The sequence below is a fragment of the Micromonospora sp. AB353 genome (genome assembly GCF_049538395.1).
In the GTDB taxonomy this organism is placed as follows: Bacteria; Actinomycetota; Actinomycetes; order Mycobacteriales; family Micromonosporaceae; genus Micromonospora; species Micromonospora aurantiaca.
In genome coordinates, this window is record NZ_JBMVFV010000007.1 from 54,438 (window position 1) to 141,144 (window position 86,707).

93 protein-coding genes and 1 tRNA gene (1 of these 94 running past the window's edge) are annotated in these 86,707 nt (G+C 72.8%); 48 read left to right on the forward strand and 46 right to left on the reverse strand.

Annotated features, from left to right (window positions below; genetic code table 11):
* The 10 genes in view from ACPCK6_RS05785 to ACPCK6_RS05830 are tightly spaced (at most 25 nt apart) and all read right to left on the reverse strand, a layout consistent with a single transcriptional unit that may run on beyond the window.
* On the reverse strand, positions 1 to 75 hold the start of the coding sequence (locus ACPCK6_RS05785; RefSeq protein WP_396883822.1) for a TadE/TadG family type IV pilus assembly protein. It extends 399 nt beyond the left edge of the window; the window shows 75 of its 474 coding nt (coding positions 1–75); the start codon lies at positions 73 to 75; the stop codon falls past the left edge of the window.
* Positions 72 to 554, reverse strand: coding sequence for a TadE/TadG family type IV pilus assembly protein (locus tag ACPCK6_RS05790; RefSeq protein ID WP_396883823.1), 483 nt, complete (start codon positions 552 to 554; stop codon positions 72 to 74). Before ACPCK6_RS05790 ends, ACPCK6_RS05785 begins: the two co-directional genes overlap by 4 nt.
* Entirely contained in the window at positions 554 to 763 is a 210-nt protein-coding gene (locus tag ACPCK6_RS05795) for a hypothetical protein (RefSeq protein ID WP_013283462.1), read from the reverse strand. The genes ACPCK6_RS05790 and ACPCK6_RS05795 overlap by 1 nt, the downstream gene beginning before the upstream one ends.
* Before the next feature lie 25 nt (positions 764 to 788).
* Complete coding sequence (locus tag ACPCK6_RS05800; RefSeq protein ID WP_396883850.1) at positions 789 to 1,634, reverse strand: type II secretion system F family protein; 846 nt, start codon at positions 1,632 to 1,634, stop codon at positions 789 to 791.
* Positions 1,635 to 1,651: 17 nt separating this feature from the next.
* Positions 1,652 to 2,602 (reverse strand): type II secretion system F family protein, encoded by a 951-nt coding sequence (locus tag ACPCK6_RS05805; protein ID WP_423480516.1) that lies wholly within the window; start codon positions 2,600 to 2,602, stop codon positions 1,652 to 1,654.
* Entirely contained in the window at positions 2,545 to 4,083 is a 1,539-nt protein-coding gene (locus ACPCK6_RS05810; protein ID WP_423480517.1) for a TadA family conjugal transfer-associated ATPase, read from the reverse strand. Before ACPCK6_RS05810 ends, ACPCK6_RS05805 begins: the two co-directional genes overlap by 58 nt.
* Entirely contained in the window at positions 4,073 to 4,906 is an 834-nt protein-coding gene (locus ACPCK6_RS05815) for a CpaE/TadZ family protein (RefSeq protein WP_423480518.1), read from the reverse strand. The genes ACPCK6_RS05810 and ACPCK6_RS05815 overlap by 11 nt, the downstream gene beginning before the upstream one ends.
* Positions 4,906 to 5,574: an SAF domain-containing protein gene (locus tag ACPCK6_RS05820; RefSeq protein WP_396883826.1), complete on the reverse strand. Its 669-nt coding sequence runs from the start codon at positions 5,572 to 5,574 to the stop codon at positions 4,906 to 4,908. Before ACPCK6_RS05820 ends, ACPCK6_RS05815 begins: the two co-directional genes overlap by 1 nt.
* Positions 5,571 to 6,524 (reverse strand): hypothetical protein, encoded by a 954-nt coding sequence (locus ACPCK6_RS05825; protein ID WP_396883827.1) that lies wholly within the window; start codon positions 6,522 to 6,524, stop codon positions 5,571 to 5,573. The genes ACPCK6_RS05820 and ACPCK6_RS05825 overlap by 4 nt, the downstream gene beginning before the upstream one ends.
* Positions 6,518 to 7,084, reverse strand: coding sequence for a hypothetical protein (locus tag ACPCK6_RS05830; RefSeq protein ID WP_396883828.1), 567 nt, complete (start codon positions 7,082 to 7,084; stop codon positions 6,518 to 6,520). The genes ACPCK6_RS05825 and ACPCK6_RS05830 overlap by 7 nt, the downstream gene beginning before the upstream one ends.
* 559 nt (positions 7,085 to 7,643) lie before the next feature.
* Here ACPCK6_RS05830 and ACPCK6_RS05835 point away from each other — a divergent pair.
* Both ACPCK6_RS05835 and ACPCK6_RS05840 read left to right on the forward strand, forming a co-directional pair.
* Positions 7,644 to 8,420 carry a prepilin peptidase gene (locus ACPCK6_RS05835; protein ID WP_423480519.1) on the forward strand — a complete coding sequence of 259 codons (777 nt, stop codon included), beginning with the start codon at positions 7,644 to 7,646 and terminating at the stop codon, positions 8,418 to 8,420.
* Positions 8,421 to 8,528: 108 nt separating this feature from the next.
* Positions 8,529 to 10,904: a glycoside hydrolase family 65 protein gene (locus ACPCK6_RS05840; protein ID WP_423480520.1), complete on the forward strand. Its 2,376-nt coding sequence runs from the start codon at positions 8,529 to 8,531 to the stop codon at positions 10,902 to 10,904.
* Here ACPCK6_RS05840 and ACPCK6_RS05845 read toward each other — a convergent pair.
* Positions 10,877 to 11,359, reverse strand: a complete 483-nt coding sequence (locus tag ACPCK6_RS05845) for a DUF8243 domain-containing protein (RefSeq protein WP_423480521.1) — start codon at positions 11,357 to 11,359, stop codon at positions 10,877 to 10,879. The two genes, ACPCK6_RS05840 and ACPCK6_RS05845, sit on opposite strands and share 28 nt — an antisense overlap.
* Before the next feature lie 115 nt (positions 11,360 to 11,474).
* Between ACPCK6_RS05845 and ACPCK6_RS05850 the strand changes: the two genes are divergently transcribed.
* Positions 11,475 to 12,248 (forward strand): SAM-dependent methyltransferase, encoded by a 774-nt coding sequence (locus ACPCK6_RS05850; RefSeq protein ID WP_423480522.1) that lies wholly within the window; start codon positions 11,475 to 11,477, stop codon positions 12,246 to 12,248.
* A gap of 6 nt (positions 12,249 to 12,254) precedes the next feature.
* On the opposite strand, the gene ACPCK6_RS05855 is transcribed toward ACPCK6_RS05850, so the two are convergent.
* A complete protein-coding gene (locus ACPCK6_RS05855; RefSeq protein WP_043327499.1) occupies positions 12,255 to 12,548 on the reverse strand; it encodes a hypothetical protein in 294 nt (97 codons plus the stop codon).
* Positions 12,549 to 12,590: 42 nt separating this feature from the next.
* The gene (locus ACPCK6_RS05860; protein ID WP_396883833.1) at positions 12,591 to 13,472 is read right to left on the reverse strand and encodes an RNA polymerase sigma-70 factor; all 882 of its coding nucleotides are present in this window, start codon (positions 13,470 to 13,472) and stop codon (positions 12,591 to 12,593) included.
* Between the two features lie 167 nt (positions 13,473 to 13,639).
* Here ACPCK6_RS05860 and ACPCK6_RS05865 point away from each other — a divergent pair, with 167 nt between their 5' ends.
* Positions 13,640 to 14,125, forward strand: coding sequence for a carboxymuconolactone decarboxylase family protein (locus tag ACPCK6_RS05865; protein ID WP_423480523.1), 486 nt, complete (start codon positions 13,640 to 13,642; stop codon positions 14,123 to 14,125).
* Positions 14,126 to 14,134: 9 nt separating this feature from the next.
* On the opposite strand, the gene ACPCK6_RS05870 is transcribed toward ACPCK6_RS05865, so the two are convergent.
* Positions 14,135 to 15,226, reverse strand: a complete 1,092-nt coding sequence (locus tag ACPCK6_RS05870) for an epoxide hydrolase family protein (RefSeq protein WP_423480524.1) — start codon at positions 15,224 to 15,226, stop codon at positions 14,135 to 14,137.
* Between the two features lie 94 nt (positions 15,227 to 15,320).
* Between ACPCK6_RS05870 and ACPCK6_RS05875 the strand changes: the two genes are divergently transcribed.
* From ACPCK6_RS05875 to ACPCK6_RS05910, 8 genes are all read left to right on the forward strand, one after another.
* Positions 15,321 to 15,782 carry a MarR family winged helix-turn-helix transcriptional regulator gene (locus ACPCK6_RS05875; protein WP_396883836.1) on the forward strand — a complete coding sequence of 154 codons (462 nt, stop codon included), beginning with the start codon at positions 15,321 to 15,323 and terminating at the stop codon, positions 15,780 to 15,782.
* Between the two features lie 77 nt (positions 15,783 to 15,859).
* Entirely contained in the window at positions 15,860 to 16,462 is a 603-nt protein-coding gene (locus ACPCK6_RS05880) for a helix-turn-helix domain-containing protein (RefSeq protein ID WP_423480563.1), read from the forward strand.
* The gene (locus ACPCK6_RS05885) at positions 16,462 to 16,833 is read left to right on the forward strand and encodes a hypothetical protein (RefSeq protein ID WP_194802150.1); all 372 of its coding nucleotides are present in this window, start codon (positions 16,462 to 16,464) and stop codon (positions 16,831 to 16,833) included. Before ACPCK6_RS05880 ends, ACPCK6_RS05885 begins: the two co-directional genes overlap by 1 nt.
* Positions 16,830 to 17,735 (forward strand): ABC transporter ATP-binding protein, encoded by a 906-nt coding sequence (locus ACPCK6_RS05890; protein WP_423480525.1) that lies wholly within the window; start codon positions 16,830 to 16,832, stop codon positions 17,733 to 17,735. Before ACPCK6_RS05885 ends, ACPCK6_RS05890 begins: the two co-directional genes overlap by 4 nt.
* Positions 17,732 to 18,526, forward strand: a complete 795-nt coding sequence (locus ACPCK6_RS05895; protein WP_423480526.1) for a GumC domain-containing protein — start codon at positions 17,732 to 17,734, stop codon at positions 18,524 to 18,526. Before ACPCK6_RS05890 ends, ACPCK6_RS05895 begins: the two co-directional genes overlap by 4 nt.
* A gap of 111 nt (positions 18,527 to 18,637) precedes the next feature.
* Complete coding sequence (locus ACPCK6_RS05900) at positions 18,638 to 19,630, forward strand: endonuclease domain-containing protein (protein ID WP_423480527.1); 993 nt, start codon at positions 18,638 to 18,640, stop codon at positions 19,628 to 19,630.
* Positions 19,617 to 20,258 (forward strand): hypothetical protein, encoded by a 642-nt coding sequence (locus ACPCK6_RS05905; protein WP_396883840.1) that lies wholly within the window; start codon positions 19,617 to 19,619, stop codon positions 20,256 to 20,258. The genes ACPCK6_RS05900 and ACPCK6_RS05905 overlap by 14 nt, the downstream gene beginning before the upstream one ends.
* Complete coding sequence (locus tag ACPCK6_RS05910; RefSeq protein ID WP_423480528.1) at positions 20,258 to 23,422, forward strand: ATP-binding protein; 3,165 nt, start codon at positions 20,258 to 20,260, stop codon at positions 23,420 to 23,422. Before ACPCK6_RS05905 ends, ACPCK6_RS05910 begins: the two co-directional genes overlap by 1 nt.
* On the opposite strand, the gene ACPCK6_RS05915 is transcribed toward ACPCK6_RS05910, so the two are convergent.
* The gene (locus ACPCK6_RS05915; RefSeq protein WP_423480529.1) at positions 23,404 to 24,318 is read right to left on the reverse strand and encodes an NADP-dependent oxidoreductase; all 915 of its coding nucleotides are present in this window, start codon (positions 24,316 to 24,318) and stop codon (positions 23,404 to 23,406) included. The genes ACPCK6_RS05910 and ACPCK6_RS05915 overlap by 19 nt on opposite strands.
* Before the next feature lie 115 nt (positions 24,319 to 24,433).
* Between ACPCK6_RS05915 and ACPCK6_RS05920 the strand changes: the two genes are divergently transcribed.
* The 3 genes from ACPCK6_RS05920 (at position 24,434) to ACPCK6_RS05930 (ending at position 27,060) form a co-directional block, all read left to right on the forward strand.
* Entirely contained in the window at positions 24,434 to 24,865 is a 432-nt protein-coding gene (locus ACPCK6_RS05920) for a winged helix-turn-helix transcriptional regulator (RefSeq protein ID WP_396883843.1), read from the forward strand.
* A gap of 289 nt (positions 24,866 to 25,154) precedes the next feature.
* Positions 25,155 to 26,627: an endo-1,4-beta-xylanase gene (locus ACPCK6_RS05925; RefSeq protein WP_423480530.1), complete on the forward strand. Its 1,473-nt coding sequence runs from the start codon at positions 25,155 to 25,157 to the stop codon at positions 26,625 to 26,627.
* 133 nt (positions 26,628 to 26,760) lie between these two features.
* On the forward strand, positions 26,761 to 27,060 hold the full coding sequence (locus ACPCK6_RS05930; protein ID WP_423480531.1) for a hypothetical protein: 300 nt from the start codon (positions 26,761 to 26,763) through the stop codon (positions 27,058 to 27,060).
* 456 nt (positions 27,061 to 27,516) lie between these two features.
* Here the strand turns inward: ACPCK6_RS05930 and ACPCK6_RS05935 are convergent, their stop codons facing one another.
* The 4 genes from ACPCK6_RS05935 to ACPCK6_RS05950 all read right to left on the reverse strand — a co-directional run bounded on the left by ACPCK6_RS05935 (position 27,517) and on the right by ACPCK6_RS05950 (position 29,106).
* On the reverse strand, positions 27,517 to 27,702 hold the full coding sequence (locus ACPCK6_RS05935) for a type II toxin-antitoxin system Phd/YefM family antitoxin (RefSeq protein WP_318331886.1): 186 nt from the start codon (positions 27,700 to 27,702) through the stop codon (positions 27,517 to 27,519).
* A gap of 130 nt (positions 27,703 to 27,832) precedes the next feature.
* Entirely contained in the window at positions 27,833 to 28,399 is a 567-nt protein-coding gene (locus ACPCK6_RS05940; protein ID WP_423480532.1) for an NUDIX hydrolase, read from the reverse strand.
* A 109-nt stretch (positions 28,400 to 28,508) separates the two neighbouring features.
* Positions 28,509 to 28,880 (reverse strand): hypothetical protein, encoded by a 372-nt coding sequence (locus tag ACPCK6_RS05945; RefSeq protein ID WP_318331888.1) that lies wholly within the window; start codon positions 28,878 to 28,880, stop codon positions 28,509 to 28,511.
* Between the two features lie 154 nt (positions 28,881 to 29,034).
* Positions 29,035 to 29,106 (reverse strand) — tRNA-Lys (locus ACPCK6_RS05950).
* A 131-nt stretch (positions 29,107 to 29,237) separates the two neighbouring features.
* Between ACPCK6_RS05950 and ACPCK6_RS05955 the strand changes: the two genes are divergently transcribed.
* Both ACPCK6_RS05955 and ACPCK6_RS05960 read left to right on the forward strand, forming a co-directional pair.
* Positions 29,238 to 30,404 carry a sensor histidine kinase gene (locus tag ACPCK6_RS05955; RefSeq protein WP_423480533.1) on the forward strand — a complete coding sequence of 389 codons (1,167 nt, stop codon included), beginning with the start codon at positions 29,238 to 29,240 and terminating at the stop codon, positions 30,402 to 30,404.
* Positions 30,401 to 31,063, forward strand: a complete 663-nt coding sequence (locus ACPCK6_RS05960) for a response regulator (RefSeq protein WP_396881953.1) — start codon at positions 30,401 to 30,403, stop codon at positions 31,061 to 31,063. Before ACPCK6_RS05955 ends, ACPCK6_RS05960 begins: the two co-directional genes overlap by 4 nt.
* 30 nt (positions 31,064 to 31,093) lie before the next feature.
* Here ACPCK6_RS05960 and ACPCK6_RS05965 read toward each other — a convergent pair whose 3' ends face one another.
* Positions 31,094 to 31,462: a DUF6223 family protein gene (locus ACPCK6_RS05965; protein ID WP_423480534.1), complete on the reverse strand. Its 369-nt coding sequence runs from the start codon at positions 31,460 to 31,462 to the stop codon at positions 31,094 to 31,096.
* A 285-nt stretch (positions 31,463 to 31,747) separates the two neighbouring features.
* On the opposite strand from ACPCK6_RS05965, the gene ACPCK6_RS05970 reads away from it, so the two are divergent.
* Positions 31,748 to 32,830, forward strand: coding sequence for an NAD-dependent epimerase/dehydratase family protein (locus ACPCK6_RS05970; RefSeq protein ID WP_423480535.1), 1,083 nt, complete (start codon positions 31,748 to 31,750; stop codon positions 32,828 to 32,830).
* A gap of 231 nt (positions 32,831 to 33,061) precedes the next feature.
* Here ACPCK6_RS05970 and ACPCK6_RS05975 read toward each other — a convergent pair whose 3' ends face one another.
* The 5 genes from ACPCK6_RS05975 to ACPCK6_RS05995 all read right to left on the reverse strand — a co-directional run bounded on the left by ACPCK6_RS05975 (position 33,062) and on the right by ACPCK6_RS05995 (position 37,757).
* Entirely contained in the window at positions 33,062 to 34,210 is a 1,149-nt protein-coding gene (locus ACPCK6_RS05975; RefSeq protein WP_423480564.1) for a hypothetical protein, read from the reverse strand.
* A 129-nt stretch (positions 34,211 to 34,339) separates the two neighbouring features.
* Positions 34,340 to 35,089 (reverse strand): ZIP family metal transporter, encoded by a 750-nt coding sequence (locus ACPCK6_RS05980; RefSeq protein ID WP_423480536.1) that lies wholly within the window; start codon positions 35,087 to 35,089, stop codon positions 34,340 to 34,342.
* Between the two features lie 39 nt (positions 35,090 to 35,128).
* Complete coding sequence (locus tag ACPCK6_RS05985) at positions 35,129 to 36,328, reverse strand: GNAT family N-acetyltransferase (RefSeq protein ID WP_423480537.1); 1,200 nt, start codon at positions 36,326 to 36,328, stop codon at positions 35,129 to 35,131.
* 52 nt (positions 36,329 to 36,380) lie between these two features.
* Positions 36,381 to 37,100: a PP2C family protein-serine/threonine phosphatase gene (locus ACPCK6_RS05990; protein WP_013283512.1), complete on the reverse strand. Its 720-nt coding sequence runs from the start codon at positions 37,098 to 37,100 to the stop codon at positions 36,381 to 36,383.
* 93 nt (positions 37,101 to 37,193) lie between these two features.
* On the reverse strand, positions 37,194 to 37,757 hold the full coding sequence (locus tag ACPCK6_RS05995) for a helix-turn-helix domain-containing protein (protein WP_423480538.1): 564 nt from the start codon (positions 37,755 to 37,757) through the stop codon (positions 37,194 to 37,196).
* Between the two features lie 58 nt (positions 37,758 to 37,815).
* Between ACPCK6_RS05995 and ACPCK6_RS06000 the strand changes: the two genes are divergently transcribed.
* Positions 37,816 to 39,030, forward strand: coding sequence for a benzoate/H(+) symporter BenE family transporter (locus tag ACPCK6_RS06000; RefSeq protein ID WP_396881960.1), 1,215 nt, complete (start codon positions 37,816 to 37,818; stop codon positions 39,028 to 39,030).
* Between the two features lie 102 nt (positions 39,031 to 39,132).
* Here ACPCK6_RS06000 and ACPCK6_RS06005 read toward each other — a convergent pair whose 3' ends face one another.
* From ACPCK6_RS06005 to ACPCK6_RS06035, 7 genes are all read right to left on the reverse strand, one after another.
* Positions 39,133 to 41,037, reverse strand: a complete 1,905-nt coding sequence (locus tag ACPCK6_RS06005) for an EAL domain-containing protein (RefSeq protein WP_423480539.1) — start codon at positions 41,035 to 41,037, stop codon at positions 39,133 to 39,135.
* Complete coding sequence (locus ACPCK6_RS06010) at positions 41,024 to 41,647, reverse strand: RNA polymerase sigma factor (protein ID WP_396881963.1); 624 nt, start codon at positions 41,645 to 41,647, stop codon at positions 41,024 to 41,026. The genes ACPCK6_RS06005 and ACPCK6_RS06010 overlap by 14 nt, the downstream gene beginning before the upstream one ends.
* Entirely contained in the window at positions 41,644 to 41,937 is a 294-nt protein-coding gene (locus ACPCK6_RS06015) for a hypothetical protein (protein ID WP_396881964.1), read from the reverse strand. Before ACPCK6_RS06015 ends, ACPCK6_RS06010 begins: the two co-directional genes overlap by 4 nt.
* A 235-nt stretch (positions 41,938 to 42,172) precedes the next feature.
* Positions 42,173 to 42,538, reverse strand: coding sequence for a hypothetical protein (locus ACPCK6_RS06020; RefSeq protein WP_423480540.1), 366 nt, complete (start codon positions 42,536 to 42,538; stop codon positions 42,173 to 42,175).
* 29 nt (positions 42,539 to 42,567) lie between these two features.
* Positions 42,568 to 42,816 carry a hypothetical protein gene (locus ACPCK6_RS06025; protein WP_026268772.1) on the reverse strand — a complete coding sequence of 83 codons (249 nt, stop codon included), beginning with the start codon at positions 42,814 to 42,816 and terminating at the stop codon, positions 42,568 to 42,570.
* A 77-nt stretch (positions 42,817 to 42,893) separates the two neighbouring features.
* A complete protein-coding gene (gene mscL / locus ACPCK6_RS06030; protein WP_187690944.1) occupies positions 42,894 to 43,364 on the reverse strand; it encodes a large conductance mechanosensitive channel protein MscL in 471 nt (156 codons plus the stop codon).
* A 40-nt stretch (positions 43,365 to 43,404) separates the two neighbouring features.
* The gene (locus tag ACPCK6_RS06035) at positions 43,405 to 44,088 is read right to left on the reverse strand and encodes a FadR/GntR family transcriptional regulator (RefSeq protein ID WP_423480541.1); all 684 of its coding nucleotides are present in this window, start codon (positions 44,086 to 44,088) and stop codon (positions 43,405 to 43,407) included.
* Between the two features lie 49 nt (positions 44,089 to 44,137).
* Here ACPCK6_RS06035 and ACPCK6_RS06040 point away from each other — a divergent pair, with 49 nt between their 5' ends.
* Positions 44,138 to 45,406 (forward strand): MFS transporter, encoded by a 1,269-nt coding sequence (locus ACPCK6_RS06040; RefSeq protein ID WP_423480542.1) that lies wholly within the window; start codon positions 44,138 to 44,140, stop codon positions 45,404 to 45,406.
* A 10-nt stretch (positions 45,407 to 45,416) separates the two neighbouring features.
* On the opposite strand, the gene ACPCK6_RS06045 is transcribed toward ACPCK6_RS06040, so the two are convergent.
* Entirely contained in the window at positions 45,417 to 45,773 is a 357-nt protein-coding gene (locus ACPCK6_RS06045) for an STAS domain-containing protein (protein WP_135242831.1), read from the reverse strand.
* A 159-nt stretch (positions 45,774 to 45,932) separates the two neighbouring features.
* On the opposite strand from ACPCK6_RS06045, the gene ACPCK6_RS06050 reads away from it, so the two are divergent.
* The 6 genes from ACPCK6_RS06050 to ACPCK6_RS06075 are packed head-to-tail and all read left to right on the forward strand — an operon-like array spanning position 45,933 to position 51,513.
* Complete coding sequence (locus ACPCK6_RS06050; protein ID WP_396881968.1) at positions 45,933 to 46,793, forward strand: STAS domain-containing protein; 861 nt, start codon at positions 45,933 to 45,935, stop codon at positions 46,791 to 46,793.
* Entirely contained in the window at positions 46,793 to 47,203 is a 411-nt protein-coding gene (locus ACPCK6_RS06055; RefSeq protein WP_135242833.1) for an STAS domain-containing protein, read from the forward strand. Before ACPCK6_RS06050 ends, ACPCK6_RS06055 begins: the two co-directional genes overlap by 1 nt.
* Positions 47,200 to 47,619 carry an ATP-binding protein gene (locus tag ACPCK6_RS06060; RefSeq protein WP_282312200.1) on the forward strand — a complete coding sequence of 140 codons (420 nt, stop codon included), beginning with the start codon at positions 47,200 to 47,202 and terminating at the stop codon, positions 47,617 to 47,619. Before ACPCK6_RS06055 ends, ACPCK6_RS06060 begins: the two co-directional genes overlap by 4 nt.
* Positions 47,616 to 48,629: a SpoIIE family protein phosphatase gene (locus ACPCK6_RS06065; protein WP_396882185.1), complete on the forward strand. Its 1,014-nt coding sequence runs from the start codon at positions 47,616 to 47,618 to the stop codon at positions 48,627 to 48,629. The genes ACPCK6_RS06060 and ACPCK6_RS06065 overlap by 4 nt, the downstream gene beginning before the upstream one ends.
* The gene (locus tag ACPCK6_RS06070) at positions 48,626 to 49,972 is read left to right on the forward strand and encodes a sensor histidine kinase (RefSeq protein WP_396881969.1); all 1,347 of its coding nucleotides are present in this window, start codon (positions 48,626 to 48,628) and stop codon (positions 49,970 to 49,972) included. Before ACPCK6_RS06065 ends, ACPCK6_RS06070 begins: the two co-directional genes overlap by 4 nt.
* A gap of 2 nt (positions 49,973 to 49,974) precedes the next feature.
* Entirely contained in the window at positions 49,975 to 51,513 is a 1,539-nt protein-coding gene (locus ACPCK6_RS06075; RefSeq protein ID WP_423480543.1) for a SpoIIE family protein phosphatase, read from the forward strand.
* Between the two features lie 28 nt (positions 51,514 to 51,541).
* Here ACPCK6_RS06075 and ACPCK6_RS06080 read toward each other — a convergent pair whose 3' ends face one another.
* On the reverse strand, positions 51,542 to 52,330 hold the full coding sequence (locus ACPCK6_RS06080; RefSeq protein ID WP_423480544.1) for a DUF6597 domain-containing transcriptional factor: 789 nt from the start codon (positions 52,328 to 52,330) through the stop codon (positions 51,542 to 51,544).
* A gap of 31 nt (positions 52,331 to 52,361) precedes the next feature.
* Here ACPCK6_RS06080 and ACPCK6_RS06085 point away from each other — a divergent pair, with 31 nt between their 5' ends.
* The 4 genes from ACPCK6_RS06085 to ACPCK6_RS06100 all read left to right on the forward strand — a co-directional run bounded on the left by ACPCK6_RS06085 (position 52,362) and on the right by ACPCK6_RS06100 (position 55,742).
* Entirely contained in the window at positions 52,362 to 52,928 is a 567-nt protein-coding gene (locus tag ACPCK6_RS06085; RefSeq protein WP_423480545.1) for a TIGR03086 family metal-binding protein, read from the forward strand.
* A 71-nt stretch (positions 52,929 to 52,999) separates the two neighbouring features.
* The gene (locus ACPCK6_RS06090; protein WP_396881974.1) at positions 53,000 to 53,536 is read left to right on the forward strand and encodes a PadR family transcriptional regulator; all 537 of its coding nucleotides are present in this window, start codon (positions 53,000 to 53,002) and stop codon (positions 53,534 to 53,536) included.
* Positions 53,533 to 54,234, forward strand: coding sequence for an ABC transporter ATP-binding protein (locus ACPCK6_RS06095; protein WP_194802091.1), 702 nt, complete (start codon positions 53,533 to 53,535; stop codon positions 54,232 to 54,234). The genes ACPCK6_RS06090 and ACPCK6_RS06095 overlap by 4 nt, the downstream gene beginning before the upstream one ends.
* Entirely contained in the window at positions 54,231 to 55,742 is a 1,512-nt protein-coding gene (locus ACPCK6_RS06100; RefSeq protein WP_396881975.1) for an FtsX-like permease family protein, read from the forward strand. The genes ACPCK6_RS06095 and ACPCK6_RS06100 overlap by 4 nt, the downstream gene beginning before the upstream one ends.
* 4 nt (positions 55,743 to 55,746) lie before the next feature.
* Here the strand turns inward: ACPCK6_RS06100 and ACPCK6_RS06105 are convergent, their stop codons facing one another.
* Positions 55,747 to 55,890: a hypothetical protein gene (locus tag ACPCK6_RS06105; protein ID WP_423480546.1), complete on the reverse strand. Its 144-nt coding sequence runs from the start codon at positions 55,888 to 55,890 to the stop codon at positions 55,747 to 55,749.
* Between the two features lie 94 nt (positions 55,891 to 55,984).
* Positions 55,985 to 58,078 carry a S9 family peptidase gene (locus ACPCK6_RS06110; RefSeq protein WP_423480547.1) on the reverse strand — a complete coding sequence of 698 codons (2,094 nt, stop codon included), beginning with the start codon at positions 58,076 to 58,078 and terminating at the stop codon, positions 55,985 to 55,987.
* A 100-nt stretch (positions 58,079 to 58,178) separates the two neighbouring features.
* Between ACPCK6_RS06110 and ACPCK6_RS06115 the strand changes: the two genes are divergently transcribed.
* Positions 58,179 to 59,732, forward strand: a complete 1,554-nt coding sequence (locus tag ACPCK6_RS06115; RefSeq protein ID WP_423480548.1) for an FAD-binding oxidoreductase — start codon at positions 58,179 to 58,181, stop codon at positions 59,730 to 59,732.
* A 292-nt stretch (positions 59,733 to 60,024) separates the two neighbouring features.
* On the opposite strand, the gene ACPCK6_RS06120 is transcribed toward ACPCK6_RS06115, so the two are convergent.
* Complete coding sequence (locus ACPCK6_RS06120) at positions 60,025 to 62,085, reverse strand: SpoIIE family protein phosphatase (RefSeq protein WP_423480549.1); 2,061 nt, start codon at positions 62,083 to 62,085, stop codon at positions 60,025 to 60,027.
* 170 nt (positions 62,086 to 62,255) lie between these two features.
* Here ACPCK6_RS06120 and ACPCK6_RS06125 point away from each other — a divergent pair, with 170 nt between their 5' ends.
* Positions 62,256 to 66,620, forward strand: coding sequence for a HAMP domain-containing protein (locus ACPCK6_RS06125; RefSeq protein WP_194802085.1), 4,365 nt, complete (start codon positions 62,256 to 62,258; stop codon positions 66,618 to 66,620).
* Complete coding sequence (locus tag ACPCK6_RS06130) at positions 66,617 to 67,174, forward strand: response regulator (protein ID WP_013283536.1); 558 nt, start codon at positions 66,617 to 66,619, stop codon at positions 67,172 to 67,174. Before ACPCK6_RS06125 ends, ACPCK6_RS06130 begins: the two co-directional genes overlap by 4 nt.
* Positions 67,175 to 67,178: 4 nt before the next feature.
* On the opposite strand, the gene ACPCK6_RS06135 is transcribed toward ACPCK6_RS06130, so the two are convergent.
* Positions 67,179 to 67,703, reverse strand: a complete 525-nt coding sequence (locus tag ACPCK6_RS06135) for a GbsR/MarR family transcriptional regulator (protein WP_225319687.1) — start codon at positions 67,701 to 67,703, stop codon at positions 67,179 to 67,181.
* A gap of 53 nt (positions 67,704 to 67,756) precedes the next feature.
* On the opposite strand from ACPCK6_RS06135, the gene ACPCK6_RS06140 reads away from it, so the two are divergent.
* Together ACPCK6_RS06140 and ACPCK6_RS06145 are read left to right on the forward strand one after the other, a co-directional pair.
* Positions 67,757 to 68,695 carry an ABC transporter ATP-binding protein gene (locus ACPCK6_RS06140; protein ID WP_423480550.1) on the forward strand — a complete coding sequence of 313 codons (939 nt, stop codon included), beginning with the start codon at positions 67,757 to 67,759 and terminating at the stop codon, positions 68,693 to 68,695.
* Positions 68,692 to 70,284, forward strand: a complete 1,593-nt coding sequence (locus ACPCK6_RS06145; protein ID WP_423480551.1) for an ABC transporter permease — start codon at positions 68,692 to 68,694, stop codon at positions 70,282 to 70,284. The genes ACPCK6_RS06140 and ACPCK6_RS06145 overlap by 4 nt, the downstream gene beginning before the upstream one ends.
* 80 nt (positions 70,285 to 70,364) lie before the next feature.
* On the opposite strand, the gene ACPCK6_RS06150 is transcribed toward ACPCK6_RS06145, so the two are convergent.
* The gene (locus ACPCK6_RS06150; RefSeq protein ID WP_013283540.1) at positions 70,365 to 70,697 is read right to left on the reverse strand and encodes an STAS domain-containing protein; all 333 of its coding nucleotides are present in this window, start codon (positions 70,695 to 70,697) and stop codon (positions 70,365 to 70,367) included.
* Positions 70,698 to 70,843: 146 nt separating this feature from the next.
* Between ACPCK6_RS06150 and hemL the strand changes: the two genes are divergently transcribed.
* Genes hemL through ccsB form a run of 6 tightly spaced genes read left to right on the forward strand, consistent with a single transcriptional unit; the run spans position 70,844 to position 76,895 of the window.
* Positions 70,844 to 72,181: a glutamate-1-semialdehyde 2,1-aminomutase gene (hemL, locus tag ACPCK6_RS06155; RefSeq protein ID WP_423480552.1), complete on the forward strand. Its 1,338-nt coding sequence runs from the start codon at positions 70,844 to 70,846 to the stop codon at positions 72,179 to 72,181.
* Positions 72,182 to 72,183: 2 nt separating this feature from the next.
* Positions 72,184 to 72,831: a histidine phosphatase family protein gene (locus ACPCK6_RS06160; protein ID WP_013283542.1), complete on the forward strand. Its 648-nt coding sequence runs from the start codon at positions 72,184 to 72,186 to the stop codon at positions 72,829 to 72,831.
* Positions 72,831 to 73,406, forward strand: a complete 576-nt coding sequence (locus ACPCK6_RS06165; protein ID WP_396881983.1) for a TlpA family protein disulfide reductase — start codon at positions 72,831 to 72,833, stop codon at positions 73,404 to 73,406. Before ACPCK6_RS06160 ends, ACPCK6_RS06165 begins: the two co-directional genes overlap by 1 nt.
* Positions 73,406 to 74,302 (forward strand): cytochrome c biogenesis CcdA family protein, encoded by an 897-nt coding sequence (locus tag ACPCK6_RS06170; protein ID WP_423480553.1) that lies wholly within the window; start codon positions 73,406 to 73,408, stop codon positions 74,300 to 74,302. The genes ACPCK6_RS06165 and ACPCK6_RS06170 overlap by 1 nt, the downstream gene beginning before the upstream one ends.
* On the forward strand, positions 74,302 to 75,921 hold the full coding sequence (resB, locus tag ACPCK6_RS06175; protein ID WP_396881985.1) for a cytochrome c biogenesis protein ResB: 1,620 nt from the start codon (positions 74,302 to 74,304) through the stop codon (positions 75,919 to 75,921). Before ACPCK6_RS06170 ends, resB begins: the two co-directional genes overlap by 1 nt.
* Positions 75,921 to 76,895: a c-type cytochrome biogenesis protein CcsB gene (gene ccsB / locus ACPCK6_RS06180; protein WP_423480554.1), complete on the forward strand. Its 975-nt coding sequence runs from the start codon at positions 75,921 to 75,923 to the stop codon at positions 76,893 to 76,895. The genes resB and ccsB overlap by 1 nt, the downstream gene beginning before the upstream one ends.
* On the opposite strand, the gene ACPCK6_RS06185 is transcribed toward ccsB, so the two are convergent.
* Positions 76,864 to 77,079, reverse strand: a complete 216-nt coding sequence (locus ACPCK6_RS06185; protein ID WP_030500721.1) for a hypothetical protein — start codon at positions 77,077 to 77,079, stop codon at positions 76,864 to 76,866. The genes ccsB and ACPCK6_RS06185 overlap by 32 nt on opposite strands.
* A 44-nt stretch (positions 77,080 to 77,123) precedes the next feature.
* On the reverse strand, positions 77,124 to 77,594 hold the full coding sequence (locus ACPCK6_RS06190) for a MarR family winged helix-turn-helix transcriptional regulator (RefSeq protein ID WP_423480555.1): 471 nt from the start codon (positions 77,592 to 77,594) through the stop codon (positions 77,124 to 77,126).
* A 63-nt stretch (positions 77,595 to 77,657) separates the two neighbouring features.
* On the opposite strand from ACPCK6_RS06190, the gene ACPCK6_RS06195 reads away from it, so the two are divergent.
* The 3 genes from ACPCK6_RS06195 (at position 77,658) to mqnP (ending at position 80,668) form a co-directional block, all read left to right on the forward strand.
* Positions 77,658 to 78,212 (forward strand): carboxymuconolactone decarboxylase family protein, encoded by a 555-nt coding sequence (locus ACPCK6_RS06195; RefSeq protein WP_396881989.1) that lies wholly within the window; start codon positions 77,658 to 77,660, stop codon positions 78,210 to 78,212.
* A gap of 93 nt (positions 78,213 to 78,305) precedes the next feature.
* A complete protein-coding gene (locus ACPCK6_RS06200; protein ID WP_423480556.1) occupies positions 78,306 to 79,766 on the forward strand; it encodes a menaquinone biosynthesis decarboxylase in 1,461 nt (486 codons plus the stop codon).
* Positions 79,742 to 80,668: a menaquinone biosynthesis prenyltransferase MqnP gene (gene mqnP / locus ACPCK6_RS06205; RefSeq protein WP_423480565.1), complete on the forward strand. Its 927-nt coding sequence runs from the start codon at positions 79,742 to 79,744 to the stop codon at positions 80,666 to 80,668. The genes ACPCK6_RS06200 and mqnP overlap by 25 nt, the downstream gene beginning before the upstream one ends.
* Positions 80,669 to 80,687: 19 nt before the next feature.
* On the opposite strand, the gene ACPCK6_RS06210 is transcribed toward mqnP, so the two are convergent.
* Complete coding sequence (locus tag ACPCK6_RS06210) at positions 80,688 to 81,653, reverse strand: terpene synthase family protein (RefSeq protein WP_423480557.1); 966 nt, start codon at positions 81,651 to 81,653, stop codon at positions 80,688 to 80,690.
* 142 nt (positions 81,654 to 81,795) lie between these two features.
* On the opposite strand from ACPCK6_RS06210, the gene ACPCK6_RS06215 reads away from it, so the two are divergent.
* Complete coding sequence (locus ACPCK6_RS06215; RefSeq protein WP_135242855.1) at positions 81,796 to 82,440, forward strand: UbiX family flavin prenyltransferase; 645 nt, start codon at positions 81,796 to 81,798, stop codon at positions 82,438 to 82,440.
* A 57-nt stretch (positions 82,441 to 82,497) separates the two neighbouring features.
* Here ACPCK6_RS06215 and ACPCK6_RS06220 read toward each other — a convergent pair whose 3' ends face one another.
* On the reverse strand, positions 82,498 to 82,764 hold the full coding sequence (locus ACPCK6_RS06220) for a BldC family transcriptional regulator (RefSeq protein ID WP_013473529.1): 267 nt from the start codon (positions 82,762 to 82,764) through the stop codon (positions 82,498 to 82,500).
* A 255-nt stretch (positions 82,765 to 83,019) separates the two neighbouring features.
* Here ACPCK6_RS06220 and ACPCK6_RS06225 point away from each other — a divergent pair, with 255 nt between their 5' ends.
* Genes ACPCK6_RS06225 through cds1 form a run of 3 tightly spaced genes read left to right on the forward strand, consistent with a single transcriptional unit; the run spans position 83,020 to position 85,468 of the window.
* On the forward strand, positions 83,020 to 83,478 hold the full coding sequence (locus ACPCK6_RS06225) for an Lrp/AsnC family transcriptional regulator (protein WP_018787850.1): 459 nt from the start codon (positions 83,020 to 83,022) through the stop codon (positions 83,476 to 83,478).
* 42 nt (positions 83,479 to 83,520) lie between these two features.
* The gene (locus ACPCK6_RS06230) at positions 83,521 to 84,363 is read left to right on the forward strand and encodes an SDR family NAD(P)-dependent oxidoreductase (protein WP_423480558.1); all 843 of its coding nucleotides are present in this window, start codon (positions 83,521 to 83,523) and stop codon (positions 84,361 to 84,363) included.
* Between the two features lie 10 nt (positions 84,364 to 84,373).
* A complete protein-coding gene (gene cds1 / locus ACPCK6_RS06235) occupies positions 84,374 to 85,468 on the forward strand; it encodes an L-cysteine desulfhydrase Cds1 (protein ID WP_396881994.1) in 1,095 nt (364 codons plus the stop codon).
* Positions 85,469 to 85,484: 16 nt separating this feature from the next.
* On the opposite strand, the gene ACPCK6_RS06240 is transcribed toward cds1, so the two are convergent.
* The 3 genes from ACPCK6_RS06240 to ACPCK6_RS06250 form a co-directional block, all read right to left on the reverse strand.
* Positions 85,485 to 86,105 carry a putative glycolipid-binding domain-containing protein gene (locus ACPCK6_RS06240; RefSeq protein WP_396881995.1) on the reverse strand — a complete coding sequence of 207 codons (621 nt, stop codon included), beginning with the start codon at positions 86,103 to 86,105 and terminating at the stop codon, positions 85,485 to 85,487.
* A 75-nt stretch (positions 86,106 to 86,180) separates the two neighbouring features.
* Positions 86,181 to 86,390, reverse strand: coding sequence for a helix-turn-helix transcriptional regulator (locus ACPCK6_RS06245; protein WP_194802069.1), 210 nt, complete (start codon positions 86,388 to 86,390; stop codon positions 86,181 to 86,183).
* Positions 86,391 to 86,402: 12 nt separating this feature from the next.
* Positions 86,403 to 86,707, reverse strand: a 305-nt coding sequence (locus ACPCK6_RS06250) for a helix-turn-helix transcriptional regulator (RefSeq protein ID WP_423480559.1), incomplete at its 5' end; no start/stop codon positions are given.

Sequence of the window (86,707 nt, forward strand, 5' to 3'; positions counted from 1 at the left end):
CCCGATGAAGGCGGGCGCGAGCACCGCCACCTCGATCGAGACGGAACCCCGGTCCCGCCGCGGCCCGGCGCTCATCCGGTGGTCCAGCGTTCGGCCGGGCCGTGCGCGGTCTGCGTGACCTCGAACGAGACGCCCGGGATGACCGACAGGGAATGTCCCTGCACCGTGCAGGTGACGCCGGTGGCGCTCTCGACGCAGGTCGGGCCGGTCTCCTCCCAGCCGACCAGCCAGTCCCCGGACTGTTGCAGGAAGCTGATCGCCCGCTCCCGGCCGGCGTCCGGCCCGGCGTCGATCGTGCGCTGTGCGTTCACAGCGGTCTGCGCGGCGTTGAGCGCCGTGGACCGGGCCACGAACCAGACGGCGACCTGGATCGAGCCGAACAGCATCACCAGGATCACCGGCATCACCACTGCGAGCTCGACCGGGTTGGCACCCCGCTCGCCCTCGGCCAGGCGGGCGCGCAGAGCGGCGGCGATCCGCCCCGGACCGGGCGGACCGGCGGGCCGGCCGGCGGACGCCGGCCGGCTCCGGACCGTACGGGCGGGGCGCTGCATCACGGGGCCTGCGGCGCCGTGTTGTTCGGGATGGCGTTCATCCAGTTGTTCGCCTTGGCCAGGGCGAGCCCGGTGACCGCCATGGCCACCGCGACCAGGCCGAAGATGATCACCGCGGTCGGCACCGGGCTGTCGCCACGCTCGGAGTCCCGGCGCAGCTCGGCGAGGCGGGTGCTCACCGCCACGTACAGGTAGGCGTAGAGGTGCATGGTCGTCTCCTTCTCGAAGGTGGGTTCACAGACGGGCGAGGAACGGATAGACGGCGAAGCCGAGCAGGACGAACACCAGCAGCGAGCCGGGGATGTCCAACTTGCTGGTGACCCCCTCGGCCCGGGCCAGGTTGTCGGTGCGGATCTGGTCGCGCAGCGAGTCGGCACGGGACCGCAACGTCTCGTGCACCTGGGCACCCTCGCTGCCGGAGGAGCGCATGATGGCGCCCACGTCGCCCAGCTCCGGGATGCCGATGCGCTCGGCCAGCTCCTGCAACTCGTCCCAGGGCGAGTGCATCTGGAGCTGGGCGAGCCGCAGCGCCTCCCGGATCCGGTCGAAGACCCAGCCGTCGCAGACCGCCGCCGCGCGCTCCAGCGACTGCACCGGGCCGTGCGCGGCGGACAACTGCAACGCCACCAGGTCGAGGTAGGTGCAGACCGCCTGCCGGAACTCGTCCCGGGCGGCGTCGGCCTTGGCGAGTACCGCGCGGTGCGCGAGCAGTCCGGCACCGAGCGCCAGGCCCAGGCTGGCCACCACCGGTACGGCCACCGGCAGTGCCACCCCGCCGACGAAGAGCACCGCCGAGGCGACCGCCGGGGTGGCGAAACCGATGAGTGCGGACAGCAGCACCGACAGCGCGTACTGCTCGGGGGTGCGGTCGAGCAGGGCGAGTTGCCGGTGCGGCGGGCGCAGCCAGCGGGCGAACCCGCCGAGCCAGTCCGGCCCGGCGCCGGCGGCCGGGGCCTGCCCGGGCGGCTGGTGCAGCCGGCGCAGCGCCGGACCGAGCGCCGGAGTGGCCGGCAGCGCCTCGCGGACGACGAGGAACAGCCCGAGCCCGACCGCGCACCCGCCGAGCACCCCGATCGCCATCTGCCAGTTGAGTGCACTCACGCGATCGCCTCGTCCAGGTCGGGCGCCGGGAGGAAGCGCGCGGGCCGGGGCGGCTGGCTCATCGAACGCACCCAGACCAGCAGGCCGACGAACGCCGCGCCGAGCACCGCCATCACGAGCTGACCGGTGACCGTCCCGTACGGACGGATGTAGTCGCTGTTCACCAGCCCGTACGCGAGCGTCGCCAGCGTCATGCCGGTGAGGAAGCGGACCGCGAACCGGGGCTGGGTGCGCTTCGCCTCGACCTCGCGGCGGGTCGCCACCTCGGCCGACGCGGCGGTGGCGATCGACCCGAGCACGTCACCGAGGCGCTCTCCCCGGTCCGTGAGGTGCAGGATCAGCGCGGCCACCACCTGGTCGGCGACCGGGTCGGCGATCTCGTCGGCGAAGGCGAGCAGGGCGGAGCGGGCCAGCCAGCCGGCCTGGAGGCGGGCCGCGAGTGTGCGTACCTCCTCCTGGATCTCCTCCGGCGCGGTGGCGATGGTGCCGATGATCGCCTGCTGGAGTCCCTGACCGGTGGCCGAGATGTCCTTGAGCCGGCGGGTCCACTCGCCTACGGCTTCGACCCGGGCGATGGCCCGCTGCTCGGCCCGGCCCACCGCGAACAGCCACGGCACGCCCGGCACCGCGAGCGCCACCAGCAGGCCGACCACCGGCAGCCCGGTGAGCAGGAACGCCGCCGCCCCGGCGACCACAGCGGCACCGAGCAGGAGCTGGTAGCGGCGCTGGTCGGCGCGGCTCGCACCGGAGCCGGTCCAGAGCCGGCTCAGGCCCGGCCCGGTACCTGGTGCCGGACCCGGCGGGCGGGTGCCGACGAGCGCGACGACTGTCAGCACCAGCCCGGCCACGCACGCGGCGCCGGAGACCAGGGCGATCAGTTCGATCTGCGTCACGCCGGGCCTCCGTTCGGCCGTGCCCCGAGGCGGGTGTGCCGGGGCCGCCGCCACGCGCCCATGCCCGCCTCGACGAACCGGGTGAGCAGGCGGGCGTCGTAGCCGACGCGCAGCAGTTGGTCGCGGATGCGTTCGGGCAGGTGGCGGGGGACCGCACGGCCGTCCGGCCCGGGGCCGAAGACGGTCGTCGTGGTGATCCGGTTGCCCTCGCCGACGCCGATGACCTCCTCGACGTGCGAGACGAACCGGTGCTTTCGGCCGCCGATCGCTGTCTCGTCCTCGACCGTCACGTAGACGATCAGGTCGAGCGCGTTACCGGCCATCCGGCGGGCCTGGTCGACAGTCATCTCCCGGCCGTGGGACAGCGCCAGCTCGATGATGCGTTCGCTCACCCCCGAGGGGGTACGCGCGTGGATGGTGCACATCGACCCGCGGCTGGTGGTCATCGCCTGGAGCATCGGCACGATCTCCCGGGACCGCACCTCGCCGACGATGATCCGCAGCACGCCCATGCGCAGCGACACCGGGATCAGGTCGGCGATGCTGACCTCACCCGCCGGCCGCCCGTCCGCGCCGCGCTCGCCGTGCCCCTCCCGGGACTCGAAGCTCATCACCGCCCGGTGCTTGTGCCCGCGCCGGGCCGGCAGCAGCTCCCGGCTCTCCTCCAGCAGCACGTACGGCTCGTCGGCCGGGATCTCGTCCATCAGCGCGCGGATGACTGTGGTCTTCCCGGCCCCGGCGAGCCCGGCGACCATGATGTTCAGCCCGGCCCGCATGGACGCGCGGAGGAAGTCGCGCAGCAGCGGGTCGATCATCTCGTCCAGGTCGGGCCGGCTTCCGGCGATGTCCTCCAGGCTCACTTCGAGCGTGTTGTGCTTGCGGATCACCGCGTACGGGCGGTGGCTGACCAGGAACACGGCGGCGAGCCGGCTGCCGTCGGGCAGTTGCAGGTCGAGCGTGGGCTTCGAGGTGGACAGTGACCGCTCGGTGGCACCGGCCCGGCGGGCCGCCGCCTGGAGGATCTCCACCAGTTCGTCGTCGGTCTCGGCGATCGGCTCGGCCCAGTCGACGCCGCCGCCGTGCCGGGTGATGCGCACCTGGTCGCACCCGAGGATGTGCACCTCCTCGATGCTGTCGTCGACGAGCAGCGTCTGGAGCCGGCCCAGCCCGACGAGTTCGGCTGTGACCTGGTCGAGCAGCAGCCGTTCCTCGTCGGCGGCCATCGGGGTGCCGGACCGGCGTACCGAGTCGGCGTACGCGGACACCACGGCCACCGCCAGCCGGGCGCGCTCGACCTCCTCGGCGTCGGCGTCGAACTCGCGTCCGCGCTGCCAGTGGGTGAGCCGCTCGCTCAGTTCCCGGCGCAGTTCGCGGACCACCGCGAAGTCGACCCGGGGGCGTGGCGGCGCCGCCGGCGCGGCGGGCATCGGACCGGGTACGTGGTGCCGCCCGTTCGGCGGGGTCAGCGGCGGGACAGTGGAGACGACGCCCGGCTGCTGGACGCGCGGGTCGTGGGAGACCGGCTCAAACCGCACCGGACACCCCCGGCACGCTCGGCGCGGTCACCGCGCGCGGTGTGGCCGCCCCGGGCCAGGCCAGCCGGGCGCGCCGCCGGTCCAGCAGCGCCCGTACCGGCACCTCCAGGGCGCCGGCCGCGCGCATCAGCGGCCGGTTCGCCCGTACGGTGCCGCCGTGGGCGAGCACCTCGGCGGTACGCGGGTCGTGCGGCAGGCGGGCGATCACCGGCAGCCGCAGCGCCTTGCTGATCTCGCTGGTCCCGTGTCCGTCCCCGACCACCAGGAGGCGCAGCGTGCCGGGCGGTACGCGGTGCTCGGTGAGGTCCCGCTCGATCGCGCGGGCGGTGGCCCGGGTGGCGGAGAGGTCGGGCAGGTGCGCGCGGGTGACGAGCAGCACCACCGCGGCGGCCCGCAGCAGCGGCCACGGTGGACCGCCCACCGCCAGCCGGCCACAGTCGACCAGCACGTCGTACGGCGGGTCACCCCGCTCCAGTCCGGTGAAGTAGTCGGCGAAGCGCTGCCAGAGCGGGATCACGCTGCCGGCCTGGGCCGGTTCCACCACGCCCGGCAGCAGCAGCCGCTCGCGGCGGGGCGCGTCCAGGTCGACCAGCTGGGACCAGAACGCGTGCTCCAGGCTGCCGTCGCGCAGCTCGCCCACCGCCAGCTCACCGATGCCGCGCGGGCCGTCCAGCGCCCCGCCGAGGTATCCGGCGAGGATCGAGCCGCCCGCCGGGTCGCACTCGGCCAGCACGAGCCGCCGGTGCCAGCTCAGCGCGGCGGCGAGCGCGGCGGTGGTGACGCCCGGCGAACCCTTCGCCGAGACCAGGGCGATGATCGCCATCAGGCCGCCTCGGTGAGCACGAGCGCGATCCGGTCGTCGGCGGCGAGCGCCACGACAGCGGGCACGTCCCGTACGGCAAGCGCCAGGTAGACCACCACGTCACCGTTCTGCGGCGTGGCGGTGTCGATCACGGTGCCCTCGAACCGGGTGCCACCGCCACGGGACGCCTCCGAACCGCCGCCGGTGGCGTTCGACGGCGTGCTGACCAGCAGCACCTTGTCGCCGGGGTGCAGCTTGCGGGCCGGCACCTGCTCGGGTTCGAGCCCCAGCGCGATCTGCTGCTGACCGGCGCCCAGCAGCGGGGCCTCGGTGAGCTGCGCCTCGGTGAGCAGCGTGCCCGGGGTGAGGCGGACGGCCGCCCGCAACCCCAGCACCTCGTCCATCCGGTCGGCGGGGACCGGCCGGAGTTCCCGGCCGCCGGAGACGCGTACCGGCACCAGGTCGTCGGCGCTCAGTTGCTGTCCCACGTCGACCTGCCGGGCCACCGCCAGGTACGTGCCGGTGGAGCGGACCGAGGTGACCGCGAACGCGGCGCCCAGACCGCCGAGGGCGATCAGCAGGACCGCCAGGCCGAGCAGGCCGGGGCGGACGCGTCGTTGCCGGACCACCTTCGGCGGCGCGACCGGCGCCTCCACCGGGGTTCCGTTGCGGGCTGCCACGACACTCATCGGGTCACCACCTGAAGCTCGTTGATCTGTACCGTGACGACGCCGCTGGACCGGCTCTGGGCGATCACGCCGCTCTCGCCGCCGCCGGACCACTCGACGGTCCAGAACGTCGTGGCGCTCACCTCGTAGGTGCCGGCCTCCGGGTAGCCCTGGTCGAGGCCGCAGTCCGGTGAGGTGGAGCCGGCCCTCGGCCCGTCGGCCCGGTACGGCGTGCCCGGCCCGTCGCAGGTGACGTCGATGTCGTCGGACATGTGCCAGACGATCCGGTCCACCTTCGCGGTGATCTCCACGGTCAGTCCCCGGTCGGAGGCGGACGCGGACAGCGGCCCGAAGTACGCCGCGCCGGGGCTGGCCCACATCCAGACGGGCAGCCCGACCAGGCCGGGGCCCTGGCTGCGCCGGGGCGCCACGGCGGCCCGGGGCGGGAGCAGCGAGATCGAGGCCAGCGCGCGGCGGGCCAGCTCCTCCGGGTCCGGCGGTGCGCCGTAGCCGGGCGGCGGCGCGTCGAGAAGCGCCCGGCGCAGGCTGCCGAGGTCGCCGCCGTTGCAGGTGAGCTGGTACCACTGCTTGCCGGGAGGCGCTTCTCCCTGCGGCTCCTCGAGCTTGTAGTAGCAGCCGTCGGCGTTGTTGAACCAGCCGAGAACCGGGTGGTAGCAGGGGATGGCCCGGCCGTTCCACTGGCACTTCGGGGTGCTGCCGCCCCCGCCGCCGTTGTCCCCGCCGCCACCCGGCCCACCCGGTCCGCCCGGTCCGCCGGGGGTGCCGGGGTCGTCGTCCCAGACGTCGCAGTCGGTCTGTTCCGGCGGGCACGAGCCGCCCGGGTCGGCGGCGCGGGCTGGTGCGCCGGTGAGCGTCAGCAGGGCGGCCAGGCCGGCGGCGAGCAGCAGCCGGCGGAGCGTCCCGGCCCGGGCCGGCCGGGCCGGGACACCCCTTCCTCCCCAGGTCAGCACGGCTGGTCCTGGTGCGCGGCGCCGCCGTTGACGCGCCACCGGCCGTCCGGGTACCGGACCGCCGTGGCGGTGGCCAGGTAGCGCCCGCCGCGCGTGCCGGGTACGGCCCTGCGGTCCTTGGCGTAGACGAGCCGGTAGCCGCTCGCGTCCAGGCAGTCCTGGATCTCGACGGTGGGCGGGCGCGCGGTCAGGTCGACCGACACGACCTCGGGGTCGGAGAGCAGTTTCCCGGTACGCATCGCGCCGTGCTCCTTCGCGTCGAGAATCGCCATTCGGACCCGGGTCAGCAGCGGATCAGCCAGAAAACGGGTCAGAGCGGGATGGGACGGATCGCTGCGCGCACTGGCTGCCCGGGACGCGTCGAGATAGCCGGAATAGGCGGCCAGGGCCGCTTTTCCGGCCGCGTTCTCCTCGGCGCTGGAATGGGCGGCGGGTGCGGCGGCGCGGCCGGTCAGCGGACGGGTGGCCGCGTCCGGCTCGGTGCCGCAGCCGGTCGAGCCGACCACCAGCACGACGCTGAGCAGGAAGATTTCCCATCGGCGGGATTGCCGTGTGCGCAACGCCGATCCCTCCTCGGTGCCGGCCCGGGGCGATCACGCCGACCCGCTCCGGGCATGCGGAAGCGCGCCCGGAACTGTCACTCCGGGCCCCCGTCGCCATCACTTGTATTGACCTGTACTGATCGCTGCGGATTCTGTGCCCTGACTCCTCCGACGCCAATTGATCGGGGGTTGCGTCGTACCCAAGGGGCGAGCATAGGCTCACGTCCGCCGATGCAACAGAGGCAATTCACGTGAACACGGTGAGTGAAGACGGGAGGTGGTGGCCGGTGTGTGTCACCACGGTGACGAGCGGGCTTCGGCGGGGTTCCGGGCCGGCTGGTGTGTGCTCACCCGTACGCCCCGCGGCGGTGGCGACGGGCCGCCGGTATGGGTGGGGAGCGTGCCGCTCGTCCGATCCGTCCCGCCGGTCCGGCAGGGCTCACGCCGTGGCTCGTCCCGGCCGGTCGCGCGTCGCGCCGCACGCCGCCGCGGGCTTCCCCCGTCACATCCGCGCGATCGATACATCACTCTGCGTGCTCCACGACGGAACGCACGGCGACCGGACGGGGGATCCGGCATGACGGCTGAACGGGTGCGGCGTACCGGACCGGTGGCCGATGCCCGCCGTCCGAGCGCCCGGCTGGCCGCCGCCCTGACTGTCGTACCCCTGCTCCGGCTGGCGGTGGCGCGCTACGCCGTACCGCCGGGGTGTCCGGACCGGACGGCGTGCGACGGCTGCGGCGCCCCGATCGGGCTGGACCGGCCGCTGCCGGCGCTCGGCCCGGCGGCCCGGTGCCCGGCCTGCCGGGCCCGGGTCGGCGCGGCGCCGGCGGCGGTGGAGGTGGCGTTGCTGCTCGCGGTGGCCGTGCCGGTGTTCGCCGGCGGCGCGCCCGCCGCGCGGCTGGCGCTGGCGTGGTGGCTGGTCTGGGCGGTGCCGATGACGATCGTCGACGCGATGGCGCACCGCCTGCCCGACCGGCTCACCTGGCCGGCCGCCGCCGGCGTGTGGGCGCTGCTCGGGGTGGCCGCGCTGACCGGCCCGGGCGTCGACCCGCTGGTACGCGCCGTCCTGGCCGCCCTGGCGCTCGGCGGCGGCTTCGCCGCGACCACGCTGCTGTTCGGGCGGCGCGGCTTCGGTCTCGGCGACGCCAAGCTGGCGCTCGGCGCGGGCGCGTTGCTCGGCTGGTACGGCTGGCCGGTGCTGGTGGCCGGGCTGGTGCTCGCGCTCCTCCTCGCCGGGTCGGCCGGGGTGGCGCTGCTCGCCGCGCGGCGGGTCCGCTGGTCCGGGCACCTGCCGTTCGGGCCGTTCCTGGTGCTCGGCACCGCCGCCACCCTGGTGCTCGTCACGGTGTGATCGGCCACCCGCAGGTGCGGGCGGGTTCGCCACGGGTATCGGAGTCCCAGCCACCTCCCAGCCGGGTCTGGTTCGGTGGCGGTCCAGGCTTCGGACTCGGGAGGGCACGTGCCGCACGGCGACGACGGTTGGCGGATCCGGCGCACGAGCGCGGACCTGGACCGGCTGGGCGAGACCGAGTCCGTCTTCGCGCTCGCCAACGGCTGGGTGGGCTGGCGCGGGACGCTCGACGAGGGCGAGCCCTGCGGCATGCCCGGCAGCTACCTCAACGGGTTCCACGAGCAGCACGAGCTGACCTACCCGGAGAGCGGATACGGGTTCCCGGAACGCAGCGACACCGTGATCAGCGCGCCGAACGCCGCCCTGATCCGGCTGTGGGTAGACGACGAGCCGCTGGACCTGGGCACCGGCACGGTCCGGCGGCACCACCAGGAGCTGGACCTGCGCGCCGGGGTGGTCCGGCGGGAGACCGAGTGGGTCTCGCCGGGTGGCCGGGGTGTGCGGATCCGCAGCACCCGCCTGGTCTCGCTGACCCGCCGTCCGGTCGCCGCCGTCGACTGGTCTGTCGAACCGCTGGACGAGCCGGTCCGGCTGCGGGTCGGCGCCGACCTGCTCGCCAACCAGCGGGTGCCGGAACGCGCCGACGACCCCCGGGCCGCCTCGGTGATCCACGACCCGCTCACCGGCGAGATCCGCCGCGACGACGGCCTCGACGGGGTGCTCGTGCACCGGACCGGGCGCAGCGGCCAGCGGGTCGCCGTCGCCGTCGCGCACCGGGTCGAGGCGCCCGACGAGATCGCCACCGACACCGAACTGACCGCCGACCGGTTCCGGCTGGCGCTGTCCGGTCCGGTACGCCCCGGCGAGCGGATCCGGGTCACCCGGTTCGCCGCGTACGAGTGCGCGGACGTCGACGGCACCCCGGCCGGTGAGCTGGCCGACGTGGTCGTCGCGGAGGCGGGCACGGCCCGGGACGACGGGTTCGACGTCCTGCTCGCCGAGCAGCGCGCCGCGCTCGACGCGGCGTGGGCCACCGCCGACGTCGAGCTGGACGGCGACCCGGAGCTGCAACTCGCGGTCCGGTTCTCGGTGTTCCACCTGCTCCAGTCCGGCCGCGCCGACGGCGACCGGACCATCCCGGCGAAGGGGCTGACCGGAAACGGCTACGACGGGCACGTGCTCTGGGACACCGAGGGCTACGTGCTGCCGGTGCTGACGTACCTGGCGCCGGAACTGGCCCGCTCGGCGCTGCGCTGGCGGCACGCCCACCTGCCCGAGGCCCGCGAGCGGGCGGCCGAGCTGCGGCTGACCGGCGCCACCTACCCGTGGCGGACGCTCAGCGGCCGGGAGTGCTCCGGCTACTGGCCGGCCGGCAGCGCGGGCCTGCACGTCAACGCCGACATCGCCGACGCGGTGCTGCGGTACGTGGCGGCCACCGGCGACACCGCGTTCCTCGCCGAGTGCGGTGCCGAGGTGCTGATCGAGACCGCCCGGCTGTGGCACGGCTACGGCCACTTCGACGACGGCGGTGCGTTCCACCTGACCGGCGTCACCGGCCCGGACGAGTACTCCGCGCTGGTCGACGACAACGTCTTCACCAACCTGATGGCCCGGCGCAACCTGCGCGGTGCCGCCGACGCCGCCGAGGGCTGCCCGGAGGTGGCCGCGCGGCTCGGCGTCGACGCCGCCGAGGTGGCCGGCTGGCGGGCCGCCGCCGACGCCATGTTCGTCCCGTACGACGGCAAGCGCGGCGTGCACGAGCAGTCGGCCGGATTCACCGCGCAGCCGGAGTGGGACTTCGCCGGCACCGGCGAGGACGACTACCCGCTGCTGCTGCACTTCCCCTACCAGGAGCTGTACCGCAAGCAGGTGGTCAAGCAGGCCGACCTGGTGCTGGCCATGCTGCGCTGCCCGGGGGAGTTCACCGCCGAGGAGAAGACGCGCAACGTCGCCTACTACGAGGCCCGGACCGTCCGGGACTCGTCGCTGTCGGCGTCCGCGCAGGCGATCCTCGCCGCCGAGGTCGGGCATCTCGACCTGGCGTACGACCTGTTCGCCGAGACGGCGTTCCAGGATCTCGCCGACCTGGGTGACAAGACCGCCGACGGGCTGCACCTGGCGTCCCTGGCCGGCGCCTGGCTGGTGGTGGCGCAGGGCTTCGGCGGGCTGCGCGACGACCGGGGCGTGCTCGCGTTCGAGCCTCGGCTACCCCGGCCGATCACCCGGCTGGCGTTCCACCTGCGCCGGCACGGGCACCGGCTGCGGGTCACGCTCACGCCGCGAGAGGCCCGCTACGAGCTGCCGGACGCCGGGCCGGGCGACGCGGTGGAGCTGTGGCACCACGGCGAACAGCTCCGCGTCACCGGCGACGGGCCGGTCACCCGGCCGATGCCGCCGGTGCCCGACCCCGGCCCCGAGCCGCAGGCCCCGCCCGGCCGCCGTCCGGAGCGGCGCGCTCAGGAGGCGGCCGGCGGCGACGACTGAGCCGGCAGGCCGGACATCCGGGCGACCACCTCCTCCAGCGCCTCGAACGCGTACGCCCAGTTGTGGCACTTGAAGCTGCGCAACCCGGTGATCGGGGTGCGGCAGTCGGCACAGTGGACACCGGGGATCGCGTCGGGCACCTCGGTGTTGACGTACTTGCGCTCGCCGAGGATCACCCGCGCGATCATCGTGTGGTCGTGCACGCCGTGCAGCGCGGACGCGACGATGTCGTACCAGGTGACCCGCCGCCCGCACTTCGGGCAGTCCGGCTCGTCGCCGCTGACCCACAGCGGCGCGCCGATGCTGCGCGCCGGAATGTTCAGCAGCTTCTCCAGCCGCCGCACGTCCGCCTCCGGGGTGGTCCACCGGTGCCGCCCGGGCAGTGACGCGGGCGAGTCGTAGACGGCGCGGAACACCGCCGGGCCGACCTCCACCGTCTCCCGTCCACCTGTCATCGGAACCTCCTCGCGCCGGCGTGTCCCACCGTCGTACCAGGTGGAGACCGGGATCGGCTGGATCGTCGACACGACGGGTCAGCGGTGTGTCGCACAGAGTGCTAGACATCGAGGCGTGACGGAGGCTGAGAACCGACCCAATGTCGCCCGGATGTACGACTACTACCTCGGCGGCTGCCACAACTTCGCCGCCGACCGGGCCGCCGCCGAGGAGATCCTGAAGATCTTCCCTGATACCGGCGTCGCCGCGCAGAGCAATCGCGCGTTCCTGCGCCGGGTCGTGCGCTGGGCGGCCGAGCAGGGCGTACGCCAGTTCCTCGACATCGGCGCCGGCCTGCCCACCCAGGGCAACGTGCACGAGGTGGTCCGTGCGGTCCGCCCCGACGCCCGGGTGGTCTACGTCGACCACGACGAGGTCGCCGTCGCGTACGCCCGGCGGTTGCTGCCCACCGACGGCCGCACCGTCGTGCTCCGGGGTGACCTGCGGCGTCCCGGCGAACTGCTGGCCGACCCGACGCTGCGGGACACCATCGACCTGAGCGAGCCGGTGGCGGTGCTGCTGCTCGCGGTGCTGCACTTCGTGCCGGACGCCGACGACCCGTACGCGGCGGTGGCGACGCTGCGCGACGCCACAGTGCCGGGCAGCGTGCTCGCGCTGTCCCACCTCACCCTGGACGGCCTGCCGACGCTGCCCACCGAGCAGGGTACCGCGATCTACCGCCGCAGCAGTTCCCCGCTCGTGCCGCGCACGCGCGACGAGGTGGCCCGCTTTCTGGACGGCTACGAGCTGGTCGAGCCGGGCCTGGTCAAGGTGGCGGACTGGCGGCCCGACGGGGAACCGCAGGCCGCGGTGTCGCACGGCTACGGCGGGGTGGGCGTCCGCCGCTGAGCGCGGTCAGTCCAGGCCGCCGTGCGCGGCCCAGAGCGCGGCGGCGCGGTCAGCCGCCGCCGCCACGAGCGCGGCCAGCTCCGGCCGGTCCGGCACCCGGAACGACACGTACGCGCCGCGTCCACCCGCTGTGGGCCGGCCGTACGCCTTCGCGGCGAGACGCCCGTCCGGCAGCAGCCTGACGTTGAGCGTGGTCAACGTGAACTCCTCGCCGCGCCGGGTGTCGGTCCAGCGCAACTCCTCCGGCACTGTGACGTTGATGGCGAGGGCGCTGACGTCGGGGGAGGCGGCGCTGCTCATCCGGCGATCGTCGCACGATCGCCTGCCGTGCCCTCCCGCCGGTCACCGGCGCAGCGTGGTCTCGCGGGTCATGCGGGACAGCTTCTCCGGGTTGCGCACCGCGTAGAGGCCGCTGATCCGGCCCTCGTCGAGGCGTACCGCGACGACGGTGTCCAGCTCGCCGTCGAGGCGTACCAGCAGCGCCGGGTAGCCGTTGACCTGCGCCGGCTCGATCGACGCCACGGCGGCGACCCGGCGCCAGCCGCCCGCGAGCAGCCGGGCCACCTTGTCGCCGCCGGTGACCGGCCGGGCGATCGCCTGCTTGATCCCGCCGCCGTCGCCGACGAGCACCGCGTCCGCCGACAGGACGCGGAGCAGCCCGTCCAGGTCGCCGGTCTCGACCGCCCGCCGGAACGCGTCCAGGGCGTCGCGGGCCTCGGCCGCCGGGACGGTACGCCGGGGGCGGCGTGACGCGACGTGGGCCCGCGCCCGGTGCGCGATCTGCCGCACGGCGACCGGAGTGCGCTCGACCGTCTCGGCGATCTCGTCGTAGCCGACGTCGAACACCTCCCGCAGCACGAACACGGCCCGCTCGGTCGGTGTGAGCGTCTCCAGCACCAGCAGCATCGCCATCGACACGCTCTCCGCAAGCGTCACGTCGTCCGCGACGTCGGGCGCGGTGAGCAGCGGTTCGGGCAGCCACGAGCCGACGTACGACTCCTTGCGGCGGCCCAGCGTGCGCAGCCGGGACAGCGCCTGGCGGGTGGCGATCCGGACCAGGTAGGCACGCCGGTCCCGGACCGCCTCCAGGTCGACGCCGGCCCAGCGCAGCCAGGTCTCCTGCACCACGTCCTCCGCGTCGGCGGCCGAGCCGAGCATCTCGTACGCGACGGTGAAGAGCAGGTTCCGGTGCGCGAGGAAGTCCTCGGTGGCCGGGTCCGCCATGACTGACTCCTTCGCCGCTCGGGTCCGTTCCCCACCAGACGCCGGCCGCCGCCGCCCTGTGACATCGGATCGCTGTGGTGGGCCTCACCCGGCGCCGCCGTCACGCCGGACGCGTCCCCGGCATCTCGTGTTCGTCCCACCTCCACCCCAGCAGAGAGGGCGCCACCATGCAGACCCGATTCAACCTGTTCGAGAACCCGGTCTCGGCGACGTTCATGAAGCGCTTCGCCGGCGCGGGCCTGGTGATCCACCAGTCGTCGCTGCCCCGCACCGTCCAGGAGTTGGTGTCGCTGCGGGCCAGCCAGATCAACGGCTGCGGCTGGTGCATCGACATGCACACCAAGGAGGCGGTGGCCGGGGGCGAGAGCGCGGTCCGGCTGAACCTTGTCGCCGCCTGGCGTGAGTCGACGGTGTTCACCGAGGCCGAGTGCGCGGCGCTGGCGTTCGCCGAGGAGGGCACCCGGCTCGCCGACGCCCACCAGGGCGTGTCCGACGAGACGTGGGAGCAGGTGCGCAAGCACTACGACGACGACCAGGTCGCCGCGCTGGTCTGCCTGCTCGGGCTGATCAACGCGGCGAACCGGTTCGCGGTGCTCGTGCACCAGCGCGGCGGCTCGTACGAGCCGGGCATGTTCGCGGCGGCGATGGGCTGAGAACGGCCGTCATCGCAGGTTCCAGAAGAACGATCGGACGTCGTCGACGAACAGCTCCGGCACCTCCAGCGCGGCGAAGTGACCACCCCTGTCGAACTCACTCCAGTGCCGGATCGTGTACGTCAGTTCGGCGATCGGCCGGACGGACCGGGTGATGTCGTGCGCGAACACGGCGACGCCGAGAGGGGGCGGGCAGGGCGCGGGCGGGCCACCGAACGCGCTCTCCCGCACCAGCCGGGCGGACGAGGCGGCAGTGCGGGTGAACCAGTAGACCGAGACGTCGGTGAGGATGCGATCCACGCTGACGGCCGATGCCGGGTCGGTCCACTCGGTGAACTTCTCCGCGATCCACGCGAGCTGCCCGACGGGTGAATCGTTGAGCGCGTACGACACGGTCTGCGGCCGGCTGGCGTAGAGCACCTGGTGGGGGTGCCGCTGCGTCTTGAGCCGCATGATCCGGGCCAGCCGGTCCCGGTCCTCGCCGGACAGTGCGGCCTCCCCGGTCCAGCCGGGTGGTGGGGGCGTGGGCAGGTAGTTGAGGTGTACGCCGACGACGTGCTCCGGGGCGATGCCGCCGAGCCGGGTGGAGATGACCGAGCCCCAGTCGCCGCCCTGCGCACCGTAGCGCCGGTAGCCGAGCCGGCGCATCAGCTCGGCCCAGGCGCGGGCGACGCGGTCGACGTCCCAGCCGCGTTCCCGGGTCGGCCCGGAGAAGCCGAACCCGGGGATCGACGGTACGACCAGGTGGAACTGTTCGGACAGCGGGCCGAGCACGTCGAGGAACTCCACGACCGAGCCGGGCCAGCCGTGCGTGAGGATCAGCGGCAGCGCGTCCGGGTCGGCGGAGCGTACGTGCAGGAAGTGGATGGTCTGCCCGTCGATGGTGGTGGTGAACTGCGGGTACCGGTTCAGCTCGGCCTCGGCCGCCCGCCAGTCGTACGCGGTGCGCCAGTGCTCGGCCAGCTCGCGTACCCGGGTCAGCGGGATGCCGTAGTCCCACCCGGCGTCCGGTAGCTCGTCGGGCCAGCGGGTGCGGGCCAGGCGGTCGGCCAGGTCGTCGAGGTCGGCCTGCGGGACGTGGATACGGAACGGCTCGATCACTGTCGTGCTCCGATCGTTGGTGGCACTAACGTTGGTGCGACGAACGATAGCGCAGATCGTTGGGGACGCCAACGTTTCCGGTTAGGCTGGGCACGTGGATAACCCGGAGCCGGACCTCGTACCGACCCGCCTGGCCGGCCTGCCGAGCTGGCTGATCACCCAGACCGCCGTACGCGCCGGGCGGCTGGTGAGCGACGGGCTCGCGGCGGTCGACGCCCGGGGCTACCACTTCCGGCTGCTCGCCACGCTCGACGAGTTCGGGCCGGCCAGCCAGGCGGCGCTCGGCCGGCGCAGCGGCATCCACGTCAGCGACGTGGTGGCCGCACTCAACGAACTCGCCGAGCGGGAGTTCGTCACCCGCAGCCCGGATCCCGCCGACCGGCGGCGCAACGTCGTCACCATCACCACGGCCGGGCGGCGGCAGTTGCGGCGGCTGGAGAAGCGACTCGCCGCTGTGCAGGACGAGCTGCTCGCGCCGCTGTCGCCGGACGAGCGCGCGGACCTGACCCGGTTGCTCGCGCGGGTGCTGGCCCACCACACCCGCCCGCCCGCCTGACGGCTGCCCACCGGCACCGTCCTCATTCGCCGCCTATCATTATCGTTCTCGATAGTGATAACGTCTGCGGCGTGACGATGTCGATGGAGCGGTGGGCGGAGATCGCGCTGCACCCGGTGCGGATCCGCATCCTGCGCGCGGCCGCCGGTGCCCGGGTGACCACGCACGACCTGGTCGAGCTGCTGCCCGACGTCCCGCAGGCCACCCTCTACCGGCACCTGGCGACGCTCGTGAAGACCGGGATGCTCGACGTGGTGCAGGAGCGCAAGGTCCGCGGCGCCGTCGAGCGGGTGTACGCGCTGCCCGCGCACGGCGCGGCGCTGGACCCCGCCGCCCTGGCGACGGCGACGCCGGAGGACCACGCGCGCTACTTCACCGCGTTCGTGTCGAGCCTGCTGTCCGAGTTCTCCCGCTACCTCGCCCGGGAGTCCGTCGACTTCGTCGCCGACGGCGTCGGATACCAGCAGCTCGTCCTGCACCTGACCGACGCCGAGCTGCACGAGTTCGCGGCCGGGCTCAACGCGCTGGTCGGCCCGTTGCTCGCCCGAGGCCCCGGCGACGGACGGATCCCCCGGCTGCTGGCGACCGTCCTGATGCCCGCCGAAGGCCCGATGACCCCCGGCGACACGCACACGCACACGTCAGCGCACCACTCCGACACGACGAAGGGCGACGACTGATGGCCTCGGTAACGCTTGACCGCGACGTGATCGACATCCGGTTCACCGGATGGGAACGCATGTGGGTCGGGCGGGAGCGGTTCACGCTGCGCCTGTCCGCCGTGCGGTACGCCGCCCCGGTGGACGAGCCGATCCGGCTGGCCCGTGGCGCCCGGCGCGGGTACACGGTGTCCGGCTTCGCCAAGGTCGGCGTCTGGGGCATCTTCGGCGGTCCCCGGCAGCTCGTGGCGGCCCGGCGCGGTCAGCCCGGTCTGCACCTGGTGCTGGACCGCGCGGCGGCCGGCGGGGAGTTCGACGAGGTCGTCGTCTCCGACCCGGCCGCATCGCACCTGGCCGAGACGATCGGGCGTGCGACGGGGAGCCGGCCATGACCGGTGACCGGCTGGCGATCGAGGCGTCGGGCCTGACCAAACGCTACGGCGACGTCACCGCCGTCCGCGACCTGACCTTCACCGTACGACCCGGCGCGGTCACCGGCTTCCTCGGCCCGAACGGCGCCGGCAAGACCACCACGATGCGCATGCTGACCGGACTGGTGACGCCGACCAGCGGCACCGCCACGATCGGCGGGCAGCCGTACGGCCGGCTGGCCCAGCCGTCGCGGACCGTCGGCGCGGTGTTCGACGGCAACGCGTTCCACCCCGGCCACACCGCCCGTGACCACCTGGGCGTCTACGCCGCGATGGCCGGCTGCCCGGACCGTCGCGTCGCGGAACTGCTGGACCTGCTCGGCCTCGCACAGGCCGCCGACCGTCGTACCCGGGAATTCTCCACCGGCATGCGCCAACGGCTCAGCCTCGCCACGGCGCTGCTCGGCGACCCCCGCGTCCTGCTGCTCGACGAACCGTCGAACGGCCTGGACCCGGAAGGCATGTCGTGGCTGCGCGGCCTGCTGCGCCGGCTCGCCGACGAGGGCCGCACCGTGCTGGTCTCCAGCCACGTCCTGCACGAGGTCCAGCAGGTGGTGGACGACGTGGTGGTGCTCCGGCGCGGCGAACTCGTCGCCGCCGGGCCGTGGTCGGCGCTCACCGGCCCGCCGACGGTGCTCGTCACCTCGCCGGACGCCACCGACCTGGCCGCCGCCCTGACGGCGGGTGCCGGGTCCGTCGAACCGGCCGGGCCCGGCCGGCTGCGGGTACGCGGACTGGACGCGCCGCGCGTCGCCGACCTGGCCGCGGACCACCGGCTGCGGATCCACGAGCTGGTCACCGAGACCACGAGCCTCGAACAGCTCTTCCTCGACCTGACCACCGATCCGGCGGAGGCCCGATGAACCTGATCAGAGCGGAACTACGCCGGGTCCTGGCCACCCGCATGTGGACCGGGCTGCTGCTCGCCGCCGTCGCGCTCGGCGGCGGCCTGGTCGGGCTCATGGCACTCGTCGGACCGGAGAACTTCGACCCGCCGATGCCCGGCCTGCACACCGAGGAGGGCCTGCGGTCCATCCTCGGCCTCCTCGGTTTCACCGCCTTCGTACCGGCCGCCGCCGGGGCCCTCGCGGCGACGTCCGAGTACCGGCACGGCACCGCCGCCGTCACGTTCATGTTCGCGCCGCGCCGAGGGCGGGTGCTCGCCGCCAAACTCGCCACCCACGCGATCGTCGGCCTCGGCTACGGGATCGCCCTGGCCGGCTCCGCCGCGGTGGCCCTGTTCACCGTCGCCGCCGCGCGTGGCGTGTCGCTGGGCCTGCCCGCCCCCACAGTGCTGGCGCTGCTCGCCCGCATCGGCGTCGCGATGGCGGTGTACCTGCTCGTCGGCACCGGCGTGGGTGCGCTGCTCCGCAACCAGGTCGCTGCCGTGTGCGTCGTGGTCGGCTACCTGTACCTGGCCGAGCCCGTGCTGATGATGATCCCCGGCGTCAACGCGCTCTACCCGCTCCTGCCCGGCGGCGCCACCGCCGCACTCACCGACTTCACGTACGTCGCCGACGCGATGTCCGCGCAGCTCGGCAGCGACGCCGTCGCGCTCCTGCCACCGGCGGCCGGTGCGCTGCTGCTGACCGGGTACGCGCTCGCCGCCGCCGCGCTCGCCGTGGTCGTCCCGATGCGCCGCGACATCACCTGAGCGTCGCTGCTTCGTCGCCGTCCGGCGTATCAGGGCTGGCGCCGGCCGAAGACGATTCGTACTCTGGTCATCCGACGTCCGGGGTCGACGATGGGGGAGGGTCGACGCTGCATGGACCCGGCCCTCACCGATCTGCCGACCGACCGCGTCGTCGCCCTGCCCGGCGCGGACGCCGACGCGGTCGCCATGACGATCGCCCACGGCCACGCGGAGCTGGCCGCCGTCGTGCACCGCCCGGTCTCGGCGTGCACCATGCCCGCGGACTTCGTGCACGCCGTGCTGGACCGGCTCGAACGGGTCGCCGTCGAGCTGCTGCCGGCCTGGCTGCCCGAGGCCACGCACGACGTCCGCCCGGACACCTCCGGACTCGCCGCCGTGCGGGCCGCGGCCGCCGCGCGCTCGCGCCGTGACCGCTACCCCGGTGCGTTCCTGTCCGACCTGGCCGTCTTCGCGGTGGCCGGGCGACGGCCCGGCGCCACGACGCTCCCGCTGCGCGCCCGCGCCGCCGCGTTGGCGCGTCTCGTCGCCGACGCATTCGGCAGACGGAAAGTGGTGCTGCTCGCCGAGCCGGTCCACGGTGACGGCGCGGTGACGGCGGCCGGGGCCGCGTGGCTCGTGCAGCACGGTGGCCCGGCGGTCTGGCTGGCCGGAGCCGGTGCCGTCGGGCTGGACGGACTTCCGGCATTCCGCGTCGCACCGCCGGCCGCGCCCGTCGGCCAGGCACCGGTGGCGGGCCGGCCACACCCGGGCAGCGACGCCGAGAAGCGCCTGGAGGCGGCGCTCGCGGCCCAGAGCTGGGCGGCCGGACGGCGGTGGAACCAGAGCTACCAGTCGCACCGCCTGGCCGCCCCGGTGCGGCTGGATCTACTGTGGCCGGACGAGCGGTGCGTGGTGGAGATCGACGGCCCGGAGCACTGCCGCCCGGTCCGCTTCGAGGCCGACCGGCAACGTGACGTCCAGCTGCAACTGGACGGCTACGCCGTCCTGCGCTTCACCAACGCCCGAGTAATCCACGACGTCGGCACCGTGGTCACGCAGATCGGCACCTATCTGCGGGCACGTCGCCGAGACCTGGCGGAAGGACTGCACCATGGCCGGCGATGACCTGACCGCATCCGAGAGCGCGATCCTCGTCGTGCTCATGGCCGAGGCGCGGGAGGTGCTGAACACCGAACTCCGCGACCGTTACGGGCTGGACGTACGCAAGCCGCAGCGCGACAAGCTCACCCGCCTGCACTACGTCGCCAGCCGCAAGAGCGGCTCGACGTACGCCCTGCAGCTGGACGACAAGGGCTGGGTACGGATGCAGAGCGACCTGGACTTCACGCTGCGGGGAGCGAGCGCGCTCGGCGCCGCGCTCACCGCGGTGCAGGCGCACCTGCGCGATCGTGTCCTGGCCCGCAGCGGCTGTGCGACGCTCGCCGAACTCTTCGCGCTCACCGACGTGCGCGCGCCCGCCGCCGAGCCGGCCGGGTCGCTGGAGGCACGTGTCGTCGCCGCGTACCGGGCGCTCGCCGACGAGCCCGGCGCGTGGGTGAGCCTGCGGCGCCTGCGACCGTTCTTCGCCGATCTGCCCCGCGACGACCTGGATGAGGCACTGCGGCAGCTCAGCCGGTCCGAGGGCGTCACCATCGCGCCGGAGTCGAACCAGAAGACGCTCACCGAGGCGGACACCGCTGCCGCGCTCCGCCTCGGCGGGCAGGAGAACCACCTGCTGGCGATCGGCGTGTGATGAACGAGGCGGAACGGAACGCGTTGGCCGCCCTGCGGTTCGACTGGGCGCCGGTGCCCGACGACGTGTGGCGGCCGTTGCCCTTCCACGTCGAGGGACTGCACGTCCCGGTCCTCCGGGACGTGCTCGCCGGGGTGGACGAGGCCGCGGCGAACCCGCACGGCAGCCCGCTCGGCCTGGTCGTCCAGGGTCAGCGCGGCTCCGGCAAGACCCACCTGCTGGGTGTGATCCGCCAGCAGGTGCAGGAGCGTGACGGCTACTTCTTCCTGGTCGGTCTGCTCGACGCCGGCGGCTTCTGGGACGGCGTGCTCGCCGCGATGCTCGACGGCTTGTCCCGGCCGGTGCCCGGCAGCCGCGAGACGCAGCTCAAACTGCTGCTGCGGCGCCTGTCCGCCCTGGTCGGGGCACCCCGGACGGCGCGCCGGGCCGTCATGGGCGACACCGAACTGACCAAGGCGGCGCTCGACGCCTTCCTCGACGGGCTCGGGGACTTCGACAGGCACGCGGCCCGCACCTGCCAGGAGACGGCACGCGCGCTGGCGCTCAGCGCCTCCGAGGACATCTCCCACCGCGACATCGCGGAGAACTACTTCCTCTCCGGCGAGGAGGTGGCCGCCGGGGAACGCGCGGCCTGGGGCATGCGCCGCGTTCCGCGCCCTGCCCAGCAGATCGTGCAGGACCTGTCCTGGCTTCTCGCCCTCACCGGCCCGTCGGTGGTGGCGATCGACCAGATCGACACGCTCATCGCCCAATTGGCGATCCAGAGCGATCCCGCCCTCGCCGGTGCCGCCGCCATGAGCCCGGAGCAGGCGCTGATGCTGGCCCGGATGGCGGACGGCCTGATGGCGTTGCGGCAGACGACCCGGCGCACGCTCACCGTCCTGGCCTGCATTCCGAACTCGTGGACCATCATCAGGTCCACCGCCGCCGACACCGTCGCGGACCGGTTCCGGGAGACGCCGCCGCTGCGCCGCATCGACGACGCCGACGTGGCCCGGGCGATCATCGAGAAGCGGTTCACCCTCCGCTACCGGGAGGCGGGGTTCGTCCCGCCGTACCCGTCGTGGCCGGTGTCACCGCGCGCCTTCGCCGAGGCCGGTGCGTTCACCCCGCGTCAGCTGCTCATCGAGATCGACAAGCACATCCGCGAATGCCTCGCCGACGACGAGGTCCGGGAGATGACGAGCCTCGGCGAGCCGCCCATCGCGGAACCCCGGGCTCCCCGGCCCGCCCCGGTGACCGCCACCGGCGAGGAGATGGACCGCTACGACGCCCGGTTCGCCGAGCTGCGGGAGGCCGCCGACGTCACCGGCCCGCTGCGCCGCGCGTCCGAGGACGCGGCAATGCCGCCGCTGCTCGCCGCCGGGCTCACCGCCTGGATCCTGGAGCGGGGCGACGCGGGCGAGGCGTTCAGCGTCGACCCGCCGCCGAGCAACGACCCGCCGCTGCACGCCCGGCTGCGGCTCACGCTCGACGAGCGCACCGAGGACCAGGTGCACTGGTGTTTCCGGGCGATCGGCGACGACCACCACGGCAACGCCGCGCTCGCCCGGCTCCGCAAGGCGTCAGTGGCCGCCGCCCTCGACACCGGATCAGGGCGACGGAAGCTGTTCCTGCTGCGCAACCGCGCCTGGTCGACCAGCGCGGCCACCAGCAAGGCGGTCGGGGCGTTCGCCGCGGCGGGCGGCCAGACGCTCGGCGTCGACGAGGAGGATCTGCGTGTCCTCTCCGCGCTGCGGGTCATGCTCGCCGAGGCCACCATGGACCTGCAGGGCTGGCTGGCCGAGCGCCGGCCGACCCGGGAGCTGAAGTTCCTCCAGCACGCCCTGGCCGACGTGGACCGCTGGACCACCGACGCCGGACCGCCGCCGGAGCCCGCCGAGCCGTCGCCGGCCGCCGCCGCTGCCACCGGCCCGGCCGATCCCTCGTTCGTCGTCGGGCACGGGTACGACGACGGGGAACCCGTGCCGCTGGCGCTGGAGGCGTTGCGCAAGCACACCACGATCTTCGCCGGGTCCGGCTCCGGTAAGACCGTCCTCATCCGCCGCATTGTCGAGGAGTGCGCGCTGGCGGGCGTATCGGCCATCGTGCTCGACCCGAACAACGACCTCGCCCGCCTCGGCGAGGGATGGCCCGAGCCGCCCGCGCAGTGGCGACCGGGTGACGCGGACCGGGCCCGGGACTACCTCACGCACACCGACGTCGTCGTCTGGACGCCGCGCCGCAACTCGGGCCGCCCGCTGAGCTTCCAGCCGCTGCCCGACTTCACCGGCGTACGCGACGATCCGGACGAGTTCGCCGAGGCCGTCGAGGCGGCAGTCGCGTCGCTCGCGCCACGCGCCATGGTGACCGGCCGGGCCACCCGGGCGCATCTCGGGCTGGCCGTGCTGCGCAAGGCCGTCGAGCACTACGGCCGGCGCGGCGGCTCCCGGTTGCAGGGCCTCGTCGACACGCTCGCCGACCTACCGGACGGGATCATCGACCTGGACGACGCCGACAAGATCGGCCTCAGCCTGGCGCAGACCCTCACCGCCGCCATGGTGAACGACCCGCTGTTCGGCGGCGAGGGCACGCCGATGGATCCCGGCGTGCTCCTCACCCCCGCACCCGGCAAGCGGGCCCGCGTCTCCGTGGTCAGCCTGGTGGGCCTGCCGTCCGACGACGTACGGCAGAGCTTCGTCAACCAGCTGCAGATGGCGTTGTTCGCCTGGATCAAGAAGAACCCGGCCGGGGACCGGCCGCTGCTCGGGCTGCTCATCATGGACGAGGCGCAGACGTTCGCCCCGTCCGGCGCGATGACCGCGTGCACCCAGAGCACGCTGGCGCTGGCCGCCCAGGCCCGCAAGTACGGCCTCGGTCTGATCTTCGCCACCCAGGCGCCGAAGGGCCTGCACAACCGCATCCCGGGCAATGCGGCGACCCAGCTCTACGGCCTGATGAACAGCCCGATCCAGATCGAGGCGGCCCGGGAGATGGCCCGCGCGAAGGGCGGCGACGTGCCGGACATCTCCCGCCTCACCGTCGGCGAGTTCTACCTCGCCGCCGAGGGCGCCGCGCCCCGCAAGATCCGCACCCCGCTGTCGCTCACCCACCATCCGCGCAGCCCGCTCACCGTCGAGGAGGTGCTGGACCGGGCGCGCGGCGGTCAGGGGCGCAGCACGTAGCGCCCGCGTACCCCGCCCTCGGCCATCGCCCGGTGCGCGTCCGCCGCCCGGTCCAGCGGCAGGACCGCGTGCACCCGGGCCGGCAGCTCGCCGGCTGCGGTGCGGGCGAGCAGGTCGGCGAGGCGTACCCCGTCGGCGCGGGTCTCGATCACGCGGACGGTGACGCCGCGCTCGGCGGCCGGCTGCGCGTTGGGCCGCACGCCGACGAACACGCCGCCGTCGCGGACCAGGGTGAGTGCCCGCTCCTGCCACGCGGCGGTGTCGGCGACCGCGTCCCAGCCCGGTTCGGCGGCGGTGGTGAAGCCGGCGCCGAGGCTGCGGACGAACTTCTCGTCCCCGGCCCGCGCCAGGCCGGTCACCCGCCATCCCCGGGCCGAGGCGAGCGCGAGGACGTAGCCGCCCACCGCGCCGGCCGCCCCGGTGACCAGCAGCCGGCCATCGGCGGGCGGCTCGCCGAGCGAATCGACGACCTGCGCCGCGGCGAGGCCGTTGAGCGGCACTGTCGCCGCCGCCACCAGGTCCAGATCATCGGGTACGACGGCGAGGCCGGTCGTGGGCACGACGAGTTGCTCGGCGTACGTGCCGTGGTCGCGGTCGAACCCGACCACCAGACCGGCGACAGGGGTGCCGGCGGTCAGGTCCACGCCCGGGCCGACGGCGTCGACGGTGCCGGCGAAGTCCCAGCCCAGGCCGGTGTGGTGCGGCTGGTCGATAAGTCCCAGCGAGTGGAAGAAGCCGCCCGCCACCCCGAGGTCGACGGGGTTGACCGCCGCCGCCGCGACCGTCACCCGGACCTCGCCGGGCCCCGGCTCGCGCTCCGGAACGTCGATGATCTCGATCGCGTCGGGTCCGCCCGGGTTGCGGACGACGGCGGTGCGGAAGGTACGCGTACCCATGATGGTGTCTCCTTGTTCGTGAGGGATGCCCTGCTCCACGATGGAGGGGTAACTTTCCTTCGGGAAGTACGCACTTCGGAGTGCGTTGGGTACCCCCGGGTGGGAGGCGCGGACGATGCCGACGCAGACGGCGGCGCAGAAGCGGGCGCAGGCGCGGGAGGAGTACGACGCGTTCCTTGCCGGCTGCCCGAGCCGGCAACTCCTGGACCGGATCTCCGACAAGTGGGTGGCGCTGATCCTGGCCGCGCTCGGCCGTGACGGCCCGGACCGCAACGCGGAGCCGCAGGCGATGCGCTACTCCGAGTTGTCCCGCCGGCTGGCCGGGGTCAGCCAGAAGATGCTCACCCAGACGTTGCGCTCACTGGAACGCGACGGGCTGGTCACCCGCACCGTGACGCCGAGCGTGCCGGTCACTGTCACCTACGAGCTGACCGACCTGGGCCTGTCGCTGCATCGGCTGACGTACGGCATCAAGGTGTGGGCCGAGGCGCACATGGACGAGGTGCACGCCAACCGCGAGCGGTACGACACGGCCGCCCAGCGCTGACCGATCGCGCCGGGATTCTCCGAAACTTTCGGTACTCGTCGCGGTTCTCGTTGCGCTGCGCTCTCACTGCTGTCCATGGACTCCCGCGCTGATCAGCCGGTCGAGTCCATGTTCGCGTTGACATCGACATTGACCGATCGTGCCGTCGCGGATATCTTCCCAGGGAAGTTACCGGTACATCTTCGAAAAGTTTCAGGGCAGTGACGCGGGGGTGGGCGCACCGCCGGCTCCCACCCGCGTCCAGCCGGGCATCGCCAGCGCATCATCGTCCGATATGCAGAGGAGTGTCATGAAACATCTACCGAGGCGCAGCCACCGCATGGTGCTGGCCGCCGTCACCAGCGCGCTGGCACTCGCCGGTGCCGCGCTTGTGGTGCCCAGCCTGGCCCAGGCAGCGGCGAGCACGCTCGGTGCCGCCGCGGCACAGTCGGGCCGTTACTTCGGCACCGCCATCGCGGCGAACCGGCTGGGCGACTCCACGTACAGCACCATCGCGGCGCGTGAGTTCAACATGATCACCGCTGAGAACGAGATGAAGCCGGAAGCGCTCCAGCCCAACCGGGGCCAGTTCAACTTCTCCTCCGGTGACCAGATCTACAACTGGGCGACCCAGCGTGGTCTGAAGGTCCGTGGCCACACCCTGGCGTGGCACGCGCAGCAGCCGGGTTGGATGCAGAGCCTGAGCGGTAGCAACCTGCGTCAGGCGATGATCGATCACATCAACGGTGTGATGGCCCACTACCGGGGCAAGCTCGCGGCGTGGGACGTGGTGAACGAGGCGTTCAACGAGGACGGCAGCCGCCGCCAGAGCAACCTGCAGGGCACCGGTAACGACTGGATCGAGGTGGCGTTCCGGACCGCGCGGGCGGCCGACCCGTCGGTGAAGCTCTGCTACAACGACTACAACATCGAGAACTGGTCGTACGGCAAGACGCAGGGCGTCTACAACATGATTCGGGACTTCAAGTCCCGGGGTGTGCCGATCGACTGCGTGGGTCTGCAGACCCACTTCACCGGTGGTAGCTCGCTGCCGGGCAACTTCCAGACCACGCTGCAGAACTTCGCCGCGCTGGGCGTGGACGTGGCGCTCACCGAGGTCGACGTCACCAACTCCTCCACCAGCCAGTACGCGGGTCTGACCCAGGCGTGCATCAACGTGCCGCGGTGCATCGGCATCACCGTGTGGGGCGTGCGTGACAGCGACTCGTGGCGCTCGAACGAGAGCCCGCTGCTGTTCGACGGCGGCGGCAACAAGAAGGCCGCGTACAACTCGGTCCTCAACGTCCTCAACTCCGCGTCGCCCAACCCCACGCCGACCGCGACCGTGTCGCCGACCGCCGGACCGACCGGCGGGCCGACCACGCCGCCGCCGACCACCGGCGCGAGCCGGATCGTCGGCAACCAGTCCGGCCGATGCATCGACGTACCGAACTCCTCGCAGAGCAACGGCACCCGGGTGCAGCTCTACGACTGCCACGGCCAGACCAACCAGCGGTGGACCTACACCTCCAGCCGGCAACTGACCGTGTACGGCTCGATGTGCCTGGACGCCGCCGGCTCCGGGAACGGCTCGGCCGTCCAGATCTACAGCTGCAACGGGCAGACGAACCAGCAGTGGAACGTCAACTCCAACGGCACCATCACCGGAGTCCAGTCGGGCCGCTGCCTCGACGTCTGGGGCACCGGTAACGGCCAGCAGGTGCAGATCTACGACTGCAACGGCCAGGCCAACCAGCGGTTCCAGCTCGTCGCGACGAGCTGACCTCCTCGTACGGAAGGCGCGCGACGGGCGGGCCCGGTCTGAACACGATCGCCGGGCCCGCCCGTCGCGCCTCTGAGCACTAGGCTGGATCGGAGTGTGCGAGGCGGCCGCGCGCGGGGGAGCGGAGACGGCAATGGTCATCGTGGTCTTCGACGCCGACCGGGAGTGGTACATCCAGGGGCGCGTCTACGCGAACATCATCGAGTCGGTGCCAGCCGGGATGCTCCAGGACGACGACCTGGAGCTGCACCTGTGGCCTGCCCGGGCGATGGGCCTGCTCAGGTTGCCGAGCATGGAACCGGATCGAGCCGAGCGAATCGCGGCAGCGCTCGTCGAGGGCGTGAACCGCCGCCTGCGGACCATCGACCAGAGCGACACCGAGATGGTCACGTTCTACGAAGGACTGCGAGAGATCGCCGCCCGGCACGCCTGACTCGTGCCCGCCAGGTCAAGGGACAAGCAACTCCGCGCGGTACTCGGCGGCCAGCGCGGCGGCCCGGTCCCGTCGCTCGGCCTGCTCCTCGTCGGTGAGAGCCGGCGGCGGCGAGGTGGGCCCGTCCACCCGGTCGCCGACACGCAGGAACTACTCGTTCTGCCCCGCCGGGGTGCACATGCAGAGCAGCCGCGCGGGCTGGTCGAACGAGTTGCGGAACCGCCGGGCGGAAACCGCACGTCGATCAGGCAGTACCGGCCGGCCGTCTGCTCGCCGGTGACCAGGATCGTGTAGGTGCCGCCCGCGATGGCGAGGTGCGGGAGGGCGGGGTCGTCGGGGCGGGCGTGGACGAGGGTACGGGTCGGATCGTCGGACGGGATCGCACCGCTGGCCATCGGCTCTCTCCTCGCTCGTCGGTCTGCGGATCGATCCCCCTCATAGCAATCCGGCAAGCCGCTAAACCTGGCGCTCTCGGCTGCGATCGTCAGGATCCGCCGCGGCGTGCGAGTCGGTCAGGTTCCGCTCGGCGGCCTCGCCCTTCTCGAGCTCTGCCATCGATCGGCGCAGTGCGGCAGCGTTGCTCGGGTCGCGAAGGAGGTACTCGGTTTCCCTCGACTCGCCTTGCGCCGGCGGCACGATCATCACAGGCTCCTGGCCGGATCGAGTCATCGTTTCCTCCGCGTCATCGTGACGCGGACGAGTCAGTGTTCCGTACTCCTGGCGTCGGTAGAGCCGTTTGCCGCGTCCAGCCGAGAAAAACGGCGGTGCAGCACTACAGCTCACCTCTAGCCCTGCGCGCCACCAGTTCCAACACGGCGATCACTGTGCCGGCACCCACGATCTCACCCTCGGACACGAGTCGCCGCGCCTCCTCCAGCGGAATCCAAGCGACCCGCTCGGTCTCGTTGACGTCTACCGGGGCGCCGATGTGCTCCGCCTCGCGGGCAAGGAACAGCAAGTTCTCCGCGTCCGCGGTCGCCACCCACGGCTGAAACGACAGCAATGGTTCTACTGCCTCGGGACGCCACCCGGTCTCCTCCTCGACCTCCCGGACTGCGCACTTTGCCGGATCCTCGCCCTCGTCGACGTAGCCGCCGGGCAGCTCCCAGACCCACCGGTCGAAGACAAACCGGTGCCGTCGCATCAGAAGCAGGCGCTCCTGGCCGTCGAGTACAGCAACCATGGCCGATCGGGGCGCCCGGATCACGTACTGCTCGACGCGGATCCCGTCTGGAAGCTCCACGTCCGCGATGCTCAACCGGGAGCGCCGGCTGCCGTCGACAACCCGCTCACCATGAATCGTCCACCGCGTCGACCTGTCAGTCAGTTCCTCCGTCACCCGGCCAGTATTCGACCGGTGGCACCGGAACGCCGTCGAGCGGTGCCCTGCCGGCTCGACTCGGTCCCGACCGTCCCGTCCTCCGCGCCGGTTGTACGAACCCTGCTGATCAGGCTGACAGGCGCGGCCAAGATCGTGGCCACGCCTCCAGGCGCATGACGATTCGCAGGAGGCTAGCCTCAAACGCGGCCTCCTCAAGCTCGCCTCCTCGGCGGCGGGACCACAACTCGCTCAGGTCATCTTCGATGGCACCCAGTTCGACGAGTCGGTCGGCGCAGTCGAGGCTTCTCTGATGCGCCTCGGCCGGGCTGCCGGAGTCGGTGGCCATCTTGTCGGTAACCACGGTCAGTGTGCAGCGTGCCTCTGCCGTGATGCCACGGCCGGCGGTCTCGACTGCCCGCAGGGTTCCTTCGGGCCCTCGAACGATCTCGACGAACAGGCCGAGCAGCCGCGAATTGCGCACGAGCGGTCCGTCCGTCATCGCCTACCCTCCAGCTGTTCGGTCCGCTGCCGCTTCGGAGAGCACTCTGACACGGAGGCCGGGCTGGCGGTTGGTCCACTGCTGCACTTCGCTGCGGTACCGCCCCGGTAATGGCAACAGCGACCCCAGTCGGGGCCGCTGACCTGTGGGAGAGTGGGCCGCCAGGGACTCGAACCCTGAACCTATGGATTAAAAGTCCACAGCTCTGCCATTGAGCTAGCGGCCCGCACGGCACAGGTTACCCGAAGCCGATCAGCCCGGCGTGCGTCGCGCATCGACCCTCCTACCACGCCCCGACACCGCCGCGGCGCCGCTTCGGGGCCCTCCGCTGCGTCCTCGGGCCGCTACGCTTCGGCAATGTCGAGCTGGCACCGGCACGGCCTCAAGGCAGAAGCCGCACTGGTGCCTGCAGTCGCCCTGGTAGCCCTGCTCGGCCTGGTGGTGCAGTCGGACGGCATCGACACCACCGCCGAACTCGTGGCGCTGCTCGTCGTCCTCGCCTCGTCCGCAGCGCTCTACCTGCGCCGGCGATACCCGGTGGCGGTGGGCGTGGCAGCGCTGGCCGCGGTGGCCGCGTACGGGGCTCTGCTGCACCGGCCCGGGCCGATCATGCTGGTGTTCGTCGTGGCGCTGTACACGGTCGTCGACGAGGGGTACCTCGCGGTCGCGGTGGGGCTCGGCCTGGCTTCTGTCGTCTCGTTCGCTGTCGCCGACAGCTACACCCGGACCGGTGTCAGCGGGAACGGGGCGACGCTGCTGCACGCCGGCTGGCTCGTCGCGGTCATCGTCGGCGTCACCCGTAACCGGCGGGCCTACCTCGCCGAGGTGCAGGCCCGCGTGCTCGCCGCGGAGCAGCGCAAGGAGGAGGAGGCCCGCCACCGGGCCACGGAGGAGCGGCTGCGGATCGCCCGCGAGCTGCACGATCTGCTCGGCCACCACCTGTCGCTGATCAGCGTGCAGGCGAGCGCCGCGTTGCACCGGCCCGATCCGGAGCGGTCGGCGGAGGCGCTCGCCGTGATCAAGCAGACGAGCCGGGAGACGCTGCGCGAGCTGCGGGCGGCGCTGGGCGTGCTCCGGCAGGAGGGTACGTCGCCGAGCCGGCCCGCGCCCGGTCTCGACCGCCTCGACGAGCTGGTCACGGCAGCCGGGCGGTGCGGGCTGACGGTGCGTACCGAGGTGACGGAGACCGGGCCGCTCCCGCCGGAGGTGGATCTGTCCGCGTACCGGATCGTCCAGGAGGCGCTCACCAACGTGAGCCGTCACGCGGGCGCGACCACGGCGGTGGTCCGGGTCGTGCCGGACGGCGACGAGGTGCTGGTGGAGGTGGCGGACGACGGCGCCGGTCCGGCCGGCCCGCCCGGGAACGGGATCCTCGGCATGGGTGAGCGGGCCCGGGCGCTGGGCGGCACGCTCACCACCGGGCCCGGCCCGGACGGCGGGTTCCTGGTGCGGGCCCGCCTTCCGCTGCGGCCCGCCCCGCTGCCGGTCCCGGCGCCACGCACGGCACAGGGGGAGACGACATGATCCGGTTGCTGCTCGCCGACGACCAGACTCTGGTACGCGCCGGCTTCCGCTCCATCCTCGACGGCGAGGACGGCATCGAGGTGGTCGGCGAGGCCGCCGACGGCGCCACTGCGGTACGGCTGACGCGGGAACTACGGCCGGACGTCGTCCTCATGGACATCCGGATGCCCCTGCTGGACGGGCTCGCCGCGACCCGGGAGATCGTCACCGGCACCGCCGCCCGGGTGATCATCCTGACCACGTTCGACCTGGACGACTACGTGTACGGCGCGTTGCGGGCCGGCGCGAGCGGCTTCCTGGTGAAGGACACCGAGCCGGCGGAGCTGATTCACGGCGTCCGGGTGGTGGCCCGGGGCGACGCGTTGATCGCCCCGGCCGTCACCCGCCGGCTGATCGCCGAGTTCGCCGCCCGGACCCGGCACCCGGACCCGGGCCCCCGGCTGAACGCGCTCACCGAGCGGGAACGGGAGGTGCTCGCCCTGGTCGCCGCCGGGCTGTCGAACGACGAGATCGCGGCCCGGCTGGTGCTGAGCCCGGCCACCGCGAAGACGCACGTCAGCCGGATCATGACCAAGACGCGGGTACGGGACCGGGCCCAGCTCGTGGTGCTCGCGTACGAGTCGGGGCTCACCGTCCCCGGCTGGCTCACCGCCTCCTGACCGAGCCGCCGGGCCGACGCCAGCGACCGGTCAGGCGGTGCGCCGGGAACGGGCCAGCGCCAGCCCGCCCAGCACCGCCCCGATCAGCCCGAACGCCACCCCGGCGACCGCACCGGCCCGGCCCTGGCCGCTGCCGAGGCCCTCGGTGGTCAGCGCCAGATGCCACACGCTGAGGACCAGGCTGACAAGTCCGGCCGCGGCAGCCAGCAGGGCCTGGACCCGCCCCTCGCCCGGCCCCCGGCGGGAGCGGCGCAGTGCCAACCCGCCGACGGCCACGCCGGCCAGGCCCACCAGGGCGATGACTGTGGCGCCGGTCCGCCCGGAGCCGCCGATGCCACCGGCGGCGAGCGAGGCGTGCGCGGCCGGGGCGACTGCGCCGGCGAGCAGGTGCATGGACATTCTGGGACTCCCTCGGGTCGCGGCATGTGGTGACGGCGGCAGCGTATGGACGGGCATCGCCGCCGGTCGTCGTACCGGAGTCGTCGATCGGGCTACCACCACGGGAGTACGCGCACCGCCCGCGTACCCCAGGGGTTGTCGCCGCCAGGCGTGAACGGCGGCGGCCCGGCGGTGAGGTGCACGCATGGCTGCCGGGCCGGAACCAGACGCTGTGCGGGCTGCCGCTGAGCACGAACCCCCGTCCGTGAGCGGTTGCTGCCCGATTCAGCGGGTACCGCACCCGTCATGCGCATCGTGATCGTGGGGGCGACCGGCAACGTGGGGACGGCAGTGCTGCGCCGGCTGCGGCGGGAGACGGGCACCGAACTGGTCGGCGTGGCCCGTCGGCTGCCCGGACCGGACGCCGGTGAACCGTACGACGACGTGGAGTGGCACTCCTGCGACATCGGCGCACCGGGCGCCGCCGACCAGCTCGTGCGGATCTTCGCCGGGGCACGGGCGGTAGTGCACCTGGCCTGGCAGATCCAGCCCAGCCACGACCGCCGCACGCTCCACCGAACAAACGTCGGCGGCAGCCGCGCGGTGATCGAGGCCGCCGTCCGGGTCGGCGTTCCGGCCCTGGTGTACGCCTCATCTGTCGGCACCTACGCGCCCGGCCCGAAGAACCACCCGGTCAGCGAGAACTGGCCGGCGACCGGGGTGGAGACGTCGTCGTACAGCCGGGACAAGGCGGAGGTCGAGGCGCTACTCGACGGCGTGCAGCGGGAGCACCCGAAGCTGCGCGTCGTACGGCTGCGGCCCGGACTGATCTTCCAGCGGGAGGCCGGTACGGAGATCAGCCGCTACTTCCTCGGCCCGCTGGTGCCGGTGCGCCTGCTGCGGTACGGCCGGATTCCGCTGGTGCCGTCGAACCGGCGACTCCGGATGCAGGCGGTGCACGCCGACGACGTGGCGGACGCGTACGCCCGGGCGGTCGTGGGGGAGGCGAGCGGCGCGTTCAACGTGGCGGCCGACCCGGTGCTGACGCCGGAGCTGGTGGCTCGGCACTTCCACGGCTGGACGCTGCCGGTGGCGGTGCCGGTGCTGCGGGCCGCTGCGGCGCTGACCTGGCGGGCGCGGCTGCAACCCGTCGACACCGGTTGGGTCGACCTGGCGCTGAACGTGCCGCTGATGTCCAGCCACCGCGCCGAGACCGAACTCGGGTGGAGCCCGAGCATCGACACGGTGACCGCCCTGAAAGAGCTGTTCGCCGGGATGGCCGCGCGGGCCGGTACCGACTCCCCGCCGCTGTCCCCGGACCCGACACTCCCGGGTCGTCCCGCAGCCCTGACCCGAGGCCACCTCCCCGGCCACCCCAACCCCTACTGACCCCGCCCTGCCTCGCCGCCTCGCCCCACCTCGCCCTGCGAGAGGGCGGATGCGATGGCGCCGGCGGAACGGGCGCCGTCGGGCCGGGATTTTCCGCTGATCATGAAGTTGGCGGGTCGACACGCCGACGACGGGACCGTCAACTTCATGATCGACGAGGCGGGCGGGCGGGCGGGCGGGGCCGAGCCGAGCAGCGCGGGGCGGCGCGGGGGCGGGGCGGCGCGGGGCGGGTCAGGAGATCTGGGCGCCCAGGAAGAAGATGCCGGGGTGGCCCTTCGTCTCGAAGCCTCGGCTGGGGTTTCGCCGCAGGGTGCTGCTGTCGATCTTCAGGGTGCCGGTCCGGTTGTTGCTGACGAAGAAGATCGCGCCGCCGCCCTCGTTCGCGCTGTTGTCCTCGATCACCGTGCCGGCGATCCGTACCGCGAACTCGTTGCCGTCGCAGTAGATCGCGCCGCCACTGCCGCCGCCCGGTGTGCCGCCCCGGGCCGGGTTCGCCCCCGTGCCGACCGCGCGGTTTTCGCGGAAGACGCTGTTCAGCACCGTCCAGGAGACACCGATGCTGCTCAGCGCCCCGCCGTTGGCGCACACCCCGCCGGTGAAGGTGCTGCTCACCACGTACACCGGGTTGTTCTCGAACTGGCTCAGCACACGCAGCGCGGCGCCCCCGAGGTCCGGGCCGGTGCGGTCGCAGCGGTTGCCGACGAACCGTGAGTTGATCACGGCGAACCGCCCGCCGCGTACGAAGATCGCGCCGCCTCCGCCGCCCTCGGTCTTCTCGCCCGTGGCGTCCCCGTCGGCGAACGTCAGGTTCTGCACGGTGAGCCGAGGGTGGTCCTGGTTCTGGCAGTGCGAGGTGGTCCAGCCCTGCGCCTCGTCGCACGTGTTCATGTAGAGGATCCGGCGCTTGCCGCCGCCGCTCAGCGTGACAGTGCCACCGCCGTCCAGCACGACGCGCGGGCCGTGCGAGTTCACCACCTTCGCGGTGGCCTTCATGGTGATGGTGACCGGCGCGGGCCCGCAGTCGAAGGTGATCAGACCACCGGCCGCGACGGCCTTCACCACCGCCTCCGAGGTGCAGCTCGCCGGGGTGCCGCTGCCGACGGTACGGGTCGGGCGCGAGGTGTCCACCGGGCGCGCCTCGGCCGGTACGGCGGCCCGGCCGGCCGGATTGCCGGCGCGGAACGTGACGGTGGTAGGGCTGGGGCTCGGCCGGGCGCTGCCGAGACCGGCCCGCCCGCTCGGGGAGGCGACCGGGGCGGCTGCCGGACCGGCCGACGAGCCGGCGTCGGCGGCGGGCGCGACAGCCGGATCGTCGTCGCCGCAGGCGGGGAGCGTCGCCGTCGCCAGGGCGAGGACGAGCAGAGTGACAGCCGACTTCACGCGCACCGCCCGATGCTAGGAGGACCGGCCGCCCCGGCACGACTCCACGGACGATCCTTAACCCGCCGCTAAGCCGCCGCCGGCAACGGGCGGCCACGTGAAAGCGGCACCGGCGACCGGGCGCGCCGGTCAGGCGTGCGAGAGCGCGAACGCGACGAGGAAACCGAGTACGGTGATCAGCCCGACCAGCAGGTGCGCGTCGGCGAACGCCTCCGGGACCATGGTGTCGGTGATCATCGCGAGGATCGCGCCCGCGGCGAGCGCGGTGATCGTCGCCAGCACCTCGGGCGGCGCGCCGCCGAGCAGCGTGTACCCGGCCAGCGCCGCCGCACCGGAGATCAACGCGATGGCCGTCCACAGCCCGAACACGTAGCGCCGGGTACGCCCGGCCTGCCGCATGCCGGCCGCGCTGGACAGCCCTTCCGGCACGTTGCTGAGGAACACCGCGATGACGGTGACCAGACTGACCGGGCCGCCGGCGAGCAGGCTCGCGCCGATCACCACCGATTCGGGTACGCCGTCGAGCAGCGCGCCGACCGCGATCGCCGTACCCGAGCCGGGCTGTTCCCGCTCGGAGGGCTGCTCGTCGCCGGAGCGCTTGCGGTGCCGCGCGCCGTGCCGGGCCAGGAGCACGTTCATCCCGGTGTACGCGAGCGCGCCGATCGCCGCACCGATCACCACCGGCCGCAGGCCGCCCTGCTCGTGCGCCTCGTCGATCAGCTCGAACGAGACGGCGGACAGCAGCACACCCGCCCCGAACGCCATCACCGAGGCGGTCATCCGGCGCGGTACGCGCGCGAAGAACCCGACGGCCGCCCCGACCAGCAGGGCCGACCCGGCGAGCAGGCCCCAGAATCCCGCTTCCAGCCACTCCGGCACGCGCTGGACCCTACCCCCGGGCGCGCGTCGTCAACCGGGTCAGAAGTCGGCGAACAGGTGCGGCAGCTCACGGGGGAAGAGGCGGCGCAGCTCACCGGCCGCGTCCACGGGCACCTCACCCAGCCCGCGTAGGACCACCTCGGCCGGGTCGAGCACCCCGTACGCCAGGGCGGACAGCCCGGCGGCGGTGAGCCGCGCGGTCGGCACGCTGCCCTCGGCGGCGGTCTGCGCGGGCAGCACCGCGAGCTTGCCCGTGGTGCCGTCGAGCAGGTGCCGACCGGCGAGCCAGCGGTCGCCGACGACCTCGATCAGTACCCGGCCGACCCCGACCGGCTGGTCGGCGAGCGCGTCCAGGCTGAGCAGCCGGGCCATCGGCGCGGTCGGGTCGGGCCGGGCCACCCGCGCCTCCACCTGCACGTCGAGGTCGGTGAGCCACAGCTCGGGCAGTTCGTCGGGGGTCACCTGGACGCTGATCCGGGCCACCTGGTCGACGTGCCGGGCGAAGAACTGGAGCACCGACGCGCGGGCGTACGCGTCGTCGACCAGCATGTCGTCGGCGAACAGCGTGCCGGCGTGGTCGTCGATGCGGTAGGTCACCGCGCCGACCGTCTCGCCGCCGCGCACCACGCTGATCAGCCAGCGGTCGTCCCGGTCGCGCAGGCCGACCGCCCGGAAGTCCGGGAAGACCGCGAAGCCGTGGCGTTCGCGCAGGCACCGCTCGGTGTACGCGCGCCACCGCGGATAGGCCGCGCCGATCCGCTCCCAGACCAGCTCGTCGGGCAGTTCGGCGCGCAGCAGCGGCGCGAGGTCCGCCGGGTTGAAGATCGCGGTACGCCGCCGGGGCAGCCCGATGTAGCCGAAGCGCTCGTAGAACGAGGCGCGGAACGGGTGCAGCGCGGTGAGCTGGTGGCCCTCGTCGCGTACGCCGTCGAGGAGCTGCTGCATGAGCGTGCGGACGTGGCCGCGCCGGCGGGCCAGCGGATGGGTGGCCACGCCCGCGACACCGGCCATCGGCAGTACCGCGCCGCGCAGGTTCTGCCGCATCGGTATCGCCGACACGGCCGCCGCGGTGACCCCGTCCTCCTCGGCGACCAGCGTCGTGTTCCCGGCGTTGTACGGCAGGTACGCGCGGAACTGGTCGGTCCGGGTGGCGCCGATCGGCGAGGCCTCGAACGCGTACGCCTGGAGCGGGAAGCTGGTGGTCAGTCGTTCATCGGCGGCCAGCCGGCGAATGTGCATCCGTTCATCCCAACCGCACCCGCCGTGGTCCGCAACCGGAAAGGGCGCCCGCTCACGCCTCGGTGACGTCCGAGATGACCACAGTCACGTTGTCCGGCGCGCCGGCCTGGTGGGCCAGCTTCACCAGTTGCTCGCCGCACTGCTGGCGGTCCCCGTAGGTGGCGAGCGCCGCGGCGATGGCGGCGTCCTCCACGTAGTCGGAGAGGCCGTCGCTGCACAGCAGCAGCCGGTCGCCGGGGAAGACGGTGAGCGCGCCGACGGCGGGTGGCGCGTCGGAGCCCTGCACCGCGCGGGTGACGAGGGAGCGCTGCGGGTGGTGCCGGGCCTGGTCGCGGGAGAGCGCGCCCTGGTCGACGAGCGCCTGCACGAACGTGTCGTCGCGGGTGAGCTGGGTCAGCTCGTGGTCGCGCAGCAGGTAGCAGCGGGAGTCGCCGACCTGGGCCAGGACCAGGGTGTCCCCGGCGAGCAGGGCGGCGGTGAGCGTCGTACCCATGCCGTCGCGGGCCGGGTCCACCGTGATGGCCGCGCGGATGCGCTGGTTCGCGGTGCTGACGACGGCGCGCAGCGCGTCGGCCGCCTCGTCGGCGCCGGTGGGTGGCGTCAGCTCGTCCAGGATCCGGATGACGATCTCGCTGGCCACCTCGCCGGCGGGGAGCCCGCCCATGCCGTCGGCCACCGCCACGAGGCGGTCACCGGCGAGGGCGGAGTCCTCGTTGTTGGTCCGGACGAGGCCGACGTCGTTGAGGATGGCCGAGCGGAGGATGAGCGTCATGAGGACAAGCTTGCCAAGAAGAACGGCTCCGCGTCTCTACGCGGTGGCGGGTCTGCTGAAAGAAATGTCATCAGCTTGCATCCTGGGTATGCGTCAACTGTCCGGTGTGGACGGACGAGGATAGCGCAGCAGGAGGCTCGCGTGGACCTCCTCCTCGCCCACCGCCGCGTAGGTGTGCGGGACGTCGGAGGTCCACCGCAGGTAGCCCCCGGGACCGGCGGTCAGCGGGGCGTCGACCGGCCCGGCGCGGAGCACACCGGAGAAGACCGTCACGTGTTCGGTCACGCCCCTGGAGTGGGCGGGGGAGAGCTGCGCCGGACCCGGGCTGACCCGCATCCGGTACAGCTCGTATGTCGCCTCCCGGTCGTCGAACACCTCCAGCAGCGTGGCACCCACCGCAGCTCCGCGCAGGGTCGGCGCCTGGTCGGGCGTGGCGAGCACGGCGGTCAGCGGTACGCCGAGCTGTGCGGTGATCGCGTACAGGGTCTCCAGGCGGGGGTTGCGCACGCCGTTCTCCAGGCCGGAGAGCGTGGCCTTGCCGACGCCCGCGAGGCGGGCCAGTTCGGACAGGGAGACGCCCCGCTCGGTACGGAGCGAGCGGATGCGCCGGCCGACCTCCCGGGCGCCCCTGTCGTCGGCTGGTGCGGCGGCTGTCATGGGGGCTATCGTGCTACACCGTGCCGTTCCGTAAACGGAACGGCCGGAGGAGGAGAGCATGGGCGGTCGGCTCCAACCCGTCCTGGCCGGCGTGGTGACCGCCCTGGTCGGCTTCGCCAGCTCGTTCACTGTCGTCCTGGCCGGGCTGCGCGCGGTCGGCGCCGAACCGGACCAGGCCGCCTCCGGCCTGCTCGCGCTCTGCGTCGCCAGCGGCGCCTGCGCGGTCTGGCTCGGCCTGCGGCACCGGCTGCCGCTGTCGATCGCCTGGTCCACGCCGGGCGCGGCGCTGCTCGTGGCCACCGGGCCGGTCGCCGGCGGCTGGCCCGCAGCGGTAGGCGCCTTCCTGCTCGCCGGCCTGCTGATCGTCGCGGCGGGGCTGATCCCCGCGCTCGGCCGCGCGGTCGCCGCGATCCCGGCCCCGATCGCCTCCGCCATGCTCGCCGGGGTGCTGCTGCCGCTGTGTACGGCGCCGGTACGCGCCCTGGTCGAGGTACCCCGGCTGGCCGGGCCGGTGGTGCTGGTCTGGCTCCTGCTGCACCGGTTCGCCCGCCGCTGGGCGGTGCCGGGCGCGCTCGCCGTGGCAGTGGTCGCGATCGCGCTCACCACGACCGGGCCGGCCCGGCTGGACGCCGCACCCGTCGTCGCGCTCACCGTGCCGGCCTGGACGCTGCCCGCCGTCGTCGGGCTCGCGCTGCCGCTGTTCCTGGTCACCATGGCCGCCCAGAACGTGCCCGGCACCGCAGTGCTCGCCGGGTACGGCTACCGGGCCCCGCTGGGCTCGGCGCTGCGGGTGACCGGCCTCGCCACCGCCCTCGGCGCCCCGGCGGGAGGGCACGCGGTGAACCTGGCCGCGATCACCGCCGCCCTGGCCGCAGGCCCGGACGCCCACCCCGACCCGGAGCGGCGCTGGATCGCCTCGGTCACCGCCGGGATCGGCCTGGCCCTGCTCGGCCTGGGCGCCGGCGTGGCGACCGCCCTGGTGCTGCTCTCCCCGCCGGTGCTGGTCGAGGCCGTCGCCGGGCTCGCCCTGCTCGGCGCGCTCGCCGGAGCGGTCACGGCGGCGGTCGCCCAGCCGGACGCGCGGGAGGCGGCGGTGGTGACGTTCGTGGTCACCGCCTCCGGGGTGAGCCTGCTCGGGGTGGGCGGTGCGTTCTGGGGACTGGTAGCGGGCTGGCTGATGCTGCTGCTGTTCCGCCGCCGCGCGGTCGTACCCCCGGCGGCCGAGCCGGCCGCGGCGGAAACCGCCCCGTCGGTTCCCGCCCGCTCGGTGTGACAACTGTCAGCGTGACGGACGCAGGAGGCCCGTGAGGGTTCCCGCAACCGCCTTCAGGGCCCGCTTTCACGCGGGCCCTCCGTGCCTCGCCCACCCGGTTGCTCAGCCCATCGCTGTCTGCTGAGGCGGAAGCCGCAGTTCGAGCTCGACCGTCTGAACTTCCTCCCGACTCACTGTTATCGGTGCCGGCCGCCCGATGTGGTAGCCCTGAGCGAAGTCGACCTCGGCTGCGCGCAGAAGGTCCATCGTCTCCTTGTCCTGGACGTACTCGGCGGCGACACGGATGCCGAGCGTGTGACACAGCTCGACGAGCGCCGACACCACAGCCTGGTCCGCCGGGGATCGGCAGAGATCGACGATGAACGCTCCGTCGATTTTGACGAGGTCCACCGGCAGGTACTTCAGTTGGGCGAGAGCGCCGTACCCGGTGCCGAAGTCGTCGAGCGCGAGATGGCACCCGATTTCTCTGATCCCCGTGGCGAAGGTCAGGGCCTCGTTCCGGTTCTCGATCAGCGCGGTCTCGGTGATTTCGAATGTCAGGCACTCCGGCTTGACGCTGTGCCGATGGATTGCCTCGGTGACGAAGGTGAGCAGCCCCGGATCGGCGAGCGATCTCCCGGAGACGTTCACCTGATAGTGGGAGGTCTGAGCCCCGCGGCCGATCAGTTCCAGAGCATGGTCGATGACCCATTTGTCGACGGACAGGATCTCACCCACACGCTCGGCCATGTCGAGGAAAGCCCACGGCGCGACCGGCTCGCCGGTGTCACTCCGTACCCGCAGCAGAATCTCGTGACGGGCGATCTGGTTGAGTGCGAGATCGATGATGGGCTGGGCGTACAGGGCGAAACGGTTCGTCGATACAGCGCCCAGAATCCGCGAACGGCAGCGCTCGGTCCGCTCCCTCTCGGCGGCCGGATGCTCCAAAACCTTGACGTCGGTCGCGCTCCGGCGTGCGTCGCGGGCCGCGTGCTCGCCGTCGATGAGAAGGTCGAAGCCGGTGTCCGGGATGTCGCTGCCGAAATGGACCACACCCGCAGAGATGTTGAGCCGCAGTGGCTTCTGGCGGACGCTGAAGAGATGATTCCGGAACTTGTCGACGATCCGCGCGGCCAGGTTCTCCGCCGTCCCCGCTCGTTCCTGTCGGGCGAGTAGTAAGCCCCACGAGCCGGAGCCCACCAGGCCGCTGGTCACGTCATGCCCGACGACTGTGCGCAGGGTCCGGGCGATGTCAGCCGTCAGTTGGTCCCGGTCCTCGTCGGTGAGCGCGTCAGGCATGCGGGTGGCGGGTTCGGTGGTCACGACGATCAGGGCGCCGCCGGTCGTGCGACGCGCCCTGTCGACCTCGTCGATGACATAGCCCCGGGTCTGTAGTCCGGTGAGCACGTCCCGTACGGCCGGATCGACGCCGAGCATCTGACGGCGGATCGCGAGCCGACGCTGCTCCTGGCGGGCGAGTTCGAACGCGGTGACGTCCTCGCCCGTGGCGATGACGCCGACCGGCCGGCCCGCCTCCGTCAGGATCTCGAGGTGGCAGGACACGTGGCGGATGCTGCCTCCGGGTTGGACCACCCGGAAACCGATCTCGTCGGGACGGCTCTGCTCCCACGCCGTCCTCACCGCGGCGAGGACACGCTCGACATCGGCGGGGTGGACGAGGTCGAAGAGCGTCCGTGCGGTGAGGCGGAGCGTTCCGGGCGCGTGACCGACGATCATGGCCATCTCGTCGGACCAGGAGAGCCGCTCGGAACGCTCCGTCTGGCCGGCGCCGGCCAGCCAGGTGACAGTGCCCCGCTTCGCGAGCTGGGCGGCGCGCGCCACGCGGGTGGCCTCGTCGGCGTCCCAGGTCAGCGGGTCGACGAGGTCGGCATCCACGATGATCTTGTAGCCCTCGGTCAGCGAGAGGTCGTACTGACTCTGCACGGTCCGTGCGACACGGCGGGCGCGGGCGAGTTCCAGAGGGCTGGGCCTGGTCTCGGCCAGGGTCAGGATGTCATCGAGGTCCACGGCCCGCCCCCTGACGCCGGTCGCGCTCCGCACGGGTGAAGCCTGCCTCCTCGGCCAGTTCGCCCAGCCTCTTCTTGGCGGCGGTCTTGTAGGAGCGGACACTGTTCTCGGTCAGCCCGAGAATGCTTGCGATCTCCTGGTTGGAGAAGCCCTCCCGCGACATCTGGAACACTTCGGCGTGCCGTGCCGGTAGCTGGTGCAGCCAGCCTCGCAGCGTCTCCTGCGCCTCCCACACGTCCGCGATGTCCGAGTGGGACGACGGTGGCAGGTCTTCCGGCGCCACCGCGGCTTCCCGCTGGCGCCGATCGTGATCCTTCAGCATCTTGAAGCGGGCCGTGCTGACGATCCAGCCGGCCGGTTTGACGTGCTCGCGAAGCTTGGGCCACTCGACTCGGCCGTGCAGATACGCTTCCTGAAGGGCGTCGTCCACCGCTTGACGGTCTCGGCACGTCGCCCGGAGAATCCGTTCGACCCGGTAGTAGGAGCTCTCGGCGAATTCGGCGAACTCCCGGTCGTGGAGGGCTTTCAGGCGGGCTGCCTCCGCCTCGCGCAGAGCGTCGCTGTCGGTGGAGCCCGGTGTCAGAGCGGCAGTGCCCTTGATGTCGGTCACGCCGCCTCCTCGACGGCATCGGTCTTCGACGCGCTGCGTCCGCCCAGCTCGACCTCTCGATGCCCGTCGCGGTCGCGTTCCACGATCCGCACGACGTCATGGTCGGCCTCCGCGAGCCGAATCAGCCATGTCACCCGGGCTGTGGTGCGTGTCGTCGCCTCGCGTTCCTCGTTTATCCGGGCCCGGTATGCCACATAGGCTCGCACCAGGCCGGCGACCACTCCGGCGACTGCTGTAGCCACGGCCACCACCTGGTATCCGGTGAGCGGTTCCGCCAGCGCTTCGTTCATCGTTCCCCCTCGACCCCCTTGGTTCGCCAATAACTATCCGTGGCGGAGGGTCGATGTAGATACGTGAGCGCGCGCAATGTTTTTGAAGATCAACGATCAAGGCATTCATCTGCGATTAGAGCGCAAAGTCATGCCATTGGGACGCTGTGCAAGCGGATTGGCGAGCGCCTTCTCGGGGCAACTTGCATTGATCATTCATTACCGTGGGTGATAAATGCATCACCTCTGCCGGGGCTCACTCCTCGGCGGGCAGCTCCGCGGCCGGGACGGTGAGGCGTACCGCGCCGTCGCCCACCGTGGCGATGCGGTCGGCCAGCACATAGACCGCGCCGGTGCGGACCAGTTCGGTGGAGACCTTGAGGTAGCCGTCGCGCAGCAGCCGGGCGGCCAGGTCGGCCGGTACGTCCGGCTCCTCGACCGCCGCCGACTCGATCAGCTCGTCCAGGCTGCTGCCCGGGTCGACAGGGGCGGGCGCCTGCACTGTCACCGCGGCCGGGTCGCCGCGCTGCACGAGATCGACTGTGCCCACCTCGACGCCTGCGGAGTCGACCACCCGCATGCCGGTGGTGACCCGGGAGACGGTGTCCTGCTGCTGGCTCATGCAGAAGCGGTTCCCGGGGCGCGCGGGCGCTAAACGGACGGGGCCCAGCCACCCGGCGGACGGGGGGACAGCTCGCGCCAGGTGTCGGTGCCGTCCAGCAGCGCGCGGACCGTCTCCTCGGCCTCCTCGACGCTGGCGTGCTCGTAGAACCGGGAGACCCCCTCGGCGCCGCCGGCCCGCTGCTCCACGTGCCAGCGGTCGCCGTCCACCCGGAGGAAGACGTCACGCCGGGCGAGGCGTCCCCATTTCCCGTTCCACCAGTGCCTACGCTGCTCCATGCCCGGACTCTATCGAACATGTGTTCGATACACGTCGGCCCCCACGGGATTCCCGCGAGGGCCGATCGGTTATGGCGTCAGCGCGGCGCGGGCGGCTCCTGCCGGCGGCCGAGCACGTCGTCCAGGGCGCTGCGCTGGCCGGGCGTGCCGTGGTTGCCGGCGAGCAGCGCGTCGCGGATCTCGGTGAGCAGCTTGACCTCCTCGCTCGGGGCCGACGGCGGCGGCTCCTCGCCGCGCTTGCGCCGCTCGGCGAGCTTGTTCATCGGGTAGACGACGAGGAAGTACAGCGCCGCCGCGGTGAGCACGAACGTGATCGCCGCGTTGACGAAGGCCACCCAGTCGAACGGGATGCCCCGGAACTTCGGGGTCGAGCCGCTGAGGCCGTCCTTGCTGCCGGTGATCAGCGCGATGAACACGCGTACCAGCGGTTCCAGGAACGACTTGGTGAGCTGGGTCACCACGCCGGTGAACGCCGCGCCGATGACGACACCGACCGCCAGGTCGACGACGTTGCCGCGCATGATGAAGTCTTTGAAGCCCTTGAGCATCCGTACTCCCGTGCCCTGATGAGTCTGCGTCGGGGACAACCTATGTCCCGGCGGGCCCTTCGAGAAAAGCACCGGCTTCGATCGCCGCCCGCTGCGGGTCGCCGGCCCGGATCGCCTCGACCAGCCGGCCGTGGTCCACGTACCGCTCCGGGGTCAGCGCCTCGCCCATCGCCTGGGCCACGGTGCTGCGCAGCGCGGCGCCGACCGAGGCGTACAGCTCGGCCAGCATGGCGTTGTGCGCGGCCGCCACCACGACCGTGTGCAGCGCGGCGTCCGCCTCGACGAACTCGTCCACCCGGCCGCCGCGCCATGCGGCCTCACGAGCCGCGAGTGCGCCGCCGAGCGCCGCCAGGTCCTCGGGGGTACGCCTCAGCGCGGCGAGCCGGGCCGCCTCCACCTCGAACGCGCGCCGGACCTCGATCACCTCGGTCATCCGGTCGTCGGTGAGCCGGCGGGCCACCACCGGCGCCAGCTCGTCCGTCGACACCACGTACGTGCCGGAGCCCTGCCGGCACTCCAGCACCCCGGCGTGCACGAGCGCCCGGACCGCCTCGCGGACCGTGTTCCGCCCCACGCCGAGCGCGGCGACGAGTTGCGGCTCGGTGGGGATGCGCCCGCCCACCGGCCACTCGCCGCCGAGGATCCGTTCCCGGAGCTGCTCGATCGTCTGCCGGACCCGGTGACCGCGCGGAGGCACGGCGACGGAATCCCGGGCGGGTGTCACCGGTTACACCTCGTGCCGAAATTCATCCCATGATTGTAGGTTCGAGGTCATGACTCCGCCACCTGCGCCCGCCGCGACAGTGCCCGCACCGGGCGTCACCCCCGCGGCGGCCCCCGCCCCTGCGGCCGGCCCGGTCCGGGGCGGTCTGCTGGTGCTCGCCGGGATGCTGCTCGTCGCGCTGAACCTGCGGGCCGCGGTGACCAGCCTCGGTGCCCTGCTCGACGAGATCCGGGTCGGGCTGGGACTCTCCGGCGCGATGGCCGGCCTGGTCACCACGCTGCCCACCATCGCGTTCGCCGGGCTGGGCGCGCTCACCCCGTGGCTGGTCCGCCGCTGGGCCGCGCCCCGGGTGCTGGTGCTGGCCATGCTGGCGCTCACCGCCGGGCAGGTGCTGCGCGCGGTCACCGGCTCGGCGGCGGTCTTCGTGCTCACCAGCGCGCTCGCGCTGGCCGGCATCGCGGTGGCGAACATCCTGCTGCCGATGCTCGTCAAGCAGCACTTCCCGCACCGCACCGGGCTGGTCACCGGGGCGTACACGATGGCCCTGACGGTGGGCACGACGGTGGCCGCTGCCGCCGCCGTGCCGGTCGCCCACGCGTTCGGGTCCTGGCGGGCCGGACTCGGCATCTGGGCCGGGCTGGCCGCGCTGGCCGTACTCCCGTGGGTGCCGCTCGCGCTGCGGGCCCGCGCCGCGCGACGGAACGCGCCCCCGGCGATGGCCGTCACCGCCCCGGCCCGGGTGCAGCCCGCCCGGACCCGGCTCGGCTGGGCCATGGCGGTGTACTTCGGGGCGCAGTCGCTCAGCGGGTACGCGATCATGGGCTGGCTGGCCCAGCTCTTCCGGGACGCCGGCTACCGGCCGGAGGCGGCCGGGCTGCTGCTCGCCGGCGTGACCGCGCTGGGCGTGCCGGTGGCGCTGATGATGCCGGCGCTCGCCGGCCGGCTGGCCACGCTCCGGCCGCTGGTGCTGTCGCTGACCGTGTTCTCCGCCGCCGCGTACACCGGGCTGGCGCTCGCCCCGCGCGGCCTGGCGCCGCTGTGGGTGCTGCTGCTGGCGCTCGGCCAGGGCGCGTTCCCGCTCATCCTGACCACGATCGGGCTGCGCGCCCGGACCGCCGAGGGCACCGTGGCGCTGTCCGCGTTCGCGCAGAGCACCGGGTACGTGATCGCGGCGCTCGGACCGCTGCTGGTGGGCATCCTCTACGAGGCGACCGGCGGCTGGACCGCCCCGATCGGTTTCCTGCTGGTGGCGCTGGCCGTGCAGACGGCGGCGGGCATGGTGATCGCCCGTCCCCGCTACATCGAGGACGAGCGCTGAGCAGGATCGGTCAGGAGGAGGCCGGGGTGGGGTCGCCCGCGACGGCCTGCTCGACCGTCGGGTACGTGTGCAGCACCTCGACCAGGCCGCTGACCTCGAGGATGCGCAGCACACCGCGCTGCGGGGCGGCCAGCCGGACCACGCCGCCGACCTCGTCACAGTTGTTCTTCGCCCGGACGAACACCGACAGGCCGGTGGAGTCGCAGAACGAGACCTCGGCCAGGTCGAAGACGAGGCGGCTGCGCCCCTTGTCCAGCAGATCCGTGATCTGGTCCTGGAGCTGCGGTGCCGTGGCCATGTCCAGCTCGCCCGCGACCGACACGACGACCACGTCGCCGCGCTGTTCCGTGTGCACCGTCAAGGACATTCGTCGACCTCCTGTGTTCGGGGGAAACGGTATCCCACGATGGGCGCGACGCGCAGAACGGGAGCGGTCACGGGTGCGGTCGATCATTCTTTGCTCCGCGACAAGTACCGCGTCAGCCTCCGGTGATAGAGTCCGCCCGTCCAAATCAGGGAGGTCAGCATGGCGTTGAGCGCCGAACAGGGTGGTCGGCTCGCCCACCTGCTCAGTCAGCACGCGGACCGGCTGACCAACCGCTGGACGGAGATCGTCGCCAGTTCGCTGCGCGGTCGCCTGAGCCGGGCCGAGCTGGCCCGGCAGGTCCAGGAACTGCACCGCGCGCTGATCGACGCCGGCCGCCATGGCGTCTCCGACCTGGCCGGCGAGCACGGCGGTGAGCTGCGGGCGGTGCTGTCCGAGCTGTCCACCAACCGGGCCCGCCAGGGATTCTCCGCCACCGAGACCGCGATCAGCGTGTTCGCGCTCAAGGACGCCCTGCTGGAGCTGATGGAGGAGGAGAAGGGCGACGAGACCCTCCGCGACTTCGTCTCCTTCTCCGCGCTCATCGACCAGATGGGCCTGTTCACCTTCGAGACGTTCGTCCGCGCCCGGGAGAGCCTGATCGCCGACCAGGCGGAGCAGCTGCTGGAGCTGTCCACCCCGGTGGTCAAGCTCTGGGAGGGCGTCGTCGCCGTCCCGCTGGTCGGGACGCTGGACTCGGCCCGCGCCCAGGTGGTGATGGAGCGGCTGCTGCAGACGCTCGTCGACACCGGCTCGCCGTACGCGATCATCGACATCACCGGCGTACCGGCGGTGGACACGCAGGTCGCGCAGCACATCCTCAAGACCGTGGTGGCCGCCCGGCTGATGGGCGCCGACTGCATCATCTCCGGCATCCGCCCGCAGATCGCCCAGACGATCGTCGCCCTCGGCATCGAGTTCGGCGACATCGCCACCAAGGCGAGCCTCGCCGACGCGCTGCGCCACGTGCTGCGCCTGACCGGGGTCGAGACCACCGCTCGCCGCCCGCGGCGGGAGTCCTGATGGAACGGGTGCCGATCCTCAAGATCGGCGACATCCTGCTGGTCTCCATCCAGGTCGACATGTCCGACCAGACGGCGATCCAGTTGCAGGAGGACCTGGCCGAGCGGATCGTCGCCACCGGCTGCCACGGCGTGATCATCGACATCACGGCGCTGGACATCGTCGACTCCTTCGTCGGCCGGATGCTGTCCACCATCGCGTCCATCTCCAAGGTGCTGGACGCCGAGACGGTGGTGGTCGGCATGCGCCCGGCCGTCGCCATCACGCTGGTCGAGCTGGGGCTGTCGCTCAACGGCATCCGTACCGCGCTGAACGTCGAGCGCGGCATGGAGCTGATCGCGGCCAGCCGCGCCGACGAGTGGGACGAGGCGGCCGACGACGAGGACACCGAGACGACGGCGACGGCATGACCACGGGCGTCGACCTGGGTGTGCCGGCGACCCAGGCGATCCGCAGCGACGAGGACGTGGTGCGGGTCCGGCAGTTGGTGCGCACCACCGCCGTCGCGGTCCGGCTCTCCCTGGTCGACCAGACGAAGCTCGTCACCGCCGCCAGCGAGCTGGCCCGCAACACGCTGATCTACGGCGGTGGGGGCAGCGCCGAGGTGAGCACCGTTGAGGACGGCCGCCGGCGCGGCGTGCGGATCGTCTTCGCCGACGAGGGACCGGGCATCCCCGACCTCGACCTGGCGCTCACCGACGGCTACACCACCGGCGGCGGGCTGGGCCTGGGACTGAGCGGCGCCCGCCGGCTCGTCGACGACTTCGACATCCGCACGGCTGTCGGCGAGGGGACGCGGATCACCGTCACCAAGTGGTCGCGATGACCGCCGACGTGGTGCCCGACCACGGCATCTGGTTCCGGGTCGACACCGGCGCGACCGCCGGCAGCGTACGCCGGGCGGCCGAACGTCTCGGCTGGCAGCTCGAACTGAGCACGCCGCGCGTCGCGGACCTGGCCATCGTCACCGCCGAGATCACCAGCAACCTGGTCAAGCACGCCCGCGAGGGCGCACTCCTGATGCGCCCCGCGCGCCGGGGCGGGCGGGCCGGGGTGGAGCTGGTGGCCATCGACTCCGGCCCCGGCATGGCCGACCTCACGCTCTCCTCGGTCGACGGCCACTCCACCGCCGGCACGCTCGGCATCGGGCTCGGCGCGATCGTCCGGCAGTCGAGCCGGTTCGACGGCTACTCGTCGCCCGGCCGGGGCACGGTCCTCGTCGTCCAGGTCTGGGACGGCGTACCGCCGGAGCCGGACTGGGCGGCCGGGCTGGCCCGTCCGATCACCGGCGAGCAGACCAGCGGCGACGGGTACGCGGTCCGCCAGGTCGACGGCCGGCGGCAGGTACTGGTCTCCGACGGGCTGGGCCACGGACCGCTCGCCGCCGCCGCCACAGGTGCCGCCGTGTCCGCGTTCCGCTCCGCGCCGGACGGGCCGCCGGACGTCGTGGTACGGCACCTGCACGCCGCCATGTCGCACACCCGGGGCGCCGCGCTCGCGGTGGCCGAACCGGATCCGGCCGCCGGGATCCTCCGCTACGCCGGGCTCGGCAACATCGCCGCGATGATCGTCGCGCCGGGCGAGCGGCGGCGCGGGCTGGTCTCGCTGCCGGGCATCGCCGGGCACCAGCGCCCCGCGATCCGCGGGTACGACTACCCCTTCTCGCGCGACGCCACCCTGGTCATGCACAGTGACGGGGTGGTGGATCGCTGGGACCTGGACGACTATCCCGGGCTCGCCGGGCGCAACCCGCTGCTGGCCGCCGCGACGCTGCTACGTGACGCCGGTGTCCGCCGCGACGACGCCTGCGTCCTGGTGGCCCGGGGGGCGGCATGACCGAACCCCTCCTGCACCTCGCGCTCCGGGTGGAGCAGGACATCTTCCTGGTCCGGCAGCGGGGCCGGGAGGTGGCCGCGGCGGTCGGGCTGGAGCACCAGGATCAGGTACGGATCGCCACCGCGCTGAGCGAGGTGGCCCGGGAACTGTTGCACGGGGCCGACGGCGCGGACGTCACGTTCGCGCTCGACCGCGACGCGGTAGGCCGCCCGGTCCTCCAGGTGGACCTGTCGCCGCTGCGCCCGCTCCCCGGCGGACGGTACGAGCCGCAGTCCGGTGCCGTCGCGCGTCTGGTGGACACGTTGCGGGTCGTGGCCGTCGAGGGCGATACGGTCGTGAGGATGTCCCGACGAGTGCCCGACCACGCCGAGGAGCTGACGGCTGATCGCGCCGCCGAGCTTCGTGCCGAGCTGGCCGAGCGCGCCCCGGGTTCCGCGCTGGACGAGCTGGCCGCCCAGAACGCGCAGCTCATCGCCGCCCTCGACGAGGTACGCAGCCAGCGCGACGAGCTGGCGGTGCTCAACTCCGAACTCCAGGAGACCAACCGGGGCGTGATGGCGCTCTACAACCAGCTCACCGAGGAGCTGGAGGAGACCAACCGCGGTGTGGTGGCGCTCTACGCCGAGCTGGACGAGAAGTCCGCCCAGCTGCGGGCCGCCAGCGAGTCGAAGAGCCGGTTCCTGGCGAACGTCAGCCACGAGCTGCGCGCCCCGGTCACCGCGATCATCGGCCTGGCCCGGCTGCTCGCCGACTCCGCCTCCGACCCGCTCACCGGCGAACAGGCCCGCCAGGTGGGGCTGATCCGCTCCTCGGCGGGCGACCTGCTGGGGCTGGTCAACGAGCTGCTCGACCTGGCCAAGGCGGAGTCGGGCCGGATCGAGCCGGACTGGTCCGAGGTCGACCTGCGCGCCGTGTTCGGGCAGTTGCGCGGCACGCTGCGGGCGCTCGCCTCCCGCCCCGAGGTGGAGCTGGTGGTCGAGGAACCGCCGGCCCCGGCCACTGTGCGCTCGGACGAGGTGCTGCTCGCCCAGGTGCTGCGCAACCTGCTGCACAACGGGCTGAAGTTCACCGAGCGCGGCGAGGTACGCCTGCGCGCCGAGCGCCGCGGCGACCAGTGGACGCTGTCGGTCACCGACACCGGCGTGGGCATCCCGCCGGAACTGCACGAACGGATCTTCGAGGAGTTCTACCAGGTGCCCGGCACGACCCGGGTCGGCGGCACCGGGCTCGGTCTGCCGTACGCGCGACGGCTGGTCACGCTGCTCGGTGGGACGCTGGAGCTGACCAGTGAAGCCGGCCGGGGCAGCACGTTCACAGTGGTCCTCCCCGTGGGCGGAGCGTGACGGTGGACGGCGGGCCGGTGACCGTGCTTGTGGTCGACGACAGCGGCCCCAAGCGATACCTGCTGGTCAACTGGCTGACCCGGGCCGGCTTCGTCACCGCCGAGGCGGAGAACGGCACGGCGGCGCTGGAGCGGGTGGCCCGGGAACACATCGACCTCGTGGTGCTCGACGTCCGGCTGCCCGACATGAGCGGGTTCGAGGTGTGCGAGCGGATCAAGGAGGCGTACCCGTCGATCCCGGTCATCCACGTCTCCGCCCACGCCGTCGACGTGGTGGACCGGGCACAGGGCCTCACCCGGGGCGCGGACGCCTACCTGGCCGAGCCGATCGAGCCGGAGGAACTGGTCGCCACCGCCCACGCGGTGCTGCGCTACTACCAGGCCCGGCGGCGGGCCGAGCAGCTCGCCGAACGGCTCGCCGCGCTGGCCGACGCCACTGTGGAGATGCACGCGTCACCGAACTTCGTCCGGCTGCTGGAGGCCGCCGCGAGCGGCGCGGCACGGATCTTCAAGGCCCCGGCGGCGGTGGTCGCGGAGACGTTCGACGGGGACTGCCTGGCCGGGGTGGCGTCCGACCCGCACACGCCGGCCACCATCGTGCCGTGGGTGGTGGACGACACCGGAGTGCCGATCGGCACCCGGGTACGCGTCGACGAGCCGGCCAACTGGGCGCTGGCCGGCTGGCCGGACGGCGACACCGTGACGGTTGCCGCGTCCCGGCTGCGCGAGGACCGGGCCCCGCTGTACGTGGTGGTGCCGACCGCCACCCAGACCGTACGCACGCCGGTGCTGGTGCAGCTCGCCCAGGCGGTCGCCTCGGCGGTGGAGGCGCAGCGGTCCTTCGACGAGGAGCACCGGATCGCTGTGACGTTGCAGCGCAGCCTGCTGCCGCAGCGGCTGCCGGACGTGAACGGCCTGGACCTGGCCGTCCGGTACGAGCCGGCGAGCGCGCAGACCGAGGTGGGCGGCGACTTCTACGAGCTGGTGATGCTCGACGGGCACCTGCTGGTGGCGATCGGTGACGTGGCCGGGCACTCGCTGCACGCCGCCACGGTGATGGCCGAGCTGCGGCACGCGGTGCGGGCGTACGCGGTCGAGGGGCACCAGCCGGGCGTGATCCTGGACCGGGTCAACGAGCTGATGCGCAGCCTGCTGCCCGCCGAGCTGGCGACCATCTGCGTCCTGCTGCTCCATCCGCCGACCGGGCGGGTCCGGATGGCCAGTGCCGGGCACCTGCCGGCGTTGCTGAGCCGGGACGGGCGGGTCGAGTTCGTGACGCAGTCCGCGCCGCTGCTCGGGGTGCGCGCGCCGCGCCCGCCGGACCTGGAGTTCGTGCTGCCCGCCGGGGCCACGCTCGTGCTCTACACCGACGGGCTGATCGAGCGGCGGGACGCCACCATCGACGACGGCATGGCGGCGCTCGGCGTGGTCGCCACCCGGGTGGACGACGACCTGGACGACTTCTGCCGGCGGCTGCTCGTCGAGCTGGCGCCGCCGGAGATCCACGACGACGTGGCGGTGGTGGCGGTCCGCCGCCGCTGACCCGCATCGGCGCGCGGCCCGCACCGCGTCACTGTCGCAGGGCGGCCAGCGAGCGGGCGTACGCCGCGGGTGAGACCCCCGCGACGGCGGTGAACTCGCGGACCAGGTGGGCCTGGTCGGCGTACCCCAGATCGACGGCGACCCGCGACCAGTCGAGCGGCCCGGCGGCGGCCTGTTCGATCGCCTCCTGGAGCCGGTAGCGGCGGATCACCCACTTCGGACCGACGCCGACGTGGTCCAGGAAGAGGCGCTGGAGCCGGCGCACGGAGACGGCGTGCCGCCGGGCGAAGTCGGTCACCCGCAGCACGGTCCGGTCGGCGCGGATCTCCTCGACCAGCGCGGTGGCCTCCGCGTTGAGTGGGTCGGCAACCGGCGACCACGAGGTCAGCAGCTCGTCCAGCCTGGCGCAGCGCTCGTCGTCGGTGCCGGGGCAGATCGGCCCGTCGGGGATCGGTACGCGCCGGCCGGTCAGCTCGGCGACCGGGCGCCGCCAGAACGGCCGGAACCCGCCCGGGCGGAACTGGACGCCGGAGACCCGGCCGGTGCCGTGCAGAGTGACGGTGAACAGGCCGGTGTCGACGCCGGCGATCTCGCCGTGTTCGGCCGCGCCCTCCTGCGCCTGGAACACCACGTTCACGGTCGGGTGCGGCACCACCCGTTGCTCGAACGGCTCGGTCAGATCCCAGTCGATCAGCCAGTAGTGCTCCACCCACCGGCGCAACGCCGGGGCGGCCAGCCGGCGCCGGAACCGGACCTGCCGGCGCAGCCGGACGGGATCGAGGATGCCCCGGTTGTCGCGCCGCGGTTCGTGTCGCATTTCTTCAAGACCGCCCTCATACGCTGCCCCTATGAGCACGAAGACTAGTGAGCTGCTCGCCGTCGCGGCGCCGCGTACGGCGGCGGTGGTGCGGAGGATCTCGGACGATCAGCTCGGCCTGCCCACGCCCTGTCCCGACTACACGGTGCGCGACCTGCTCGGTCACCTGTTCGACGTGGTGGTCAACTTCCAGGCGCTGGCGCGTCGGGAGGAGGTCGACTGGTCCGGCAAGACCGACCACCTCACCGACGGCTGGCGCGACCGGTTCGCGACCGAGACGACCCGGCTCACCGGGGCGTGGTCCGACCCGGCCGCGTTGGAGGGCGTCTCGCCCGGCATGGGGCTGCCGCAGGAGACGGTCGGCTTGATGGCCCTGATCGACCTGACCATCCACGGATGGGACCTGGCGCGGGCCACCGGCCAGGAGTTGACAGTGGACCCGGCCGTGGTGGCGGCGGGGCACGAGTTCATGGACCGGATGGGCGACATGGGCCAGAAGATGGGCGCGTTCGGCCCGCCGGTGCCCACCGGCGCGGCACCGGCCAGCGTGGACGCGCTGCTCGGCCGGGCCGGACGCGATCCGGCCTGGACCCGCTGATCCGAACGGCCCGCGTTGTCCCGCGCGGGCCGTTCTTGACAGCGCTATTCACTCAGCGAATAGTAAGGGAGGTGTCCACTCAGCACGTCCTGCTCGGGCTGCTCGCCGCCGGGCCACGCCACGGCTACGAGCTGAAGCGCGCGCACGACGAGCGACTGCCGCGGGCCCGGCCGCTCGCCTTCGGGCAGGTCTACGCGACGCTGGCCCGCCTGCACCGGGACGGCCTGGTCGTGCCGGCCGGCCAGGAACGCGACGGCGGCCCGGACCGGACCGCCTACGCGCTCACCGACGACGGACGGGCGGCACTCGACCGCTGGCTGGGCACCGTCGAACCACCGATGCCGTACGTGGCGAGCACGCTGTTCGCCAAGGTGGTCGTCGCGCTGCTGGTAGCAGACGCCGCGCAGGCCCGTGGCTACCTGATCGCCCAGCGCCGGGCGCACACGCAACGGCTGCGTGAGCTGACGGCGCTCAAGACCGCCCCCGGTGCCCGCCTCGACGAGGTGATCGCCGCCGATTTCGCCATCGCCCACCTCGACGCCGACCTCCGGTGGCTGCACACCACCCTGGACCGGGTCGTCGACTGGCACCGGGAGGTGCACTCGTGACGTTCCTGCAAGCGCGCGGCGTCGTCCGCGCGTACGGTCACACGCCCGCGCTGCGTGGCGTGACGCTCGACGTGGCCGAAGGCGAGATTCTCGCCGTCACCGGGCCGAGCGGATGCGGCAAGTCCACCTTGCTGCACTGCCTGGCCGGCATCCTGCGTCCCGACGCCGGTCAGGTCACCTGGCGCGGGGAACGGATCGACACGTGGCCGGAGGCGGCCCGCTCCCGGCTGCGCCGTACCGAATTCGGGGTGTTGTTCCAGTTCGGCCAGCTCGTCGCCGAGCTGACCGCGGCGGAGAACGTCGCCCTTCCGTTGTTGCTCGCCGGCACGGGGCGGCGAGCGGCACGGACGGCGGCGCTCTCCTGGCTGGACCGGCTCGGTGTGGCCGACGTCGCCGACGTCCGGCCCGGCGAGATGTCCGGCGGGCAACAGCAACGGTGCGCACTGTCCCGCGCCCTGGTCACCGAACCACGGGTGATCTTCGCCGACGAGCCGACCGGCGCGCTCGACACGCTGGCCGGCGAGCAGGTGCTCACCCAACTGGTCCGGCTGGCCCGCGAGCAGCGCTCCACAGTCGTGCTGGTGACCCACGAGCCGCGCATCGCCGCGTACGCGGACCGGGAGGTGAGCCTGCGCGACGGCATGGTCGACCACACCGGGCTCGGGCTCGACCCGGCGCTGCCGGGCGGGTCACGGTGAGGCCGGGCACGCTGCTGCGGCTCGCGCTTGCCGGCACCCGCACCGACATCGCCCGGGTGGTGCTCACCGCGGTGAGCGCCGCACTCGCGACGCTGGCCGGGCTGGCCGCGCTGACAGTGCTGGCGGTGGTGAAGCCGCCCGGCGATGCCTGGACGCAGTCCGACCAGTACACGAACGCCCTGCTGCGGGAACCCGGCCTGCGTCCCGGCGTCGCGTTCGCGGTGCTGCTGCTCTGCGTACCGGTGCTGGGACTGGCCGGGCAGTGCGCCCGCCTCGGTGCGCCCGGCCGGGACCGGCGGCTGGCCGCGTTCCGGCTGGCCGGCGCCACCCCCGGGCAGGTCACCCGGGTCGCGGTCGCCGAGACCGGCGTGGCGAGCCTGCTCGGCACCCTCATCGGCCTGGCCGTCTTCCTGGCCGGGCGCCGGCTGCTGCACCGGCCCGACGCCGACGGGCGGCTGCCGCTGCCCACCGACGTGCGTCCGGCCCCGCTCGCCGTGGCCGCCGTCGTGCTCGGCCTGCCGCTGGTGGCCGCGCTGGTCAGCGCCCTGCTGCTGCGGCGGGTCACCACCACCCCGTTCGGCGTCGTACGCCGGGTCCGCACCCGGGCACCCTGGCCGTGGCCGGGCGTGCTCATCCTCGCCGCGCTGGCGATGTTCGCCGCGATCCGCCCGCTCCTGCTCTGGTACGAACGGCGTGGCGCCGTGGCCCCCGACTGGCCGGTGCCGACACTGCTCGTCGTCGGCGGGCTGACCGCGATGATCGGCGTCGTGTCGGGCACCGGCTGGATCTCGTACCAGACCGGCCGGCTGCTGCACCGGCACGGACGCGGCCCGGCCGCCCTGCTCGCCGCCCGCCGGCTGGCCGCCGACCCGTGGGCCGGCAGCCGCACCTTCGCCGCGCTGCTGGCCGCGCTGATCTTCGGTGCCGGTGCCGCAGGACTGCGTGCCGACTTCCAGGCCGAGGCCGAGGTGACCCGCCGCACCGGCTCAGGACTGGCCGATCCGGGCTTCTACCTCGGCGCGATGGACCTGGTCGACCTCGCGGTCGTGGTGGCGATGGCGATCGCCGGCGGTGGGCTGCTCGTAGCGGTGGTCGAGGGGATCACCAGCCGGCGCCGGGCGTACGCGGCGCAGGTGGCGACCGGCGTGCCACGGGCCACCATCGGCCGGTCGCTGCTCTGGGCCGCACTCGCCCCCGCCGTGCCCGCGATCGGGCTCGCGCTGACTGTCGGCTACCTGCTGGTCCGGGGCGTCATGCCGGCACCGAGCAACGGCGGCTTCACGCGAACGATCTGCGACGCCGGCACGGAACTGTGCGGCGACCCGGCCACCGCGGCTCGGTACACCCGTACCGAATGGGTGCCGAAGACGACGATCCCGCCGGACGTACCGTGGGATCAGCTGGCCTGGCTCGCGGCCGGCGGGCTGGCGGCGGTGCTGGGCACGGTCGTGGCCGGCCTGCTGTTCCTGCGCGCCGCGACCTCGGTGGAGGAACTGCGCGCGGGCTGAGCGGTCAGCGGCCGAGCAGCCCGGCGGAGCCCGCGACGGTCAGGCCGATCACCGTCGAACAGCAGCAGACCACGAGCGCGGCGGCGACCACCACGAGGATCAGCCAGGCCGGTGCGCGTCGCGCCGCCGGCTGCTCCTCGTCGCTCATCCCGGCAGTCTAGGGCCCCGACGGCGCTGGCCCGGGTGTAAGGAAGGGCCCCTTATTAACAGACGTCTGTTAATAAGGGGCCCTTCCTTACACCTCACGCGCGGCCGACGCGGTCGAGGATCCAGGCGTTGACGAACGCCTCCTCGCGCCAGGAGTCGTAGCGGCCACTCGGACCGCCGTGGCCCGCGCCCATCTCGGTCTTGAGCAGGTAGTCGCCGGCCGGTGCGAGCGCGCGCAGCCGGGCGATCCACTTGGCCGGCTCGTGGTAGAGCACTCGCGTGTCGTTCAGGCTGGTCACCGCCAGCACCGCCGGGTAGGCGGCGGCCACCACGTTCTCGTACGGCGTGTACGACTTCATGTACGCGTAGACCTCGGGGTCGTCGAGCGGGTTGCCCCACTCCTCCCACTCGGTGACGGTCAACGGCAGCGACGGATCGAGGATCGAGGTGAGCGCGTCCACGAACGGCACCTGCGCGACGATGCCGGTGAACGCGTCCGGGGCGAGGTTCGCCACCGCACCCATCAGCAGGCCGCCGGCCGACGCGCCCCGGGCGACCAGCCTGTCGCTCGCCGTCCAGCCCGCCTTGACGAGGTGCCGGGCGCAGGCCACGAAGTCGGTGAACGTGTTCTTCTTGGCCAGCATCTTGCCCTCGTCGTACCAGCGCCGGCCCAGCTCACCGCCGCCGCGGATGTGCGCCACCGCGAAGATCACGCCGCGGTCGAGCAGGCTCAGCCGGGCGATCGAGAACCACGGGTCCATGCTGGCCTCGTACGACCCGTAGCCGTAGATGACGGCCGGTGCCGAGCCGTCGCGCGGCGTGTCGCGGCGGCAGACGAGCGAGATCGGTACGCGGGTGCCGTCGTCGGCGAGCGCCCAGTCCCGGTGCTGCTCGTAGTCGGCCGGGTCGTACGCCCGTCCGTCCGGCCCGGGAAGCACCGGCTTCTGCCGGCGTAGCGTCAGCTCCCGGGTGACCAGGTCGTAGTCGTAGACCGAGTCCGGGGTGACCAGCGAGGTGTAGCGCAGCCGGACCTCGTTCGTGCGGTACTCCGGGTTCGCGTCCAGCCCGACGCTGTAGATCGGCTCGGGGAAGTCGATGTCCCAGCTGTCGTCGCTGCCCACCGGCAGCACCCGCAGGCCGGTCAGCCCGTTGGTGCGCAGCGACACCACGAGGTGGTGCTCGAACGCGTCGACCGCCTCCAGGCGGGTGCCGGGCGTGTGCGGGATCAGCGGCTCCCACTCGCCCGGCGCGTCCGCCGACGTGTACGCCAGCGCGAAGTCCTCCGCGCCGTCGTTGTGCAGGATCAGGAAGCGGTGGCCGTGGTGCTCCACCGCGTACTCGATGCCCTGACGTCGCGGGGCCACGACGGCGGGCGCGCCGGTCGGGTTGGCCGCCGGGATCACCCACACCTCGCTGGTGATCTTGCTGTGGATGTCGATGACCACGAAGCGCTCCGAGCGGGTCAGCTCGACGCCGACCCAGAACCGCTCGTCGTCCTCCTGGTGGACCACCACGTCCTCGGTGGACGGCGTGCCGACGGTGTGCCGCCAGACCCGGTTCGGCCGCCACGCCTCGTCCACAGTGACGTAGAACAGCGTGGACGCGTCACTGGACCAGGCCGTGCCGTAGAACGTGTCCGGCACCTCGTCCGGCAGCGACTCGCCGGTGGTCAGATCCTTGATCCGCAGCGTGAAGCGCTCGTCGCCGGAGAAGTCGGTGGAGTAGGCCAGCCAGCGCCCGTCCGGGCTGACGTCGAACGCGCCGAGGGAGAAGAAGTCGTGCCCCTCGGCGAGCTGGTTGCCGTCCAGCAGCACCTCCTCGCCGTCGAGCGGGGCGCCGTCCACGCTGACCGGGGGCGCCGTCTCGCCCGGCCGCACCGCACGCCGGCAGTGCACGCCGTACTGCTGCCCCTCGACCGTACGGGTGTAGTACCAGTAGCCGTCCTTGCGCGTCGGCACCGACAGGTCGGTCTCCTGGGTGCGCCGGCGCGTCTCCTCGAACAGCTCCGCGCGCAGCCCGGCCAGGTGGGCGGTGCGCGCCTCGGTGTACGCGTTCTCGGCGTCCAGGTACGCGATCGTGTCCGGGTCGTCCTTGACGGCGAGCCAGGCGTACTCGTCGATCACGGTGTCACCGTGGTGGACGCGCTCGGACGGGACGCGCTTGGCGACGGGCGGTGGGGTTTCGGTCACGGCGCCACGTTACCGGTCGGCAGGGCGCCGCCGGGCTCGCCCGCCGACCGAAACCCGCGACTCGCCGCCAGGTCTTTCGAACATGTGTACGATAACCGCCATGGCGGATGCGGCACGTTCCACCCCTCGGCTCGGAGCCCTCGACATCACCCGGAAGCTGGCCGCGATCTGCGGCGACCCGTTCGCCCGGTTCGCCGGCCCGGCCGACGAGGTGGCCGGCCGTACCGCCCGATGGGTGGCCGTGCCGGGCGGCCCGCACGCCGCCGCCGAGGTGTTGCGGCTGGCCGCGGCGTACGACCTGACAGTGGTGCCCCGCGGTGCCGGCACGAAGATCGACTGGGGTGCCGCGCCGGCGCAGGTGGACATCATGCTCGACACCGGCCGCCTCGCCGGGGTCTGGCACGAGCCGCGCGACGCGGCGGTGGCCGAGATCGGCGCCGGTACGCCACTGCGCGCCGTCCAGGCCACGCTCGCGCGCACCAACCGGCGGCTGCCCGTCGACGCGCCCTCGCCGGGCGCGACGCTCGGCGGGGTGCTCGCCGCCGACGAGTCCGGTCCGTTGCGGCACCGGCACGGCAGCCCGTGTGCCCAGCTCGTCGGGGTGCGCTACCTCGACGCCGACGGCGAGCTGGTGAGCGTCGGCGAGTCCGGCACGGAGGCGCTCGGCCGGGCCGCGCCGGGCGGTGGCGGTGTCCGTCCGGGCGGGCGCGGTCCGGCGGGCGATGGTGACGGCGGTGCCGGCTCCGGGCCTGCCTGCGCGGTGGGCGGTCCCGGCTGGGGTGCCGGCGGTCCGGTGGGCGGTGCCGGCGGAGATCCGGGTCGCGGTGGCGGCGACGCGATACTCGGTCGGGGCGGGACGGCCGGCCTGGACGTGGCCCGCCTGCTCTGCGGCTCGCAGGGCGGGCTCGGCGTCCTGGTCTCGGCCACCATGCGGGTGCACGCCGTGCCGGCCGGCCGCCTCTGGGTGTCCCGTCCGGTGTGGACACCCCTGGAGGTGCACGACCTGGTCCGGGCCGTCCTGGCCGCCGACGTCGACCCGGCCGCCGTCGAACTGGACCTGCCGGTGCCGGTGCCGCTGCCCCGCCGTCGCATCCCGGCCACGCACCCGTCGGTGGTCAACCGGCCCGATCACCCGGCCGTGACCGGGCGACCCGCGGCGGGCAGCCTGGTGGTGCTGCTGGAGGGCGGCCCGGCCGACGTGACCGAGCGGGCCGAACGGCTCACCGCCGTCCTCGGCTCCGAGGCGATGGTCGGTCACCACGCGCCGGAATGGTGGGGGCGTTACCCGTTCGCACCCGGCGACACGGCGCTGCGTATCGAGGTGCCGATAGGCGACCTGCACGCCGCCGTCTACGCGTTGCGCGACGCCACCGGCGGCCCGGTGCCGGTACGCGGCTCAGCCGGCTCGGGCACCGTGCACGCCGCACTGTCCGGCGCGCTGCCGCCCGAGCGGGTCGCCTCGATCCTCACCGCCGTCCGCAGCGTGCTGATCGCCCGGCGGGGCCGGTGCGTGGTGGTGGCCGCGCCGGCGGCGGTACGCCGTGCCGTGGACCTCTGGGGCGAGCTGCCCGCGTTGCCGCGCCTGCGCAGCGCCAAGGCCCACCTGGACCCGCACCACCGCCTGGCCCCCGGCCGTCTCCCCGGCGGCCTCTGACCGCCTCGCCCTCCCCGGCACCAGCCCGCCCCGCCCCGCCCCGCCTCGCCCCGCCCCGGTGATCAAGGACTTTGCGTCAGATTTCGCGCCCCCGGAGAACACAAACTCCTTGATCACCGCCGATGGGCGACCTGAAGCGCGACGGGGCGACCTGAAGCGCGACGACAGGCGGCCGGACGCGTCCGTGGCATGCCGGAGTGGGTTGACCATGAAGTTGACGGGGAGGAAACGGGCGAATTGAGCGGCCAACTTCATGATCGACGGTGCCCCCGCCCCGGGCGGGGTGGGAGGGCTATGGGGTGTCGTTTCGGAGGACCAGGATGGCGATGTCGTCGCGTGGAGGCTCCACCGAGAACGCGATCGTGGCGGCGCGCAGCCGGGCGGCCACCACGTCGGCCGAGTACCCGGCCAGCGGCGCCGCCGACTCGCGCAACCGGTCGGTGCCGAACAGCTCGCGTCCGCGCCGCCGCTCGGTGACCCCGTCGGTGTAGAAGATCAGCGCGTCCCCCGGCTTGAGCGTCAGCTCGGCGGTCGGTGTGGTGATCGTGTCGAGCAGGCCCAGCGCCGTACCGCCGACCCCGACGAACGTCGCCCCGCCACCGCCGTGCAGCAGCACCGGGCGGTCGTGGCCGGCCAGGTGCAGCGAGACGTCGAGCTGGTCGCCGTCGCCGGGTGCGACAGCCGCCAGCGCCAGCGTGCAGTAGCGTCCGCCACCGCGCTCCACGAGCGTCTCGTTGAGCCGGCCGAGCACCTCGGGCAGCGGCTTGCCGTCGCCGACGAGCACCCGGATCACGTCCCGGACCAGGCCGGTCACGGCGGCGGCCTGTACGCCCTTGCCCGATACGTCGCCGACCACCACGAGCCAGCGGCCGTCCGGCAGCGGGAGCACGTCGTAGAAGTCGCCGCCGACCTCCGCGTCGTCGCCGGTCGGGACGTACTCGGCGGCGAAGCCGATGCCCTCGACCACCGGGAGCACCGGCGGCAGCAGCGACTGCTGGAGCGTCTGTGCGACCCGGCGGCGCTCGGCGTGGATGCGGGCGTTCTCGATGGCGAGGGCGGCGCGGCGGGCCACGTCCTCCAGCACCGACACCTCGTCCGGGTCGTGCCGGTGCCGCTGGTGCCGGCCCACGGCGAGGGTGCCGAGCCGCTGGCCACGGGCGATCAGCGGTACGGCGAAACCCTCCATCGGCCCGCCGAGCGGCACCTGGGCGGCGTTGCGGGACGCCTCGCGCAGCCGGGACTGGATCGAGTCCGGGCCGGTCTCCTGGAGGATCCGGTGCAGCTGCGGCAGCATCGCCTCGTCGGCGTGGCTGGACGCGGCGAGGCGCAGCCGGCCCCACTCGTCGGTGGTGTGCACGGCGCACCACTGGCCGAGCCGGGGCACCACGAGCTGCGGGATGAGCGCCATGGTCAGCTCGACGTCGAGCGACTGGGCGAGCAGTTCACTGGCCTCGGCGAGGAACGTCAGCCAGGTGGAGCGGCGTACGTCGGCGCGGCGCAGCCGGTCGTTCTCCAGGTGCAGGGACAGCCGCTCGGCGGCCAGCACGGCGAGCGGCCGGGCATACGCCGAGGGCGCCGCGTCCAGTTCCAGCTCACCGGCGTACGGGCGGTGCACGGCCAGCGGTACGCGCAGCAGCTCGTTGCCGTCGCGTGGCGGCCGGCCGTACCGGGCGAAGACCTGGGTGCCGAGCCCGTCGCCCCGGTCCAGCCGGACGGTGCCACCGGCGGCGCCCACCATCTCGCCGACCCGGGTCAGCAGCCCGGTGGCGAACTCGGGCAGCGGCTCGTCGGCGTACGAGTCGGGGGTGAGCTGCATCAACTCGCTCATGGCCGCGGCGCTCGGCGTACCGTCGCCGGTTCGGTCCGGTTCGGCGACGCGCAGCGGGCCGGCCGACGGCCGGGCGGACCCGCCGGGGCCGGGCCGGTCGAGGCGGAACCAGACGCCCTTGCCGGTGGGCAGGTACGTGGTGCCCCACCGGCTGGAGAAGTGGTCGACGAGCAGCAGGCCGCGCCCCCGGGCGGCGACCTCGGTGATGTCGGACGTGGTGTTGCGCACGCCCACGATCAGCTCGTCGACCGGGCCGGAGGCGAAGTCGGTGACTGTCACGGTGAGGCCGTTGCGGTCGGTGTCGACCTCGATGTCCAGTTCGGTACGCGCGTGCTCGACGGCGTTGGTGGTCAGCTCGGTGGTGAGCAGCAGCGCCTCGTTCAGCAGCTCGGGCAGCCGCGCTTCGAGCAGCATCGTGCGGACCAGCGCGCGGGCCGCCGCCGGGGTGCGGCGGTCGGCGGGGAGGCGGACGCGGCGGACGCGCTCGTCCGCGCCGCCGCTGACCGGCCCTGCCTCCGCTGACACCTTCGTATCCTCCACCGCGCCCACCCCGGGTGCCAAGCATCAGGCCGAACCCGCCACCCGGGTCGATACCGCACGTGACGCGCGATCACACGCGGTGACCTCGACGGATCGCGCGGCACAATGATGGGATGGCCCGTGTGACCGCACGAGCCCGAGCGGAGCGAGGAACGATGGCCACGGTGAATCAGTCGGTGACCGCTGACCCGTCCGCGTCCGACCACGAGGTGCTCCTCGGCGAACTTGTCGAGGCGTTGCGCCGGGTGGGGCGCGGCGATCTGCGGGTGCGCCTGCCCCGGCGGGCGGGTCTGCCCGGTGAGGTCGCCGACGCCTTCAACGACGTGGTGTCGTTGCAGGAGCGGCAGCACCTGGACCTGCGGCGGATCAGCCGGATCGTCGGCCGTGACGGCCGGCTCACCGAGCGCCTGGACGACGAGGGCCTGGACGGCTCGTGGGCGGAGGGGCAGCGGGCGGTCAACTCGCTCATCGACGACCTGGGCCGGCCGACCACCGAGATCGCCCGGGTCATCGTGGCGGTCGCCGACGGCGACCTCTCCCAGCACATGGCGCTGGAGATAGACGGTCGCCCGCTGCGTGGTGAGTACCTGCGCATCGGTCGCACGGTGAACACGATGGTGGACCAGCTCTCGTCGTTCGCCGACGAGGTGACGCGCGTGGCGCGTGAGGTGGGTACCGAGGGCAAGCTGGGCGGCCAGGCCGACGTGCGCGGGGTGGCCGGCACCTGGAAGGACCTCACCGACTCGGTGAACACCATGGCGTCGAACCTCACCGGGCAGGTGCGGTCGATCTCCCAGGTGGCGACGGCGGTGGCGAAGGGCGACCTGTCGCAGAAGATCACGGTCGGGGCGCGCGGCGAGGTGGCCGAGCTGGCCGACACGATGAACTCGCTCACCGACACGCTGCGGCTGTTCGCCGAGCAGGTGACCCGGGTGGCCCGCGAGGTGGGTACCGAGGGCAAGCTGGGCGGCCAGGCCGAGGTGCCGGGCGTGGCCGGCACGTGGAAGGACCTGACCGACAACGTCAACTCGATGGCGTCGAACCTGACCGCGCAGGTGCGCAACATCGCCCAGGTGTCCACGGCGGTGGCTAAGGGCGACCTGTCGCAGAAGATCACGGTGGCCGCCCAGGGCGAGATCCTGGAGCTGAAGGACACCGTGAACACGATGGTGGACCAGCTGTCGTCGTTCGCCGACGAGGTGACCCGGGTGGCCCGTGAGGTGGGCATCGAGGGCAAGCTGGGCGGCCAGGCGCAGGTGCGTGGCGTCTCCGGCACCTGGCGCGACCTCACCGAGAACGTCAACCAGCTCGCCGGCAACCTGACCAGCCAGGTCCGCAACATCTCCCAGGTCTCCACCGCGGTCGCCAAGGGCGACCTGGGTCAGAAGATCACGGTGGACGCGCAGGGCGAGATCCTGGAGCTGAAGAACACCGTCAACACGATGGTCGACCAGCTCTCCTCGTTCGCCGACGAGGTGACCCGGGTGGCGCGCGAGGTGGGTACCGAGGGCAAGCTGGGTGGTCAGGCCCAGGTCAAGGGCGTCTCCGGTACGTGGCGCGACCTGACCGACAACGTGAACTCGATGGCGTCGAACCTGACCAGCCAGGTGCGGAACATCGCCTCGGTCACCACGGCGGTGGCGAAGGGTGACCTGTCGCAGAAGATCACCGTTGATGCCCGGGGTGAGATCCTGGAGCTGAAGTCCACTGTCAACACGATGGTGGACCAGCTCTCGTCGTTCGCCGACGAGGTCACGCGGGTGGCGCGCGAGGTGGGTACCGAGGGCAAGCTCGGCGGCCAGGCGCAGGTGCGCGGCGTCGCCGGCACCTGGCGCGACCTGACCGACAACGTGAACTCGATGGCGTCGAACCTGACCGCGCAGGTGCGCAACATCGCCCAGGTGTCCACGGCCGTCGCCAAGGGCGACCTGTCGCAGAAGATCACAGTGGACGCGCAGGGCGAGATCCTGGAGCTGAAGTCCACTGTCAACACGATGGTGGACCAGCTCTCGTCGTTCGCCGACGAGGTGACCCGGGTGGCCCGCGAGGTGGGTACCGAGGGCAAGCTCGGTGGTCAGGCCCAGGTCAAGGGCGTCTCCGGTACGTGGCGCGACCTGACCGACAACGTGAACTCGATGGCGTCGAACCTGACCAGCCAGGTGCGGAACATCGCCTCGGTCACCACGGCCGTGGCGAACGGCGACCTGGGCCAGAAGATCACAGTGGACGCCCAGGGCGAGATCCTCGAACTGAAGAACACCGTCAACACGATGGTCGACCAGCTCTCCTCGTTCGCCGACGAGGTCACCCGGGTGGCCCGCGAGGTGGGTACCGAGGGCAAGCTGGGTGGTCAGGCCCAGGTCAAGGGCGTCTCCGGTACGTGGCGCGACCTCACCGAGAACGTCAACCAGCTCGCCTCCACCCTGACCACGCAGTTGCGCGCGATCGCGCAGGTCTCCACGTCGGTGACCCGCGGCGACCTGACCCAGCGGATCAACGTGAAGGCGCAGGGCGAGGTCGCCGAGCTGAAGGACAACATCAACCAGATGATCGTCACCCTCCGGGAGACGACCAAGAAGAACGCCGAGCAGGGCTGGCTGGACTCGAACCTGGCCCGGATCGGTGGTCTGCTCCAGGGCCAGCGCGACCTGGGCGAGGTCTGCCGGATGATCATGCAGGAGGTGACCCCGCTGGTGGACGCGCAGCTCGGCGCGTTCTTCCTGGCGGACAGCTCCGAGGGCAGCATGCGGCTGCGGCTCACCGCCTCCTACGGGTACGTGGCACGCGGCCACGACGTCACGTTCGGCCCGGGTGAGGGGCTGGTCGGGCAGGCCGCCCTGTCCCGCCGGACGATCCGGGTCAAGGCGCAGCCGGACGGCCGCCTCGTCGTACGGTCCGGACTGGCCGACACGCCCCCGGCCGACCTGGTGGTGCTGCCGGTCCAGTTCGAGGGCGAGCTGCTCGGCGTGATCGAGTTCGCCGGGGTGGCCACGTTCTCCGAGCTGCACCTGGCGTTCCTGGAGCGGCTGGTGCTCACCATCGGCGTCGCTGTCAACACCATCCAGGCCAACCGGCGTACCGAGGAACTGCTGGCGCAGTCGCAGCGGCTGGCGCACGAGATGCAGGACCAGTCGGCCGAGTTGCAGCGCACCAACGCCGAGCTGGAGGACAAGGCGAAGCTGCTGTCCGAGCAGAAGGCCAACATCGAGACGCAGAACCGGGAGATCGAGCTGGCCCGCCTCGGCCTGGAGGAGAAGGCCCAGCAGCTCACCCGCGCGTCGGCGTACAAGTCGGAGTTCCTGGCGAACATGAGCCACGAGCTGCGTACGCCGCTGAACTCGCTGCTCCTGCTGGCCCGGCTGCTGGCCGAGAACCCGGAGCGCAACCTCAGCGCGAAGCAGATCGAGTTCGCGCGGACCATCCACGGTGCCGGCTCGGACCTGCTGTCGCTGATCGACGACATCCTCGACCTGTCGAAGATCGAGGCGGGCCGGATGGACGTGGAGCCCACCGAGATCCAGTTCGCCGAGATCCGCGGGTACGTCGAGCAGGCGTTCGCGCCGCAGGCCGAGGAGAAGGGCCTGGACTTCCAGGTCCGGGTGAGCCGCGACCTGCCGCCCGCGCTGGTCACCGACGCCCAGCGGTTGCAGCAGATCCTGCGCAACCTGCTGTCGAACGCGGTGAAGTTCACCGACAACGGCGCGGTGACGCTGCGGATCGGCCCGGCGGCCGAGAACGCCGTCTTCGACGTACCGGCGCTGACGAACGCGCAGCGGGTGATCGCGTTCACCGTGATAGACACCGGCATCGGGATCTCCGACGACAAGCTGTCGCTGATCTTCGAGGCGTTCCAGCAGGCGGACGGCACCACCAGCCGCCGCTACGGCGGCACCGGGCTGGGCCTGTCCATCAGCCGTGATCTGGCCCGCCTGCTCGGCGGCACGATCACCGTCTCGTCCGCGCCCGGTCAGGGTTCGACGTTCACTCTCTTCGTACCCGATGTGCTGGCGCCGGACGCGGTGGTGGCGCCGGCGCCGCCGTCGCCGAGCCGCGCGGGCCTGCCGTCGTCGCTGCTCATGCCGATGGAGCTGCCGCAGCCGCAGGAGACGCCCGCCACCCGGCGCCTGGACGGCGTGACCGTGCTGATCATCGACGACGACGTGCGGAACGTGTTCGCGCTGACGTCCGCGTTGGAACTGCACGGGATGACCGTGTTGTACTCGGACAACGGGGCGGACGGTGTCCGCCAGCTCGCCGAGCACCCGGAGGTGGACATCGTCCTGATGGACGCCATGATGCCGGACCAGGACGGGTACGAGACGACAGCGCAGATCCGCCGCAACCACCGGTTCGCGGACCTTCCGATCGTCTTCCTGACCGCGAAGGCGATGCCCGGCGACCGGGAGTCGGCGCTCGGCGCCGGCGGCAGCGACTACATCACCAAGCCGGTGGACCTGGACGAGCTGATCGAACTGATGGCGTCCTGGATCGGCCGGAGCCGAGGCGAGGAGAACGCGTGACGCAGACGGCCAAGGCCCTGCTGGTGGACGACCGGCGGGAGAACCTGATGGCGCTGGAGGCGATCCTCCAGGGTCTCCCGGTGCAGTCGGTCGCGGTGGAGAGCGGCGAGGCGGCGCTCAAGCAGCTCCTGGTGGACGACTTCGCGGTGATCCTGCTGGACGCCCAGATGCCGGACATGGACGGGTTCGAGACCGCCACCCACATCAAGCGGCGGGAGCGCACCCGGCACGTACCGATCATCTTCCTGACCGCCGCGGACAAGGACGCCCAGCTCGCGCTGCGCGGCTACGCGGCCGGCGCGGTCGACTACCTGACCAAGCCGTTCGACCCGTGGGTGCTGCGCGCCAAGGTGACGGTCTTCGTCGACCTGTGGGTGAAGACGCGGCAGCTCGCCGCCCAGTCGGATCTGGTCCGGGAGCGGGATCTCCAGTGGCGGCACCTGACCGACGCGGTCGACGAGGCGACGGCGCTGCTGCGCGCCGACGACGACCCGTCCACCCGGGAACGCGCGGTGGAGCTGCTGGAGCAGGCGCGCTGGGGCAACACCCGCTGACGGTTCAGCCGCCGGCCGGGCCGCCGTGCCCGGTCGCGGCCCGCCGGGCCCGCCAGCGGTCGCCGAGCGATTCCAGTTCCTCCTGTACGAAGAGGAAGAAGTCGCGCATCTCGGCGACCCGCTCACCGGCCGGTGTGCTCCGCCCGTGCAGCGCGTCGACCCCGCCGGCGGCGATGTCGATGAAGTTCTTGTAGAGCGTGGTCTTGGTGATCGTCGCCTCGTACCACGGGTTGTCGGGCATCCGGTAGCGGTCGCGCCGGGAGCCCTTGACCGGCTCGCGGACCAGCATGGCGAACTGGGTCAGGTAGCGGACCGCGCCGCTGACCGCCGCCGCGCTGACGCCGAGCCGCTCGGCGATCTCACCCGCGGTGAGCGGGTCGTCGGCGCTCATCACGGTGAACAGGACGCGTGCGGCCATCCGGGGGAAGCCCACGTCGGCGAAGGCCATCGCCATCCGCTCGACGAAGAGGTGGACCTCTTCCTCGTCGTGCTGGGGCGGCACGTTCATGGTCGGCTCCTCGACACTCACCCCGTGACCCTACAGTCTTCACAACTTTGTGAAACAAGCGTAGCTTCTGAAGTATGGAAACGGCAATCGACGTATCCGGCCTGGTGAAGACCTTCGGCCGCACCCGGGCCCTCGACGGGCTCGACCTGACCGTTCGCACCGGAGAGGTGCACGGCTTCCTGGGCCCGAACGGCTCCGGCAAGTCGACCACCATCCGGGTGCTGCTCGGCCTGCTGCGGGCGGACGCGGGGGCCGTCCGACTACTGGGCGGCGACCCGTGGCGGGACGCGGTGACGCTGCACCGCCGCCTCGCGTACGTACCCGGCGACGTCACGCTCTGGCCCCACCTCAGCGGCGGCGAGGTGATCGACCTGCTCGGCCGGCTACGCGGCGGGCTCGACTCGAAGCGCCGCGCCGACCTGCTCTACGACTTCGAGCTGGACCCGCGCAAGAAGGGACGCACCTACTCCAAGGGCAACCGGCAGAAGGTCGGCCTGGTGGCCGCGCTCGCCTCCGACGTGGAGCTGCTCATCCTGGACGAGCCGACCTCCGGGCTCGACCCGCTGATGGAGGAGGTCTTCCAGCACTGGGTCCGCCGGGCCCGGCAGGACGGGCGCACGGTGCTGCTGTCCAGCCACATCCTCGCCGAGGTGGAGGCGCTCTGCGACCGGGTGACGATCATCCGGGCCGGCCGGACCGTCGAGTCCGGCACGCTCGGCGACCTGCGCCACCTGCACCGCACCGCCATCGACGCCGAGGTCACCGCGCCGCTGGACGGCTTGGCCGACCTGCCCGGTGTGCACGACCTGCGGGTGGACGGGCAGCGGGTCCGCTTCGACGTGGACACCGCGTCGCTCGACGCCGCGCTGCGCCGGCTCACCGAGCTGGGGGTACGCAGCCTGGTCAGCACGCCGCCCACGCTCGAGGAACTGTTCCTGCGGCACTACGAGACGGCGCCTGCCGTCGACGTGGCGCCCTCGGCGGCGGCTCGCGAGGGAGCGGACCGGTCATGAGCACGCTCACCGGCACCCGTCATCTGGTCCGGCTGATCCTGCGCCGGGACCGCCTCCTGCTGCCGCTGTGGGTGCTCGTCCTCGCGGTACTGCCGATCACGTACGCGGCCAGCTTCTTCGAGCTGTTCCCCACCGCCGCCGAACGGGCCGCGTACCTGGAGGGCACCGCCCGCAACCCGTCGATCGTCGCGCTGCTCGGCCCGGCGTACGGCGACAGCGTCGGCGCGCTCACCGCCCAGCGCAGCGGCTTCCTGCTGCTCATCGTCGCGCTGGCGAGCCTGCTCACGGTCATCCGGCACACCCGCACCGAGGAGGAAGCCGGGCGGCGGGAACTGCTCGGCGGCAGCGTCCTCGGACGGCACGCCGGGCTGACCGCCGCGCTGCTCGTCACGTACGCCGCCGACCTGGTACTCGGGCTGCTCACCGCCGCCGGGCTCGTCTCGACCGGGCTGCCGGTCGGCGGCTCGCTCGCGTACGGGCTGGTCACCGTGCTGACCGGCGCGGTCTTCGCCACACTCGGCGGGCTGGCCGCCCAGCTCACCGAGACCGCGGGCGGGGCGCGGGGCGTCGGCCTCGCCGGTCTCGGCGCCGCGTTCGGGCTGCGCCTGGCCGGGGATACCGCCGGCAACGACTGGCCGAGCTGGCTGTCCCCGCTGGGCTGGGCCGCCCGCGTCCGGCCGTACGAGGGGGAGCGGTGGTGGGTGCTGCTTCTGCCGCTGGCCGCGACGGTGCTGCTCGCCGCGCTCGCGTACCCGATCTCGGTCCGCCGCGACCTGGGCGCGGGCGTGCTGCCGCCCCGGCTCGGCCCGGCCGGCGCGGGCGGCGCGTTGTCCGGTCCGTTCGGGCTGGCCTGGCGGCTGCACCGGGGGCAGATCCTCTGGTGGTCGGTCGGGTTCGGCCTGCTCGGGCTGATCCTCGGTGGCGCCGCAGAGGCGGCCGGCCGGTCCGTCGAGGGGAGTCCGCGGATGGAGGAGATCGTGGCCCGGCTCGGCGGGGCGTCCGGGATGGCCGACGCGTACCTGGGGGTCACACTGAGCCTGGCCGGGCTCGCCGCCGCCGGGTACGGCATCCAGGCCGCGCTGCGGATGCGCGCCGAGGAGGCCGCCGGGCACGCCGAGCCGGTGCTCGCCACCGGTACCCGGCGCTCCACCTGGCTGCTGTCGCACGTGGCGATCGCGCTGCTCGGCCCGGTGGTGGTGCTCGGGGTGACCGGCCTCGCGACCGGCCTGACGTACGGGCTGAGCACCGGCGACGTGCCCCGCCAACTGGGCCGGATGCTCGCCGCGGGCCTGGCCCAGGTACCGGCGGCGTGGGTGCTGGCCGGGCTCGCCGTGCTGCTCTACGGCCTGCTGCCCCGGCTCGCGTCCGCCGCCTGGGTGGTGCTGGCGGTCTGCGTGCTGCTCGGGCAGCTCGGCGCCGTGCTGGAGCTGGACCAGTGGCTGCTGGACGTGTCCCCGTTCACGCACACCCCGCAGGTGCTGCGCGACACGTGGACCGCAACCCCGCTCTACGTGCTGACCGCCCTGGCGGTGACCCTGGCCACAGCAGGCCTGCTGACGTTCCGCCGCCGCGACATCCCCATCGTCTGAAGCAGTTGATCTTGCACTTGCGGCCCCGGCGAAAGGGGTTAATCACCCTCGCAAAGGGCCGCAAGTGCAAGATCGCGCGGTCAGGGGGTGGCCTCGTTGCGGATCATCAGGGCGCTGCGGAGGCCGGTGATGTCCAGGACGCGGATCAGGAAGTCGCCGACGTTGGTGAGCATCAGCAGGCACTGGGTGTGACTGGCCTTGCGGCTGAGCACCACGAGCGTGCCCAGGCCCTGTGAGTCGCAGAACGTGACCCCGGCCAGGTCGAGCACGATGCGCGGGGGCGGATCCGCCAGCACCTCGTTCACCACTGTCGAGAGCTGGGCGGCCGTGAGCATGTCGATCTCACCGGCCAGGCGAAGCACGGCTTCGTCACCCGTCCGGTGTACGGTGATGGACAGTTCGGCACGATCCACCCGGTCAGCCTATCGCGATCTCGACCGGCGGGCCTGTCGAGCGGATCGCCGTCGGCCCGTCGCGCCGCTCAGGCGGGTGAGCCTGGTAACCCCCGTCGCGGGGTGCCTGCCAGGCAGCACTCCGGCGCTGACACAATGGCCCCATCGTGACCGAGACCTTTTCCGCCGGATCCGGCCGTTACCCGGCCGACGCCCCGGCCTCCGAGGCCCTGTTCGACCGCGCCAAGGCCGTCGTGCCCGGCGGGGTCAACTCTCCCGTGCGCGCGTTCCGTGCCGTCGGCGGCACCCCGCGCTTCATGGTCCGGGGGGAGGGTCCGTGGCTCTTCGACGCCGACGGTCGTCGCTACGTCGACCTGGTCTGCTCCTGGGGCCCGCTGATCCTTGGCCACGCGCACCCGGCAGTGGTGGAGGCGCTGCGCGAGGCGGCGCCGCTCGGCACCAGCTTCGGCACGCCGACGCCGGGTGAGGTCGACCTGGCCGAGGAGATCATCGCGCGGACGCCGGTGGAGCAGGTGCGCCTGGTCAACTCCGGCACCGAGGCGACCATGTCGGCGATCCGGCTGGCCCGCGGCTTCACCGGCCGCGCCAAGATCATCAAATTCTCCGGCTGCTACCACGGCCACTCGGACGCGCTGCTCGCCGCCGCCGGCTCCGGCGTGGCCACGTTCGGCCTGCCCGACTCGCCCGGCGTGACCGGCGCGGCGGCGGGCGACACCATCGTGCTGCCGTACAACGACCTGCGCGCGGTCGAGGAGGCGTTCGCCGCCGAGGGGCAGCACATCGCCGCGATCATCACCGAGGCCGCGGCCGGCAACATGGGCGTGATCGCGCCCCGCGACGGCTTCAACTCCGAGCTGGCCCGGATCGCCCACGCCAACGGCGCACTGCTCATCGTCGACGAGGTGATGACCGGCTTCCGGGTGTCCCGCGCCGGATGGCACGGCCTCGACCCGTCGGACGCGGACCTGTGGACGTACGGGAAGGTCATGGGTGGCGGCCTGCCCGCCGCGGCGTTCGGCGGGCGGACGGAGATCATGGCGAAGCTCGCCCCGGCCGGCCCGGTCTACCAGGCCGGCACGCTCTCCGGTAACCCGCTGGCCTGCGCGGCCGGCCTGGCCACGCTGCGGCTGGCCGACGACGCGCTCTACCGGCGGCTCGACGAGACCGCCGCCGCGCTCGGCAAGCTCACCACCGAGGCGCTGTCCGCGGCCGGCGTGCCGCACCGCCTCTCCACCGCGGGCAACATGTTCTCGGTCTTCTTCACCGACGCGGACGTGCACGACTACGACAGCGCCCGCACCCAGGTGGTGCCGGCGTTCAAGGCGTTCTTCCACGCGATGCTCGCCGGCGGCGTCTACCTGCCGCCGAGCGCGTTCGAGTCGTGGTTCGTCTCGACCGCGATCGACGACGCCGCGTGGGAGCAGATCGCCGCCGCCCTTCCGGTGGCGGCGCGGGCGGCGGCAGCGGCGGGAAGCGGGGGGTAACAATGGCGGAGACCGTGGTGCACGTGCTGCGGCACGGTGAGGTGCACAACCCGGACGGCATCCTCTACGGTCGCCTGCCCGGGTTCCGCCTCTCCGAGCTGGGCGTGCAGATGGCCAAGGCGGCGGCGCAGGCGCTCGCCGACCGGACCGTCGTGCACGTGGTGGCCAGCCCGCTGGAGCGCGCCCAGCAGACCGCCGAGCCGATCGCCGCGCAGTTCGGCCTCTCCGTCGGCGTCGACGAGCGGCTGATCGAGAGCGCGAACTGGTTCGAGGGCAAGAAGGTCTCGCCCGGTGACGGCTCGTTCCGCGACCCGCGCAACTGGTGGGTGCTGCGCGACCCGGTGACCCCGTCCTGGGGCGAGGCGTACCGGGCCATCGCCGAGCGCATGTTCGCCGCGCTGCACGCCGCCCGGGTCGCCGCCGAGGGGCGGGAGGCCGTGCTCGTGTCGCACCAGCTCCCGATCTGGACGCTGCGCCGGCACGTCGAGCGCAAGCGGCTCTGGCACGACCCGCGCCGCCGCCAGTGCGGCCTCGCCAGCCTCACCTCGTTCCACTTCGACGGTGCCAAGATCGTCGGCATCGGGTACTCCGAGCCGGCCGCCCACCTCGTGTCGATCTCGCCGACCGCCCGGACGGCCAAGGGGGCCTGATGCTCACCCGGAGGCTCGCCGCCGCGCTGCTCGCCGCCGTCACCGCCGGTACGGCGCTGGTCGGCTGCTCCTCCGGCAGCCAGGAGAGCCGGTGCACGGCCGACGGCTCGACTGTCACCTGCGCCCCGGACCAGCGCTCCAAGACGCCGAAGGTGAGCGGTGAACTGCTCACCGGCGGCAGCTACGACATCTCCCGCGACCGCGGGCAGGTCGTCGTGGTCAACTTCTGGGGCTCCTGGTGCGCGCCCTGCCGCGCCGAGGCGGACGACCTGGAGGCCACCTACCAGGCCACAAAGGGCTCCGGCGTGACGTTCCTCGGCATCAACGTGCAGGACAGCAAGGACAAGGCGCTCGCCTTCGAGGAGGGCCGGGTCACGTACCCGAGCATCTTCGACCCGGCCAGCCGGCAGGCGCTGAACTTCGACATCCCGCCGAACACCACCCCGGCCACCGTCGTGCTCGACCGCGAGGGCCGGATCGCCGTGGTGATCCGCCGGGCCGTCACCCGCGACGAACTGCGGCCGATCGTCGAGGACATCGCCGCCGAGTCGCCGCCGCCGAACGGCGCCCGCTGATGGGCGAGACGTTCCGCCAGCTCGCCGAGTCCGGCCCGCTGCTGCTCGCGGTCGGCGCGGCCGCACTGGCCGGACTGGTCAGCTTCCTGTCCCCGTGCGTGCTCCCGCTGATGCCCGGCTACCTGTCGTACGTGACGGGCTTGGCCGGCTCCGACCTTGAGGGTGCAAGGAAGGGCCCCCTGTTAACGCCTCCGGTAGAGGAAGGGCCCCTTCTTAACACCAGCGCCGCCGGCAGCGCCGGCGCCAGCGGCAGCGGCAGCGCGGGCGGCGGCGTGAGCGTCGCCGAGCGGGCGGCACCGCAGCGGACCACCGCCGCCGTCAAGGGCCGCGTGCTCGCCGGCACGCTGCTGTTCATCGCGGGCTTCACCGTCGTGTTCGTCGCCACCGCGATCCTCTTCTCCGGCGTCGGCAAGCTCTTCTTCCGGTACGAGCGCACGCTGGAGATCGTCATCGGCGCGCTCGTGGTGGTGCTCGGCCTCGGCTACCTCGGGGTGATCCCCGGCATGCAGCGGGAGTTCCGCATCCGCTGGCTGCCCTCCGCCGGGCTGCTCGGCGCACCGGTGCTCGGCGCGGTCTTCGCGCTCAGCTGGCTGCCCTGCACCGGCCCGACGCTCGGCGCGGTGCTCGGCATGGCGGCCACCGAGGGCGGAACCGACCGGGCCGTGGTGCTCGCCGTGGCGTACTGCCTCGGGTTGGGGATACCGTTCGTCGTCTTCGGGCTGGGCTTCCAGCGCCTGCTCGGGGTGTTCCGCGCCGTCCGGCGCAACAGCCGGTGGGTCACCCGGATCGGCGGCGCGCTGCTGATCGCGATCGGCCTGGCGCTGATCACCGGCGGATGGGTGAACGTGGTGATCTGGTTGCAGACGAACGTGGGCGTGGGCGAGGTGAGCATCTGATGACGACCGTCGACGACAGGCCGTCGACCCCACCCGCGCAGGCGCCCCGGCGGCGGGTCAACCCGGTGCTGGCCCTGCTGCGCAACTCGTGGCGGCAGCTCACCAGCATGCGTACGGCGCTGATCCTGCTGTTCCTGCTCGCCATCGCGGCCATCCCCGGCTCGGTGCTGCCCCAGCGCGGCGTCAACCCGGAACGCGTCAACCAGTGGTTCGTCGACCACCCCGACCTCGCGCCCCGGCTGAACCAGATCGGCGCGTTCGAGGTGTTCGGCTCGGTCTGGTTCTCCGCGATCTACCTGCTGCTGTTCACCTCGCTGATCGGCTGCATCCTGCCCCGCGCACGCGACCACGTCCGCGCGCTGCGGATGAGGCCACCGGCCGCGCCGAGGCGGTTCGACCGGCTGCCGCAGCACGCGGTGCTGGAGGCCCCGGCCGCCGCCGATCCCGAGGCGATCGCGGCGGTGCTGCGCCGCCGCCGGTGGCGGGTCACCGTGCGCGGCAACGAGGTCTCCGCCGAGAAGGGCTACCTCAAGGAGACCGGCAACCTGCTCTTCCACGTATCGCTGGTCGCCGTCCTGCTCGGGGTGGCGCTCGGTTCCTGGTACGGATGGCACGGCAACCGCATCCTGGTGGCGGGCGAGGACAACGCGTTCTGCAACACCCGCCAGCAGTACGCCGAGGCGTCGCTCGGTCCGCGCGTGGACAGCTCCGACCTGCCGCCGTTCTGTCTGACGCTGGAGAAGTTCGAGGCCGACTACCTGCCGTCCGGGCTGGCGTCCCGCTACTGGGCCACGGTGACAGTGGACGAGCCGGGCGGCACGGAACGGACCGCCGGGTTCTCGGTCAACTCGCCGCTGCGGCTCGGCTCGGCGAACGTCTACCTGCTCGGCAACGGCTACGCGCCGCTGCTGAAGTACACCGACAAGTACGGCCGCAGCCAGACCAGCGAGGCGCCGTTCCTGCGTACCGGGGACTCCAACGCGACGGAGGAGGGCGTGGCGATCTTCCCGGACGCCAACGTCGACCCGAAGACCGGCGCGCGTGCCCCGGATCAGCAGATCGCCTTCGACGGGCTCTATCTGCCGACCGCTCCGGAGAGCGCGCCGTACGTCTCGTCGCAGTACCCGGCCGAGCGGAACCCGGCGGTGAACCTGACCGCGTACCGGGGCAACCTCGGGCTGGACGCGGGCATCCCCGGCTCGGTGTACGCGCTGGACCGGCGGCAGATCGACGACGGCAAGCTCAAGGAGATCGGCACCAAGCTGCTGCGGCCGGGCGAGAAGTGGACCCTCGACGACGGCAGCACGCTGGAGTTCGTCGGCACCAAGCCGTACATCACGCTCGCGGTCCGGCACGCGCCCGGGCAGACGTTGCTGCTGGTGGCGAGCGGCACGCTGCTGCTGGGCCTGATGGGCTCGCTGTTCGCCCGGCGGCGCCGGGTCTGGTTCCGGGTTTCGCCCCCCGAGGGTGGATCTCCGACGAGCGGTAGTAGTTTGGTGGAGGCCGGTGGGCTGCCGCGCACCGAGCACCCTGGGTTCGCCGACGAGTTCGCGCAGCTCGTCGCCGCGGTGAGCGGTGACGCGCCGGACGCGCGGCGGGCGCGAGAAGGAGACGACTGATGTCCGCACTCTCCGACCAGCTGGTCGCGTTCGCGATCCTGGCGTACCTGATCGCGATGATCAGCCACGCGGTGGAGTTCGCGCTGGGCAACGCGCGAAAGGTGCCCGCGGCCGCGCCGGCGCGGGAGCTGGTCGGCGCGGGCGTCGGCGGAGCCGGCGGCACCATCGACGAGCCGGCCGTCGCGGCGACGCCGCCGCGTCCGGACCGCACCGGCGCGCGGGCCGTGCTGGCCGGCCGGATCGCCGCCTGGCTCACCGTGCTCGCCGCCGCCGTGCACCTGGGCGCCGTGGTCAGCCGGGGCCTCGCCGCCGACCGGATGCCCTGGGGCAACATGTACGAGTTCGTGCTGACCGGCACCTGGATCGGTGTGGCGGCCTGGCTCGTGGTGCTCTGGAAGCAGCCGTGGCTGCGCCGGCTCGGGCTGTTCCTGACGCTGGTCATGGTGCTGCTGCTGGCGTTCGCCGAGCTGAAGCTCTACGTGCCGATCGAGCCGCTGATGCCGGCGCTGCAGTCGTGGTGGTTCATCATCCACGTCTCGACGATCATCTTCGCCTCCGGCATCTTCCTGCTGGGCGTGGTGCCCGCCGCCGCGTACCTGATGCGGTCCGGCTGGGAGCAGGGGCGGCGCAGCTTCCCGTACACCCTGGCCCGCCGCCTCCCGGAGGCGGCCGGGCTGGAGCGGCTGACCTTCATGCTGCACGCCTTCTCGTTCCCGATCTTCACCTTCGCGGTGATCGCGGGGGCGATCTGGGCCGAGGCGGCGTGGGGTCGTGCCTGGGGCTGGGATCCGAAGGAGACCTGGGCGTTCATCTCCTGGGTGGTGTACGCGGGCTACCTGCACGCCCGGGCCACGCCGAGCGTGAAGCGCAACGTGGCCACCTGGATCTCCATCGTGGGCTTCCTGACCGTGATGATGAACCTGTTCGGCGTGAACTTCTTCTTCACCGGTCTGCACTCGTACGCCGGGGTGTAGTGCCGCTCAGCACCTCGTCCACCCGGCGCGTGACCTGGTAGGCCACCTCCGGCAGGTCGGCCAGTTCGAGGCGGTCCGCCCGCAGCGCGAACTGGGCGTGCAGCTCGCGGGCCACCGCGTCGCGGATCTCGGCTTGGAGCGGGCTGAGGCCGTCGGGGTCACCCACCACGTATGCGTCGTCCATCCGTCGATGATGAACCGCCGTCGGCGACGCTGTCAGTGACGAAGTCATCCGCCGAACCAGCCGGGTACGTCGAGGCGGAACACGTCGGCGGGGACCATCCGGCGCAGGTCGTCCTCGATGGCGGCGACCCGGTCCGCGCCGAGTGTGGCCGCCCAGCGGTCGCGTAACTCGTCGAAGATCACAGCCGAGCGGTGCAGCCCGTCGCGGCCCTTCGCGGTCATCCGGACCAGCCTGCGGCGGGCGTCGGCGGGGTCGTCCACGCGTTCCAGATAGCCGAGCGCGACCAGCCGGTCCACCGTCTTGCCCGCAGCCTGCTTGGAGACGCCGAGGCGTTGCCCCAGGTCGGAGGCGGTGGTGCCGGCCGGGCCGATGGCCTGGAGGACGAAGCCGTGTGCCGGGCGCAGCTCGGGGTGCCCCTGGCGGGCCAGTTCGGCGTGCAGGTCGTCGACGAGCGTGCGGAAACCGGCGAGCAGGAGCAGCGGCAGCGCGAAGCCGGGGCGGTCAGGCGTTGCCATGTTCGACAACCACGTTTACTATTTCGTCAACCATGTTGACCATCTTACGAGAAGGGCCCTGTCATGTCCCGCTTCACCGCGTACGAGCCGGACACCGCGCCCGCCGCCGCCCGCCCGGTCATGGCCGGAGTACGTCGCTCGCTGGGTCACCTGCCGGCCGCCGTGAGCCTGATGGCCGGCTCGCCCGAACTACTGAAGGGCTTCCTCGCCGCCAACGCCGCGTTCGAGGCCACCGACCTGGACCCGGTCGCCCGGGAGGTGGTCGTGCTGACCGTCGCCACCCGCAACGGCTGCCACCTCTGCGTGGCCATGCACACCGCGACGCTGGTCCGGCACGGCGCCACGCCCGAACTGATCGAGGCGCTGCGGACCGGCGCGACGCTGCCCGACCCCCGGCTGGAGGCGCTGCGCCGGTTCACCGTCGCCGTGCTCGACCACCGGGGCGCGGTCCCCGACGCCGACCTGGACGCGCTGCTCGCCGCCGGATGGCAGCCCCGGCACGCGCTGGACGTGGTGCTCGGCGTCGGCACGTACACGATCTCCACGTTCGCCAACCGGCTCACCGAGGCGCCGCTCGACGAGCCGCTGGCCGCGTACGCCTGGACGCCTGCCGCCTGAGCTGCGGGTGTTAAGAAGGGGCCCCTCCACTACCGGAGGCGTTAAAAGGGGGCCCGTCCTTACCTCCGCAGGAGGGTACGGGAGGATGGCGGTATGGCGGCTCGCTTCCCGTACACCGATCTGAAGGACTTCCTCGCGGCGCTGGAGCGTGCGGGCGAGCTGCGGCGGGTGAGCGCGCCGGTCGACCCCACGCTGGAGATCAGCGAGATCGTCACCCGTACCGTCCGGGCCGGCGGGCCCGCGCTGCTGTTCGAGCGCCCCACCCGGGGTGAGATGCCGGTGGCGATCAACCTGTTCGGCACCGAGAAGCGGATGGCGATGGCGCTCGGGGTGGAACACCTCGACGAGATCGGCGAGCGCATCGGCGACATGCTCAAGCCGGAGCTGCCGCAGGGCTTCTCCGGGATGATGGGCGGCCTGGGCAAGGTCATGCAGCTCAAGTCGATGCCGCCGAAGAAGGTGAAGACCGCGCCCTGCCAGCAGGTGGTCTACCGCGGCGACGACGTCGACCTGAACCGGCTGCCCGGGCTGCAGGTGTGGCCCGGTGACGGCGGGATCTTCCACAACTTCGGGCTGACCCACACCAAGCACCCGGAGACCGGCAAGCGCAACCTCGGGCTCTACCGGCTCCAGCAGCACTCGCACAACACCATCGGCATGCACTGGCAGATCCACAAGAACTCCACCGCGCACCACGCGGTCGCCGAGCGGCTCGGCCAGCGGCTGCCGGTGGCGATCGCGATCGGCGCGGACCCGGTGGTGGCGTACTCGGCAAGCGCGCCGCTGCCGGCCGACATCGACGAGTACCTGTTCGCCGGGTTCCTCGCCGGTGAGCGGGTCGAGATGGTGGACTGCCTGACCGTCCCGTTGCAGGTGCCGGCGCACGCGCAGATCGTGCTGGAGGGCTACATCGAGCCGGGTGAGCGCCTGCCCGAGGGTCCGTTCGGCGACCACACCGGCTTCTACACGCCGGTCGAGCCGTTCCCGGTCATGCACATCGAGTGCATGACCATGCAGCGTGACCCGGTCTACCACTCGATCGTCACGTCCCAGCCGCCGCAGGAGGACCACGGCCTCGGCAAGGCCACCGAACGGATCTTCGCGCCGCTGCTGCGCTTCCTGATCCCGGACATCGTCGACTACGACCTGCCCGCCGCCGGTGTCTTCCACAACTGCGCGATCGTGTCGATCCGCAAGCGCTACCCGAAGCACGCGCAGAAGGTCATGAACGCGATCTGGGGCGCGCACATGATGTCGCTGACCAAGCTGATCGTGATCGTCGACGAGGACTGCGACGTGCACGACTACAACGAGGTCGCGTTCCGCGCCTTCGGCAACGTCGACTACGCCCGCGACCTGATGGTCACCGAGGGGCCGGTGGACCACCTCGACCACGCCTCGTACCAGCAGTTCTGGGGTGGCAAGGCGGGCATCGACGCGACCCGCAAGCTGCCCGAGGAGGGCTACGGCAGGGGCTGGCCGGAGGAGATGCGCATGTCGCCCGAAGTGGTCTCGCTCGTCGACAAGCGCTGGAAGGAATACGGGATCCGATGACGGCGGCAGTACAGGAACGACCCGGCCGGGTCTCGTCCTTCCTCAAGCTCGTCGCCATCGAGCACTCGGTCTTCGCGCTTCCGTTCGCGTACCTGTCGGCGCTGACCGCGATGCAGCTCAACGGCGGGCGGGTGCGCTGGGGAGACCTGCTGCTGATCACCGTGGCGATGGTCGGCGCGCGGACGTTCGCGATGGCCGCGAACCGGATCCTCGACCGGCGGATCGACGCGCGGAACCCGCGTACCGCGAACCGGGAACTGGTGACCGGCGCGGTGAGCGTGCGGACGGCCTGGACCGGCGCGGCCGTCGCGCTCGTGGTGTTCCTGGCCGCCGCCGCCCTGCTCAACCCGCTCTGCCTGGTACTCGCGCCGCTCGCCGTGGTGCCGCTCGTGGTCTACCCGTACGCCAAGCGGTTCACGAACTGGCCGCACGCCATCCTCGGGGTGGCGCAGGCGGTCGGCCCGGTCGGCGCCTGGCTGGCGGTCACCGGCACGCTCGACGGCTCCGGCCCGGCGTGGCTGCTCGGTGCCGCCGTCGGCCTGTGGATCGGCGGCTTCGACCTGATCTACGCCTGCCAGGACTCGGAGATCGACCGGGAGATCGGGGTGCACAGCGTCCCCGCCCGGTACGGCCGGCGCTTCGCGCTGCACGCCTCCACCGTCGCGCACGTGGTGACGTTCGCGCTGTTCATCTGGTTCGGCGCCTGGGTCGGCTTCGGCTGGCTGTGGTGGATCGGGCTGGCGCTCACCGCTGTCGCCTTCGCCTACCAGCACATGGTGGTCAGCCCCACCGACCTGAGCAAGGTCAACCGGGCGTTCTTCACCGCGAACGGCTTCGTCGGCATCGCGTTGTTCCTCCTCGCGCTGCTCGACCTGGTGATCCGGCTCGGCCTGCGGGCGTAACGGCGACGCCGGCACCCGGTCAGGACGCCGCGCCGACCGGGTAGCGGGCGCTCTCCAGCGTCCAGTCGACGGTGCCGCGCACGGCGGCGGCCAGCCCGTCGAGGTGGCTCGCGACGGCCTCGTCGAGCGTCGGGCCGAACGACGGCGCCGCCGCCAGGAGCGCCGCGAACCGGTCCATCTCGGCCCGCCAGTGCCCGGCCACCAGGTCGACCGCCGCCGGCAGCGGCACGCCCCGCTCGGTGGCCGTCGCCAGCACCAGGTTGTGCCCGCCGCCGGTGGCCCGGTCACGCTCCAGCGAGGCGATGTCGTTGAACCAGGAGAGCAGGTCGTTGGCGAGGCCGGCGAGCCGCCGCAGCGCCGGATGATGGTAGACCGCGTCGGGCAGCGGACGCCCGGACGCGAACTCGATCAGCGGGTACGACACGTACGCCGCCGACGTGGCCCGGCGCAGCCGCACGTACTCGGCGACGCCCGGCGGGCGGCCGGACGTGGTGGCGGTGGCCTCCCGGTGGACCCCGTCGAGGTGGTCGGCGACCGCGTCGGCGAAACGCAGCCGCCACCGGGCCGGCATCCGGCGGCGGGGTTCCCGCCACGCCTGCACCAGCAGCCGCCGCAGTGGGCCGGAGAAGCCCGGGTGGCGGGCGCGCGGACCCTCGCGCAGCAGGGCGAGTGCGCCGTCGCGCAGCGCGCGGATCTGCGGCGGGGTGAGCCCGTCCCGCCCGTCGCAGGCGTCGTCGACGAGGAAGAACCAGGTGAACAACGCGGTCAGCACCCGCAGGTCGGGCTCGGTGGCGTCCGGGTAGAGGCGGCCCGCGTACCGGGCGAAGCCGGCCCGCGCCAGCCGTCGCCGGGTCACCGGGTCAGCCGGCAGGCCGAGCCGGTCGACCTGCTCCACCAGCCAGCCCTGCACGTCGTCGGCGTACGGGGAGAGGCGGGGCGGGATGGGACAGTCGGCGCGGAGCGCCCGCAGCACCGCCGCCGTCATCACCGGCCCTTCCGTGGACGTCGATCGCCGCCCGAAGAATTTCACGTCGCTGGAAGTTCCGTGAACCCTCTGGACATCCCGGACGGGCCGACCGAACGGGGGTCGCCGCCCGCCGTCCGCGGCGACCAGGCACGCTTGAGGCATGCGCGAACCATGGGTGGTGGGTGTCTCCGGCGCGTCCGGGACGCCGTACGCGGCGGCTGTCGTCCGGGGACTGCTCGACGCCGGTCAGGCGGTGGACCTGATCGTCTCCCGGGCGGCCCGGCTGACGGTGCTGGACGAGACCGGCCGGCCCTTCCGGGACGCGCACTGGACCGAGGACCTGGCCGCCTGGCTCGACCGCGACCTCACCGGCGCGGACCTGCGGCACTGGCCCGCCGGTGACCTGGCCGCCGGCCCGAGCAGCGGCTCCTACCCGGTACGCGGCATGGCGGTGGTGCCGGCCAGCACCGCCGCGTGCGCGGGCATCGCCATCGGGTTGTCGAAGGATCTGCTCCAGCGTGCCGCCGAGGTGAACCTCAAGGAGCGCCGCCCGGTGGTCGTGGTGCCCCGGGAGACGCCGGTGACCCGCAGTCACCTGGAGCACCTCATCGCGCTGCACGACGCGGGCGCGGTGGTGCTGCCGGCCAGTCCGGGCTTCTACGGCGCCGGGGCAGCGGCGTCCGCCGGGCAGCTCGTGGACTTCGTGGCCGGGAAGGTGCTCGACGCGCTCGGTGTCGAGCACACGCTGTTCCGGCGGTGGTCGGGCGAACTGGCCGCCGGTCGCCGGGAGGCGGATCCGCGCTGACGGACCCGGTGGGCGACGTCCGGGGCGCGGCCCTCGGCCGGACCGCGCCCCGCACGTTCAGTACATGCCGGCGTTCGCCGGTCCGGGGCCGGTGGAAGCGGTCGGGCCCATGTTGCGGGCCTTGCCCATGTCCTCCGCCTCGTCCAGCATGCCCTCCCCCTCGAGCAGGGCCCGCACCTCGGATTCCCGAAACCGGCGGTGCCCTCCTGGAGTCCGGATACTGCCGATCCGGCCGGCCGCTGCCCATCTGGTCACGGTCTTCGGGTCCACCCGAAACAGCGCAGCGACCTCACCCGGTGTCAGCAGGCGATCTCCAGTGTCCACAGCCCCCTCCTCGCGTCGACGAAGCCCCCGGCTGAACACACTGCCCCCGGCCGGTGCGAGCCCAGAGCCGTCATGAGGGACGTATGGCAATTACAGCACCGGCTACCGGACGTGTCCGCCAAACGCGAAAAACGCACACACTGGGAAGTTAGGAAATGGTACCGGTGAAGAACCCCCTGATCGTACGTTTGTGAAGGGCCGGTGCACCGGTACCGACAGTGTTCGGTGGCCGCCGAGCGGATAGGGTCACTCTCCGTGGACACGATCGACCTGAGCCTCGTGGAGTTGTTGCGGGGCAACGCCCGTCTGTCGTACGCCGAGCTGGCCCGTCAGGTCGGCCTCTCCGCCCCGGCCGTGCACGAGCGGGTCGGCAAGCTGGAGTCCAGCGGCGTGATCCGGGCGTACCGGGCCGAGGTCGAGCCGGAGTCGATCGGGCTCGGCGTCACCGCGTTGATCGGCATCATCGAGGACTCCGACGCCGACACCGACGACGTGCTGGAGTCGTTCCGCCGGATCCCCGAGATCGAGTCCTGCTACTTCATGGCCGGCGTCGAGTCCTTCCTGCTCAAGGCGCGGGTCGGCACGATCGCCGAGCTGGAGCAGCTGATCGTCCGGCTGAACCGGACGGCGGGTGTGGCGTCCACCCGTACCAGCATCGCCCTGTCGACCAAGTGGGAGAACCGCCCGCAGCCGCTGGAACCCCCCACCGCCTGACGCCTCTGGCCCCGGGGCGGGGGTTGCGGTTACCGTGCGCCGATGACGAGCTCGGAGCGCGGCGCCGCAGTGGTCACGGGTGCGGCCGGTGGGCTGGGGCGGGCCATCGCCGCCGCGCTGCACGCCGACGGGTGGAACGTGCTGCTCACCGACGTGGACGCCGCGGCCGTGTCGGCCGCCGCCGCGCCGCTGGGTGGCTGGTCGCGCCCCCTCGACGTACGCGACGAATCCGCCTGCGCGGACGTCGCCGCTGAGGCGGCGGCCGCCCCCGGCGGCCTCGGGCTCTGGGTGAACAACGCGGGCATCCTGGTCACCGGGCCGTCCTGGGCGCACGACGCCCCGGCCCGCCGCGCGCTGGTCGAGGTCAACGCGCTCGGCGCGATGAACGGCACGCTCGCCGCCGTCGCGGTGATGCGCGAGCAGGGCCGCGGCCACGTACTGAACGTCGTCTCGCTGGCCGGGCTGATCGCCGCGCCCGGCGAGACGGTGTACGCGGCCAGCAAGCACGCCCTGCTCGCGTTCAGCCTCGGCACCCTGAGCGACCTGCGGATGGCCGGCGTCCGGGGCGTACACGTGTCGTGCCTGTGCCCGGACGGGATCTGGACGCCGATGCTGCACGACAAGCTGGACGACCCGGGGGCGCTGGCGTCCTTCACCGGTGCGCTGCTCACGCCGGAGCGGGTGGCCGCGCGGGCCGTCCGGCTGGCCCGGCGGCCCCGGCCGGTGGTCAGCCTGCCGCGCTGGCGCGGCGCCCAGGTGCGGCTCCTGGACGCCTTCCCCCGGCTCGCCCTGGCCCTCACGCCGGTGATCCGGGCCACCGGACGAGCCGGTCAGCGGCGGCAGGCCCGCCGGGTCCGGGAGAACCCGAGCCCACCTCGCTTGTAACGTTGCCGGCGTGACTCACTTCGACAGGTGCGACGAGGCCAGCCGGCGTTGGGTGACCGAGGCGATCGCCACTGTCGAGGCGGACGCCAACCGCTCCGCCGACACCCACCTGCTGCCGTTCCCGCTGCCCCGCGAGTGGGGGATCGACCTCTACCTCAAGGACGAGTCGGTGCACCCCACCGGCTCGCTGAAGCACCGGCTCGCCCGGTCGCTGTTCCTCTACGGGCTCTGCAACGGCTGGATCGGCCCGGACACCACGATCGTCGAGGCGTCGTCCGGATCCACGGCGGTCTCCGAGGCATACTTCGCCCGGATGCTCGGGCTGCCGTTCATCGCCGTCATGCCCGCCTCCACGTCGCCGGAGAAGATCGCCCAGATCGAGTTCCAGGGCGGACGCTGCCACCTGGTGGACGACCCGTCGAAGGTCGTGGTGGAGGCGCGCTGGCTCGCCGAGGACAGCGGCGGCCGGTTCATGGACCAGTTCACCTACGCCGAGCGGGCCACCGACTGGCGGGGCAACAACAACATCGCCGAGTCGATCTACGCCCAGCTCGCGCTGGAACGGCACCCGGTGCCCGCCTGGATCGTGGTCGGCGCCGGCACCGGCGGCACCAGCGCCACCATCGGCCGCTACGCCCGGTATCGCCGGCTGCCCACCAAGCTCTGCGTGGTGGACCCGGAGAACTCCGCGTTCTACCCCGCCTGGCAGGCCGGCGACTGGTCGGTACGCACCGACCGCGGCTCCCGGATCGAGGGCATCGGGCGGCCCACCGTCGAGGCGTCGTTCCTGCCCAGCGTGGTGGACCGGATGGTGCAGGTGCCGGACGCCGCGTCGCTCGCCGCCATGCGGGCCGGTTCGGCGGTGCTCGGCCGCCGCGTGGGCGGCTCCACCGGCACCAACCTGTGGGGCGCGTTCGGGCTGATCGCGCAGATGCGCGCCGCCGGGCGTACCGGCTCGGTGGTCACGCTGATCTGCGATCCGGGCGACAGGTACGGCGACACCTACTACTCCGACGAGTGGGTGGCCGCGCAGGGCCTCGACCTCGCCCCGCACCTCGCGACCATCGCCCGGTTCCTGACCGACGGCACCTGGCCGGCGGCCTGAGCCGGGCCCCGGCCGGTCAGCGCGGGTCGACCCGCTCGGCCAGCCCCGGGTAGCGCACCACGAAGCCCTCCGGGTCGACCTCCAGGTCCGCGGTGAACGTGCCGCTCGCGTACCGGACCCGGCCCGGACCCAGCGAGGTGTAGACCTGCTCGGCGGGCACCACGGCCAGGCCGGGCAGCAGCACCCAGGCCACATTCACGGCCGTGGCCAGGTCGGCGGGCAGCCGCCCCAGCCCGATCCGGCGGATCGGCAGCGTGTTCGTCAGCGGGGAACCGCCCAGGTCCACGTCGAGCGCCTCGGCCAGCCGGCCCGGGTCGTCGGTACCCGGCAGACCTGCCGGTGGGTGGCCCGCCGCGCTCAGCGCCGCGTCCAGGTCACCCTCCTCGCCGGTACGCACGCGCCACCCGTCCCGGCCCCGCTCCAGGCGTACGCTCCGCGACCAGCCGGCGCCCTCGGACTCGACCTCCAGCCGGTTCGTCGACCAGTCCGGCCCGACGGTCAGGCGATACCGGCACGTGTACGGGATCGGATCCACGGCGAGCGCCACACCCTGCGCGGTCAGCCCCGGACCGTCGTCGAGCACGACGTGCTCGGAGCCGGCGGTGTCGGTCCGGGCCCAGAAGAGCGACTTCGGCATGGTCCGGACGTTACGCGACCCGGCCGTCGGCGGCAGCGGATGCGCGAACGCCGCCGCGAGCCGGGGCGTTACCGACTACCCCTGCTCGTCGCCCTCGGTGGGGCGGGGCGGCCGGTTGTGGCGGGCCCACTCGTCGACCTCGTCCGCGTCCCAGACGTTCATGCCGATCAGCCGGGCGAGCGGCTCGGGGAACCCGGGGCGGCGGGTGATCTGCAGAACCCGCTGACGCGATACGCCGAACAGGGCGGCCAGCTCGCCGGGCCCGTACAGACGCGGTGTGTTCATTACGTTGCCGGGCTACTCGTCGTCGTCCGCCGGCAGGGGCGGTCGGTGTTCCCGGATGTACCGCTCGACGTCCCGCTTCAACCAGACCGCACCGACCGACAGCTCTTGATACGGCGCGGGGAATGCGGGGTGCCGCCGGATCTCGCGGAATCTCGATCTGCCCACGCCGAGCATCTTCAAGATCTCACCGGCCGCGACAAGTTCGCCCGGTCCCGTCTCCTTGGTCACGACTTCAAAGGTAGGAGCGGGCGCAAGTGAGCGATCTGATGGATCAGGCCCTCCGCCCGGTGGCGAGTTCACGACGTCATCGCGCAGCT

Coding starts and splice junctions, on each gene's coding strand:
- ACPCK6_RS05790 (WP_396883823.1), bottom strand. CDS start 554: ATGCAGCGCCCCGCCCGTACGGTCCGGAGCCGGCCGGCGTCCGCCGGC.
- ACPCK6_RS05795 (WP_013283462.1), bottom strand. CDS start 763: ATGCACCTCTACGCCTACCTGTACGTGGCGGTGAGCACCCGCCTCGCC.
- ACPCK6_RS05800 (WP_396883850.1), bottom strand. CDS start 1,634: ATGGCGATCGGGGTGCTCGGCGGGTGCGCGGTCGGGCTCGGGCTGTTC.
- ACPCK6_RS05815 (WP_423480518.1), bottom strand. CDS start 4,906: ATGGCGATCATCGCCCTGGTCTCGGCGAAGGGTTCGCCGGGCGTCACC.
- ACPCK6_RS05820 (WP_396883826.1), bottom strand. CDS start 5,574: ATGAGTGTCGTGGCAGCCCGCAACGGAACCCCGGTGGAGGCGCCGGTC.
- ACPCK6_RS05835 (WP_423480519.1), top strand. CDS start 7,644: ATGACGGCTGAACGGGTGCGGCGTACCGGACCGGTGGCCGATGCCCGC.
- ACPCK6_RS05845 (WP_423480521.1), bottom strand. CDS start 11,359: ATGACAGGTGGACGGGAGACGGTGGAGGTCGGCCCGGCGGTGTTCCGC.
- ACPCK6_RS05855 (WP_043327499.1), bottom strand. CDS start 12,548: ATGAGCAGCGCCGCCTCCCCCGACGTCAGCGCCCTCGCCATCAACGTC.
- ACPCK6_RS05860 (WP_396883833.1), bottom strand. CDS start 13,472: ATGGCGGACCCGGCCACCGAGGACTTCCTCGCGCACCGGAACCTGCTC.
- ACPCK6_RS05865 (WP_423480523.1), top strand. CDS start 13,640: ATGCAGACCCGATTCAACCTGTTCGAGAACCCGGTCTCGGCGACGTTC.
- ACPCK6_RS05880 (WP_423480563.1), top strand. CDS start 15,860: ATGTCGATGGAGCGGTGGGCGGAGATCGCGCTGCACCCGGTGCGGATC.
- ACPCK6_RS05885 (WP_194802150.1), top strand. CDS start 16,462: ATGGCCTCGGTAACGCTTGACCGCGACGTGATCGACATCCGGTTCACC.
- ACPCK6_RS05890 (WP_423480525.1), top strand. CDS start 16,830: ATGACCGGTGACCGGCTGGCGATCGAGGCGTCGGGCCTGACCAAACGC.
- ACPCK6_RS05895 (WP_423480526.1), top strand. CDS start 17,732: ATGAACCTGATCAGAGCGGAACTACGCCGGGTCCTGGCCACCCGCATG.
- ACPCK6_RS05900 (WP_423480527.1), top strand. CDS start 18,638: ATGGACCCGGCCCTCACCGATCTGCCGACCGACCGCGTCGTCGCCCTG.
- ACPCK6_RS05905 (WP_396883840.1), top strand. CDS start 19,617: ATGGCCGGCGATGACCTGACCGCATCCGAGAGCGCGATCCTCGTCGTG.
- ACPCK6_RS05910 (WP_423480528.1), top strand. CDS start 20,258: ATGAACGAGGCGGAACGGAACGCGTTGGCCGCCCTGCGGTTCGACTGG.
- ACPCK6_RS05915 (WP_423480529.1), bottom strand. CDS start 24,318: ATGGGTACGCGTACCTTCCGCACCGCCGTCGTCCGCAACCCGGGCGGA.
- ACPCK6_RS05920 (WP_396883843.1), top strand. CDS start 24,434: ATGCCGACGCAGACGGCGGCGCAGAAGCGGGCGCAGGCGCGGGAGGAG.
- ACPCK6_RS05925 (WP_423480530.1), top strand. CDS start 25,155: ATGAAACATCTACCGAGGCGCAGCCACCGCATGGTGCTGGCCGCCGTC.
- ACPCK6_RS05930 (WP_423480531.1), top strand. CDS start 26,761: ATGGTCATCGTGGTCTTCGACGCCGACCGGGAGTGGTACATCCAGGGG.
- ACPCK6_RS05935 (WP_318331886.1), bottom strand. CDS start 27,702: ATGATCGTGCCGCCGGCGCAAGGCGAGTCGAGGGAAACCGAGTACCTC.
- ACPCK6_RS05945 (WP_318331888.1), bottom strand. CDS start 28,880: ATGACGGACGGACCGCTCGTGCGCAATTCGCGGCTGCTCGGCCTGTTC.
- ACPCK6_RS05955 (WP_423480533.1), top strand. CDS start 29,238: ATGTCGAGCTGGCACCGGCACGGCCTCAAGGCAGAAGCCGCACTGGTG.
- ACPCK6_RS05960 (WP_396881953.1), top strand. CDS start 30,401: ATGATCCGGTTGCTGCTCGCCGACGACCAGACTCTGGTACGCGCCGGC.
- ACPCK6_RS05965 (WP_423480534.1), bottom strand. CDS start 31,462: ATGTCCATGCACCTGCTCGCCGGCGCAGTCGCCCCGGCCGCGCACGCC.
- ACPCK6_RS05970 (WP_423480535.1), top strand. CDS start 31,748: ATGCGCATCGTGATCGTGGGGGCGACCGGCAACGTGGGGACGGCAGTG.
- ACPCK6_RS05985 (WP_423480537.1), bottom strand. CDS start 36,328: ATGCACATTCGCCGGCTGGCCGCCGATGAACGACTGACCACCAGCTTC.
- ACPCK6_RS05990 (WP_013283512.1), bottom strand. CDS start 37,100: ATGACGCTCATCCTCCGCTCGGCCATCCTCAACGACGTCGGCCTCGTC.
- ACPCK6_RS05995 (WP_423480538.1), bottom strand. CDS start 37,757: ATGACAGCCGCCGCACCAGCCGACGACAGGGGCGCCCGGGAGGTCGGC.
- ACPCK6_RS06000 (WP_396881960.1), top strand. CDS start 37,816: ATGGGCGGTCGGCTCCAACCCGTCCTGGCCGGCGTGGTGACCGCCCTG.
- ACPCK6_RS06015 (WP_396881964.1), bottom strand. CDS start 41,937: ATGAACGAAGCGCTGGCGGAACCGCTCACCGGATACCAGGTGGTGGCC.
- ACPCK6_RS06020 (WP_423480540.1), bottom strand. CDS start 42,538: ATGAGCCAGCAGCAGGACACCGTCTCCCGGGTCACCACCGGCATGCGG.
- ACPCK6_RS06025 (WP_026268772.1), bottom strand. CDS start 42,816: ATGGAGCAGCGTAGGCACTGGTGGAACGGGAAATGGGGACGCCTCGCC.
- mscL (WP_187690944.1), bottom strand. CDS start 43,364: ATGCTCAAGGGCTTCAAAGACTTCATCATGCGCGGCAACGTCGTCGAC.
- ACPCK6_RS06040 (WP_423480542.1), top strand. CDS start 44,138: ATGACTCCGCCACCTGCGCCCGCCGCGACAGTGCCCGCACCGGGCGTC.
- ACPCK6_RS06045 (WP_135242831.1), bottom strand. CDS start 45,773: ATGTCCTTGACGGTGCACACGGAACAGCGCGGCGACGTGGTCGTCGTG.
- ACPCK6_RS06050 (WP_396881968.1), top strand. CDS start 45,933: ATGGCGTTGAGCGCCGAACAGGGTGGTCGGCTCGCCCACCTGCTCAGT.
- ACPCK6_RS06055 (WP_135242833.1), top strand. CDS start 46,793: ATGGAACGGGTGCCGATCCTCAAGATCGGCGACATCCTGCTGGTCTCC.
- ACPCK6_RS06060 (WP_282312200.1), top strand. CDS start 47,200: ATGACCACGGGCGTCGACCTGGGTGTGCCGGCGACCCAGGCGATCCGC.
- ACPCK6_RS06065 (WP_396882185.1), top strand. CDS start 47,616: ATGACCGCCGACGTGGTGCCCGACCACGGCATCTGGTTCCGGGTCGAC.
- ACPCK6_RS06070 (WP_396881969.1), top strand. CDS start 48,626: ATGACCGAACCCCTCCTGCACCTCGCGCTCCGGGTGGAGCAGGACATC.
- ACPCK6_RS06080 (WP_423480544.1), bottom strand. CDS start 52,330: ATGCGACACGAACCGCGGCGCGACAACCGGGGCATCCTCGATCCCGTC.
- ACPCK6_RS06085 (WP_423480545.1), top strand. CDS start 52,362: ATGAGCACGAAGACTAGTGAGCTGCTCGCCGTCGCGGCGCCGCGTACG.
- ACPCK6_RS06105 (WP_423480546.1), bottom strand. CDS start 55,890: ATGAGCGACGAGGAGCAGCCGGCGGCGCGACGCGCACCGGCCTGGCTG.
- ACPCK6_RS06115 (WP_423480548.1), top strand. CDS start 58,179: ATGGCGGATGCGGCACGTTCCACCCCTCGGCTCGGAGCCCTCGACATC.
- ACPCK6_RS06125 (WP_194802085.1), top strand. CDS start 62,256: ATGGCCACGGTGAATCAGTCGGTGACCGCTGACCCGTCCGCGTCCGAC.
- ACPCK6_RS06140 (WP_423480550.1), top strand. CDS start 67,757: ATGGAAACGGCAATCGACGTATCCGGCCTGGTGAAGACCTTCGGCCGC.
- ACPCK6_RS06145 (WP_423480551.1), top strand. CDS start 68,692: ATGAGCACGCTCACCGGCACCCGTCATCTGGTCCGGCTGATCCTGCGC.
- ACPCK6_RS06160 (WP_013283542.1), top strand. CDS start 72,184: ATGGCGGAGACCGTGGTGCACGTGCTGCGGCACGGTGAGGTGCACAAC.
- ACPCK6_RS06165 (WP_396881983.1), top strand. CDS start 72,831: ATGCTCACCCGGAGGCTCGCCGCCGCGCTGCTCGCCGCCGTCACCGCC.
- ACPCK6_RS06170 (WP_423480553.1), top strand. CDS start 73,406: ATGGGCGAGACGTTCCGCCAGCTCGCCGAGTCCGGCCCGCTGCTGCTC.
- resB (WP_396881985.1), top strand. CDS start 74,302: ATGACGACCGTCGACGACAGGCCGTCGACCCCACCCGCGCAGGCGCCC.
- ccsB (WP_423480554.1), top strand. CDS start 75,921: ATGTCCGCACTCTCCGACCAGCTGGTCGCGTTCGCGATCCTGGCGTAC.
- ACPCK6_RS06185 (WP_030500721.1), bottom strand. CDS start 77,079: ATGGACGACGCATACGTGGTGGGTGACCCCGACGGCCTCAGCCCGCTC.
- ACPCK6_RS06190 (WP_423480555.1), bottom strand. CDS start 77,594: ATGGCAACGCCTGACCGCCCCGGCTTCGCGCTGCCGCTGCTCCTGCTC.
- ACPCK6_RS06195 (WP_396881989.1), top strand. CDS start 77,658: ATGTCCCGCTTCACCGCGTACGAGCCGGACACCGCGCCCGCCGCCGCC.
- ACPCK6_RS06200 (WP_423480556.1), top strand. CDS start 78,306: ATGGCGGCTCGCTTCCCGTACACCGATCTGAAGGACTTCCTCGCGGCG.
- ACPCK6_RS06210 (WP_423480557.1), bottom strand. CDS start 81,653: ATGACGGCGGCGGTGCTGCGGGCGCTCCGCGCCGACTGTCCCATCCCG.
- ACPCK6_RS06215 (WP_135242855.1), top strand. CDS start 81,796: ATGCGCGAACCATGGGTGGTGGGTGTCTCCGGCGCGTCCGGGACGCCG.
- ACPCK6_RS06230 (WP_423480558.1), top strand. CDS start 83,521: ATGACGAGCTCGGAGCGCGGCGCCGCAGTGGTCACGGGTGCGGCCGGT.
- ACPCK6_RS06240 (WP_396881995.1), bottom strand. CDS start 86,105: ATGCCGAAGTCGCTCTTCTGGGCCCGGACCGACACCGCCGGCTCCGAG.
- ACPCK6_RS06245 (WP_194802069.1), bottom strand. CDS start 86,390: ATGAACACACCGCGTCTGTACGGGCCCGGCGAGCTGGCCGCCCTGTTC.